Raw genomic sequence first — 113,351 nt, forward strand, 5'->3', positions numbered from 1 at the left:
GCTCGAAGTGCTCGGCGGCGAACTGCCGCCAGACTGGCCCAGTGCGCGCATCACCCTGGCCAACGCCCACGGCCTGCACGCGCGCCCGGCGAAGATCCTTGCGCAATTGGCGAAAAGCTTTGACGGCGATATTCGCCTGCGCATCGTCGATGGGGCGGTGGGCGCCGTGTCGGCAAAAAGCTTGAGCAAGCTGCTCAGCCTCGGCGCGCGTCGCGGCCAGGTGCTGGAATTTGTCGCCGAACCAGGCATTGCCGGCGACGCGTTGCCGGCCTTGCTGGCCGCCGTCGAGCAGGGCCTTGGCGAAGACGTCGAACCGCTGCCGACCGTGAGCGCCAAACCCGCAATGGTCGATATCGAGCCGGTGATCAGCGCACCTGTTGCCGGCAGTCAGAGCCAGGCCATCGCCGCCGCGCCGGGCATCGCCATCGGTCCTGCGCATATTCAAGTGCAACAGGTGTTTGATTACCCGTTGCGCGGCGAGTCCTGCGCCATCGAGCGCCAGCGCCTGCAGGACGCGCTGGCCGATGTGCGCAGCGATATTCAGGGCCTGATCGAGCGCAGCCAGGCCAAGGCGATTCGCGAGATTTTCATCACCCACCAGGAAATGCTCGACGACCCGGAACTCACCGACGACGTCGACACCCGCCTCAAGCAAGGCGAAAGCGCGCAGGCGGCGTGGATGAGCGTGATCGAAAGCGCCGCAAAACAACAGGAGTCGCTGCAGGACGCCTTGCTCGCCGAGCGCGCCGCCGACCTGCGTGACATCGGCCGCCGTGTGCTGGCGCAACTGTGCGGCGTCGAAAGCGCCCAGGAGCCGAGCGAGCCTTACATTCTGGTGATGGACGAGGTCGGCCCTTCGGACGTCGCACGTCTGGACCCGACTCGCGTGGCCGGCATCCTCACCGCCCGCGGTGGCGCCACGGCCCATAGCGCCATCGTCGCCCGTGCCCTCGGGATTCCCGCGTTGGTCGGCGCCGGGCCGGCCGTGTTGCTGCTGGCTGCCGGCACGCCGTTGCTGCTTGATGGCCAGCGCGGCCGCCTGCATGTCGACCCCGATGCCGCCACGCTGCAGCGTGCCACCGTGGAGCGCGACACCCGCGAGCAACGCCTGCAAGCCGCCTCGGCCCAGCGCCACGAGCCGGCCTGCACGCGCGACGGCCATTCGGTGGAAGTGTTCGCCAATATCGGCGAAAGCGCCGGCGTGGCCAGCGCGGTGGAGCAGGGCGCCGAAGGCATCGGCCTGCTGCGCACCGAGCTGATTTTCATGGCCCACTCCCAGGCCCCGGACGAAGCCACCCAGGAAGCTGAATACCGCCGCGTGCTGGATGGCCTCGACGGTCGCCCGCTGGTGGTGCGCACCCTGGATGTGGGCGGCGATAAACCCCTGCCGTATTGGCCCATTGCCCAGGAAGAAAACCCCTTCCTCGGCGTGCGCGGCATCCGTCTGACCCTGCAACGCCCGCAGATCATGGAAGCGCAACTGCGCGCCCTGTTGCGTTCGGCGGACAACCGCCCGCTGCGCATCATGTTCCCCATGGTTGGCAGCGTCGATGAGTGGCGCGCGGCCCGCGACATGACCGAGCGCCTGCGCCTGGAAATCCCGGTGGCCGACTTGCAGTTGGGCATCATGATCGAAGTGCCGTCGGCCGCGCTGCTGGCACCGGTACTCGCCAAAGAAGTCGACTTCTTCAGCGTCGGCACCAACGACCTCACCCAGTACACCCTGGCCATCGACCGTGGCCACCCGACGTTGTCCGCCCAGGCCGATGGTCTGCACCCGGCCGTTTTGCAACTGATCGACATCACCGTGCGCGCGGCCCATACCCATGGCAAATGGGTGGGTGTGTGCGGCGAGCTGGCCGCCGACCCGCTGGCCGTGCCGGTACTGGTGGGCCTGGGGGTGGACGAGTTGAGCGTGTCGGCCCGCAGCATTCCTGAAGTGAAAGCGCGGGTGCGTGAATTCAGCCTGAGCGAGGCCCAGAGCCTGGCGCAAAAAGCATTGGCGGTGGGTTCGCCCGCCGAAGTGCGAGCCCTTGTGGAGGCCGTGTAAATGGCGAAGATTTTGACCCTGACGCTGAACCCGGCGCTGGACCTCACGGTACGTCTGCCGCGCCTGGAACCGGGGGAGGTCAACCGCAGCGAAAACATGCTCACACACGCGGCGGGCAAGGGCCTGAACGTTGCCCAGGTGCTCGCCGACCTGGGGCACCAGTTGAGCGTGAGCGGCTTTCTCGGCGACGCCAACCCGCAGGCTTTCGATGCGCTGATCGCCCACCGTGGGTTTGGCGACGCATTCGTGCGCGTGCCGGGCGAAACCCGCAGCAATATCAAGATTGCCGAACACGACGGCCGCGTCACTGACATCAATGCCCCGGGGCCGCTGGTGAGTGAGCAGGCGCAAGCGCAACTGCTTGAGCTGCTGACAGAGATCGGCCCCCGGTTCGACGCGGTAGTGGTCGCCGGCAGCTTGCCGCGCGGCGTCAGCCCGCAGTGGTTTCAGGCCTTGCTGGAAACGCTCAAGGCGCAAGGCTTGAAAGTCGCTCTGGACACCAGCGGCGAAGCCCTGCGCGCAGGCCTCCAGGCCGGGCCATGGCTGGTCAAGCCCAATACCGAAGAGCTGGCCGAAGCCCTGGGCAATGCCCCGGATGCCATCAGCCGTTTGCAGCAGATGGGCGTGGAGCATGTGGTGGTTTCCGACGGTGCTGCGGGCGTGAGCTGGTACAGCCCCGCTGCAACCCTGCACGCCACGCCGCCCAAGGTGACGGTGGCGAGTACCGTGGGCGCCGGCGATTCGCTGCTGGCCGGCATGCTCCACGGCCTGCTCAATGGCGATACGCCGGAGCAGACCCTGGGCCGCGCCACGGCAATTGCCGCGATGGCGGTGACGCAGGTCGGTTTCGGCATCGGCGACCACGCACAGCTGGACATTTTGCAGAGCGGCGTCCAAGTGCGCGCGCTGACAGAACAATAAGAGGGTTTGTCATGAAATTAGCCATTGTTACCGCCTGCCCGAACGGCATGGTCACCAGTGTGCTGTGCGCCCGCTTGCTGGACGCCGCCGCGCAGCGCCAGGGGTGGAGCACCAGCGTCGAAGTGATCGATGTGCAGCACCCTGAACGTCAGTTGTCCGAAGCGATCCTCAACGATGCCGAGTGGGTGTTGCTGGTCAGCAGCACGCCGGTGGACATGCAACGGTTCATCGGCAAGCGGGTGTTCCAGAGCACGCCGGCCCAGGCGCTGGCCGATGTCGAGGCGGTATTGCGCCGTGGGGCCGAGGAGGCCCAGGTGTACGTCGCCACGCAGGAAGCGGCCAGTCAGGCGCCGCGTATCGTCGCGATCACCGCCTGCCCAACGGGCGTGGCGCACACCTTCATGGCCGCCGAAGCCTTGCAGCAGACGGCCAAGCGCCTGGGTTACGATTTGCAGGTGGAGACCCAGGGCTCGGTCGGCGCACGTACACCTTTGAGCCCGCAGGCCATCGCCGAGGCAGACGTGGTGTTGCTGGCGGCCGATATCGAAGTCGCCACCGAGCGCTTCGCCGGCAAGAAGATCTACCGCTGCGGCACCGGCATCGCCCTCAAGCAATCGGAAGCGACCCTCAACAAGGCGCTGGCCGAAGGTGCGGTGGAAAGCGCCGCCAGCGGCGCGGTGGCCAGGCAGGAAAAAACCGGGGTCTACAAGCACCTGCTTACCGGGGTGTCGTTCATGTTGCCGATGGTGGTGGCGGGCGGCTTGTTGATCGCCTTGTCCTTCGTATTCGGCATCCATGCCTTCGAAGAAAAGGGCACCCTGGCGGCGGCTCTCAAGAGCGTCGGCGACCAGGCTTTCATGCTGATGGTGCCGTTGCTCGCAGGCTATATCGCCTACTCGATTGCCGACCGTCCCGGCATCGCGCCCGGCATGATCGGCGGCCTGTTGGCCGGCACCCTGGGGGCGGGATTCATCGGCGGGATTTTCGCCGGTTTCCTCGCCGGTTACTGCGTCAAGCTGATCACCCGTGCGGTGAAGCTGCCCCAGAGCCTGGAGGCGCTCAAGCCGATCCTGATCATTCCGCTGCTGGCGAGTCTGTTCACCGGTCTGGCGATGATTTACCTGGTGGGCCCGCCCGTGGCGCGACTGCTGACCGGCCTCACGGACTTTCTTAGCACCATGGGCACCACCAACGCCGTGCTGCTCGGCATCCTGCTGGGCGGCATGATGTGCGTCGACCTGGGCGGCCCGATCAACAAGGCCGCGTATGCGTTCTCGGTCGGCCTGCTGGCGGCTTCCAGCGGTGCACCGATGGCCGCGACCATGGCCGCCGGTATGGTGCCACCGATTGGCATGGGCATCGCCACCTTCCTGGCGCGGCGCAAGTTTGCCCAGACCGAGCGCGAGGCCGGCAAGGCGGCGATGATTCTAGGCATGTGTTTCATCTCTGAAGGCGCGATTCCCTTCGCGGCCAAGGACCCGCTGCGGGTGATCCCGGCCAGCATCGCCGGCGGCGCGTTGACCGGTGCACTGTCGATGTACTTCGGCTGCAAACTGGCCGCGCCCCATGGCGGGTTGTTTGTGCTGATCATTCCGAATGCGATGAATCACGCGCTGCTGTATTTGCTGGCGATTGTGGCCGGCAGTGTGGTGACCGGTGTCGTGTATGCGCTGATCAAACGCCCGGAGGCGGTTGAGCTGGCAGTCGCGCCCGCCTAGAAGAGCGGCAGGTAAGCTTTATGTGGGAGGGGGCTTGCTCCCGATGGCGGTCTATCAGTCAATGAATATCTGACTGACCCACCGCCATCGGGAGCAAGCCCCTCCCACATTTAATGCTTTATTGGCTGTAAGGTCGGTGTCATATCGGCATGGTTTAGTGGCCTCTTTGATACCCAGAGGGCACCCGCATGAGCCACTTCGATCTCGGCCGTCGCCGCGTGATGCAAGTCGTCGGCGCCGGCCTGTTGTTGCCTGGCCTGGCCCCGGCGGTGATCGCGTCGGTCAAGGACCGGCCGCAGCTCACCGACGGTGTGCAGTCCGGCGACCTGCTGGGCGACCGCGCGATGATCTGGAGCCGCAGCGACCGCCCTGCGCGCATGGTGGTGGAGTGGGACACCCGCAGCGTGTTCAGCAACCCGCGCCGGTTTGTCTCGCCGCTGGCCGACAGCCGCAGCGACTTCACCGCCCGCGTCGAACTCACCGGCCTGCCGGTCGACCAGGCGATTTTCTACCGCGTGCATTTCGAGGACGCCCAGAGCGGCGTCGCCAGCGAACCGTGGTTTGGCCACCTGCGCAGCGTGCCGCAGCAACGCCGCGACATTCGCTTTGTGTGGAGCGGCGACACCGTCGGCCAAGGCTTCGGCATCAACCCGGACATCGGCGGCATGCGCATCTACGAGGCCATGCGCCTGCGCCTGCCGGACTTCTTTATCCACAGCGGCGACACCATCTACGCCGACGGCCCGGTACCGGCGCAGCTGCCCACCGAAGGCGGCCGCATCTGGCGCAACCTCACCACCGAGTCCAAGAGCAAGGTTGCCGAAACCCTCGACGACTATCGCGGCAATTATCGCTACAACCTGCTGGACGAAAACGTGCGGCGCTTTAACGCTGAGGTGCCGCAGATCTGGCAGTGGGACGACCACGAAGTGGTGAACAACTGGTCGCCCGGCAAGCAGCTCGACGAGCGTTACAAGGTCAAGGACATCAACACCCTGGTCGGCCGTGCACGCCAGGCCTGGCTGGAATATTCGCCGATGCGCAGGCAGGGCGCCGATGCCGGCGGGCGGATTTATCGCAAACTCGCCTACGGCCCGTTGCTGGACGTGTTCGTGCTCGACATGCGCAGCTATCGCGGCCCCAATGATGACAACCTGGGCGGTGAAAAGCCCTTTCTCGGGCGTGAACAACTGGACTGGCTCAAGCGCGAACTCAAGGCCTCGACGGCCCAGTGGAAAGTCATTGCCGCCGACATGCCCATCGGCCTTGGCGTGCCCGACGGCGAAGTCAGCCCCGGCGTGCCGCGTTGGGAGGCCATCGCCAACAACGACTCGGGCCCGGCGCAGGGCCGTGAACTGGAAATCGCCGAACTGCTCGGGTTTCTGCGGACGCAGCAGGTGCGCAACCATGTGTGGCTGACGGCGGATGTGCACTATTGCGCCGCGCATCATTACCACCCGGACCGCGCGGCGTTTCAGGATTTTGATCCGTTCTGGGAGTTTGTCGCCGGGCCCTTGAATGCGGGGAGTTTTGGGCCTAATCCACTGGACAAGACCTTTGGCCCCGAGGTGGTGTTCGAGAAGGCGCCGCCAGCGCAGAACACCTCGCCGTTTGCCGGGTTTCAGTTTTTTGGTGAGGTGCAGATTGATGGGCAGACAGGGGAGTTGACGGTGGTTTTGCGGGATCTGGATGGGGTTTCTGTGTTTGAGCAGAGGTTGCAGCCTGCGTTCGGTCAGCGTGGTTGACGGGGCGCTGAGATCAAGATCAAAAACCGAAGCAAGGCAGATCAAAAGCAGTGTGATATCCATCAGACCAATGCAGATCCAAATGTGGGAGGGGGCTTGCTCCCTCCCACATTTTGCACAGCGTTCGGCACATCAATACACGTCCCGCCGATAACGCCCTTGCTCAATCAACCGCTCCACGGCCTCACTGCCCAGTATGTCCGCCAGCGCCTGATCCACCCCCGTCGCCATCCCTTGCAAACTCCCGCACACATAGATCGCTGCACCCTCGGCCAGCCATTTGCGCAGCACGTCGGCCGATTCGCGCAAACGGTCCTGCACGTAGATTTTTTCCGCCTGGTCGCGGGAAAACGCCAGGTCCAGTAGCGCCAGGTCACCACTGGCCAGCCAGCCTTGAAGCTCGTTCTGGCAGAGGAAGTCATGCTGGCGCGTGCGTTCGCCAAACAACAGCCAGTTGCGCTGCTGGCCCTCGGCAATGCGCGCTTTGAGCAAGCTGCGCAGGCCGGCGAGGCCGGTGCCGTTGCCCAGCAGGATCAGCGGCACCGGTACGTCGGGCAGGTGGAAGCCGCTGTTGCGGCGCAGACGCAGGCGGATTGCCGAGCCGATGACGGCGTGTTCGGTGAGCCAGCCGGAACCCAGGCCCAGGCTGCCGTCGGCGTGGCGTTCCTGGCGCACGATCAGTTCGAGTACACCGTCGCTGGCAATCGAGGCGATGGAATACTCGCGCATGCCCAGCGGCACCAGTGCGTCCACCAGCGCCTGGGCGTGCAGGCCGACCATGTGCGCAAGGTTGGCCGGCAACTGGCGTGTGGCCAGCGCTTGGGCGAGTGGTTGCGGCAGGCCGTCGATCAGCACCTCTGCGCTGCCGTTCAGGCCCAGGCCCTGGAGAAACTGTTCGATGGCGTCCTGGCCATTGCACGGCAGAATTTCCACCAGGTCACCGGCCAGCCATTCGTGGGGCGACGCTGAGGTCAAACCCAGCAGGTACACCGGCGCGCTCGCGCTGTCGCGGCTCAGCAGCGTGCGCTGGCTCAGCGTCCACTGTTCATACTGCGCCACCGGCCAGGCCGCTGGTGGCGCCTGGCCGGTGAGTTGGCCCAGTTGTTGTTGCCAGTCGAGCAGGGCGGCAGTGTCGCCGCTGTCGACTTCCACCGGGGCGAACAGCGGGTTGCCGCCCTGTTGGGTCAGCCAGAACTGCAGGCGCCGCGCAAAGCCGCAGAAGTGTGGGTACTGGCGATCACCCAAGGCCAGCACGGCGTAGTTCAAGCCTGTGAGGGACACATCCTGGCCCAGCACGCTGCGCTCGAAACCACGGGCGTTGTCGGGGGCTTCGCCATCGCCGAAGGTGCTGATCACGAACAGTGCGTTTTGCGCCTGGCTCAACTCATCCTGGCTGAGACTGCCCAGGGGCTGCACATTCACCGGCAGGCCGGCGGACTGCAGTTGCCCGGCGGTCTGCCAGGCCAGTTGTTCGGCAAAGCCGCTCTGACTGGCGAAGCCTATCAGCCAGGCCGGTGCCTGGCTGTGATTGGTCGCAAGGCCGCTGCGGGCCTTGTGCACCTGGCGTTTTTTGCGGCGGCGGTCGAGGTACAGCAGCCAGCCGGTGATGAAGAATAACGGCATGCACAGCGCGCTGACGGTGAGGATGACCCGCCCCACGACGCCGAAGTAGCTGCCGGTGTGCAGCGCATAAATGCTGGTGAGCAGCTGCGACTTGAGGCTTTTGCCAGCGTAGCGGTCATGGGATTTGACCTCGCCGGTGGCCGGGTCGAGATTGATCTGGTTCAGTGCGCGGTCATGGGACGCGTTGCGCAGCAGGTAATACACGATGGCCGGCTGCCCGGCGACGGTCGGCATGCGAATGTTGTAGGCGCTCAAGCCGGGGCCGGCGTTGCTGTAGATGCTGCTCCAGATCGCGTTGTAATCGGCCACAGGCAGGGCGTCTGCAGGCGCCGGGTTACGCGTGCGTACCCGTTCGTTTTGCGGCGCGTCGGACAGCAGTTGGGTCAGGCCCTTGTTGTACCAGTCGTAGGACCAGTACAGGCCGGTGAGCGCCGAGAACAGATAGAACAGCAGGCACCAGGTGCCGAACACCGAGTGCAGGTCCCAGTTGAAGCTGCGGCCCTTTTTGCGCCAGTCCAGGGTCAGCCAGGCGCGCCAGTTCGTCACCTGGCGCGGCCAGCGCAGGTAGAGGCCGGACAGGCAAAAGAACAGCAGGATCAGCGTGCAGGCGCCGGTGATCTGCCGCCCGGTCTCACCCATGGCGAGGAAACGGTGCACTTGCAGGATAAAGCCGAACAGCTCCTGGCCCACCGCGTCGCCCATGTAGTCGCCGGTGTAAGGGTCGAAGTAGCGCATCTGGCCACGTCGCTCACCCGGTGGCGCGCTGAAGAACACACGTGCCGCGTTGCCGCTGTCGCTTTCCACCCACAGCATCGACACGGTCTTGCCTTCGGTGGCCTCCAGCTTGCGCACCAGCTCGGCGGGTGGCAGCACGCCGGCTTCGCGTTTTTCGACCGTCAATACGCTGGGGTTGAGCGCCCTGAGTATTTCATCCTGAAACGACACCGCTGCCCCGGTAATCCCCATCAGGGCCAGTACCAGCCCGGCCGTGATGCCGAAAAACCAGTGCAACTGGAACAGGGTTTTCTTCAACACGTCGTACGGCCTCGCAGAGCTGGATAGGGATTGACGGCGCGTAGTATGCCGTGGGTTGTCGAGAAACATTCCTTTTTACATGCAAAAAGCCCACGACAAGGCGTGGGCTTTTTGATCGGGCAGAGGTTACACGTAGAACGATTTCAACGGCGGAAAGCCGTTGAACTCAACCGCGCTGTAGCTGGTGGTGTAGGCGCCGGTTGACAGCCAGTACAGGCGATCACCGATGGCCAGGTTCAGCGGCAGGCCGTACTTGTAGTTTTCGTACATGATGTCGGCGCTGTCGCAGGTGGGGCCGGCGATGACCACTTCTTCCATCTCGCCTTTCTTCTCGGTCCAGATCGGGAACTTGATGGCTTCGTCCATGGTTTCGATCAGGCCGGAGAATTTGCCCACGTCGGTGTACACCCAACGCTCGACGGCGGTGCGCGATTTACGTGCCACCAGTACCACTTCGCTGACCAGGATGCCGGCGTTGGCGATCAGCGAACGGCCGGGTTCGAGGATGATCTCCGGCAGTTCGTCGCCGAAGTCTTCCTTGAGGAAGCGGATGATTTCTTCGGCGTAGGTTTCCAGGCTGTTGGTGCGGGTGATGTAGTTGGCCGGGAAGCCGCCGCCCATGTTGATCAGCTTGAGGTGGATGCCGTCTTCTTCCTTCAGGCGCTCGAAGATCACTTTGACCTTGGCGATGGCCGCGTCCCACACGCTGATGTCGCGCTGCTGCGAACCGACGTGGAAGGAGATGCCGTAAGGCACAAGGCCCAGGTCACGGGCGAGGATCAGCAGGTCCATGGCCATGTCGGTCTGGCAGCCGAATTTGCGCGACAAAGGCCAGTCGGCCGTGGTCGAGCCCTCGGTGAGGATGCGCACGTACACTTTCGAGCCCGGTGCGGCCTTGGCGATGTTGCGCAGGTCGGCTTCGGAGTCGGTGGAGAACAGGCGCACGCCTTTCTCGTAGAAGTAGCGAATGTCTTTGGATTTCTTGATGGTGTTGCCGTAGCTGATACGGTCGGCGCTGACGCCGCGGTCCATGACCTTGTCCAGCTCGTAGATCGAGGCGATATCGAAGCTCGAGCCCTTGTCTTTCAACAGGTCGATGATCTCGACGGCAGGGTTGGCCTTGACGGCGTAATAGACTTTGGCGAATTCGAAACCGGCGCGCAGGTCATCGTAGACCTGGCTGATCATCGCGGTGTCGATCACCACGAACGGGGTTTCCTGTTTGTCGGCGAACGCCTTCATTTTGTCAAAGGTGGCGCGCGCGAAATAATCTTCGACGTTGATCGACATGCTGGGAACTCCTAAGGGCAAACTGATTTGAGCAATGGGTGCAAATGAACGTCCTCCGTATCCCCACTTTGGTTCGCCTACTTCCCAAGGCATGTCGCCGAAAGCAAAAAGGCCATGGGATTTACGCTTCCCTTGGCCTTGCTGTCTCGTCGTCAGTACTTGAGCCGGATGGATCGTTTCCAGCATGGACGTTCGGCGCGAACTTTAGGGCTTGATGGGCGTGGGATCAACTAAAAATGTCGCGTTTTTGCACGCGTTCGTCGCGCGACCGCGTGCAGCTACTTATGTAACCGACCGGTGTGACGGATTGATGTTCCCCGGATGGGGCCAATCGACGGTATTTCCCTGACGCACTGCAGGGCAAATGTGGGAGGGGGCTTGCTCCCGATAGCGGTATGCCAGCCATGCATATGCTGACTGAACCACTGTCATCGGGAGCAAGCCCCCACCCACATTTTTAACCGCAGGGTGTCAGATCAGGCCAACGCAGTCTCGGCAGGCGAAACAATGCTGGTCTTGCCCCCACGGGACTTGCCGGAACTCAGGTACTCGGCAATCGACTCCTGGGTCACTTCCCCCAGGAACACCCGCTCTGCGTCCATCACCGGCAACCACGAGCGGTTGAACTCGTACATCCGCGACAGCAGGATGCGCAAGTGCTCGTCATACGCCGCCGTGGCGTTGAACTCGCGCAGGTATTGACCGCAAGTACCGGCCTGGCGGTGCAGGTCGCGGCGGCGTACATAACCCAGCGCCTTGTTCTCGGCGCAGGTGACCACCACATAACGGCGGTCATGCTCGTCCATCAGTTCCAGCGCATCGGCCACCGGGGTTTCCGGGCTCACCGACGGGGCGTTGTCTGCCGCGTCTTCGGCCTTCACCAGCAGCAGGCGCTTGAGGGTGCTGTCCTGGCCGACGAAGTTGCTCACGAACTCGTCAGCCGGGTGCGCCAGCAGCGTGTCCGGATGATCGATCTGCAGCAGCTTGCCGGCGCGGAAGATCGCGATCTTGTCGCCCAGCTTGATGGCTTCGTCGATGTCGTGGCTGACCATGATCACGGTCTTGTTCAGCGCGCGTTGCATCTCGAAGAACTCGTTCTGGATCATCTCGCGGTTGATCGGGTCGACCGCGCCGAACGGTTCGTCCATCAGCAGCAGCGGCGCATCGGCCGCCAGCGCGCGGATCACACCGATGCGCTGTTGCTGGCCGCCCGACAGTTCACGCGGGTAGCGGTGCAGGTACTGCTTGGGTTCGAGCTTGATCATGCTCATCAACTCGCGGGCGCGGTCGTGGCATTTCTGCTTGTCCCAGCCCAGCAGCTTGGGCACCACCACGATGTTTTCCTCGATGGTCATGTTCGGGAACAGACCGATCTGCTGGATCACATACCCGATGTTGCGACGCAGGGTCACTTCGTCCAGGTCGGTGGTGTCTTCGCCATTGATCAAAATCTTGCCCGAGGTGGGCTTGATCAGGCGGTTGATCATTTTCAGCGTGGTGCTTTTGCCGCAGCCCGAAGGGCCCAGGAATACGCAAATTTCGCCTTCATTGACGGTCAGGCTTACGTCGTTCACGGCGGAGACAGTCTTGCCGTTGCTTTGAAAAGTCTTGGTCAGGTTTTGAAGTTCGATCATTTGAGCAGTCCTTTTGGAGTCAGCGAGCGTTGCAGCCATTGCAGAAGCAGGTCGGCGAAGATGGCCAGGAGACTGACCAGCACGGCGCCGACGATCAGCATCGACATGTCGCTGCGGCTGATGGAAGCCAGAATAAGTACACCCAGACCACCGGCGCCGATGGTGGCGGCAATGGTCATCACACCGATATTCATCACCACGGCGGTGCGCACGCCGGCGAGGATCACCGGCACTGCAATCGGCAGCTCGACCATGCGCAGGCGCTGGCCGAAGGTCATGCCGATGCCTTTGGCGGCCTCGCGGATGCCCGGTTCCACGCCGGTGAGGGCCAGATACGTGTTGCGCATGATCGGCAGCAGCGAATAGAGGAACACGGCGGTGATCGCCGGCATCGGTCCCAGGCCCTGGCCGAATTTGGAGTAGAACGGCAGCAACAGGCCGAACAGCGCAATCGACGGCACGGTCAGCAGCACCGTGGCGCTGGCCTGCAAGGGGCCGGCGAGCGTCGGGAAGCGTGTCATCAGCACGCCCAGGGGCACGCCAATGAAGATTGCCAGCAGTACGGCAATGCCGACCAGGGTGATGTGCTGCCAGGTCAGTTGCAGCACCTGGGCCCAATCAAGATGGGAAAAGGCGTTTAAAAATTCCATGTCTTCTCCTCGTTAGTTGATGGGATGTTGGCGCAGGAAATCTGCGGCAACGGCGGACGGGCTCTCATGGTCCACGTCGACCCGCGCATTGAGCTGGCGCATGGTTGCATCGTCGAACAGATCGGCCAGTGGCTTGAGCTCGGCGGCCAGTTGCGGGTGCTGGTCGAGGTATTCCTGACGGATCACCGGCGCGGCGGTGTAGTCCGGGAAGTAGTGCAGGTCGTCTTCCAGCAGCTTCAATTTGAACGCGTTGAGGCGACCATCGGTGGTGTAGACCAGCCCTGCAAACACCTGGCCGTTACGCAGTGCGGTGTACACCAGGCCTGCGTCCATCTGCCGGGTGTTCTCGCGGGTCAGGTTCATGTCGTACAGCTTGACCATGCCGGCGAGGCCGTCTGAGCGGTTGGCGAACTCGGTGTCCAACGCCACCAGGCGGTGTTCCCGGGTATCTGCCGCCATGGCCTTGGTGAGGTCGCTGATAGTATTGATTTCGGGATGTTCCCTGGCCACCTTGTCCGGCAGCGCCAGGGCGTAGGTGTTGCTGAAGCGCGACGGCGATAGCCAGGTCAGGCCTTTTTTCGCGTCGAGTTCTTTCACCCGGGCGTAGGACTGTGCGCTGTCGAGTTTCTCGTCGATGTGGTTGTAGGCCACCAGCGACACGCCGGTGTATTCCCAGAGCAGGTCCAGTTGCCCGCTTTCCTGGGCACTGCGCGCCAGGTTGCTGCCCAGGCCGCCAGTGACGCGGGTGTCGTAGCCTTTGGTGCGCAGGTATTGGGAGGTGATTTCGGCGAGCAGGGTCTGTTCGGTGAACACCCGGGCGCCGATGCGAATGACTGGTTTTTCAGCGGCTTGCGCGATGCCTGCACACAGCAGGACGCAGCTCAGTATCAACGTCAGTTTTTTCATGTGAATTCCTTTACCCGGCCTTAAGACGGACGCAGCCCGCGTTCCAGCCAGAGGCGGCTGGCCATGGTCACAAGACCGTCAAGCAGCAACGCCAGCAGCGCGGTGCACGCGGCGCCGAGCAGCAGTTGCGGCTGGTTGTTCAGGGCAATGCCGGGGAAGATCAGGCTGCCCAGGCTGTTGGCGCCGATCAGGAACGCCAGCGGTGCGGTGCCGACGTTGATCGCCAGGGCCACGCGCACGCCGCCGATGATGATCGGCACCGCGTTGGGCAATTCCACGCGAAACAGCACCTGGCGCGGGGTCATGCCGATGCCGGTGGCGGCTTCCTTCAGCGAACCCTGCACATTCTTCAGGCCTTCGTAGGTGTTTCGCACGATGGGCAGCAGGGAGGCGAGAAACAGCGCGAAGATGGCCGGGCCGCTGCCAATGCCGAGGACGCCGAGGGCGATGGCCAGTACGGCCAGGGGAGGGACGGTGTTACCGATATTGAAGATCTGCATGAAGCGCTCGGCGCGCCCGACCATGTTCGGTCGGCTCAGCAGGATGCCGGCGGGGATGCCCACAATCAGGGCGGCCAGCATGGAGACTAAAACCAGAATCAGATGAGCTTGCAGGTAAAACAACAAATCGTCGCGGTACAGTTCGATCGTGTTGATGCCGATCCAGTGGACCAGCAGGGCCAGGAGCGCGACGACAACCGCACCTCCTATCAGCCCTTTGCCATAGCGAATAGCCACAGGCGGACTCCTTTTTTCTTTTGTCGGCGAACACATTCTCCGGCGGCAATGCCATTGCTGGCTGTCGGCGAAAACGTTCGCGAAAAGCAGCTCGTCGATACCGGCAACGCGGTATGTATCGAGCCATGAGCGCAGCCCCGTCAGGCTAACTTGCTGATTTTTCAGCCCTGTTACGAGTGCGATAGCAGGGGAGTGGACGTCTCCACCTTTTAAAAGGTTCCACATTTGGCAGCATTTAGCCACCCCTGATCGGGTGAACGGTGGTCCGACTCGTGGGGTTTGCGCTATACTCGCGCCCCTTTTTTGACTCACCTGCCAGGCGATTTCCCATGACCCACCAGGCCGCCGAAGTCGCGAAACGCCGCACTTTCGCTATTATTTCCCACCCCGATGCCGGTAAGACCACCATCACCGAGAAGCTGTTGCTGATGGGCAAGGCAATCGCGGTGGCCGGCACGGTGAAATCGCGCAAATCCGACCGCCATGCCACCTCCGACTGGATGGAAATGGAAAAACAACGGGGTATTTCCATTACCACGTCGGTCATGCAGTTCCCGTATCGCGACCACATGGTCAACCTGCTCGACACCCCGGGCCACGAAGACTTCTCCGAAGACACCTACCGCACCCTCACGGCGGTGGACTCAGCGTTGATGGTGCTCGACGGCGGTAAAGGCGTCGAGCCACGCACTATCGCGCTGATGGACGTGTGCCGCCTGCGTGACACGCCCATCGTCAGCTTCATCAACAAACTCGACCGCGATATCCGCGACCCCATCGAGCTGCTCGACGAAATCGAAGCCGTCCTGAAGATCAAGGCTGCGCCGATCACCTGGCCGATCGGTTGCTACCGCGACTTCAAGGGCGTGTACCACCTGGCCGACGACTACATCATTGTCTACACCGCCGGCCACGGTCACGAGCGCACCGAAACCAAGATCATCGAGAAGCTCGACTCGGACGAAGCCCGCGCTCACCTGGGCGACGAGTACGACCGTTTTGTCGACCAGCTGGAACTGGTGCAGGGCGCCTGCCATGAGTTCAATCAGCAGGAATTCCTCGATGGCCAGCTGACTCCGGTGTTCTTCGGGACCGCCTTGGGCAACTTCGGTGTCGACCACGTGCTTGATGCTGTCGTGAACTGGGCGCCAAAGCCTCTTGCCCGGGTTGCCAACGAGCGCACCGTCGAGCCGGTAGAAGAAAAATTCAGCGGCTTCGTGTTCAAGATCCAGGCGAACATGGACCCCAAACACCGCGACCGTATCGCCTTCATGCGCATCTGCTCCGGCAAGTACGAAAAAGGCATGAAGATGCGCCACGTGCGCACCGGCAAGGACGTGCGCATCGGCGATGCCCTGACGTTCTTCTCCTCCGAGCGTGAGCAACTGGAAGAGGCGTTCGCCGGCGACATCATCGGCCTGCACAACCACGGCACCATCCAGATCGGCGACACCTTCACCGAAGGCGAAGCGCTGGGTTTCACCGGCATCCCGCACTTCGCCCCGGAACTGTTCCGTCGCGTACGCCTGCGTGACCCGCTCAAGTCCAAGCAATTGCGCCAGGGTTTGCAGCAGTTGGCGGAAGAGGGGGCTACCCAGGTGTTCTTCCCCGAGCGCAGCAACGACATCATCCTCGGCGCCGTCGGTGTGCTGCAGTTCGACGTGGTCGCCAGCCGTTTGAAAGAGGAATACAAGGTTGAGTGCTCCTATGAGCCGATCACCGTGTATTCGGCGCGCTGGATTGAGTGTGGTGACAAGAAGAAGCTGGAAGAGTTTTCCAACAAGGCGGTGGAAAACCTGGCGGTGGACGGCGGCGGTCACCTGACCTACCTGGCGCCGACCCGAGTGAACCTGGCGTTGATGGAAGAGCGCTGGCCGGATGTGAAATTCCGCGCGACGCGTGAGCATCACTAAAAACGATACGGGCCATACGACACGTATGGCCCGTCTTGGCGTGTTTCGTATCAGCGACAAAGACTGAAACGACCCAGGCCAGCCTTCAACTGACTATTTTTTAGTTGGGAAGTAATTCCGGGTCTTCGCCTCATCGACAAAACGGTCGTATTCGGACCGTGAGATAAAACCGTTAGTGTCTTTGTCTGCAGTCTTGAAGGCAATCTCATCAAATTCTGATTTGTTCGAGTAACCCAATTCAGTTGCTGTTTTAACGTAGCGGCCATCCATATATAAGTTCCATTCCTGCCTTGAAAGTTGCCCATCTTTATTTCGATCGGAATAGTCCCAGTTGTCATTGTAGATCGTGTTGTAGAGGCCTCCGCAGGCGGTGGTATTCACAAAGACGGCGATGAGTGCACAGGCGACAAGGATAGGCTTCACTTTGCTTTTCTCGAGAGGAGTTTGTGGAGCCAGGACTTTAGTGATGGGTATTCGCTAGATGCAATAAACTCGTTGAATAGTTGAGACTTTCAGAATCATCCTACGAGCGGGATGGAAATAGTTGTGTGTGACGTTCACCGCAGGCCGGGTGACGCGTGGCCTCATTGCGAAAACCCTGATGCGCGACTAGGTTGATAAAGGGGCATGAAACAGTTCACCCATCTACTGAAAAGGAGGCCGTCGTGCCGAGTATTCAACGTGCTACCCAACTGGTGCTGCTGGCAGCCTTGGGCGTATCCAGCGCCTGGGCGCACACCCCAATGCCGGTTTCCGGCCTGCTACTGGCGGATGCAGGAACGCCCCAATGGAAGGACACCGGCCCAGTCACCAGGAAAAAGCAGAACGAGGTCAATTCCGGCAGTTGGCAACCACAAGCCCAACCCCAGCCTCAGGTGGATCCGGAGCAGCCGCTTAACGAAGGGGAAGACAGCGAAACCTACGACGACGGCGACACCTGAATCGCCAAAAGAAAGCCCCTCCCGCCAGGCTGATGCGCAACCTGACGGGAAGGGCTGTAGAACGCTGTCTATGGGAACTGAGCTATCTGGGAGTGGAGTCGCGGCGCGGTCGACTGACCCACCGCCTTCGCGGGCAAGCCCGCTCCCACAGGTTACCTAAGCAACGAATTGCTCCGCGTAATGGCAAGCCACCTGCCGATTATCCAGCGGCCGCAGCAGCGGCTCCTCGGTGCTGCACCGTGCGGTCGCGTAAGGGCAGCGCTTGTGGAACGCGCAGCCCGACGGCGGGTTCAGCGGGTTGGGCAGTTCGCCGACGATCTTGATCTTCGGCTTGTTCGGGTCCGGGTGAATCGTCGGGGTGGCCGACAGCAGCGCCTGGGTGTATGGGTGAAGCGGACGCGCGTAGATGTCTTCCTTGGGGCCCACCTCAACCGGGCGACCGAGGTACATCACCATCACGTCGTCGGCAACGTGCTGAACCACCGCCAGGTTGTGGGAGATGAACACGTAGGCGGTGTTGAATTCCTGCTGCAGATCCATGAACAGGTTGAGCACCTGGGCCTGGATCGACACGTCCAGTGCCGAGGTCGGTTCATCGGCCACCAGCACTTTGGGTTGCAGCATCATGGCGCGGGCCAGGGCGATACGCTGGCGCTGACCGCCGGAGAACATGTGCGGGTAGCGCTGATAATGCTCGGGGCGCAGGCCCACTTGCTTCATCATCGCCTGCACTTTCTCGCGGCGTTCGGCGGCGGACAGGTTGGTGTTGATCAACAGCGGCTCGCCGAGCTGATCACCGACTTTCTGGCGCGGGTTCAACGAGGCGTACGGGCTCTGGAATACCATCTGCACGTCTTTGCGCAGTTGCTTGCGCTGGGCCTTGTCGGCGCCGGCGACTTCCTGGCCGGCGATTTTCAGCGAGCCCGAAGACGGCTCTTCGATCAGCGTCAGGGCACGGGCCAGGGTGGACTTGCCGCAACCCGACTCGCCTACCACGGCGAGGGTCTTGCCGGCTTCCAGTTCGAACGACACACCATTGAGCGCGCGTACCAGTGCATGGCCCTTGAACAGGTCACGGGACACTTCGTAGTGACGGGTCAGGTCGCGGGCGGTAAGAACGACGGCCATTACGCCACCTCCTGGTTCAAGGGGTAGAAGCAGCGCGCCAGGCTGTTGGTTTTAGGGTCGAGCGTCGGGCGCTGGGTGCGGCAGTTTTCCTGCACGTACGGGCAGCGCGGCGACAGCAGGCAACCCTGCGGACGGTCGTAGCGGCCCGGCACGATGCCCGGCAGGGTAGCCAGGCGTGTGGCGCCCAGGCTGTGCTCGGGGATCGCCTTGAGCAGCGCTTCGCTGTAGGGGTGCGCCGGGATGTCGAACAGTTGCGGTACCTGGCCGACTTCCACGGCCTGGCCTGCGTACATCACGCAGACGCGCTGGGCGGTTTCGGCCACCACCGCGAGGTCGTGGGTGATCAGCACCAGGCCCATGTTCTGTTCTTTCTGCAGAGCCAGCAGCAGTTCCATGATCTGTGCCTGGATGGTCACGTCCAGCGCAGTGGTTGGCTCATCCGCGATCAGCAGCTTGGGCTCGCCTGCAATCGCCATGGCGATTGCCACACGCTGGCTCATACCGCCAGACAGTTGGTGCGGGTAGGCGTCCATACGGCTGGCGGCGCCCGGGATCTCGACTTTTTCCAACAGCTCGATGGCACGTTTGCGGGCTTGTTTGCCGGACATTTTCAGGTGCAGGCGCAGCACTTCTTCAATCTGAAAACCCACGGTGTAGCTGGGATTCAGCGCGGTCATCGGGTCTTGGAACACCATCGCCAGGTCTTTGCCGACGATCTGGCGGCGCTGGCGGTTGCTCAGCTTGAGCATGTCCTTGCCGTCGAAGGTCAGCGCATCGGCGGTGACGATGCCTGGGTGCTCGATCAGGCCCATCAGCGCCATCATGGTCACGGATTTACCCGAGCCCGACTCGCCAACGATGGCCAGTACTTCGCCTTTGTCGACGGAAATGTCGAGGCCGTCGACCACCGGCACGGCGGTCGAGTCGCCGAAGCGCACATTGAGATTCTTGATTTCTAACAGTGACATGGGAATCTCCTCAGGCGGCGTTCTTGAGTTTCGGGTCCAGCGCATCGCGCAGGCCGTCGCCCATCAAGTTGATTGCCAGCACGCTGAGCAAAATGGTCAGACCCGGCAGGCTCACGACCCACCAGGCGCGTTCGATGTAGTCGCGGGCCGAGGCCAGCATGGTGCCCCACTCAGGCGTTGGCGGTTGTACGCCAAGGCCGAGGAAGCCCAGGGCGGCTGCGTCGAGGATCGCCGAGGAGAAGCTCAACGTGGCCTGCACGATCAGCGGCGCCATGCAGTTGGGCAGCACGGTGATGAACATCAGGCGCGGCAGGCCGGCACCGGCCAGGCGCGCGGCGGTCACGTAGTCGCGGTTCAGTTCGCCCATCACCGCAGCACGGGTCAGACGCACGTAGGACGGCAGCGAGACGATAGCGATGGCGATCACGGTGTTGATCAGGCCAGGGCCGAGGATCGCGACGATGGCAACGGCCAGCAGCAGCGAAGGCAGGGCCAGCATGATGTCCATCAAACGCATGATGGTCGGCCCGAGCAGGCGCGGGAAGAACCCGGCGAACAGGCCCAGCAGGATGCCCGGGATCAGCGACATTACCACCGACGACAGGCCGATCAGCAGCGACAGGCGCGAGCCCTGGATCAGGCGCGAGAGCAGGTCACGGCCCAACTCGTCGGTGCCGAGCAGGAACTGGATCTGCCCACCTTCGAGCCACGACGGCGGGGTCAGCAGGAAGTCACGGTATTGCTCGCTGGGGTTATGCGGTGCAACCCACGGGGCGAAGATCGCGCAGAACACGATCAGCAGCATGAACGCAAGGCCGGCAACCGCGCCTTTGTTCTTGGAGAAGGCTTGCCAGAATTCTTTGTACGGGGACGGGTACAGCAGGCTTTGATCGACTGCTGACACGGGAGTTGGTGTGGTCATGGTCATGATCTCAGCGCTGGTGACGGATGCGTGGGTTAGCGAAGCCGTAGAGGATATCCACCACGAAGTTCACCAGGATCACCAGGCAGGCGATCAGCAGGATGCCGTTTTGCACCACCGGATAGTCCCGCGCGCCAATGGCTTCGATCAGCCATTTGCCGATGCCGGGCCAGGAGAAGATGGTTTCGGTCAGGACCGCACCGGCCAGCAGGGTGCCGACTTGCAGGCCGACCACGGTGAGCACCGGGATCAGCGCGTTGCGCAGACCGTGGACGAATACCACGCGCGCCGGCGACAGGCCCTTGGCCTTTGCGGTACGGATGTAGTCCTCACGCAGCACTTCGAGCATGGACGAACGGGTCATCCTCGCGATCACCGCCAGTGGGATGGTGCCGAGCACGATGGCCGGCAGGATCAGGTGGTGCAGCGCGTCCCAGAACGCGTCCGGCTCGTCAGCCAGCAGCGTGTCGATCAGCATGAAGCCGGTGCGCGGCTCGATGTCGTAGAGCAGGTCGATACGCCCGGATACCGGGGTCCAGCCCAGGCTCACCGAGAAGAACATGATCAGGATCAGGCCCCACCAGAAGATTGGCATCGAATATCCCGCCAGGGAGATGCCCATCACCCCGTGGTCGAACAGGGATCCTCGCTTGAGTGCCGCGATCACCCCGGCCAGAAGGCCCAGGATGCCGGCGAACAACAGGGCGGCCATGGACAGTTCCAGGGTCGCGGGAAAGAGGGCGGTGAACTCGGTCCACACGCTGGTGCGCGTGCGCAGCGATTCGCCAAGGTCGCCCTGGGCGAGCTTGCCGACATAGTCCAGGTATTGCGCATACAGGGGCTTGTTAAGGCCAAGGCGTTCCATTGCCTGTGCGTGCATCTCGGGGTCGACGCGGCGTTCGCCCATCATGACTTCTACGGGGTCGCCGGGGATCATGCGAATCAACGCAAACGTCAGCAACGTGATGCCGAAGAACGTGGGGATCAATAACCCCAGTCGGCGGGCAATAAAACTAAACATCTTGTCGTTTACCTCAATCAGCCGGTTAGGCAGGTTCGGCACCGTCAATGTCGACGGTGCCGAGCGTTTCTCTTATTTACTTCACCTGGGTGGTGGCGAAGTTATTTGTGGTCAGAGGGCTTTGGATATAACCCTCGACGTTTTTACGCATGGCGGTGAACATTTTCGGGTAGGCCATGGGAATCCAGGGTTGATCCTTGTCGAAAACGTCCATGGCTTGTTCATAGAGTGCGGCGCGCTGAGCGGGTTCAGCAATTGCGCGCGCCTTGTCGATCAAGTCCTGAAACTCTTTGTTACACCAGCGGGCGTAGTTTTCGCCGTTTTTCGCTGCATCGCAACTCAAGTTAGGCGTGAGGAAGTTATCCGGGTCACCGTTGTCACCGGCCCAGCCGGCGGAAACCATGTCGTGCTCGCCGTTTTTAGCACGCTTGAGCATTTCGCCCCATTCCATAACTTTGATATTCACCTTCAGGCCAATCTGCGCCAGATCCGCCTGCATGCGCTGTGCGCCGAGCATCGGGTTCGGGTTGGTCGGGCCGCCGCCGTTACGGGTGAACAGGGTGAACTCAGTGCCTTCCGGGACGCCGGCTTCCTTGAGCAGGGCGCGCGCCTTGTCGAGGTCACGCGGCGGGTTTTTCAGCTTGTCGCTGAAGCCCAGCAGGGTCGGCGGGTACGGGCCGGTGGCGTCAACGGCGTTGCCTTTGCCATACAGCGATTCGTTGTAGCCCTTTTTGTCGAACGCGATATTGATCGCGTGGCGCACCCGTGCGTCGCTCATGTACTTGTGGGTGGTGTTCAGGGCGGTGTAGGCGGTGGTCATTGCCGCGAGTTCAGCGACCTTCAGGTTCGGATCGTTCTTGATGCTGGGCAGGTCATCGGGCTTGGGATACAGCGCGATCTGGCATTCGTTGGCCTTGAGCTTTTGCAGGCGCACGTTATTGTCGACCGCAATGGCCAGGATCAGCGGGTCGGCTGGAGGCTTGCCACGGAAATACTCCGGGTTGGCCTTGAAGCGCACCTGGGCGTCTTTCTGGTAGCGGGTGAAGATGAACGGTCCGGTGCCGATCGGTTTGCTGTTGAGCTCGTCGGTCTTGCCGGCAGCGAGCAGCTTGTCGGCGTATTCGGCAGAGTGGATGGCGGTGAACGGCATCGCAACATCGGCCAGGAACGGTGCTTCAGGGCGCGTCAGCGTGAAGACCACGGTGTGGTCGTCGGTCTTCTCCACGCTCTTGAGCAGATCCTTGAAGCCCATGCTTTCAAAGTACGGGTAGCCCACGTTGGACTTGTTGTGCCACGGGTGTTTCGGGTCCAGCTGGCGCTGGAAGCTCCAAAGCACATCATCGGCATTCATGTTGCGCGTGGGTTTGAAGTAGTCGGTGGTGTGGAACTTGACGTCGTCGCGCAGATGGAACGTGTAGGTCAGGCCGTCCTCACTGATTTCCCAGGAGGTGGCGAGCGCGGGCACGATCTCGGTAGTGCCGGGCTTGAAGTCCACCAGACGGTTGAACATGGTTTCGGCCGCCGCGTCGGCGGTGACGGCGGTGGTGTACAGCACCGGGTCAAAACCTTCCGGGCTGGCTTCGGTGCAGACCACCAGCGGTTTGGCCGAAACGCCGATCGCAACGCTCAACAGCGCAGCAGCAATGGCGGCTTGTAGCGGGAGCATTTTCATTCAGAGCCCTCTGCAATCGATGGGACCAGACAAACGTACACGGCGGGCTCCTGGGAGCCCGCCGTATACCTGGTGCTAATTAAAGGATGTTGAACGGGATGGTGGTGACCAGGCGGAATTCACGCAGGTTGCCGTCAGACTGGTTTTCGCTGGCGCGGTGCGTCACGTAGGTGGCGCGAACGGTGGTGGCTTTCAGAGGGCCGCTCTGGATGGCGTACGAGCTGCCAACGCCGTATTCCTGATGCTTCTCGCCGTCCTGGGACTGGATGCCGTTGTAAGCGAAGCCTTTCACGCCACCGTCGCCGGTGTAGTGAGTGCCGTCAATGCCCCAGCCGCGCGCCGAGTAGATGTTGAACTTCAGGCCTGGCACGCCGTATTCGGCCATGTTGATGCCGTAGGCGATCTGGAACGATTTCTCGTTCGGACCGTTGAAGTCGGACGTCAGGGAGTTGGCCAGGTAGATGCCGTTGGTTTCGTGCAGGTAGTCGAAGTACTCGTTACCGTTCACTTGCTGGTACGAGAAGGTCAGGCTGTGAGCCTGGTGAGTCAGGCCGAGCGACAGCGAGTACGTGTCGTTGTCGATCTTGCCCATCAACTTTTTGCCTTCGTCGACGGTCTTGTAGTAGTTCAGGCCGGTGGTCAGGCTCAGTTGCTGGCTGTCGCCCAGTTCATGGGTAGCGCCGAAGTAGTACTGGTTCCAGAAATCCTTGACCTGAGCGCCGAATACGCTGGTTTTCAGGCTCTTGAACGGCTGGTAGTTCACGCCTGCGGTGTAGACGTGGTCAGCTTCCTGGCCATTGCCGTATTCGGAACGGAATTTCGACAGGCTCTGCTCGGTACGTGGCGATACGCGGTCGAAGTAAGCGCCCTGGAACGACAGGTTGCTGAACTCTTCGCTGTTGAGGGCGAAGCCTTCAAAGCTCGACGGCAGTGCACGGTTACCGATGGTGTCAACAATGCCGCTGCTGAAGTTCTGACGGCCGGCGGTCAAGGTGGTGTTCGAGACACGGAACTTGACGTTGGCCAGACCCAGTTTGCTCCACTGGTCGACTGCGTCGCCATCGGAGTCGGCCAGGGTACGGTTGGAGCCACCCTTGATGTCACGCTTGCTGCGGTCCAGCACGATTGCGTTGTAGGCCGCCACTTCGGTGGCCACGCCCACGGTGCCCTGAGTAAAGCCCGAGCTCAGGTTGAGGATGGTGCCTTGTACCCAGTTGGTACGGTAGGCGTCGGTGCGTGCCTGGCCGTGCTTCTGGTAGGTGAACTTGCCGCCACGAAACCGCTGTTCGTTGGAGAACCAGTTACGGGTGGTACCGCCCAGGCTTGCGCCGTCGACAAAACCTTTGGCCTCGCTTTGGGCGCTGGTGCCGGCCAGTGTGGTAGGAACGAAGTCCTGGCTTTGCGTGTCAGCGAAAGCGGTTGCCGTGATGCTGCTGATGGCCAGGGCCAGAAGCGCTTTGTTGCTCAGTTTCATGGGTGGAGCTCCTTTGGTTCTCTTTTTTTATGCCGGTCTTTTTAGGTGAACCGGCTATTGGGTGTGTAACTCGTTCAAGCTATTGCAAACGTTTGCTGTAGGAAATTTCCCTACAAAAAGCCGCACGTTTGCGCGAGAGCCCGATTCGCTCTCTGCAATCCGGTTAGTTTCTTATGGGTTGATGCTGACGCCCGAGAACACGTTGCGGCCGAAGGGGCTCACTTTGAAACCTTCGACTTTGGTGCTTAACGGCTGGTTGACCGTCGAGTGGGCGACTGGCGTGATCGGCACCTGGCTTTTAAGCAGTTGCTGCGCCTGTTTGTACAGAACAGTCCGTTGTTCGCGGTCGGTCACGACCTTGGCTTGCTTGATCAGCTTGTCGTACGCCGGGTCGCACCACATGGAGTAGTTGTTCCCGCCGATGGCGTCGCAGCTGTAGAGCGTGCCCAGCCAGTTGTCCGGGTCACCATTGTCACCGGTCCAGCCGATCAGGCTCACATCGTGCTCACCGTTCTTGGTGCGCTTGATGTATTCCCCCCACTCGTAGCTGACGATCTTCACTTTCAGGCCGATCTTGGCCCAATCGTTCTGCAGCATTTCGGCCATCAGCTTGGCGTTGGGGTTGTACGGACGTTGCACCGGCATCGCCCACAGGGTGATCTCGGTACCTTCCTTCACGCCGGCGGCCTTGAGCAGTTCCCTGGCTTTTTCCGGGTTGTAGGCGGCGTCCTTGATGCTGTCATCGTAGGACCACTGCGTCGGCGGCATGGCGTTGACCGCCAGTTGCCCTGCGCCCTGGTACACGGCATTGAGGATGCTCTGCTTGTTCACCGCCATGTCCAGCGCCTGACGCACTTCGAGCTGGTCGAACGGCTTGTGGCGCACGTTGTAGGCGATGTAGCCCAGGTTGAAGCCGGGCTTGGTCAGCAACTGCAGGTTCGGATCGGCCTTGAGCGCGTCGACGTCGGCCGGGCGCGGGTGCAGGGTGACCTGGCATTCGCCGGCCTTGAGCTTCTGCACACGCACCGACGCATCGGTGTTGATGGCGAAGATCAATTGGTCGAGCTTGACCCGGCTCGGGTCCCAATACTGTTTGTTGGCCACATAACGGATCTGCGAATCCTTCTGGTAGCGCTGGAACACGAACGGGCCGGTGCCGATCGGCTTCTGGTTGATGTCGCTGGGCTTGCCGTCCTTCTGCAACTGCTCAGCGTATTCGGCCGAGAGGATGGCGGCAAAGCTCATGGCAATGTTCTGCACGAACGCGGCGTCCACCGTGTTCAGGGTCATCACCACGGTGTACGGGCCGGTTTTCTCGACCTTGGCGATGTTCTTGTTCAGGCTCATCCCGTTGAAGTATGGAAACTCGGTGGGGTAGGCCTTGCGAAACGGATGCTCGGGGTCAAGCATGCGGTTGAAGGTGAACAGCACGTCGTCGGCATTGAAGTCCCGCGTCGGCTTGAATTCCTTGTTGCTGTGGAATTTCACCCCTTCACGCAGGTGAAAGGTGTAGGTCAGGCCGTCTTCGGAAATATCCCACTTGGTCGCCAGGCCCGGCACAACATTGGTCTCGCCTTTTTCAAACTCGACCAGACGGTTGTACAGCGGCTCGGCCGCATCGTTGTCGGTGGCGGTGGTGTATTGCGCAGTGTCGAAACCTGCCGGGCTGCCCTCGGAACAGAACACCAGGCTCTTCTTGTCGGCGGCCTGGCCCAGCGAGGCCACAGCCAGCAGGCTGGTGCCGAAAATCGCGGATAGAACGGTGGTATGGCGCATGACGATCCCAATCCTTGTTTGTAGTTATCGATCAGCAAGCAATCACCCTGGCGTCCTGCCAGGAAGACATTGCTGATCCCACACACAGCAAGTGCCTTTCCGAACGTGGCATCTCTGCTGTCGTACGACGTTAGGGGTCGCGGACTTCGCAGTAAATGCGCAAAAACGGATGGACCGCGTAGGCAGCGGAAGCACATATCGCAGTCCATTGCTGTAGGACGCAATGGATGTATATGTAGTCTTTTGCCTACGATCCAGGCAGAAACAATAACGGCGACGTTATGAAACGTCGCCGCCAGTGATGTTTACTTGCCGCTTACGCTGACGCCGTAGAAGGAGTTCAAGCCAAACGGGCTGATCTTGAAGTCCTGCACGGTGTTGCGCATGGGTTGATACACCGTCGAGTGCGCGATGGGTGTCATCGGTACTGCATCTTTGAGGATATGTTGCGCCTGCTTGTACAGCTCGGTGCGTTTGGCGACATCCGAAGTAGCCTTGGCTTCTTTTACGATGCCGTCGAATTTCTTGTCACACCATTTGGAGAAGTTGTTGCCGGCCAGGGAGTCGCAGCCGAACAGCACGTTCAGCCAGTTGTCCGGGTCACCATTGTCGCCGCTCCAGCCAATGATCATGGCCTGGTTCTCGCCGCCTTTGGAGCGCTTGATGTACTCACCCCACTCGTAGCTGACGATGTTGACCTTCAGGCCGATCTGTTTCCAGTCGTTCTGCAGCATCTCGGCCATCAGCTTGGCGTTCGGGTTGTACGGACGCTGTACCGGCATGGCCCACAGGGTGATCTCGGTGCCTTCCTTGACGCCGGCTTCCTTGAGCAATTCCTTGGCCTTGGCAGGATCGTACTTGGCATCCTTGATGGTGGTGTCGTAGGACCACTGGGTCGGCGGCATGGCGTTGACGGCCAGTTGGCCGGCGCCCTGGTACACGGAGTCGATGATCTGCTGCTTGTTCACCGACATGTCCAGTGCTTCACGTACGCGCAGGTCGGACAGCGGGTTGGCTGCGGTCTGGCCCTTGAGTACCGGCATGACGTTGTAGGCGATGTAGCCCAGGTTGAAACCGGCCTGGTGCGGCAGTTTCAGGTCCTTGTCTTCGCCCAGCGCCTTGAGGTCGGCCGGACGCGGGAACAGGGTGATCTGGCATTCGTTTTTCTTGAGCTTCTGGATACGCACGGACGGGTCGGTGGTGATGGCGAAGATCAGGTTGTCGATCTTCACGTCTTCAGGTTTCCAGTAGTCCTTGTTGCCGGTGTAGCGAATGTTCGAGTCTTTCTGGTAGCTCTTGAACACGAACGGGCCGGTGCCGATCGGCTTCTGGTTGATGTCGGCAGGTTTGCCTTCCTTCAACAGTTGGGCGGCGTATTCGGCTGACTGGATCGAGGCGAAGCTCATGGCCAGGTTCTGGATGAACGCCGCGTCCACGGTGCCAAGGGTGAACTTGACGGTGTGGTCATCGACTTTCTCGATGTTCTTGATGTTGGTGTCCATCCCCATGTCCGTGAAGTACGGGAACTCGGTGGGGTAGGCCTTACGGAATGGATCGTCTTTGTTGATCATCCGGTTGAAGGTGAACAGTACGTCGTCGGCCGAGAACTCACGAGTCGGCTTGAAGTACGGGGTGGTGTGGAACTTGACGCCTTCGCGCAGGTGGAAGGTGTACGTCAGGCCATCCGGGGAAACGTCCCAGCTGGTGGCCAGGCCAGGAACCACGGCGGTGCCGCCACGTTCGAACTGGCTCAGACGGTTGAACATGGTTTCGGCCGAAGCATCGAAGTCTGTTCCGGTGGTGTACTGGCCTGGATCGAAACCGGCCGGGCTCCCTTCGGAGCAGAACACCAGGTTAGTTGCCGCAAGGGCTGCAGGGGCGGCGGCCATTAGGCCCGCGCTCACTAATAACGGAAGGACTGCGTGTTTGAGCATGTTGGCCTCATGATTTGTTGTCATTTTTGGTGGTGAGGGCGACCTCGTGAGTCGGCCTGCGGATACTTATGCAGGCGCCATACCCATTGCAAGACGCTGAACCGCTGCAAGGCTCAAAGTGTGGTACGAACGTACAGGAATGTCGCATTTATGAAAGTTTTGACATAAATGCATATATTTAGAGCGTTTTTTCGGTGCATCAGGCGCACCAGAAATGCCCGGCCGAGGCGTCTGGCGCACTCGGTTGGGGCGGTTGTGTTACTTCTCCAGACTCACGCCGTAGAACGGTGTCAGCCCGAACGGACTGATCTTGAAGTCCTGCACTTCCTTGCGCAGTGGCTGGAAAACCGTCGAGTTTGCAATAGGCGTTATAGGCACTTGTTCCTTAAGGATTTTCTGTGCCTGTTGATACCACTTGATGCGCTGCTCGCGGTCATTACTGACCTTGGCCTGCTGCACCAGCTTGTCGTAGGCCGGGTTACACCACTTGGCGTAGTTGCTGCCCTTGACCGCGGCACAACTGTAGAGCACGCCCAGCCAGTTATCCGGGTCGCCGTTGTCGCCGGTCCAACCGTAGATCATGGCGTCGTGCTCGCCGTTTTTGGCGCGCTTGATGTATTCGCCCCACTCATAGCTGACGATATTGGCCTTGATGCCGACCTTGGCCCAGTCCTGCTGGATCATCTGCGCCGACATGCGCGCGTTCGGGTTGGACGCACGCTGAACGGTCATCGCCCACAGGTTGATCGTGGTGCCTGGGGCGATACCTGCTTCTTTCAGTAGCGCCTTGGCCCTGGTTGGGTCGTATGGGGCGTCCTTGATCGTCGGGTCATAGGACCACTGCGCCGGTGGCAGGGCGTTCTGCGCCAATTGTCCGGCGCCTTGATACACGGCTTTGATAATCGCCGGCTTGTCGATGGCCATGTCCAGCGCCTGGCGTACCTTGAGCTGATCCAGCGGCGGGTGGGTCACGTTGTAGGCGAGGAAACCCAGGTTGAACCCGGCCTGCTGCAACACGCGCAGGTTGGGGTCCTGCTTGATCACCTCAATGTCCTGCGGGCGAGGATAACCGCTCACCTGGCATTCACCGGCCTTGAGCTTTTGCAGGCGCGAGGCCGCATCCGGGGTGATCGCGAACACCAGGTTGTCGAGCTTCACATCCTCGGGCTTCCAATACTGTTTATTGGCAACGTAGCGAATCTGCGAATCCTTCTGGTAACGCTTGAACACAAACGGCCCGGTGCCGACGGGCTTCTGGTTGATGTCTTCGGCCTTGCCTTGCTTGAGCAACTGCGCGGCGTATTCGGCGGACTGGATCGAGGCGAAACTCATGGCCAGGTTCTGCACGAACGAGGCATCGACGTTGTTCAGGTTGAAACGCACGGTGTGTGCGTCGATTTTCTCGACGTTCTTGATCGTGGTGTTCAGACCCATGTCGGTGAAGTACGGCGATTCGGACGGGTAGGCCTTGCGAAACGGGCTTTCGGCGTCGAGCAGACGATTGAAGGTGAACAGCACGTCATCGGCATTGAAGTCGCGAGTCGGCGTGAAGAAATCGGTGGTGTGGAACTTCACGCCATCGCGCAGATGGAAGGTGTACGCCAGACCGTCTTTGGAGATATCCCAGCTGGTTGAAAGGCCAGGTTCGACTTCAGTGCCGCCGCGCTTGAACTGGGTCAGGCGGTTGAATACGGTTTCGGCCGAGGCGTCGAAGTCGGTGCCGCTGGTGTACTGGCTGGGGTCGAAACCGGCGGGGCTGGCTTCGGAGCAGTAGACCAGCGTAGTCGCCGCCTGGGCCATTGGCAGGAAGGCCAGCAGGCCTGCGGCGAGCAGCAGTGGTTTGATGGCGATTCTTTCCATGGAGACCCCTTAGATGGCAGGCATATAAAAGCTGCCCAAACGAAAACGGCGGTTACCGAGGTTACCGCCGTTTAGGTGTGTCAGGTAGGGGTTACTGCATCTGCACTTCGATCACGCCATCGGCGCTCATATTGACCTGACTGGTGCCAGCCTCCACCTCCGGCGTCGGCGCTGAATCGGCCATGGCCGATTTCATCAACATCGCGCCACGAGCGTAGGGCATCGGATAGCCATTGGTATTGAAGTTGAGGTTGACGATCTTGTAGCCCTTGCCACCCAAGGCATCGGTCGCTAATTGCGCACGGGCCTTGAACGCGGCCACTGCGTCCTTGAGCAACGCATCTTCGCTGGTTTTGCGCGTGGTGTCGGCGATAGCGAAGTCCATGTTCTGCATTTTCAGGGTATTGAGCAGCTCTCCGGTGAGCTTGGACAGCGCCGGGAAGTCCGCGCTTTCCAGGCGCAGTTCGGCGCGTTCACGCCAGCCGGTGATCTTCTGGTTCTTGTTGTCGTAGATCGGGTAGCTGTTGCGGCTGCCCTGGCGCAGGGTCACGGCCTTGACTTCACGGGCCTGGCCGAGCGCGGTGTTCATGGTGTTGGTGATTTCGGCGGCGAGCTTGGCCGGGTCGCTGTTCTGCGATTCGGTGTAGAGGGTGACGATCATCTTGTCGCGGGCGACTTCCTGGCTGACTTCGGCGCGCAGGGAAATCTGGTTGTAATGCAGCTCGTCGGCGGCCAGCGCCGGCAGGCTGGCCAGGGTGCTGGCGCCGAGGGTGAGCAGGGCTGCGCTGCGAGTGAAACGAGACATGGAAGCTCCTTGGGACAGTGGTGTTGGGTATGACTGTAGACGTTGGTGTCGGGTTCTTCGGGTTTACACATTACTTATAATGCCGCGCATGCCGACGAACGGCGGTCTGTGCGGCCTGCGTCAAAGAGCCACACGCGCCATGTCTGCGCTGCTGCTTCGTTTATACTCCTGGCGATCCGCCTGCAGCGCTCATCGGGAGAGCCCATGCTCGCCGCCGTAAAACTGACTTCCGCCACCCGCCAGAACCTTTGGCGCCTGACGTTTATCCGCACCCTGGTACTGGCCGCACAGGCCGGCTCCGTGGGGCTCGCCTACTGGTTCGATCTGCTGCCGCTGCCCTGGCTGCCGCTGGGTGTGACGCTGGGGTTCTCCACGGTGTTGTGCGTGTTTACCGTGATCCGGTTGCGTACCACCTGGCCGGTCACCGAGCTGGAGTATGCGCTGCAGTTGGCCTGCGACCTGTTTATCCACAGTGTGTTGCTTTATTTCTCCGGCGGTTCCACCAACCCGTTCGTTTCCTATTACCTGGTGCCGCTGACCATCGCCGCCGTGACCTTGCCATGGCGTTATTCGGTGGTACTGTCGGGGATTGCGCTGACCCTCTACACCTTGCTGCTGGCCCAGTTCTACCCGTTGCAAACCTTCCCCATCGCGCGGGAAAACCTGCAGATCTACGGGATGTGGTTGAGCTTTGCGCTGTCGGCGGCGGTCATCACCTTTTTTGCCGCACGCATGGCCGAAGAACTGCGCCGACAGGAAGAACTGCGCGCCATTCGCCGCGAAGAGGGCCTGCGCGACCAGCAACTGCTGGCCGTCGCCACCCAGGCCGCCGGCGCTGCCCATGAGCTGGGTACGCCGTTGGCGACCATGAGCGTATTGCTCAAGGAAATGACCCAGGACCATCATGACCCGGCTCTGCAGGATGACCTCGGCGTACTGCAGGAGCAGGTCAAGCAATGCAAGCTGACCTTGCAGCAACTGGTGCGCGCCGCCGAAGCCAACCGCCGCCTGGCGGTGCAGATGCAGGACGTCACCCAATGGCTCGACGAAGCGCTGAACCGCTGGCACCTGATGCGCCCCGAAGCCAGTTACCGCTTCACCCTGCTGGGCCAGGGCAGCGTGCCGCGCATGGCGCCGCCTCCTGACCTCACCCAGGCGTTGCTCAACCTGTTGAATAATGCCGCCGACGCCTGCCCCGAAGGCCTGGGCGTGCAGTTGGACTGGGACGCGGAGCACGTCACCATCAGCATCCGTGACCACGGCGCCGGCGTGCCGCTGGCCATTGCCGAGCAGATCGGCAAACCCTTCTTTACCACCAAGGGCAAAGGCTTCGGCCTGGGCCTGTTTTTGAGCAAGGCCAGCGTGACCCGCGCGGGCGGCTCAGTGAAACTCTACAGTCATGAGGAAGGTGGCACGCTCACCGAGCTGCGCCTGCCCCGTGTCGCACGAGGAGATAGCGATGAGTGACGAGATTCAAGTCGAAGGCGAAGAACTGCCGCACCTGTTGCTGGTAGACGACGACGCCACCTTTACCCGCGTGATGGCGCGCGCCATGAGCCGTCGCGGCTTTCGCGTGAGCACCGCAGGTTCCGCCGAAGAAGGCTTGAGCATCGCCCAGGCCGATCTGCCGGACTACGCCGCGCTCGACCTGAAAATGGACGGCGACTCGGGTCTGGTGCTGTTGCCCAAGCTGCTGGAACTCGATCCGGAAATGCGCGTGGTGATCCTCACCGGGTACTCCAGCATCGCCACCGCCGTCGAGGCCATCAAGCGCGGCGCCTGCAACTACCTGTGCAAGCCGGTCGACGCCGACGACGTGCTGGCCGCGCTGCTCTCCGAGCATGCCGACCTCGACACTCTGGTGCCGGAAAACCCGATGTCGGTGGACCGCCTGCAGTGGGAGCACATCCAGCGTGTGCTGACCGAACACGAAGGCAATATCTCGGCCACCGCCCGCGCCCTCGGGATGCACCGCCGCACCTTGCAACGCAAGCTGCAAAAGCGTCCGGTACGCCGCTGAACCTAAGCTGAACGACCCGTCTCAGGCCGCACGGAGCCCTGAACCGATCCCTTATGATCGGTTCAAACGCCTGCCATTTTTCCTACAGAGCCTGAACGATGAACCAGAACGCAGAGTATTCCGCGGTCAATGACGCCGTGCATGGGCAATTCTTCCGTCGAACCTGGGCGATGATCACGCCGTACTGGCGCAGTGAGGAGAAGGGCAGGGCCTGGTTGCTGCTGGCGGCAGTGATTGCGCTGTCACTGTTCAGCGTGGCGATCTCCGTGTGGATCAACCACTGGTACAAGGATTTCTACAACGCACTGGAGAAGAAGGACACCGCCGCGTTCTGGCAATTGATCGGCTATTTTTGCGGGATCGCGACGGTGGCTATTCTCGGTGCGGTCTACCGCCTGTACCTGACGCAGATGCTGACCATCCGCTGGCGCGCCTGGCTCACCGAAAAACACTTCGCGCGCTGGCTGGCCCACAAGAATTATTACCAACTGGAGCAGGGCGGTTACACCGACAACCCCGACCAGCGGATTTCCGAAGACCTCAACAGTTTCACCACCAATACTCTGGGCCTCGGCCTGGGGCTGCTGCGCAACGTTGTCAGCCTGGTGTCGTTTTCCGTGATCCTGTGGGGCGTGTCGGGCAGCATCGAAGTCTTCGGCATCACCATTCCGGGTTACATGTTCTGGTGTGCACTGGTGTATGCCGGGGTCGGCAGTTGGCTGACCCATCTGATCGGGCGTCGCTTGATCGGCTTGAGCAACCAGCAGCAACGCTTCGAGGCTGACCTGCGTTTCTCCATGGTGCGGGTGCGCGAGAATGCCGAGAGCATCGCCCTGTACAACGGCGAGCCCAACGAGAACCAGCGCCTGAAGACGCGCTTTGGCCGGGTATGGCACAACTACTGGGACATCATGAAAGTGTCCAAGCGCCTGACCTTTTTCACCGCCGGTTACGAGCAGATCGCTATCGTGTTCGCGTTTATCGTGGCGGCCCCGCGTTACTTCGCCGGCAAGATCGAGCTGGGCGAGCTGATGCAGATCAACTCGGCGTTCGGCAACGTGCAGGGCAACTTCAGCTGGTTTATCAGTGCCTACACCGACCTCGCCGCCTGGCGCGCCACCAGCGACCGTTTGTTGAGCTTTCAGCAAGCCATGACGGAAAACGAGCAGCGTCCGGCCGCTATCGAGGTAAATGCAGAAGGCGAACGTCTGATGGTGCAGGGCCTGGGCATGAACCTGGCCGATGGCCGTCACTTGCTCACCGATGCGAACATGATTGTCGAGCCGGGCCAGCGCCTGATGCTCAGCGGTCGCTCCGGCAGCGGCAAGAGCACCCTGCTGCGTGCCATGGGCCGCTTGTGGCCGGCGGGTCACGGCAGCATCCGCCTGCCGGCGGCACGTTATCTGTTCCTGCCGCAAAAGCCTTACCTGCCAATCGGCACGTTGAAGGCGGTGTTGAGTTATCCACAGGACGACAGCGCCTATACGGCCGAACGTTATGCACAGGTGCTGGAAACCTGCCGCCTGCCGCAACTGGTTGCGCGCCTGGACGAGGTCAACCACTGGCAGCGCATGCTCTCGCCTGGCGAGCAGCAACGTCTGGCCTTTGCCCGCGCCTTGTTGTTCGCGCCGCAGTGGCTGTACATGGACGAGGCGACATCGGCCATGGATGAGGAGGATGAGGCCAGCCTGTATCAAGCCTTGATCGATGAGCTGCCGGGGCTGAGCATCTTCAGCGTCGGCCATCGCAGCAGCCTCAAGCGCTTCCATGGGCGGCATGTGCGGATCGAGGGTGGCTGGTTGCAGGAGCAACCCGTTTCCTGAACCTTGACTGCGGTCAGTGTGGGAGGGGACTTGCTCCCGATAGCGGTGTGTCAGTTACAGGTGAGCTGACTGATGCATTGCTATCGAGAGCAAGCCCCCTCCCACATTTTGATGAGATGTGAGTCTCAAACAAAAAGCCCGGCTGATCATCGATCAGCCGGGCTTTTTGTCGTGCCTGAAAAGACTTATTTCTTCAAGCCGTAATGCTCATCCAGCATGCCGGGGGCGTTCGGCGTTTTTGGCGCGTAGTCCCGTGGTGGCTCCTGGTTTTCCCTAGGGGGGTCAGGCGTTCCCGTGGCGCTTGCGGTGCATCGGAATGCAGCGCGGCCAGCAGACGCTGGCGGGTGATGTCATCCAGGGCCAGGCGGTTGGCGCCATCGGCCAGATGATCCTGTACATCCTGGTAGCTCTGGGTGAGTTTCTTGACCAGGGTCGCGGTGCTGTTGAAGTGGGTAACAACCTCGTTCTGATAACTGTCAAAACGTTCCTGAATGTCATCCAGCTGACGCTGCGTGCGGTTAGGCGCGGCATTCGGCAGCAGGCGAGCAACCAGGAATCCAATGGCGACACCGGCAACCAGGGCAAGAGTCGGCAACAACCAAACTAAGAGCGAGTGTTCCACGAGTCCTTCCTCTATAAACGGCTTTGCTTTACGTTAACGGCTCGGACCTGCGCTGTATACCGCGATTAAGCTCGCAATGATGCCATGCACAGACTTTTAGCTAGACGAGTCGACCCTTTGAGAGGTCACGGAGTTCATCTCTTGCTCATGCGTGAAACCCCCGTTTTGATCGATGGCCCGGTGGGCCAATTGGAAGCCCTGTACCTGGATCACCCCGAGCCACGCGGCCTGGCGCTGATCTGCCATCCCAACCCGGTGCAGGGCGGGACCATGCTCAATAAAGTCGTTTCGACCCTGCAGCGCACCGCACGCGATGCCGGTTTGATTACGCTGCGTTTTAATTACCGTGGCGTCGGTGCCAGTGCGGGCACCCATGACATGGCCACCGGGGAAGTCGACGATGCCGAGGCCGCCGCCACCTGGCTGCGGGAAAAACACCCTGACCTGCCGATCACCCTGCTCGGCTTTTCGTTCGGCGGTTATGTGGCCGCCAGCCTCGGCGGGCGCCTGGAAGCCAGGGGCGAACAACTCGCGCATTTGTTCATGGTCGCCGCTGCGGTGATGCGCCTGCGCGATAACGATGTGCTGCCGCTGGGTTGCCCGCTGACCGTGATCCAGCCGGAAACCGACGAAGTGGTCGACCCGCAACTCGTCTACGACTGGTCCGCCGCCTTGAATCGCCCCCATGAGCTGCTGAAAGTGGCAGAATGCGGGCACTTTTTTCATGGCAAGCTCACCGATCTGAAGGATCTGGTGCTGCCGCGCCTCTCGAATTGACAGCAGTCTGATAAGCGATTACCCATGACGACTCGTACCCGTATCCTCACCGGCATTACCACCACCGGCACGCCGCACCTGGGCAACTACGCCGGTGCGATTCGCCCGGCGATCCTCGCCAGCCAGGACGCCAATGCCGACTCCTTCTACTTCCTGGCCGACTACCACGCCCTGATCAAGTGTGATGACCCGCAGCGCATCCAGCGCTCGCGCATGGAAATCGCCGCGACCTGGCTGGCCGGTGGTCTGGATGTGAACCGGGTGACGTTCTATCGCCAGTCCGACATCCCGGAAATCCCCGAGCTGACCTGGCTGCTGACCTGCGTGGCGGCTAAAGGCCTGCTCAACCGCGCCCACGCGTACAAGGCTTCGGTGGACAAGAACGTGGAGGCCGGCGAAGACCCGGATGCGGGCATCAGCATGGGCCTTTACAGCTACCCGGTGCTGATGGCAGCGGACATCCTGATGTTCAACGCGCACAAGGTGCCGGTCGGTCGCGACCAGATCCAGCACGTGGAAATGGCCCGGGATATCGGCCAGCGTTTCAACCACCTGTTTGGCAAGGGCAAGGAGTTTTTCACCATGCCCGAGGCGCTGATCGAAGAAAGCGTCGCCACCTTGCCGGGCCTGGATGGCCGCAAGATGTCCAAGAGCTACGACAACACCATCCCGTTGTTCAGCAGCGCCAAGGACATGAAGGACGCGATCTCGCGCATCGTCACCGATTCCCGCGCGCCGGGCGAAGCCAAGGATCCGGACAATTCACACCTGTTCACCCTGTACCAGGCGTTTGCCAGCAAGGCCGAGGAAGAACAGTTCCGCGCTGAGTTATTACAGGGCCTGGGCTGGGGCGAGGCGAAGAACCGTCTGTTCCAACTGCTCGACGGCCAGCTTGGTGAAGCCCGCGAGCGTTATCACACGCTGATGTCGCGCCCCTCGGACATGGAAGACCTGCTGCTGGTGGGCGCGAAGAAGGCCCGTGCCGTGGCCGCACCGTTTCTCGCTGAACTGCGCGAGGCCGTTGGCCTGCGTTCGTTTGTCGAGCAGGCTGCAGCACCGGTCGCCACGAAAAAGAAAGCCGCGAAAACCGCGCGGTTTGTGAGCTTTCGCGAAGACGACAGTTTCCGCTTTCGTCTCCTGGCCGCCGATGGCGAGCAGTTGCTGTTGTCGCGCAACTTCGCCGATGGCAAAGCGGCGGGCGCGGCAACCAAGCAATTGCAAAGCGGCGACGCGCTGGACGTGCGCAATGAAGGCTTGGCCTTCAGCGTGTGGCTGGACGGTAAACCGGTGGCCGACAGTGCCGAGTTCGCCGACGAAGCGTCACGCGATGCCGCCATCGCCGCCTTGCGCATTGCGTTGACCCCCTCGAGGATTAACCCGACCAAGGGTTGATTGCCATTATTCAGGGCCGTCGTTACAGTGACGGCCCGTTTTTGTTGCCTTGCTAACGAAATTATGACGCCCCTAGAACGATATCAAGCTGATCTGAAACGCCCTGAATTCTTCCATGATGCGGCGCAGGAAAATGCCGTGCGTCATTTGCAGCGCCTGTACGACGACCTCGTCGCGGCTTCGCAGAACAAGCCCGGGATGTTCAGCAAGCTGTTTGGCAAGAAAGACCAGACGCCGGTCAAGGGCCTGTACTTCTGGGGCGGCGTCGGCCGGGGCAAGACCTACCTGGTGGACACGTTCTTCGAAGCGCTGCCGTTCAAGGAAAAGGTGCGCACGCACTTTCACCGCTTCATGAAGCGCGTGCACGAAGAGATGAAAACCCTGCCGGGCGAGAAAAACCCGCTGACCATCATCGCCAAGCGCTTTTCCGACGAAGCCAAGGTGATCTGCTTCGATGAGTTCTTCGTCTCCGACATCACCGACGCGATGATCCTCGGCACCTTGATGGAAGAGCTGTTCAAGAACGGCGTGACCCTGGTCGCCACCTCGAACATCGTGCCCGACGGTTTGTACAAGGACGGCCTGCAGCGTGCACGCTTCCTGCCGGCCATCGCGCTGATCAAGCAGAACACCGAAATCGTCAACGTCGACAGCGGCGTCGACTACCGCCTGCGTCATCTCGAGCAAGCGGAGTTGTTCCACTTCCCGTTGAACGAAGCGGCCCACGAAAGCCTGAAGAAAAGCTTCCGCGCGCTGACGCCGGAATGCACCCAGGCGGTGGAAAACGACAAGCTGATGATCGAGAACCGCGAAATCATCGCCTTGCGTACCTGCGACGACGTGGCCTGGTTCGAATTCCGCCAACTGTGCGACGGCCCGCGCAGCCAGAACGATTACATCGAACTGGGCAAGATCTTCCACGCGGTGATCCTCAGCGGCGTGGAACAGATGAGCGTGACCACCGACGATATTGCGCGGCGGTTCATCAACATGGTCGATGAGTTCTACGACCGTAACGTCAAGTTGATCATCTCGGCAGAAGTCGAGCTCAAGGATCTCTATACCGGCGGTCGCCTGAACTTCGAGTTCCAGCGCACCCTGAGCCGGTTGCTGGAGATGCAGTCCCACGAGTTTCTGTCGCGCGGGCACAAGCCGTAAGCAGTTTCCAGAGCTGTGGAGTTTAATGTGGGAGGGGGTTGCCCCCGATAGCGGTGAATCAGTCAGTGCGTCATTGGCTGACAGACTGCTATCGGGAGCAAGCCCCCTCCCACATTGGTTTTGTGTATATCCCCAATTAAGCGGCTTGCTGGAACTGCTGGCGGTATTGGTTCGGTGAAAGTTCGGTGTGCTGCCTGAACAGCCGCGCAAAGAAACTCGCATCGTCATACCCCACCTCATAGCTGATGGTCTTGATGCTTTTGCGGCTGCCCGAGAGCAGGCCCTTGGCCGTCTCGATACGCAGGCGTTGCAGGTAGTGCAGCGGCTTGTCGCCGGTGGCGGTCTGGAAGCGGCGCATGAAGTTGCGAATGCTCATGCCGTGTTCGCGGGCCACGTCTTCAAAGCGAAACTTGTCGGCAAAGTGTTCTTCGAGCCAGTGCTGGATCTGCAGGATGATCACGTCCTGATGCAGCTTCTGCCCACCAAAGCCAATGCGTCCCGGCGAATAACTGCGCTGCACTTCATAGAGGATGTCGCGGGCCACGGCCTGGGCAATATTGGCGCCGCAGAAACGTTCGATCAGGTAGATGTAGAGGTCGCAGGCCGAGGTGGTGCCGCCGGCGCAATACAGGTTGTCGGCGTCGGTCAGGTGCTTGTCCTGATTGAGGTGCACCTGGGGGAAGCGCTCGCTGAAGGCCGTGAAGAAGCGCCAGTAGGTAGTCGCCTCCTTGCCATCGAGCAGACCGGCTTCGGCCAGCCAGAACACCCCGGTGGCCTCGCCGCAGAGTACGGCGCCGCGCGCGTGTTGCTCGCGCAGCCATGGCAGCACTTGCGGGTAGCGGGTGCACAGGGTCTCGAAGTCGTCCCAGAAGGCCGGCAACACGATGATGTCGGCGTCTTCCAGGCCGCCGTCCACCGGCATGATCACATCGCTGAAGCTGCGCACCGGTTGGCCGTCGGGGCTGACCAGGCGGGTTTCAAAGCCCGGGGTCAGGCCCAGGCCCTGCTGTTTGCCGTAGCGCAGGCTGGCGAGGTGAAAGAAATCCTTGGCTTGCATGAGCGTGGACGCGAACACCCGGTCAATGGCCAGGATGCTGACGCGCCGCAACGGCGTGGAGGCTTGGTTGGACATGATCTCATTTATTCTTATAGGGGAAAGTGGTCACCAGACGGCTGGATCGTCTTATTTTTCGTCGTGTGTGTCCAGTGCCCCGTGACGCCATCGAGAGCAGGTTCCCCGCGTGTTCACCCATCAAGTGTGGGAGGGGGCCTGCTCGCGATCGCGGTCTACAGGTCAATCAAGGTGCAGGGTTGGGATGCTCCTTCTGAATCGCCTCAATCCCTTCCAGCACTTCCTTCGACAGCTTCAGCCCGGCACTGGCAATGTTGCTGTCCAACTGCGCAAGGCTTGTGGCACCAATGATATTGCTGGTCACAAACGGTTGCTGCGTGACGAACGCCAGGGCCATCTGCGCCGGGTCCAGGCCGTGTTCTCGTGCCAGCGCCACATAGCGGCTGCAGGCCGCTTCCGACTGCGGGTTGAAATAGCGGCTGAAGCGGCTGTATTCCGTCAGCCGCGCCTTGGCCGGGCGCGCGCCGTTTTCATATTTGCCGCTGAGCATGCCGAACGCCAGCGGCGAGTAGGCCAGCAAGCCGCACTGTTCGCGAATCGCCACTTCCGCCAGGCCCACTTCAAAGCTGCGGTTGAGCAGGTTGTAGGGGTTCTGGATCGACACCGCGCGCGGCCAGCCGCGGGCTTCGGCCAGGGCCAGGAATTTCATGGTGCCCCACGGGGTTTCGTTGGACAGGCCGATGTGGCGGATCTTGCCGGCCTTGACCTGCTCGTCCAGCGCTTCGAGGGTTTCCTCCAGTGGGGTGATGTCCGGCTGATCCTCGTGCTGGTAGCTCAGCTTGCCGAAGAAGTTGGTGTTGCGCTCCGGCCAGTGCAGTTGATACAGGTCGATCCAGTCGGTTTGCAGGCGTTTGAGGCTGGCGTCCAGCGCCTGGACGATGTGGGTGCGATTGTGTTTGAGGTTACGGTCGCGGATATAGTCGATACCGTTGCCGGGGCCGGCGATCTTGCTGGCGAGGATCCAGTCGGCCCGGTCGCCGCGGCTTTTGAAGTAGTTGCCGATATACCGCTCGGTGGTGGCATAGGTATCGGCCTTGGGCGGCACCGGGTACATTTCGGCGGTATCGAGGAAGTTGATCCCGGCCGCCTTGGCCCGCTCGATCTGTGCGAAAGCCTCTGCCTCGCTGTTCTGCTCACCCCAGGTCATGGTGCCCAAGGCTATCGCGCTCACGTTCAGATCCGTACGGCCCAGCTGTCGATAATCCATCGGGTACTCCTTGCAGGGAAAACAATCATAAAAGCAGGTTGAATTTTTTTTCGCAATCTGCATAATTGCCCACCTCTTTCTGCAGTGGAAGTGATGCGCCGTCTGCCGAAGAATCTTGCCGTTGAACGGACGCGCCGACCCGAGCCCCCGATAGCGTCTGTATCCGGCTGCCTTTGACTTGTCAAAGTACGCACTATTCAGTAAGATCCGCCGTCTAATTTACAGGGCGGCCCCTGAGGCTATTAAAGAATGACAACTTTTACTGCAAAACCGGAAACAGTTCAGCGCGACTGGTTTGTCGTCGACGCCGCTGGTCAGACCCTGGGTCGTCTGGCCACTGAAGTCGCCAGCCGTCTGCGTGGCAAGCACAAGCCTGAGTACACCCCTCACGTTGATACCGGTGACTACATCGTGATCATCAACGCTGAGCAGGTACGTGTTACCGGCAACAAAGCGCAAGACAAAATGTACTACCGTCACTCCGGTTTCCCAGGCGGTATCAAGTCTTCCAACTTTGAAGGCCTGATCTCCAAGAAGCCTGAAGCCCCGATCGAAATCGCGGTCAAAGGCATGCTGCCTAAGGGCCCACTGGGTCGCGATATGTTTCGCAAGCTGAAAGTCTATGCGGGCGCTGTACACCCTCATGCTGCTCAGCAGCCCCAAGAACTGAAGTTTTAACGGAATAGTTCATTATGTCGGCGACTCAAAATTACGGCACTGGCCGTCGCAAAACCGCAACCGCACGCGTTTTCCTGCGTCCGGGCACTGGTAACATCTCGATCAACAACCGCACTCTGGAAAATTTCTTCGGTCGCGAAACTGCCCGCATGGTAGTTCGTCAGCCGCTGGAACTGACCGAGACCGTTGAAAAGTTCGACATCTACGTCACTGTTATCGGTGGCGGTGTGAGTGGTCAGGCTGGCGCAATCCGCCACGGTATCACTCGCGCTCTGATGCAGTACGACGAAACCCTGCGTGGCGCTCTGCGCAAAGCTGGCTTCGTGACTCGTGATGCCCGTGAAGTTGAACGTAAGAAAGTCGGTCTGCGTAAAGCGCGTAAGCGTCCGCAGTACTCGAAGCGTTAATTCGCTTTACGTTCCACAAAAACGCCCAGTCTCCTCACGGAGCTGGGCGTTTTTTATTGCTTGGATTTTCGTATTTTTTGCCGTGACAACATGCCGCGTCCTTATACTTCGAGGGTCGCTGGCTGGGCTCAGGGACATTCCCTATTTATTAGTCTGGCTTTTAACTACCATCCGGCGACATTTTTACAGACAGACATTCAATACTGAGCAGGCGCCTGATTTAGCAGGCTATAGAGCCGATGGTGAGAGGACTGAATGAGCAATGACGGCGTGAATGCAGGCCGGCGTCGCTTCCTGGTAGCAGCCACCTCCGTGGTGGGCGCTGCAGGAGCGGTGGGGGCTGCGGTCCCGTTCGTGGGAGCATGGTTCCCCAGCGCCAAGGCGAAAGCTGCGGGCGCGCCGGTGAAGGTGAATGTCAGCAAGATCGAGCCGGGGCAGCAGATGATTGCCGAGTGGCGCGGCCAGCCGGTATTCATTGTGCGCCGTACCGAGGAAATCCTGAGGAACCTGAAAAGCCTTGAAGGCCGACTGTCTGATCCCACCTCCGAGAAGTCCGACCAGCCCGCCTACGCCAGGAATGAAGCGCGGTCGATCAAGCCCGAGATTCTGCTGCTGGTCGGCTTGTGTACTCACCTGGGTTGCTCGCCGACCTTTCGCCCTGAAGTGGCGCCGGCGGATCTGGGCAAGGACTGGGTCGGCGGCTTCTTCTGCCCGTGTCACGGTTCCCAGTACGACCTCGCCGGGCGCGTCTACAAGTCCCAACCTGCGCCGCTTAACCTGCCCGTGCCGCCGCATTCCTACGAAACGGACGACCTGATTGTCATTGACCTCGACCAGGAGAATGGGTGATGAGCAAGTTCATGGATTGGATCGATGCGCGCTTTCCCGCCACCAAAATGTGGGAAGGCCACCTCAGCAAGTACTACGTGCCAAAGAACTTCAACTTCTTCTACTTCTTCGGCTCCCTGGCGCTGCTGGTGCTGTTCAACCAGATCATCACCGGCGTCTGGCTGACCATGAGTTACACGCCCACGGCTGAAGAGGCGTTCGCCTCGATTGAAGGCACCATGCGTGACGTCAACCACGGAGCAATCCTGCGAACGCTGCATGCCGTGGGCGCCTCGATGTTCTTCATCGTCATCTACCTGCACATGTTCCGTGGCCTGCTCTACGGTTCCTACCAGAAGCCCCGCGAGCTGGTGTGGGTGTTTGGCATGCTGATCTACCTGGCACTCATGGCCGAAGCCTTCATGGGGTATCTGCTGCCATGGGGGCAGATGTCGTACTGGGGCGCCCAGGTGATCATCTCGCTGTTCGGCGCAATCCCGGTGATCGGCAACGACCTGGCCCAGTGGATCCGGGGTGACTACCTGGTCTCTGGCATCACCCTGAACCGTTTCTTCGCCTTGCACGTGGTGGCCCTGCCGATCGTGATCCTGGGTCTGGTGGTGCTGCATATCCTGGCGCTGCATGAAGTGGGGTCCAACAACCCGGATGGCGTGGACATCAAGCAGTACAAGGACGAGAGCGGCATCCCGCTGGACGGCATTGCGTTTCACCCGTACTACACTGTGAAAGACCTCGTCGGTGTGGTGGTATTTCTATTCGTATTCTGCTCGGTCGTGTTCTTTTTCCCGGAAATGGGCGGTTATTTTCTCGAGAAACCCAACTTCGAGCCTGCCAACCCTCTCAAGACGCCTGAGCACATTGCCCCGGTGTGGTACTTCACGCCGTTCTACGCGATCCTGCGCGCCATCCCGGACAAACTCATGGGCGTGATCGCCATGGGCGCGGCCATCGCCGCGTTGTTCGTGCTGCCATGGCTTGACCGCAGTCCGGTCAAGTCCATGCGCTACAAGGGCTGGCTGAGCAGGATCTGGCTGTGGCTGTTCTGCATTTCGTTCGTGACCCTGGGCGTGCTCGGCCTACTGGCGCCGACGCCCGGGCGCACGGTGCTGTCGCAGGTCTGCACCTTTCTGTACTTCGCCTACTTCATTCTGATGCCGTTCTACACCCGGTTCGAGAAGACCAGACCGGTACCGGAAAGGGTGACGGACCGATGAAAAAGCTGTTCGTGGCATTGATTGTGGCGGCGCTGCCGCTGCTGGCCTGCGCCGCCGAGCAAGGCGCGCCGTTGGAGCACATTGACATCGACGTGTCCGACAAAGCCGCCATGCAGGACGGCGCGCGCACCTTCGTCAACTATTGCATGGGCTGCCACAGCGCCAAGTACCAGCGCTATGAGCGCGTGGCCGACGACCTGGGTATCCCTCACGCGCTGATGCTGGAGAAGCTGGTGTTTACCGGCGCCAAAATCGGCGACCACATGGACATCGGTATGCAGCCTGCGGACGCCAAGGCCTGGTTTGGCGCGGCACCGCCCGACCTGACCCTGGTGGCCCGGGTTCGCGGCACCGATTGGCTGTACGGCTATCTCACGTCGTTCTACGAAGACCCGGCCCGGCCATGGGGCGTGAACAACAAGGTTTTCCCGAATGTGGGCATGCCGAACGTTCTGGTCGGCCTGCAGGGTCGCCAGGTGGTAGGATGCACGCAGGTTCAGGTCGTTGAAGACGGCAAGAGGCAATATGATCCGTTGACCGGCACGCCGCTGCCCCATCAAGCGTGTGATCAGCTGACCATCGTGCCCAACACCGGTAAGCTGAGCGCAGAGCAGTTTGACGAGAAGGTCAGAAACCTGGTGACCTTCCTGGCCTACTCGGCCAACCCGGTCAAATTGCAGCACCAGCGCATCGGTACGTACGTCTTGCTCTACCTGGCTTTCTTCTTTGTATTCGCCTATCTGCTCAAACGCGAATACTGGAAGGATGTGCATTGATCCAACCGTAAGCAATTGCTGTTAATCTTGCGCGCCCAGCGGCTTCTCTGACTACACGGCGACCTGGTTGAACCGGGTGCTGCAGAGAGGCGCCCTGGGCGCGCTCGTTTTTGAGCTTTCGATAATTTCAACAAGCGAGGAGGACCGCCATGGGCGTGACCAACCGGTTGGCCTGTTACTCCGACCCCGCCGACCACTATTCCCACCGAGTACGCATCGTGCTCGCAGAGAAGGGTGTCAGCGCCGAGATCATCAGTGTGGAAGCGGGTCGTCATCCGCCGAAACTGATCGAAGTGAACCCTTACGGCAGCTTGCCCACCCTGGTCGATCGTGACCTGGCGTTGTGGGAGTCGACCGTGGTGATGGAATACCTGGATGAGCGTTACCCGCATCCGCCTTTGCTGCCGGTGTATCCGGTGGCGCGTGCCAACAGCCGCCTGCTGATTCATCGAATTCAGCGCGACTGGTGCGGTCTGGTGGATGTGATCCTCGATTCGCGCAGCAAAGAGGCAGCCCGTGTCGTGGCGCGCAAGGAATTGCGCGAGAGCCTGACAGGCGTTTCGCCGTTGTTCGCGGATAAACCTTTTTTCCTCAGCGAGGAACAAAGTTTGGTGGATTGCTGCCTATTACCCATACTCTGGCGCTTGCCGATTCTGGGCATTGAACTGCCTCGGCCGGCCAAGCCTTTGCTTGATTACATGGAGCGCCAATTTGCGCGTGAGGCTTTCCAGGCGAGTCTGTCTGGTGTCGAACGCGACATGCGCTAAGGCCTAAGGAGCCGTTGATGAACTCCAGTCGACCCTATTTGGTCCGCGCGCTCTACGAGTGGATTGTGGACAATGATTGCACCCCGCACATGCTGGTCAATTCCGAATTCCCCAAGGTGGATGTGCCGCAGGGTTTTTCCAGTGACGGACAAATTGTGCTGAACGTATCACCCAGTGCCGTGCGCCACCTGCACATGGACAACGAAGCCGTCAGCTTCGAAGGGCGTTTCGGCGGTGTGCCGCATACGCTGTTCGTGCCGATTGGCGCCATCCTCGGCATTTATGCCCGGGAAAATGGCCAGGGCATGGTCTTCGATCTGGAATCGCCTTTCGAGGACGAGCCGTCCATCGAAGGCGAGGGCGGTAATGATTTGCCGCCACCGGATTCGGAACCACCGCGCCCCAGCGGCCGGCCGAGCTTGAAAGTGGTGAAGTAAAAGGTTTGTTCTTGCGCACGCTCCGAATCAATGCCCCGGCTGTGCCGGGGCATTTTTTTGCGCGCAGGATAGAGGTGAAAGTCGCGCCTGGACGGTGATCGTACAACCACCATGGGCTATGATGCGTGCTCAAGCTCACCGAGAAAGATGATTCATCATGGAAAACGCCAGCACCGCCCCTCGTCTTCCCCGCAAGCGCCGCAGCCTTGCCCAGGAATTGGTCACGGTGTTGTCCGAGCAGATCCGTGACGGCCAGCTCAAGCGCGGTGACAAGTTGCCCACCGAGTCAGCGATCATGGAAGCCCACGGCGTCAGCCGCACGGTGGTGCGCGAAGCCATCTCGCGCCTGCAGGCGGCGGGGCAGGTGGAGACCCGCCACGGCATCGGCACTTTTGTGCTGGATACGCCAAGCCCCAGCGGCTTTCGCATTGACCCTGCCACCGTGGTGACCTTGCGTGACGTACTGGCGATCCTCGAGCTGCGTATCAGCCTGGAAGTGGAGTCGGCGGGCCTGGCGGCCTTGCGCCGTAGCGATGAGCAACTGGCGGCCATGCGCGCCGCCCTCGACGCGCTCAACGAAAGCGCCGCCCACGCCGGCGATGCGGTCGCCTCGGACTTTGCATTTCACCTGGAAATCGCCCTGTCCACCGGCAACCGTTACTTCACCGACATCATGACTCACCTGGGCACCAGCATCATTCCGCGAACCCGCCTGAATTCGGCGCGTCTGGCCCATGACGACCAGCAGCACTACATGGTCCGCCTGAGCCGCGAACACGAAGAAATCTACGACGCCATCGCCCGCCAGGATTCGGACGCAGCACGCGCCGCGATGCGCCTGCACTTGACCAACAGCCGCGAACGCCTGCGCCATGCCCATGAAGAGGCAGAGGCGCAGCGCAACTAAGCCACAAGGCTGCACTCGGTCAACATGTGGGAGGGGCTTGCTCCCGATAGCGGTGTGTCAGTTGATGTCCCTATTGACTGACCCACTGCTATCGGGAGCAAGCCCCTCCCGCATTGATTTCCATTGTCTGGAAAATCCCGCAGCACATCCGTTGCGATGAATTGCAGTTGACGAATCCTTTTATGGTTGTACGATGACGTACGACATCACCACAACCAACAATAACCTTTCGACAGAAAGTCTTCGCCCAGGGTGTTCGAATAATGAATCCACAAGAACTGAAGTCCATCCTCTCCCACGGTCTGCTGTCTTTCCCGGTGACCGATTTCAACGCCCAGGGTGATTTCCACCAGGCGGGTTACATCAAGCGTCTCGAGTGGCTGGCCCCCTACGGCGCCACGGCTCTGTTCGCCGCTGGCGGCACCGGTGAGTTTTTTTCCCTGGCCGCCAGCGAATACTCCCAGGTGGTGAAAACCGCAGTCGATACCTGCGCCTCCAGCGTGCCGATTCTCGCCGGGGTGGGCGGTGCGACGCGCCAGGCCATCGAATATGCCCAGGAGGCCGAGCGCCTCGGTGCCAAAGGCCTGCTGCTGCTGCCGCATTACCTCACCGAAGCCAGCCAGGACGGGGTTGCCGCCCACGTTGAGGCCGTGTGCAAATCGGTCAAGATCGGCGTCGTGGTGTACAACCGCAACGTCTGCCGCCTGACTGCGCCGCTGCTGGAACGCCTGGTCGAGCGCTGCCCGAACCTGATCGGCTATAAGGACGGCCTGGGTGACATCGAGTTGATGGTGTCGATCCGCCGTCGTCTGGGCGACCGTTTCAGCTACCTCGGCGGCCTGCCGACTGCAGAGGTTTACGCCGCTGCCTACAAGGCCCTGGGCGTGCCGGTGTACTCCTCGGCGGTGTTCAACTTCATCCCGAAAACCGCGATGGACTTCTACCACGCGATTGCCAAAGACGACCACGCCACCGTTGGCAAAATCATCGACGACTTCTTCCTGCCGTACCTTGATATCCGTAACCGCAAGGCCGGCTACGCCGTGAGCATCGTCAAGGCGGGTGCGAAGATCGCCGGCTACGACGCAGGCCCGGTGCGCACCCCGCTGACCGACCTGCTGCCGGAAGAATACGAAGCCCTGGCCGCGCTGATCGACAAGCAAGGCCCGCAATAACTTATCAACAAGGCCGCTGAGCAATCAGCGGCCTTTTGCGTCAGGAGAAGATTCGTGTCCCAAGCAAAGCGTTTTGAAAACTACATCAATGGCGAATGGGTAGCCGGTGCCGACTATTGCACCAACCTCAACCCGTCGGAGTTGTCCGATGTCATTGGTGAATACGCCAAGGCCGATGTCGCTCAGGTCAATGCGGCCATCGACGCCGCCCGCGCTGCGTTCCCGGCGTGGTCCACCTCCGGCATCCAGGCGCGCCATGATGCGCTGGATAAAGTCGGCAGCGAAATCCTCGCGCGCCGTGAAGAACTCGGTACCCTGCTGGCCCGGGAAGAGGGCAAGACCCTGCCCGAGGCCATCGGTGAAGTGACCCGCGCCGGCAATATCTTCAAGTTCTTTGCCGGTGAATGCCTGCGCCTGTCCGGCGACTACGTGCCGTCGGTACGCCCGGGCGTCAATGTTGAAGTGACCCGCGAAGCCCTGGGCGTGGTTGGCCTGATCACCCCGTGGAATTTCCCGATTGCCATCCCCGCCTGGAAAATCGCCCCGGCCCTGGCCTACGGCAACTGCGTGGTGATCAAACCGGCTGAACTGGTACCAGGCTGCGCCTGGGCCCTGGCCGAGATCATCTCGCGCGCCGGCTTCCCTGCCGGTGTGTTCAACCTGGTGATGGGCAGCGGTCGCGTGGTCGGTGACGTGCTGGTCAACAGCCCGAAAGTCGATGGCATCAGCTTCACAGGCTCCGTGGGTGTCGGGCGCCAGATCGCCGTCAGTTGCGTGTCGCGCCAGGCCAAGGTGCAATTGGAAATGGGCGGCAAGAACCCGCAGATCATTCTTGATGACGCCGACCTCAAGCAGGCCGTCGAGCTGTCCGTGCAGAGCGCGTTTTACTCCACCGGCCAGCGCTGCACCGCATCGAGCCGCCTGATCGTCACCGCCGGTATTCACGACCAGTTCGTCGCGGCGATGGCCGAGCGCATGAAGTCGATCAAGGTCGGCCACGCCCTCAAAAGCGGCACCGACATCGGCCCTGTTGTGTCCCAGGCCCAATTGGACCAGGACTTGAAATACATCGACATCGGCCAGAGCGAAGGCGCGCGGCTGGTGAGCGGTGGCGGTATGGTGACCTGCGACACTGAAGGCTACTACCTGGCGCCGACGCTGTTTGCCGACAGCGAAGCGGCCATGCGCATCAGCCGTGAGGAAATCTTCGGCCCGGTGGCCAACGTGGTGCGTGTGGCGGACTACGAAGCGGCGCTGGCGATGGCCAACGACACCGAGTTCGGTCTGTCGGCGGGCATTGCGACCACGTCCCTGAAGTACGCCAACCACTTCAAGCGCCATTCCCAGGCCGGGATGGTGATGGTCAACCTGCCAACTGCCGGCGTGGACTATCACGTGCCGTTCGGTGGCCGTAAAGGTTCGTCCTATGGTTCGCGCGAGCAGGGCCGCTATGCGCAAGAGTTCTACACCGTGGTGAAGACCAGCTACATCGGTTCGTAATACGCAACACCTGTGGCGCCGGCTTTGTGTGGAAGCTGGCTTGCCTGCGATAGCATCACCGGCGTGTGCCTGACACACCGCGGTGCCTGTATCGCAGGCAAGCCAGCTCCCACATAAAGCGGTGTGCGCAGCACAACTTGATTACCCGCAAAAAAAATAATTAGTGGGAGTACTTTTACATGCAAGCGACCAAGCCGACCCATGTCCGCTATTTGATCCTGCTCATGCTGTTCCTGGTGACCACGATCAACTACGCCGACCGGGCCACCATCGCCATCGCCGGCTCCAGCCTGCAAAAAGACCTCGGCATCGACGCGGTCACCCTCGGTTATATCTTCTCTGCATTCGGTTGGGCCTATGTGGCCGGGCAAATTCCCGGTGGCTGGTTGCTCGACCGGTTCGGCTCGAAGAAAGTCTATGCCCTGAGCATCTTCACCTGGTCGCTGTTCACCGTGCTGCAAGGCTATGTCGGTGAATTCGGTATCTCCACCGCCGTGGTCGCGCTGTTCATGCTGCGCTTCATGGTGGGCCTGGCCGAGGCGCCTTCGTTCCCCGGCAATGCCCGTATCGTGGCGGCGTGGTTTCCCACGGCCGAGCGCGGCACGGCGTCGGCGATCTTCAACTCGGCGCAGTACTTTGCCACGGTGTTGTTCGCGCCGCTGATGGGCTGGATCGTCTACAGCTTCGGCTGGCAGCACGTGTTTATCGTGATGGGCGTGATCGGCATCGTCTTCTCGCTGGTCTGGCTGAAAGTTATCCACAGCCCGCGCCAGCACCCGATGATCAACGCAGCCGAGCTCGATTACATTGCGGCCAATGGCGCGATGGTCGACATGGATCAGGACAAGGGCAAAGGCAAGAAAACCGATGGTCCGAAGTGGGACTACATCCGCCAGTTGCTGACCAACCGCATGATGCTCGGCGTGTACCTGGGCCAGTACTGCATCAACGGCATCACCTATTTCTTCCTGACATGGTTTCCGGTGTACCTGGTGCAGGACCGTGGCATGACCATCCTCAAGGCCGGTTTCATCGCCTCGTTGCCGGCCATCTGCGGCTTTATCGGCGGTGTGCTGGGCGGGGTGATTTCCGACTATCTGCTGCGCAAGGGCCATTCGCTGACTTTCGCGCGCAAGGCGCCGATCATTGGCGGCCTGTTGATTTCCAGCAGCATCGTGGCCTGCAACTACGTGGATATCGAATGGATGGTGGTGGGCTTCATGGCTTTGGCCTTCTTCGGCAAAGGCGTTGGCGCACTGGGTTGGGCGGTGGTGTCCGACACCTCGCCCAAACAGATCGCCGGCCTCAGTGGCGGCTTGTTCAACACCTTCGGTAACCTGGCGTCGATCACCACGCCCATCGTGATCGGCTACATCATCAGCACCACCGGCTCGTTCAAATGGGCGCTGGTGTTCGTCGGTGCCAATGCACTGGTGGCGGTGTTCAGCTACCTGGTCATCGTCGGCCCGATCAAGCGTGTAGTCCTCAAAGAGCCGCCAAGCAAGGGGCCAGCGTTGACCAACCTAACCGAAGCGCATTCCTGAGAGGCCCCGTGATGCAATTGATTGAACATGCCGACTCGCCGCGCTCGATCCGTTTGCACGAGCGCGACAACGTGGTGATCGTGGTCAATGACCAGGGCGTCCCGGCCGGGACCGAGTTCCCGGACGGCCTGGTCACCGTGGATTTCATCCCCCAGAGCCACAAGGTGACCCTGGAAGATATTCCCGAAGGCGGTCAGATCATTCGCTATGGCCAGACCATCGGTTACGCCCTGGCGCCGATCCCGCGCGGCAGTTGGGTGCAGGAAGACCAACTGCGCATGCCCACCGCGCCGCCATTGGACAGCTTGCCACTGTCCACCGAGGTGCCTGAGGCCCAGGCGCCTTTGGAAGGGTTCACGTTCGAGGGCTATCGCAACGCCGACGGCACCGTGGGCACGCGCAATATCCTTGGCATCACCACCACGGTGCAGTGCGTCACCGGTGTACTCGACCATGCGGTCAAGCGCATCAAGGACGAACTGCTGCCCAAGTATCCTCATGTCGATGATGTGGTGGCGCTGACCCATAGCTACGGCTGCGGTGTGGCGATCACGGCGACGGATGCCTATATCCCGATCCGCACCGTGCGCAACCTGGCGCGCAACCCGAACCTGGGCGGCGAAGCGCTGGTGATCAGCCTGGGCTGCGAGAAACTGCAGGCCGGGCAGGTGATGCATGAGAACGACAGCTCGGTCGACCTGAGCGAGCCGTGGCTGTATCGGCTACAGGATTCCAGTCACGGGTTCACCGAAATGATCGAGCAGATCATGGCGCTGGCCGAAACCCGCCTGAAAAAACTCGACCAGCGCCGCCGCGAAACCGTGCCGGCGTCCGAGCTGATCCTGGGCATGCAGTGCGGCGGCAGCGATGCGTTCTCCGGCATCACCGCCAACCCGGCGCTGGGCTATGCCTCGGATCTGCTGTTGCGGGCCGGCGCCACGGTGATGTTTTCCGAAGTGACCGAAGTCCGTGATGCCATCTACCTGCTGACGTCGCGTGCGCAAACGAAGGAAATTGCCCAGGAGCTTGTGCGGGAAATGGACTGGTACGACCATTACCTGGCCAAGGGCGAGGCGGACCGCAGTGCCAACACCACGCCGGGCAACAAGAAGGGCGGGTTGTCGAACATTGTCGAGAAGTCCCTGGGCTCCATCGTCAAGTCCGGCAGCAGCGCGATCAACGGCGTGCTGGGCCCCGGCGAGCGCTTCAAGAGCAAGGGCCTGATCTTTTGCGCGACGCCGGCCAGCGACTTTGTGTGTGGCACCTTGCAACTGGCGGCGGGCATGAACCTGCACGTGTTCACCACCGGGCGTGGCACGCCCTACGGGCTGGCGATGGCGCCGGTGGTGAAGGTGTCGACGCGCACGGAGCTGGCGCAGCGCTGGCCGGACCTGATCGACATCGACGCCGGACGCATCGCCACCGGGCGTGCGAGCATCGAGGAACTGGGCTGGGAGTTGTTCCACTTCTACCTGGACGTGGCCAGCGGCAAGAAACAGACCTGGGCCGAGCATCACAAGCTGCATAACGACATTACTCTGTTCAACCCGGCGCCTATAACCTGAGACCGCGTCGCCTGCATCGGGAGCAAGCTCCCTCCCACATTTGACTGCATTCACAGTTCAACATGTGGGAGCGGGCTTGCCCGCGAAGGCGTCCTACCAGACGCCATCGCGCCGCATGGCTTATCATTGACCCTCTGACGACGCTCAAAGGTTCTCCCCGGCATGCTGGCTATCTTCCTCACTACCCTCACCATCACTGCGCCGGTGTTTGCCATGCTGTTTCTCGGTGTGCTGCTCAAGCGCATCAACTGGATCAATGACAACTTTATCCACACCGCTTCCTCCCTGGTGTTTAACGTCACCATGCCGGCGCTGCTGTTTCTCGGCATCCTCCATGCCGACCTGCATGCGGCGCTCCAACCGGGCTTGCTGATCTATTTTGCGGTCGCCACCGTGCTGAGTTTTGCCGTGGCCTGGGGCTGGGCGATTTTTCGCTGCAAGCCGGCAGACCGGGGTATCTATGCCCAAGGCGCGTTTCGCGGCAACAACGGGGTGATCGGTCTGGCGCTGGCCGCCAGCATGTACGGCGACTACGGCATCTCCCTGGGCGCTGTCCTTGCGGCGCTGGTGATCCTGCTCTACAACACGCTGTCGACCATCGTGCTGGCGGTGTACAGCCCGGTGATCAAGTCCGACCCGTGGAGCATCTGCAAGAGTGTGCTGGCCAACCCGCTGATCATCAGCGTGATCGTCGCCGCGCCGTTCGCCTACTTTCAGCTCGGCGTGCCCGGCTGGCTGGAAAAGTCCATGCAGTACCTGGCCGACACAACGCTGCCGTTGGCGCTGATCTGCATCGGCGGCACCTTGTCCCTGGCGGCGCTGCGCAAGAGCGGCAACATGGCGCTCAGTGCGAGCCTGATGAAGATGGTCTGGCTGCCGATTGTCGCGACCCTGGGGGCGTGGCTACTGGGCTTTCGCGGGCCGGAGCTGGGGATTCTGTTTCTGTACTTCGGTGCGCCCACCGCGGCAGCCAGTTATGTGATGGCCCGGGCGGCCGAGGGCAATCATGAGCTGGCGGCGGCGATTATCGTGATCACCACGCTGATGGCGGCGGTGACCACCAATATCGGGATCTTTTTGTTGCAGGCGGGTGGGTGGATCTGAGGTTGCGATAGCTATCTGAAGATCACCGCTGCTCTGCCTGATACACCTCAATCACCTCCTGCGCCGCCCGGAATGCATCAATCGCTGCCGGCACGCCCGCATACACCGCGCAATGCAGCAGGGCTTCGCGAATCTCTTCCACCGTACAGCCATTGTTCAAGGCACCGCGCACGTGACCCTTCAGTTCCTGCGGGCACTTGAGCGCGGTGAGGGCGGCGAGGGTAATCAGGCTGCGGGTCTTGAGTGGTAACCCCTCGCGGTTCCACACGCTGCCCCAGGCATGGTCGTTGACGAAGTCCTGCAACGGCTGGGTGAATTCGGTGGCATTGCCCAGGGCGCGATCGACGAACACATCGCCCATCACCTGGCGACGCATGGCTACGCCGGGTTTCTTCTGATCGGTCATTGCGGTTCCCTCTTGTGTTGGCGGCGCCAGGCGCGCAGCGTGCTGAACAACAGAAAAGCCACCAGCGCCGGCAGGATGTAATACAACATCAGGTGTTCAAGCTTGCCGACCAGGGGCATGCCCGTAGTAAACGCCATTACATGCAGCCCATACGCCAGGTACAGGCCCAGCATCACCAGGCCTTCGGCGCGGGTCACGCGGTAGCCGCTGTAGAACACCGGCAGGCACAGCACCACCACGCCGAGCATCACTGGCAAGTCGAAGTCCACGGCATTGGGCGACACCGAGAGTGGCGTCGGCGCGAGCAGGGCGGTGAGCCCCAGCACGCCGAGCAGGTTGAACAGGTTGCTGCCGATCACGTTGCCTACGGCAATCTCGCGCTCGCCGCGCAGGGCGGCGATCAGCGACGTCGCCAGGCACGGCAGGGAAGTGCCGACGCCGATCAGCGTCAGCCCGACGATACGCTCCGACAGGCCCAGGTCGCTCGCCACGTCCACCGCTGCGCCAAGCAGTAAATGCCCGGCCAGCACCAGCACCAGCAGCCCGCCAACAATGCGTACCACACTGCTCAGCCATGGCGCCCGGGCCACGGTGTCTAGAGTGCGCGGGCGCCGTGAATGGCGCGTCTGGTAATGCAGCACGCCGAGGTAGGCCAGCAGCGCGATCAGCAATAGCAGGCCGTCGAGTGGTGTCAGTTCCTCATTGGCCGCCAGGGTAAACACCAGCAGCGCGGCGATGATCATCACCGGGATGTCCAGGCGTACCAGCTGGCGCGACACCCGCAGCGGAATGATCAGGGCCGCGAGGCCCAGGGTGACGAGGACGTTGAAGATGCTGCTGCCGATCACGCTGCCCACGGCGATATCGGTATTGCCAGCGAGTGTGGCCTGCAGGCTGACGGTCATCTGCGGCGCGCTGCTGCCGAAGGCGACGATGGTCAGGCCGATGATCAGCGGTCGCACCTTGAGGCTGGCGGCCAGGCGCACGGCGGCGCGCACCAGGACTTCGGCGCCGACGATCAGCAGCAGCAGGCCGCTGACCAGTTCGAGCAGGCTCCAGGGCGAGAGGGCTTTTAGTGCGAAAATAGCCTGTGCTCCTTCTTCAGTTGCTCATGGCCTGCACGCGAACCGGCGCAGTGCCGCGGCTCAGCATGCCCAATTGTGCGGCCGCCTGGCGTGAAAGGTCGATCAGGCGCCCACGGGAATGCGGGCCGCGATCATTGATGCGCACGATCACGGAGCGGTTATTGTCGAGATTGGTCACCTTGACCTGCGTGCCAAAGGGCAGACGCCGATGGGCGGCGGTCAGGGCGTGCTGGTTGAAGGGTTCACCGCTGGCGGTGCGGTTGCCATGGTGTTTGGCGCCGTAATAGGAGGCGGTGCCGGTTTCGTCGTAGCCATTGGGGTCGATGAGGCCGCTGGCGCAACCGCCCAGCAGGGAAGACAGGGCCAGTAGACCGAGTAGACGCTTCATGTTCGACGTTACCCCCGTATCAACTGTGAAAAAAGAGGGCTGATGTGGGAGAGGGCAAGCCCCCTCCCACATGGGGGGCGATTCCACAAAGGGCCCGGGCGGGTGTGAAATCGCCCGGACCCTCTACCGCTATCAGCCTTCGAGTTTGCTTTTGAGCAGCTCGTTCACCTGTTGCGGGTTGGCCTTGCCTTTGGACGCTTTCATCGCCTGGCCGACGAAGAAGCCGAACATCTTGCCGCGCTTGGCTTCATCGGCCGCGCGGTATTGTTCGACCTGTTCGGCATTGGCCGCGAGCATTTCATCGAGCACGGCGGAGATGGCGCCGCTGTCGGTGACTTGCTTGAGGCCGCGCTTCTCGATGATCTCGTCAGCGTTGCCTTCGCCTGCCGCCATCGCTTCGAACACCGTCTTGGCAATCTTGCCGGAGATGGTGTTGTCCTTGATGCGCAGCAGCATGCCGCCCAGTTGCTCGGCCGAGACCGGCGCTTCGTCGATTTCCAGGCCTTGCTTGTTCAGCAGGCTGCCCAGCTCGACCATGACCCAGTTGGCCGCAAGCTTGGCGTCACCGGCAATGCTCACGACCTTTTCGAAGTAGTCGGCCTGCTCGCGGCTGGAGGCCAGCACGCTGGCGTCGTATACCGAAAGACCGAACTGCGCCTGGAAACGCTCGCGTTTCTGCGGCGGCAGCTCCGGCAGGGTGGCGCGGATGTCATTGAGGAACGAGTCCTCGATGACCACCGGCAACAGGTCCGGGTCGGGGAAGTAACGGTAGTCGTTGGCTTCCTCCTTGCTGCGCATGGCGCGGGTTTCGTCTTTGTTCGGGTCGTACAGGCGGGTTTGCTGGATGACCTTGCCGCCGTCCTCGATCAGTTCGATCTGGCGACGCACTTCGGTGTTGATCGCCTTTTCGATGAAGCGGAACGAGTTGACGTTCTTGATCTCGCAGCGTGTGCCGTACTCGGTCTGGCCTTTTGGCCGCACCGACACGTTGCAGTCGCAACGTAGCGAGCCTTCGGCCATGTTGCCGTCGCAGATGCCGAGGTAACGCACCAGTGCGTGGATCGTCTTGACGTAGGCCACGGCTTCCTTGGCGCTGCGCATGTCCGGTTCGGAGACGATTTCCAGCAGCGGCGTGCCGGCGCGGTTCAGGTCGATGCCGGTGGCGCCGTTGAATTCTTCATGCAGGCTCTTGCCGGCATCTTCTTCCAGGTGTGCACGGGTCACGCCGACGCGCTTGATGGTGCCGTCTTCCAGCGGGATGTCCAGGTAGCCCTTGCCGACGATCGGCAATTCCATCTGGCTGATCTGGTAGCCCTTGGGCAGGTCCGGGTAGAAGTAGTTCTTGCGCGCGAACACGTTGTGCTGGCCGATTTCGGCGTCAATCGCCAGGCCGAACATCACTGCCATGCGCACCGCTTCCTGGTTCAGCACCGGCAGTACGCCAGGCATGCCCAGGTCGACGAGGCTGGCCTGGGTGTTGGGCCCTGCGCCGAACGTGGTGGCGCTGCCGGAGAAAATCTTCGATTGGGTGGCGAGCTGGGTATGAATCTCCAGCCCGATCACGACTTCCCATTGCATAGTGTTCTCCTCAGAAGCCGGTTGGGGTGCGGGTGTGCCAGTCAGTGTTCAACTGGTACTGGTGCGCCACATTGAGCAGGCGGCCTTCCTGGAAATACGGCGCGAGCAATTGCACGCCCACCGGCAGACCGTCAACGAAACCGGCCGGCATGGACAAGCCCGGCAGGCCCGCGAGGTTGGCGGTGATGGTGTAGAGGTCTTCGAGGTACTCGGCAATCGGATCGCCGGTCTTGGCACCGATCTTCCACGCCGGGTTCGGCGTGGTTGGGCCGAGGATCACGTCGACTTCTTCAAAGGCCGCCATGAAGTCGTTCTTGATCAGGCGACGGATTTTTTGCGCCTTGAGGTAGTACGCGTCGTAGTAGCCGGCCGACAGCGCGTAGGCGCCGACCATGATGCGCCGCTGTACTTCGACGCCGAAGCCTTCGCCACGGGAGCGTTTGTACAGGTCAGTAAGATCTTTGGGGTTTTCGCAGCGGTAGCCGAAACGCACGCCGTCGAAGCGCGACAGGTTGGAAGACGCTTCGGCCGGTGCGATCACGTAGTAGGCGGGAATCGCGTACTGGTTGTTCGGCAGGCTGATTTCCTTGATCACGGCGCCGAGGCCTTCCAGCGTCTTGACGCTGTTGTGCACAAGTTCGGCGATACGCGGGTCGAGCCCGGCGCTGAAGTATTCCTTCGGCAAGCCGATGCGCAGGCCCTTGAGCGAGGTGTTGAGGCTGGCGCTGTAGTCCGGCACCGGTTCATCGATGCTCGTGGAGTCCTGTGCATCGAAGCCGGCCATACCTTGCAACAATATTGCGCAGTCTTCTGCAGTGCGGGCCAACGGGCCGCCCTGATCGAGGCTCGACGCGTAGGCGATCATGCCCCAGCGCGACACGCGACCGTAGGTCGGCTTCAGGCCGGTGAGGTTGGTGAAGGCGGCGGGCTGGCGGATCGAACCGCCGGTATCGGTGGCCGTGGCGGCCGGCAGCAGGCGCGCGGCAACGGCAGCGGCCGAACCACCGGACGAACCGCCGGGCACGTGTTCCAGGTTCCACGGGTTTTTCACTGCGCCGTAGTAGCTCGACTCGTTGGCAGAACCCATGGCGAATTCGTCCATGTTGGTCTTGCCCAGGGTCACGGCCCCGGCGGCGGCGAGTTTGGACACCACAGTGGCGTCGTAGGGTGCTTTAAAGTTGTCGAGCATCTTCGAGCCGCAACTGGTGCGTATGCCCTGGGTGCAAAACAGGTCTTTATGGGCGATTGGCGCGCCCAGCAGTGCGCCGTTTTCACCGTTGGCGCGACGCACGTCGGCAGCCTTGGCCTGGCTCAGGGCCAGCTCTTCGGTGAGGCTGATGAAGCTGTTGACCTTGGGATCGTGCTCGGCGATGCGCGCAAGCAGATTTTTGGTCAATTCTTCAGAAGAAAACTTTTTTCGGCGAGACCGCGGGCGATCTCGGCCAGAGTCATGTGATGCATGAAAGGCTCTTTCCCTTTAGTCGATGACTTTCGGAACCAGATACAGGCCGTTTTCGACCGCTGGCGCGATGGACTGGTAGGCCTCGCGATTATCGCGTTCGGTCACGACGTCTGCGCGCAGGCGCTGGCTGGCTTCCAGCGGGTGAGCCAGGGGCTCGATGCCGTCGGTATTGACGGCCTGCATCTGGTCAACCAGCCCCAGAATGCTGTTCAGGGCTGCGGTGGTCTGTGGAAGATCGGCATCATTGAGGCCAAGCGAGGCCAGATGCGCGATTTTTTCCACGTCGGAGCGTTCAAGCGCCATGGGAATCTCCAGTGGAAAACGGAACGGAGGGCGTCCGTGTGTTAGATTGTCGGAACACTACCGCATTTCTACGGTCATAAGGCCGCGATTGTGGGGGTTGGTGCACAGAAAGTCGGCCAATTTAGCACATTGGCGCCTTGCCCAAAATCCCTGTCGTTGTTAGAGTTTGCCGCACTTTTTTACCCACGCGTTGCCTAGGGTCCTTTCCCCATGTTCAAGAAACTGCGTGGCATGTTTTCCAGCGATCTTTCCATTGACCTGGGCACTGCCAACACCCTTATTTACGTGCGCGAGCGCGGTATCGTTCTGAATGAGCCATCGGTTGTGGCCATTCGGACCCATGGTAATCAGAAAAGTGTCGTTGCCGTCGGCACCGAGGCCAAGCGCATGCTCGGCCGAACACCTGGCAATATTGCTGCCATTCGTCCGATGAAGGACGGCGTGATTGCCGACTTCAGCGTCTGCGAGAAGATGCTGCAGTACTTCATCAACAAGGTTCACGAAAACAGTTTCCTGCAGCCCAGCCCTCGTGTGCTGATCTGTGTTCCGTGCAAATCCACGCAGGTGGAGCGCCGTGCCATCCGTGAATCGGCCCTGGGTGCCGGTGCCCGCGAAGTGTTCCTGATCGAAGAACCGATGGCCGCTGCGATCGGTGCCGGCCTGCCGGTGGAAGAAGCACGCGGTTCGATGGTGGTGGATATCGGTGGCGGTACCACCGAAATCGCCCTCATCTCCCTGAACGGTGTGGTGTATGCCGAATCCGTGCGCGTGGGCGGCGACCGCTTCGACGAAGCGATCATCACGTATGTGCGTCGTAACTACGGCAGCCTGATCGGCGAATCCACCGCCGAGCGCATCAAGCAGGAAATCGGTACTGCCTACCCAGGCGGCGAAGTGCGCGAAGTCGATGTGCGCGGTCGCAACCTGGCCGAAGGCGTTCCACGTGCCTTCACCCTGAACTCCAATGAAGTGCTGGAAGCTCTGCAAGAGTCCCTGGTCACCATCGTTCAGGCAGTGAAAAGTGCGCTGGAGCAATCGCCACCGGAGCTGGCTTCCGATATCGCCGAGCGCGGCCTGGTACTGACCGGTGGTGGCGCCTTGCTGCGTGACCTCGACAAGCTGCTGGCCCAGGAAACCGGCCTGCCGGTGATCGTCGCCGAAGACCCGCTGACCTGCGTTGCCCGTGGCGGTGGTCGTGCACTGGAAATGATGGATAAACACACCATGGACCTGCTCTCCAGCGAATAAGATCGCTGGTTGCGCCATGCTTCGCCCGCAGGCAGCACTTTGCAGTGCTGCCTGTCGGCGTTTATCTTCTTCAATCTGCATCCAGGCCGGTTTGATGCCGTATGAATAAAGAGAACATTTGCCCGGGAGGAGCGGCCTATTAAACCGCTTTTCGCCAAAGGCCCCTCATTGGGCGTGCGCTTGCTGGTGCTGGTCGTGCTTTCGGTCGCGCTGATGGTGGTCGACGCCCGCTTTGCGCTGCTCAAGCCCGTGCGCAGCCAAATGTCGCTGGTGTTGATGCAGACCTACTGGATCACCGACCTGCCGCAACGGCTCTATCAGGGCGTGGCCAGCCAGTTCGGCAGCCGCACCGAGCTTGCCGCCGAAAACGAAAAACTCAAGACTGAAAACCTGCTGCTGCAGGGACGCATGCAAAAGCTGGCGGCCCTCACCGAGCAGAACGTTCGGCTGCGCGAGTTGCTCAATTCTTCCGCGCTGGTCAACGAGAAGGTCGAAGTGGCCGAGCTGATCGGCATGGACCCCAACCCCTTCACCCATCGCATCATCATCAACAAAGGTGAGCGCGACGGCGTGGTGCTCGGCCAGCCGGTGCTCGATGCCCGTGGCCTGATGGGGCAGGTGGTCGAGTTGATGCCCTACACCTCCCGCGTCCTGTTGCTCACCGACACCACTCACAGCATTCCGGTGCAGGTCAACCGCAACGGCCTGCGGGCGATTGCCAGCGGCACCGGCAATCCCGAGCGTCTGGAGTTGCGTCACGTGGCCGACACCGCCGATATCAAGGAGGGCGACCTGCTGGTCAGCTCCGGTCTTGGCCAGCGGTTCCCGGCGGGTTACCCGGTGGCGACGGTCAAGGAAGTGATCCATGATTCCGGCCAGCCGTTCGCCATTGTGCGTGCCGTGCCGACTGCCGCCCTGAACCGCAGCCGTTACCTGCTGCTGGTGTTCAGCGATAACCGCACCCCGGAAGAGCGCGCCAACGATGCCGCGCAGGCCCAGGAAGCGGAAGACAAGCGCAACGGCACGCTGCCGGTCACACCCGCCATCGTGCCCAAGCCTGCCTTTGTGGGGCCACCGGCACCGGCAAATCTTCCTGCAGTGGCGCCTGTGGCGACACCCGCCAAGCCCGCCACGCACAGCACTCGTCCGGCCAAACCGGCAGCTAGCACCACGCCTGCCGCGAAGCCGCCTGCCGGTGCTGCGACCACTACGCGGCAGAGGGGGGAATAATGGCCAGTACTCATTCTCGCAATGGTTGGGTGGTGTGGCTGACGTTCGCCGTCGGCTTGCTGCTCAGCGTATCGCCGCTGCCGCAGTTCATGGAGATCCTGCGCCCGTTGTGGCTGGCCTTGCTGCTGGCGTTCTGGGCGTTGCACCTGCCCCACAGGGTGGGCATGGTCACTGCGATGTTTCTGGGCTTGGCGGAAGATGTGCTCTATGGCACCTTGCTTGGCCAGAACGCGCTGATCCTGACCCTGATTACCTTTCTGGTGCTGTCGTTGCAGCAGCGTTTGCGCATGTTCCCGATGTGGCAGCAGTGCCTGGTGATCCTGGTGATCTTCGGCCTGGCGCAGTTGGTGCAACTCTGGCTCAGCGCCTTGACCGGCAACCGCCAGCCAACGCTGGCGCTGGTATTGCCGGCCCTGGTCAGTGCGCTGTTGTGGCCCTGGATCAGTTTCGGCCTGCGTGGGCTGCGTCGTCGCTACAAAATCAATTGAATGGATTGCGAGGCTCTGCCTGGTTATCGAACCCCACAGGGAGAGTCTGCAATGAATTCGCTTTATCTAGCCTCGGGTTCTCCCCGACGGCGTGAACTGCTGACCCAGATCGGTGTGCCCTTCACTGTGGTCAGCGCCGCCATTGACGAAACACCTCTTACCAATGAATCACCCGTTTCCTACGTCGAGCGTCTTGCGCGCGGCAAGGCAGCGGCGGGTTTCGCCGTGCTTGAAACGCCCTCCAATGCCTGTGTGCTAGGGGCTGACACGGCGGTGATTGTCGATGGCCGGATTCTCGGCAAACCCGTGGACCAGGCCGATGCCCTGGCGATGTTGATGGCCCTCGCGGGAAATGAACACGAGGTGCTCACCGCCGTTGCCCTGACTGATGGTCAGCGCTGCGAAACCCTATGCGTCAGCAGCCGTGTACGTTTTCGTGAGATTGGCGTCGAAGAAGCCACCGCCTACTGGCACAGTGGCGAACCCCGGGACAAGGCGGGTGGCTATGCTATCCAGGGGCTGGGGTCGGTGTTTGTTGCCGGGCTCAATGGCAGCTATTCCGCCGTGGTCGGGCTGCCGGTGTGCGAAACCGCGCAACTGCTCGGCCGATTCGGCATACCCTGTTGGCAAAACCTTACCGTGCGCTGAACGCCGTATTACAGCGCCAAGCCTTGAGCGATCGGTCACTATTGTGAAAACGCCAGAACGAGACCCAGCCATGAGTGAAGAGATTCTGATCAACATCACGCCGATGGAATCGCGCGTGGCGGTGGTAGAGAACGGTGTTCTGCAAGAAGTGCACGTCGAGCGCACCCAGAAGCGCGGGATCGTCGGCAATATTTATAAAGGCAAGGTGGTGCGCGTACTGCCGGGGATGCAGGCGGCGTTTATCGACATCGGCCTGGACCGTGCGGCATTTATTCACGCGTCGGAGATCTCTCTGCGCGAAGGGCCTGCGGTGGAGAGCATCAGCGCCCTGGTGCATGAAGGGCAGAGCCTGGTGGTGCAAGTCACCAAGGACCCCATCGGCTCCAAAGGCGCGCGGCTGACGACACAGCTGTCGATTCCTTCGCGTTATCTGGTGTACATGCCGCGTACGGCCCATGTCGGCATTTCCTTGAAGATCGAAGATGAAGGCGAGCGCGAACGCCTGAAAAAAGTGGTCAGCGACTGCGTGGCGGCCGAAGGCATCAAGGAAGCCGGCGGCTTCATCCTGCGCACCGCCGCCGAGGGCGCCGGTGCCGATGAAATCCTCATGGACATCCGCTACCTGCGGCGTCTGTGGGACCAGATCGGCGAGCAGATCAAGACCATCGGCGCGCCCAGTGTCATCTATGAAGATCTCGGCTTGGCGCTGCGTACCCTGCGCGACCTGGTCAGCCCGAAAATCGAAAAAATTCGCATCGACTCGCGGGAAACCTTCCAGCGCACCACACAATTTGTCGCCGAACTGATGCCGGAAATTGCAGACCGCCTGGAGCATTACCCTGGCGAGCGGCCGATCTTCGACCTGTATGGCGTCGAAGACGAGATCCAGAAAGCCCTCGAGCGCAAGGTGCCGCTCAAGTCCGGCGGCTATCTGGTGGTGGACCCTGCGGAAGCCATGACCACCATCGACGTCAACACGGGGGCGTTTGTCGGCCATCGCAACCTGGAAGAGACCATCTTCAAGACCAACCTCGAAGCGGCCACGGCGATTGCCCGCCAACTGCGCCTGCGCAACCTGGGCGGGATCATCATCATTGACTTCATCGACATGGAAGATGAAGAGCACCAACGCCAGGTGTTGCGCACCCTTGAGAAGCAATTGGAACGCGATCACGCCAAGACCAACATCATCGGTATCACCGTGCTGGGCCTGGTGCAGATGACCCGCAAACGCACCCGCGAAAGTCTCGAACAGGTGTTGTGCGAACCCTGCAGCAGTTGCCAGGGTCGCGGAAAATTGAAAACCCCTGAAACGGTTTGCTACGAGATTTTCCGGGAAATCCTGCGCGAGGCACGGGCTTACCAGGCTGAAGGTTATAGAGTGCTGGCTAACCAGAAAGTGGTCGATCGGCTGCTGGACGAAGAGTCCGGCAACGTCGCTGAGCTGGAGGTATTTATCGGGCGCACGATTCGCTTCCAGGTCGAAACCATGTATTCCCAGGAACAATACGACGTGGTGCTGCTCTGATCCCCAATCGCTTGTTTTCTTCGAGCCCGGCAGACGTTGATCTGCCGTCCGCCCACCGCTTTGAGGGTCGCCTGACATGGAGCGTTTGATACGCTTTTTTGCCGCATTGACCCGCTGGGGCCTGGGCCTGTGCGCTCTACTGTTGGTATTGGCGGCGGTGTACGTGAGCCTGGGGCGTGAATTGACCCCGTTGGTGGCCGAATACCGCGCCGAAATCGAAACCAGGGCCCAGGCTGCAGTGGGCATGCCCCTGCGTATCGGCAGCCTGGAAGGGCGCTGGAGCGGCTTTGCCCCCGTGTTGCTGGCCCATGATGTGATGGTCGGCGAGGGCAACAGCGCCTTGCGCCTGGATCAGGTCGAAGTGGTGCCGGATATATGGGCCAGCCTGATCGCCCGTGAAGTGCGTCTTGCGCACCTGCAAGTCAGCGGCCTGCAACTGAGCGTCAAGGAAGACAAGGACGGCCACTGGGCCCTGCAGGGCTTGCCGCTACCGGACGACCAGCCGCTGGACCCGCAGCAGTTGCTCGAGCGCATGCAGCGGATCAAGCGCGTGTCGGTGCTCGACAGCCAGGTCACCCTGCAACCCTTCGATCAGGCGCCGGCGACACTCACCTACGTTGGCCTGAGCCTGCACACCGGCACCGATCGCCAACGCCTGGATGCACGCCTGACCCTCCCCGATGGCCAGCCGCTGGCTCTGAACCTGCGCACGCGCATCCGCGCCAGCCAATGGCAGGACGGTGAAGTCCAGGCTTACCTGAGCCTGCCCCAGAGCGATTGGGCCAAGTGGATTCCCGCCCGCCTCACTCAGCAATGGACACTCACCGAGTTCAAGTCCAGCGGAGAATTTTGGCTGACCTGGGCCAAGGGAACCGTGCAAAGCGCTGCGGCGCGTCTCAACGCTCCCGAGATAAAAGGCAGTTATGCCGGGCGCAAGCCGGTGCATATCGAGAATTTTGCCCTGACGGCATACCTGCAACGCAGCGACACGGGCCTTAAGGTGCTGTTTGACTCGCTGGCGATGAACCTCGGCGACAACCGCTGGGAATCGCGCCTGCAATTGCAGCAGGCGCTGGCGACCGACAAGGCTCTGGAAACGTGGAAGTTGCAGGCCGATCGCCTGGACCTGACCCCGATTACTCCCCTGTTGAATGCCCTGGCGCCGCTGCCTGAAGGCTTCGCCAAAACCATCGAGCATCTCAAGGTCACCGGCCTGCTGCGCAATGTGCTGGTGGATTTCCGGCCCCAGGACATCACCGACCAGAAACTCGGTTTCGCCGCCAATCTTGATCGCGTGGGTTTCGATGCCTATTCCGGCGCGCCGGCGGCGCGCAACGTGTCGGGCAGCATCAGCGGCGACCTGGGCCAGGGCGAGCTGCGCATGGACAGCAAGGATTTTTCCCTGCACCTGGACCCGATCTTCGCCAAGCCCTGGCAATACATCCAGGCCAATGCGCGGCTGACCTGGAAGCTTGATAAACAAGGCTTCACCCTGATCGCCCCGTATATCAAGGTGCTGGGCGAAGAAGGCAAAGTGGCCGCCGACTTCCTGATTCGCCTGCATTTCGATCATAGCCAGGAAGACTACATGGACCTGCGGGTGGGCATGGTCGATGGCGATGGGCGTTTTACGCCCAAGTACTTGCCGGCGGTGCTGAGCCCGGCTCTGGATGAGTGGCTGCGTACTGCGATTCTCAAAGGCGCGGTCGACCAGGGTTTCTTCCAGTATCAGGGGTCGTTGAACCATAACGCGTTGCCGGCTTCGCGCAACATCAGTCTGTTCTTCAAGGTGCATGACGCCGAGCTGGCGTTCCAGCCGGGCTGGCCTCATGTCAGCAAGGTCAACGGCGAAGTGTTCGTCGAGGAAAGCGGCGTGCGCATTCTGGCCAGCAAGGGTCAGTTGCTCGACACAAAGGTCAAGGACGTCTACGTCAATATTCCTCATGCCCCTGTGGGCAAGGACAGCCACCTGCTGTTGACCGGTGGTTTTTCCGGCGGCCTGGGCGATGGCCTGAAAATTCTGCAGGAGGCGCCGATTGGTACGGCGTCGACCTTTGCCGGCTGGAAAGGCGAGGGCGACCTGCAAGGCAAGCTGGACCTGGATGTGCCGCTGGCCAAAGGCACCGAGCCCAAGATCGTGGTGGACTTCCAGACCGACAAGGCCCGCCTGCAGTTGGCCGATCCGACCCTGGACCTCAACCAACTGAAGGGGAATTTCCGCTTCGACACTGCCAAAGGCTTGAGCGGCGATCAAATCAGCGCCCAGGCGTTTGATCGGCCCATCAGCGCGCAGATCTTCGCCGAAGGCAGGCCGGGCGCTATCAACACCCGCGTGGTCGCGAAGGGTCAGGTCACGGTCAAGCGACTGACTGACTGGCTGAACGTTACCCAGCCGCTGCCGGTGTCCGGCGATATCCCCTACCAGTTGCAAGTCATCCTTAATGGCGCAGACAGTCAGTTGATGGTCAATTCCGACCTCAAGGGTGTGGCGGTGGACCTGCCGGCACCGTTTGGCATGCCGGCGAGCCAGGGCCGTGATAGCACGTTCCGCATGACCCTGCAGGGCGCCGAACGGCGTTACTGGTTTGATTACGGGGAACTGGCGAACTTCACCTTTGCCGCACCGCCGGACAACTTCAATGAGGGGCGCGGCGAGTTGTTCCTCGGGGATGGCGATGCAGTGCTGCCGGGTGCGAAAGGCCTGCGCATTCGCGGCGTGCTGTCGGAGCTGGATATCGATCCGTGGAAGAAACTGGTTGGCCGCTACGCCGGTAATGACCCGGGTGGCAGCGCCAAGCAACTGCTCAGTGGCGCGGATTTCAAGGTCGGCAAGCTGACGGGCTTTGGCAAGCAGTTCGATCAGGTCAGTCTGCTGCTGGACCGCAAACCGGCGGCCTGGGGCCTGCAACTCGACAGCCAGCAGGTCAAAGGCTCAGTGAACTTGCCCGATGCCAAGGGCGCGCCCATCGCGATCAACCTGCAGTACGTAAAACTGCCTGCGGTTGACCCGACAGTGCAGGCGGATGAAAACGCGCCAGACCCGCTGGCCGACATCGACCCCAAGGACATTCCCGCGCTGGATATCAACATCGACCAGTTGTTCCAGGGCCCGGACCTGATCGGTGCGTGGTCGCTGAAAATCCGGCCCACCGCCAAGGGCCTGGCCTTCAACAGCCTGGACCTGGGCCTCAAGGGCTTGCAGCTCAAGGGCGCGGGCGGTTGGGAAGGCACGGCCGGCGACAGCAGCAGTTGGTACAAAGGGCGCCTGGACGGCAAGAACATCGCGGATGTGCTCAAGGGCTGGGGCTTTGCGCCTACCGTGACCAGTCAGGAGTTCCACCTCGATGTGGATGGCCGCTGGCCGGGTTCGCCGGCGTGGGTCGGGCCAAAGCGGTTCTCCGGCATGCTCGATGCCGATTTTCGCCAGGGTCAGTTTGTCGAAGTCGAGGGCGGTGCCCAGGCGTTGCGCGTGTTTGGCCTGCTCAACTTCAACTCCATCGGCCGTCGCCTGCGCCTGGACTTCTCCGACCTGCTTGGCAAGGGCTTGAGCTATGACCGGGTCAAAGGCCTGCTGGCGGCCAGTGATGGTGTGTTTGTAACGCGAGAGCCGATCACCATGACCGGGCCTTCGACCAACCTTGAACTCAATGGCACCCTGGACCTGGTGGCCGACCGCGTGGATGCCAAGCTGCTGGTGACCCTGCCGGTGACCAACAACCTGCCGATTGCGGCACTGATTGTCGGCGCGCCGGCCATCGGTGGTGCGCTGTTTCTGATCGACAAGCTGATTGGTGACCGCGTTTCGCGCTTCGCCAGCGTGCAATACACCGTGCAAGGGCCGTGGAAGGATCCGAAGATTACCTTCGACAAGCCTTTCGAAAAGGCCAAGTGAGGCTTGATGGAGTAGCCTGTGGCTATTCTTTTATGGAGTATCGGCCATGACGTTTGCGGTAATTCAGATGGTCAGCCAGAGCGACGTGCTGGCCAACCTGGCCGAGGCCCGGCGCCTGCTGGAGCAGGCCGCCCAGGGAGGTGCCCGGCTGGCGGTGCTGCCGGAAAACTTCGCCGCCATGGGCCGCCGCGACGTGGCCGATATCGGCCGAGCCGAAGCCTTGGGCGAAGGCCCGATCCTGCCATGGTTGAAACAGGCCGCTCGCGACCTCACCTTATGGATAGTGGCCGGCACATTGCCGTTGCCGCCCAGGGATCAACCGAATGCCAAGTCTACTGCCTGCTCGCTGTTGATCGATGATCGCGGTGAGGTGGTTGCCCGTTACGACAAACTGCACCTGTTCGACGTCGACGTGGCGGATGCCCGGGGTCGCTATCGTGAATCCGACGACTATGCTTTTGGCAGCAATGTAATAGTGGCGGACACCCCCGTCGGGCGACTGGGCCTGACGGTGTGTTACGACCTGCGCTTCCCGGAGTTGTACAGCGAGTTGCGTGCGGCGGGCGCTGAGCTGATCAGCGCGCCCTCGGCCTTTACGGCGGTCACCGGCGCTGCGCACTGGGACGTGCTGATCCGCGCGCGGGCCATCGAAACCCAGTGCTACGTGCTGGCGGCGGCTCAGGGCGGCGTGCACCCGGGCCCAAGGGAAACTCACGGACATGCCGCCATCGTCGACCCTTGGGGTCGCGTGCTGGCGCAACAGGATCGAGGCGAAGCGGTGTTGCTGGCCGCACGCGACAGCACGGAACAGGCGTCGATACGGGCGCGCATGCCGGTGGTGAATCACCGGCGCTTTTTCTCGCAGGGCGCGCAGCGACCTGCTTCAGAACGATGAATTTAAGGCCAAACCTATGAGCGAGTTGTTGTCCTCAGTCAGTGAACACCTCCTGGCACCCGGTGGCGTGACCATCGAAAGCTTGCAAACCGTGCTCGGTGACCTGGCCGGGCCAGGCATCGATGCGGCCGACCTGTACTTTCAGGGGCAGATTTCCGAGTCCTGGTCGCTGGAAGACGGCATCGTCAAGGAAGGCAGTTTCAACCTCGACCAGGGCGTGGGCGTGCGTGCGCAATCGGGCGAAAAGACCGGGTTTGCCTACAGTAACGCGATCACCCTCGAAGCGCTGGGCCAGGCCGCGCGCGCCGCGCGTTCGATCTCCCGTGCTGGCCAGAATGGCACGGTGCAGGCGTTCAGCACCCAGGATGTCGCCCAGTTGTACGGCCCGGATAACCCGCTGGAAGTGATCAGCCGTGCGGAAAAGGTCGAGCTGCTCAAGCGCGTCGACGCCGCCACCCGCGCGCTGGATCCGCGAATCCAGCGAGTCACCGTAAGCATGGCCGGGGTGTGGGAGCGCATCCTGGTGGCGTCCACTGACGGCAGCCTGGCAGCGGATGTACGCCCACTGGTGCGTTTCAATGTCAGCGTGATCGTCGAACAGAACGGCCGCCGCGAACGCGGTGGGCATGGCGGCGGCGGGCGCACCGACTACCGGTATTTCCTCGCCGACGACCGCGCCATGGGGTACGCCCGTGAAGCGCTGCGCCAAGCGCTGGTCAATCTGGAAGCCATTCCAGCGCCTGCGGGCACGTTGCCGGTGGTGCTGGGGTCCGGTTGGTCCGGCGTGCTGCTTCACGAAGCGGTGGGCCATGGCCTGGAAGGTGACTTCAACCGCAAGGGCAGTTCGGCTTATAGCGGGCGCATGGGCGAGATGGTTGCGTCCAAACTGTGCACCATTGTCGATGACGGCACGCTGGTCGGCCGTCGTGGCTCGTTGACAGTGGACGATGAAGGCACGCCTACCGAGTGCACCACCCTGATCGAGAACGGCGTTCTCAAGGGCTACATGCAGGACAAGCTCAATGCCCGCCTGATGGGCGTGGCGCGAACCGGTAACGGTCGTCGCGAGTCCTACGCGCACCTGCCGATGCCGCGCATGACCAACACCTACATGCTCGGCGGCGAAAGCGACCCGGCGGAAATCATTGCGTCGGTCAAGCGCGGGATCTATTGCGCCAACCTCGGCGGCGGCCAGGTTGATATCACCAGCGGCAAGTTTGTGTTCTCCACCAGCGAGGCGTACCTGATCGAAGACGGCAAAATTACTGCGCCGGTCAAAGGGGCGACCTTGATTGGCAACGGTCCGGAAGCGATGAGCAAGGTGTCGATGGTCGGTAATGACCTGTCGCTGGACAGCGGCGTGGGCACATGCGGCAAGGATGGGCAGTCGGTGCCGGTGGGTGTCGGCCAGCCAACGCTGAAGATTGATGCGATCACCGTGGGTGGCACGGGGTCGTAAGAGATGGAGCTTCGGGTGGCGAAGACCGCCACCCGGGGAAGAGGATCAGCGCAGGCCGCGTTGAGTCTCGTCCAGCTCACGGATGTACTTGAAGATTTTACGGCTGGTGGCTGGCGCCTTGTTATGCGCCTGCTCGTGCTGAGCCTGACGGATCAGGGAGCGCAGTTGCTGGCGGTCCGCGTCCGGGTAGTCCAGCACGAATTTCTCCAGCACGGCGTCATCGCCCGCGATCAGGCGGTCACGCCAACGTTCCAGGTTGTGGAAACGTTCGTTGTACTGGCGAGTGGAGGCATCGGTTTGATCAAGCAGGGCCAGGATGGCGTCAATGTCCTGATCGCGCATCAATTTGCCGATAAACATGATGTGCCGTTTACGCGCGATATTCGCACTGTGCTTGGGCGCATCGGCCAGCGCCCGGCGCATTTCGTCGGTCAGTGGCAGTTTGGCAATCAAATCTTTCTTGAGCGTTGTAAGGCGCTCGCCGAGGTCAACCAGCGCATGCAGCTCGCGTTTGACCTGGGTTTTGCTTTTCTCCCCATCGAGGGAGTCGTCGTAAGAATCAACCATGGTGGCAGTCCGCAAAGAAACGCCGCCATGATAACCAGTCGGGGGCCGCTTGTCCGGCCCGGTCGCTCGATGGCCTTAACCGAAAGCAGATTTTGAGTGGAGAAAACCATGAGTGCAGCCCAAAGCGTCGGTCCGCAAGCGTTACCGGCACTGCAGGAACAAGTCGAGCAGATCCTTGCCGAGGCCAAGCGTCAGGGGGCCGGTGCCTGTGAAGTGGCGGTGTCGCTGGAGCAGGGGCTGTCGACTTCGGTGCGTCAGCGGGAAGTGGAAACTGTCGAGTTCAACCGTGACCAGGGGTTTGGCATCACCCTGTACGTCGGTCAGCGCAAAGGCTCGGCGAGCACCTCGGCCAGCGGCCCGGACGCGATACGCGAGACCGTCGCTGCCGCCCTGGCGATTGCCAGGCACACTTCCGAGGACGAAAGCTCGGGCCTGGCCGACAAGGCGCTGATGGCCAGTGACGTGCAGGACTTCGATCTGTTCCACGCCTGGGACATCACGCCTGAGCAGGCCATCGAACAGGCGCTGACGTGTGAAGCGGCGGCGTTCGACGCAGATGCCCGCATCAAGAACGCCGATGGCACCACTTTGAGTACTCACCAGGGTTGCCGTGTTTATGGCAACAGCCATGGGTTTATCGGTGGTTATGCGTCGACTCGTCACAGTTTGAGCTGCGTCATGATTGCTGAAGCCAATGGCCAGATGCAGCGCGACTACTGGTATGACGTAAACCGCCAGGGCGAGTTGCTGGCTGACCCGGTCAGCATCGGCCAGCGCGCAGCACAGCGCGCCGCGAGCCGCCTGGGTGCGCGCCCGGTGCCTACCTGTGAAGTGCCGGTGCTGTTTTCCGCAGAGCTGGCCGGGGGCTTGTTCGGCAGTTTCTTGGGGGCGATTTCCGGCGGCAACCTGTACCGCAAATCCTCGTTCCTTGAAGGGGCTATCGGTCAGAAGCTGTTTCCAGAGTGGATGACCATCGATGAGCGTCCGCACCTGATGCGCGCCATGGGCAGCTCATCGTTCGACGGTGACGGCCTGGCCACCTATGCCAAGCCGTTCGTCGAGCAGGGTGAGTTGGTGTCCTATGTGCTGGGTACCTACGCCGGTCGCAAGCTCGGCCTGCCCAGCACCGCCAACGCGGGTGGCGTACATAACCTGTTCGTGAGTCATGGCGATGAAGACCAGGCCGCGCTGTTGCGTCGCATGGGGCGAGGCCTGCTGGTGACCGAACTGATGGGACACGGCCTGAACATGGTCACCGGGGATTACTCGCGCGGCGCCGCGGGTTTCTGGGTGGAGAACGGCGAGATTCAGTTCGCGGTCCAGGAAGTCACCATCGCCGGCAACATGCGCGATATGTTCAAGCAGATCGTCGCGGTCGGTAATGATCTGGAACTGCGCAGCAACATTCGCACAGGTTCGGTACTGATCGAGCGGATGACAGTGGCGGGCAGCTGACGCGCTCGTCGCCTTGAATAAAAGAGCGCGCTATCCACACGGATAGCGCGTTTTTTTATACCTGGATTGCCGACGGATCACTCTGCCGCCATTGCGTTGATTCTGATTATCATTTAATAATAAATATCATTACCGAATGAGTGTGGATCATGAGTTCCGTCCTGCATGAAGATCCCTACCTCGAAAGTTGGCGCTGGATGAGCCGTCAGATTCGCTGCGGCCTCGATCCCAACGAGCCGCGCCTGATCGAGCATTACCTCAACGAGGGTCGTTACCTCGCGTGCTGTACGGCGACTCACCCGTGGACAATTGCTGAAACCTCATTTCGTTTGCTCATCGACACCGCCAGCGATATTGCCCTGCCGTGGCACTGGCGATCCCTGTGTCTGGACCAGGCCTGGCGCCCGCTGCGCGACCTGGAAAAACTCTCCCGCTGTGCCTGTCGCCTCAAGCGCTGGCAGGCATTTGCCTGGCAATTGGCAACGTGCCAATTGCAGCCCTCCCTTTCTGTTTCTGACCTGGTGCAAGGATCCTCCGATGAGTAACACCCGTATCGAACGCGACAGCATGGGCGAACTGCACGTACCGGCCGAGGCTCTGTACGGCGCCCAGACCCAGCGCGCCGTGGACAACTTCCCGATCAGCCATCAGCGCATGCCGGCGCCCTTCATTCGCGCGCTGATCCTGGCCAAGGCCGCCGCCGCCAAGGCCAATGTCGAGCTCAAACAGATCAGCGAAGGGCAGGGCAAGGCCATCGTCGACGCCGCCCAGGGTTTGCTCGAAGGCGACTTCATGCGCCACTTCCCGGTGGATATCTTCCAGACCGGTTCCGGCACCAGCTCCAACATGAACGCCAACGAAGTGATCGCCACCCTTGCCAGCCGCCTGCTGGGCGAGGTGGTCAACCCCAACGATCACGTCAACTGCGGGCAAAGCAGCAACGACATCATCCCCACCACCATCCACGTCAGCGCGGCAATGGCGTTGCATGAGCAAACGTTACCGGCGCTGCTGCATCTGGTGCAGGTTATCGAGCAGAAAGCCGAGCAGGTGCATCCGTTCATCAAGACCGGCCGCACCCATCTGATGGACGCCATGCCGGTACGCATGAGCCAGGTGCTCAACGGCTGGGCGCAGCAGCTCAAGGCCAACATCGGGCATCTGCAGGACCTGTTGCCCAGTCTGCAGGCCCTGGCCCAGGGCGGCACCGCCGTGGGCACGGGCATCAACGCACATCCCGAATTCGCCGCGCGCTTCAGTCAGCAACTGAGCAGCCTGACCGGCGTGAAGTTCACCCCGGGCAAGAACCTGTTCGCGCTGATCGGCTCTCAGGACACCGCCGTTGCGGTGTCTGGCCAACTGAAGGCGACCGCCGTGTCGCTGATGAAAATCGCCAATGACCTGCGCTGGATGAACTCGGGCCCATTGGCCGGCCTGGGCGAAATCGAACTGCAGGCTTTGCAGCCGGGCTCGTCGATCATGCCCGGCAAGGTCAACCCGGTAATTCCCGAGGCGACCGCCATGGTCGCCGCGCAGGTGATCGGCAATGACACGGTGATCACCATCGCCGGCCAATCGGGCAACTTCGAACTCAACGTGATGCTACCGATCATCGCCCAGAACCTGCTCAGCAGCCTCGAACTGCTGGGCAATTCCAGCCGTCTGCTGGCGGACAAGGCGATTGCCAGCTTCAAGGTCAACGAAGCCCGGCTCAAGGAAGCGTTGTCGCGCAACCCGATCCTGGTGACGGCACTCAATCCGATCATTGGTTACCAGAAGGCGGCTGAAATCGCCAAAAAGGCCTATCAGCAGGGTCGCCCGGTGATCGATGTCGCCCTTGAACACACTGACTTGCCGCGTAGCCAACTGGAGGTCCTGCTGGACCCGGAAAAGCTCACGGCCGGCGGCGTGTAATCACCGACCTGCTTTGGAGGCTCACCATGGAGCACTGGAAACGCACGATCGAACGGGCCAATCGCTGTTTTATGGCAGGTGAACTGGTTGACGCTCGCGAGGCCTATCTGCAAGCCCTGGCCCTGGCACAAGTGTTGTTCGAGCGCTGGGCCGATGCCGACGAAGCTGTGGCGGCCTGCGTCATTTCCCATCACAACCTGGCAGACCTGCACCTGCGCCTGAACCAGCCTGAGGAAAGCGCCGAATACCTCTGCGCGGTCCATCAGCGTCTGTTGCAGACCATGCAGGACCCGCGTCTGCCGCCGCAACTGCGTGAGGCGGCATTGCGCCAAAGCAGCAAAACCTACGTCGAACTGCTGAATTTCATCAGCGATCACGGTGAATACCCACGCACCCACCGCCTGCTGGGCGGTGCCGCGGTGCAACCGACCCCGTCTCAATACGGAGCACATTGATATGAGCTACACCTTGCCTGCATTGCCTTATGCCTACGATGCCCTGGAACCGCACATCGATGCGCAAACCATGGAAATCCACTACACCAGGCACCATCAGACCTACATCAACAATTTGAACGCTGCGGTTGATGGTACTGAGTTTGCCGACTGGCCGATTGAAAAACTGGTGTCCAGCGTCCAGCAGTTGCCCGAAAAATTGCGCGCTGCGGTGATCAATCAGGGTGGTGGTCATGCCAACCACTCGTTGTTCTGGGCCGTCATGTCGCCTAAAGGTGGCGGCAAGCCCGAGGGCGTACTGGGCAAGGCGATCGATGAACAGTTGGGCGGTTTCGACAGCTTCAAGGAGGCATTCACCAAAGCTGCGTTGACCCGCTTCGGCAGCGGTTGGGCCTGGCTGAGTGTTACTCCACAAAAGACCCTGGTGGTGGAAAGCAGCGGTAACCAGGACAGCCCGCTGATGAACGGCAATACCCCGATTCTGGGTCTGGACGTCTGGGAGCATGCGTATTACCTGCTGTACCAGAACCGCCGCCCGGAATACATCAACGCCTTCTACAGCGTTATCAACTGGCCCGAAGTGTCTGCACGCTACCAAGCCGCTGTGGTCTGACATTTATCTCCATAACAAGACCTAAGGCCGACTATGGGTACTGGAACACTGGCGATCAGCAGCGTGCGATTGTTTCGCTATGCGTTTGGCTCGCTGCTGCTGCTGGCAGGCATTGCATTGCTGGTGGCCCACGGGCTGGCCTGGCTGGACCTGGAACCGCGCATTCTGCGTGCCCTGCAGGGCGGTGCGCTCTGCGCGCTCGGCACAGCCTTGGGCGCGGTGCCCGTACTGGTAATCCGGCGCATGCCGGTGGCGTTGAGCGATACGCTGCTGGGCTTCGGGGCGGGGGTGATGCTGGCTGCGACCGCCTTTTCGCTGGTGGTGCCGGGTATTTCCGCCGCCGAAAGCCTGGGGCTTTCGCCTTGGGCCGCCAGTGGCCTGATCAATTTCGGCATCATGCTGGGCGCATTCGGGCTGTATCTGGTGGATCGCAAAGTTTCCGGCGCCAGTCCGGAAATGCTGGTGGGCGCACCGGATAAACCGGTCATTCCGCCTCGAATCTGGCTGTTTGTATTTGCCATCATCGCCCACAACATTCCGGAAGGTATGGCGGTGGGGGTGTCCGCCGGCGGCGGCATGCCGGATGCCGACAGCCTGGCGATGGGTATCGCGCTGCAGGATGTGCCGGAAGGACTGGTGATCGCGCTGGTACTGGCGGGGGCGGGCATGTCGCGGGTCAAGGCGTTCCTGATCGGCGCCGCTTCAGGTCTGGTGGAGCCGGTGTTCGCCGTACTCTGTGCCTGGCTGGTTACCCTGGCCGAAGTGCTGTTGCCATTGGGCCTGGCATTGGCTGCGGGCGCGATGCTGCTGGTGGTGACTCACGAGGTGATCCCCGAGTCGCGGCGCAATGGTCACGACAAGCTTGCCAGCCTTGGGTTGTGCCTGGGGTTTTGCTTGATGATGGTGATGGACACTGCCCTGGGTTAGGCCGCGCTGCTACACAGGTTGGCGGTTATTCACCTTCGTCAAACTTGTTGTTGATCAACTCCACCAAGGCTGCCATCGCTTCATCCTCCTGCTCACCTTCGGTTCTCAGATGAATCTTGGTGCCCTTGCCAGCAGCCAGCATCATCATTGCCATGATGCTTTTGCCATCGACCATCGACTCCGGTGTGCGCCCGGCGCGGATCTGGCAAGGAAACTGCCCGGCGACGCCGACGAATTTGGCCGAAGCCCGGGCGTGCAGGCCCAGCTTGTTGATAATTTCAATTTCCAGAGCGGGCATCGCGGGGGTGTTCCTTTCAGCTTAGGTCGCGGTGGCGGACCTGAACGTTCTTGAGGGTTTGCTGCAGCACCTGGCCAAGACGTTCGGTCAGGTAGACGGAGCGGTGGTGACCGCCGGTGCAGCCGATGGCGATGGTGACATAAGCGCGATTGCTCGCAGCAAAGCGCGGCAACCATTTGAGCAGGTAGGTGGAAATGTCCTGGAACATATCCTCCACATCCGGCTGCGCGGCCAGGTAATCAATCACCGGCTGATCCAGTCCGGATTGTTCGCGCAGCTCCGGCTTCCAGTAAGGATTGGGCAGGCAGCGCACGTCGAACACCAGGTCGGCATCCACCGGCATGCCGCGCTTGAAGCCAAACGACTCGACCAGAAAGGCAGTCCCGGGCTCGGGCTGATTCAGCAGCCGCAGCTTGATGGCGTCGCGCAACTGGTACAGGTTCAGGTTGGTGGTGTTGATCTTGAGGTCGGTCAGATCGATGATCGGCCCCAGCAGCGTGGTCTCGTCTTCGATAGCCTCGGCCAGCGAGCGGTTCGGGCTGCTCAGCGGGTGGCGCCGGCGGGTTTCGGAGAAACGCTTGAGCAGCGTCTCTTCGTCGGCGTCCAGATACAGCACATCACAATGAATATGCTTGCCGCGCACTTCTTCGAGCAGTTCAGGGAACCGCGAGAGGTGGCTGGGCAGGTTGCGTGCATCAATCGAAACAGCGACCAGCGGTTGCGCCAATTCGGTATGGATAAGCGCGCGTTCGGCCAGTTCCGGCAACAGGCCAGCGGGCAAATTATCGATGCAATAAAAGCCGCTGTCTTCAAGCACATTGAGTGCGGTGCTTTTACCCGAGCCGGACCGGCCACTGACAATAATCAGGCGCATGGTTATTGCTCGTCCAGCACAACCTGATACAACGCCTCATTGCTGCTGGCGTTGCGCAGTTTATGACGTACTTCCTTGCGGTCGAGCATGCTGGCGATCTGCCGAAGCAGTTCCAGGTGAGCATCGGTGGCCGCTTCCGGGACCAGCAAAACGAAGAGCAGGTCGACCGGAGCGCCGTCGATAGCGTCGAAATCGATGGGTCTTTCCAGGTGCAGCAAGGCGCTGACAGGTGTGTCGCAGCCTTTGAGTCGGCAATGAGGAATGGCGATGCCGTTGCCAAAACCGGTGGAGCCCAGTTTTTCACGGTCGATCAGGGCCTTGAACACGACCTGCTCATCCAGCTCGGGCACTTCCCGGCTGATCAGGTTTGCAATGTGTTCGAGGGCTTTTTTCTTGCTGCCACCCGGCGCGTTCACCAGGGAACGGCCGGGGGTCAGGATGGTTTCAAGTCGGATCATGGGGGGAGTTAACGACCTGTACCTTGCATCAGGTGCAGATTCTTTTCCTTATGCTTTATGAGTTGGCGGTCGAGCTTGTCGTAGAGCGAGTCAATCGCCGCGTACATGTCTTCGTGTTCCGCATTGGCGACGAGCTTGGCATTCGGTACGTGCAGGGTGGCTTCGATTTTCTGCTTGAGCTTGTCGACCTCCATGATGACCTGCACATTGGTGATCTTGTCGAAATGCCCCGCAAGCTTGTTCAGCTTGCTCTCGGTGTATTCACGCAGGGGCTTGGTGACTTCCAGCTGGTGTCCACTGATGTTGACTTGCATACAGCTTCTCCTTCGTTGCCAGTGCATAAAGCGACAGGCGAAAAGCGCCTGCCACTGGAACGCTGTGGCCCGCCCGTCACATCAACCGCTTACGCTCGCTGGAAGGCGCAATCCCAAGGGATTCGCGATACTTGGCGACGGTTCGACGGGCGACCTGAATGCCTTGTGCCTCCAGTAAACCAGCGATCTTACTGTCACTCAATGGCTTTTTCTGATTTTCCGCGGCAACCAGTTTTTTGATGATTGCGCGAATCGCCGTGGACGAGCATTCGCCGCCTTCGGAGGTGCTGACGTGGCTGGAGAAAAAGTATTTCAGCTCATATATACCCCGCGGGGTATGCATGAATTTCTGTGTGGTTACCCGCGAAATCGTCGATTCGTGCATGCCCACCGCTTCGGCGATATCGTGCAGCACCAGCGGTTTCATCGCTTCGTCGCCGTACTCCAGGAAGCCGCGCTGATGCTCGACGATCTGGGTGGCCACTTTCATCAGGGTTTCGTTGCGACTTTGCAGGCTCTTGATGAACCAGCGGGCCTCCTGCAACTGGTTGCGCATGAAGGTGTTGTCGGCGCTGGTATCGGCGCGGCGTACAAAGCCGGCGTATTGCGGGTTGACCCGCAGGCGCGGCACGGATTCCTGGTTCAGCTCCACCAGCCAGCGCTCGTTGTCCTTGCGGACGATCACGTCGGGGACCACGTATTCGGCTTCGCTGGATTCGATCTGCGAGCCCGGACGCGGGTTTAGGCTCTGCACCAGCTCGATGACCTGGCGCAGCTCATCTTCCTTGAGCTTCATGCGACGCATCAGCTGGCTGTAGTCACGGCTGCCCAGCAGGTCGATGTAGTCGGTGACCAGGCGCTGGGCTTCGTTGAGCCATGGCGTCTTGGCGGGCAATTGACGCAGTTGCAACAGCAGGCATTCACTGAGGTTGCGTGCACCAATACCGGCGGGCTCGAACTGCTGGATGCGGTGTAGGACGGCTTCGATCTCGTCCAGTTCGATATCCAGTTCCGGGTCGAAAGCTTCCAGAATTTCGTCGAGCGTTTCGTCCAGGTAGCCCTGGTTGTTGATGCAGTCGATCAGGGTGACGGCGATCAGGCGATCGGTGTCGGACATCGGCGCCAGGTTCAGTTGCCACAGCAGGTGACTTTGCAAGCTCTCGCCGACGGAGGTGCGGGTGGTGAAGTCCCACTCGTCATCATCATTGCTGGGCAGGCTGCTGGCACTGGTCTGGTAAACGTCTTCCCAGGCAGTGTCCACAGGCAGTTCGTTGGGGATGCGCTCGTTCCAGTCGCCTTCCTCGAGGTTGTCCACCGTGGGGGCGGTTTCCTGATAGGAGGGTTCCTGCACGTCCGGGTTGGGTTTTTGCTCGATGTTGTCGGCCAGTGGGTCTGCATTATCGAAGTCGTCGCCTTCTTCCTGGCGTTCGAGCATCGGATTGGACTCCAGGGCCTCCTGGATTTCCTGTTGCAGGTCCAGGGTCGACAATTGGAGCAGGCGGATGGCCTGTTGCAGCTGCGGTGTCATCGTCAGCTGCTGGCCCATTCTCAGGACTAGCGATGGTTTCATGGCAGGGGCTTAACACCTTATTCGCCGGCGCAATGCGCCATCCACGACAGGGCGCGCGAGCGCCAAACATAAGCAAATTATATGCCTGATATCGGGTGCTTTGCCTAGAGCGCGATGACAATAAAAATACTGAGGTTTTCATTGACTCGCGCGCTCGTCGGCGAACGCCCTGATACCACCGTGTCTACAGGCGGAACTCGTGACCCAGGTACACTTCCTTGACCAGTTCGTTGGCCAGGATAGTCGCCGAATCGCCTTCGGCGATCAGTTGGCCATCGTTGACGATATAGGCGGTCTCGCAGATATCGAGGGTCTCACGGACGTTGTGGTCGGTGATCAGCACACCGATACCCTTGGCCTTGAGATGATGGATGATCTGCTTGATGTCGCCGACCGAGATCGGGTCGACGCCGGCAAACGGTTCGTCCAGCAGGATGAACTTGGGTGCGGTGGCCAGGGCGCGGGCGATTTCCACGCGGCGACGCTCACCACCGGACAGGCTCATGCCGAGGTTGTCGCGAATGTGGTTGATGTGGAATTCCTGCAGCAGGCTTTCCAACTCCTGACGGCGGCCGTCGCGGTCGAGTTCCTTGCGGGTCTCGAGGATCGCCATGATGTTGTCGGCAACCGACAGCTTGCGGAAGATCGACGCTTCCTGTGGCAGATAGCCGATACCGGCGCGTGCACGACCATGCATGGGCTGGTGGCTGACGTCGAGGTCGTCGATCAGCACACGACCCTGGTCGGCCTGGACGAGGCCCACGATCATGTAGAAGCAGGTGGTCTTGCCGGCGCCGTTGGGGCCGAGCAAGCCGACGATCTGGCCGCTGTCGATCGACAGGCTGACGTCGCGCACGACCTGACGGCTTTTGTAGGCCTTGGCCAGATGCTGGGCTTTCAGGGTTGCCATTACTCGGCCTTCTTCTTCGGCTGGATAACCATGTCGATTCGCGGACGCGGTGCAGTGACCTTGGAGCCATTGGCGCGACCGGCGTTGGCGATCTGCTTCACGGTGTCATAGGTGATTTTTTCACCTTCCGTGGAGTTGCCATCGGGGCTCAGCACCTTGGCCTGGTCGATCAGCACGATGCGATTCTGCTGGGCGTGATACTGGATAGTCTTGCCGTAGCCCTTCATCGGGCCGGTATCGGCAGGGGCCTGCTTCTGCTCGAAGTAGGCCAGGTTGCCCACCGACGTAACCACGTCAATGTCGCCAGCCGGGGTGCGGGTGAGGGTCACCGTGTTGCCGGTGATCTTCATCGAGCCCTGGGTGATGATGACGCCGCCGGTATAGGTCGCGACGCCTTGCTTGTCATCGAGCTGAGCGTCGTCAGCCGAGATGTGGATCGGTTGCTGGCTATCGTTCGGCAGAGCCCAGGCGCTCACGCTTCCCAGTGCTGCGCCCAGACCGAGCAAAATAGGGAGAGTTTTAACGAGCCTCATACTGTCCTCTTACGTTCGATAGCAGGTGTATCCTGCTTTCTTTCAAATACGCTTTCATTCCCTTGCCAGTCGATACACCGCCAGCGCCGTCGATTCTAACGTCTTGCTCGGTCTGCGCATATTGCCTTTGTGGGAATACGGTCATGCGACTGCTGGTAATGATGGTGTCGCGGTTCTGCGCGTCAGTTCGTGCGACGCGCACCGAGTCGATCAGTTCCACCTCGGTGCCGTCCGGGTTGACCTCGCCACGCTTGCTGGTCACGTGCCACGGGAACTCGGTGCCACGGTACAGATTCAGGTCCGGGTTGGTCAGCAGGGTGACCTCGGAAGCCTTCAAGTGCTCGACCTTGTCCGATGTCATCTCGTACTGCACCTTGCCATCGGGCAGGAACTGTACGCTGTAGGCGTTGGTCGCGTAATAGTCGATAACCCCTTCGTCAACCTGCGCAACAGGCTGGTCGAGAAAGCGCTCCGGGCTGATATTCCAGTAGCCTACCGCGAGGAATAGCGCGGCAATGACCCCGAATAACAGGAAGTTGCGAATCTTTTTGCTCAGCATAAAACGCTCTATAGGTAGGCGGCGTGGGCCGCTTCAAGGCGGCCCTGGGCACGCAGGATCAGCTCGCAGAACTCGCGGGCGGCGCCTTCGCCGCCGCGGGCGGTCGTGACGCCATGGGCGTGTTCACGCACGAACGCGGCAGCATTGGCGACGGCCATGCCCAGGCCCACGCGGCGAATCACCGGCAGGTCCGGCAAGTCGTCACCCAGGTAGGCGACCTGCTCATAGCTTAGGTTGAGTTGGCCAAGAAGCTCGTCGAGCACCACCAGTTTATCCTCACGGCCCTGATACAGGTGAGGAATACCCAGGTTTTGTGCGCGGCGTTCCACAACGGGTGTTTTTCGACCACTGATAATGGCCGTTTGCACGCCCGCAGCCATCAACATCTTGATGCCCTGGCCGTCGAGGGTGTTGAACGTCTTGAATTCGCTGCCGTCTTCGAGAAAGTACAGGCGGCCATCGGTCAGCACGCCGTCCACGTCGAAAATCGCCAGTTTGATGTGCTTGCCGCGTTGCAGCAGGTCGTCGCTCATTTACATCACTCCCGCACGCAGCAAGTCGTGCATGTTCAGGGCGCCAATCGGGCGGTCGTCTGCATTGACCACCACCAGCGCGCCGATCTTGTGGTCTTCCATGATCTTCAGCGCTTCGGCTGCCAGCATTTCGGGGCGTGCTGTCTTGCCGTGGGGCGTCATCACTGCGTCAATGGTGGCCGTGTGGATATCAATGGTGCGGTCCAGGGTGCGGCGCAGGTCGCCGTCCGTGAACACGCCGGCCAGTCGCCCGTCCGCTTCCAGAATAACGGTCATGCCCAGGCCCTTGCGCGTCATTTCCATCAGTGCGTCCTTGAGCAGGGTACCGCGCTGGACGTGAGGCAGCTCATCCCCCGAATGCATCACATGTTCCACCTTGAGCAGCAGGCGGCGGCCCAGGGCACCACCGGGATGGGAAAACGCGAAGTCTTCAGCGGTGAACCCGCGCGCTTCGAGCAGCGCCACAGCAAGTGCATCGCCCATCACCAGGGTGGCGGTGGTGGAGGAGGTCGGCGCCAGGTTAAGCGGGCAGGCTTCGTGGGTCACGTGTACGTTCAGATTGACTTCGGCGGCCTTGGTCAGCGTCGACTCCGGGTTGCCGGTGATGCTGATCATCTGGATGCCAAGACGCTTGATCAGCGGCAGCAGGGTCACGATTTCGTTGGTGGTACCGGAGTTGGACAGGGCCAGAATCACGTCGTCGCGGGTGATCATGCCCATGTCGCCATGACTGGCTTCAGCCGGGTGCACGAAAAACGCGGTGGTGCCGGTGCTTGCCAGGGTGGCGGCAATCTTGTTGCCGACATGGCCGGATTTGCCCATGCCGACCACCACAACGCGGCCCTTGCTGGCCAGAATCAGCTCGCAGGCGCGTACGAAATCCGCGTCGATATGGGCCAGCAAGCCTTCTACGGCTTCAAGCTCCAGGCGGATCGTACGTTGTGCGGATTGAATGAGGTCGCTGGATTGGCTCATGTCTGAAGTCGTATAGCCTGACGAAAAGTCGGCGATTATAGCGGTAATGAACAATTCCCTCACGCTAGATCGTCAGGGTTTATTCGATGGGCTCAAATTTACACTCGGTTACATCCTCGCGGTTTTTTCGCTGTCCTGATTCTGAACGAGCGATGTTCCGGCCTTGGGGGCTCTGCACCAGCGGTGATATAGTTCGCCGCTTGTTCGGCCCGCCCAGTACACGCGGCTATTTATATTGCGCAAGCGTGCAAACGTTTGTCGTTCACGTGGTGTCTGAGTGTGAGTCCGCATCCCAAGGAGTTTAGATGAGTGCCGATAACGCCTACGCGGTCGAGCTGAAGGGCCTTTCCTTCAAGCGCGGGACGCGCAGCATCTTCAATAACGTCGATATTCGCATTCCCCGCGGCAAGGTCACGGGCATCATGGGGCCTTCCGGTTGCGGCAAGACCACCCTGTTGCGTCTGATGGGCATGCAGTTGCGGCCCAGCGCCGGCGAAGTGTGGGTCAATGGCCAGAACCTGCCGACGCTGTCGCGCAGCGATCTGTTCGACGCGCGCAAGCACATGGGCGTGCTGTTCCAGAGCGGCGCGCTGTTCACTGACCTGGACGTTTTCGAGAACGTGGCCTTCCCGTTGCGGGTGCACACCCAGCTGTCCGACGAGATGATTCGTGACATTGTGTTGTTGAAACTGCAGGCCGTCGGCCTTCGCGGTGCCATCGACCTGATGCCGGACGAACTGTCCGGCGGCATGAAGCGCCGTGTCGCGCTGGCGCGAGCCATTGCCCTGGATCCGCAGATCCTCATGTACGACGAGCCCTTCGTGGGTCAGGACCCGATCGCCATGGGTGTCCTGGTGCGCCTGATCCGCCTGCTCAACGATGCGCTGGGGATTACCAGTATCGTGGTCTCCCACGACCTGGCAGAAACGGCGAGCATCGCCGACTACCTGTATGTCGTCGGCGATGGCCAGGTGCTGGGGCAGGGCACACCCGAAGAACTGATGAACGCCGACAACCCGCGCATTCGCCAATTCATGACCGGTGATCCTGATGGTCCGGTGCCCTTTCATTTTCCGGCAGCGGATTACCGCTCAGACCTTCTGGGGAAGCGTTGATGCGCAAGACATCTCTTATCGAGAAGGTTCGCCTTTTCGGTCGGTCCGGCATCGATATCATCGAAGTGCTGGGTCGTTCGACCATTTTCCTGTTCCACGCCCTGCTTGGGCGCGGTGGCATCGGCGGTGGCTTTGGCCTGCTGCTCAAGCAATTGCACGCCGTGGGCGTGATGTCGCTGGTGATCATCGTGGTGTCCGGGGTTTTCATCGGCATGGTGCTGGCGCTGCAAGGCTTCAACATCCTTTCGAGCTATGGCTCGGAACAGGCGGTAGGCCAGATGGTTGCCCTGACGCTGCTGCGTGAGCTGGGGCCGGTGGTGACCGCGCTGCTGTTCGCCGGACGCGCAGGTTCTGCACTGACCGCCGAAATCGGCAACATGAAATCCACCGAGCAGTTGTCCAGTTTGGAAATGATCGGTGTGGACCCACTCAAGTACATCGTTGCCCCGCGCCTGTGGGCCGGCTTCATTTCCCTGCCGCTGCTGGCGATGATTTTCAGCGTGGTGGGCATCTGGGGCGGTTCTTGGGTTGCCGTGGACTGGCTGGGCGTCTATGACGGTTCCTACTGGGCCAACATGCAAAACAGCGTGACCTTCACGGGTGATGTGCTCAACGGCATCATAAAGAGCATCGTCTTCGCGTTTGTCGTGACCTGGATCGCCGTATTCCAAGGCTATGACTGTGAGCCCACTTCAGAGGGGATCAGCCGTGCCACCACCAAGACCGTTGTGTACGCCTCGCTGGCGGTACTGGGCCTTGACTTCATTTTGACCGCCTTGATGTTTGGAGACTTCTGATGCAAAACCGCACTGTGGAAATCGGTGTCGGCCTTTTCTTGCTGGCTGGCATCCTGGCTTTACTGTTGCTGGCCCTGCGGGTCAGCGGTCTTTCGGCCAGCCCCACCGCCGATACCTATAAACTTTACGCGTACTTCGACAATATTGCCGGTTTGACTGTCAGAGCTAAAGTGACCATGGCCGGTGTCACCATCGGCAAGGTCACGGCAATCGATCTGGATCGCGACAGCTTCACCGGGCGAGTGACGATGCAACTGGACAAGAAGGTGGATAACCTGCCGACTGACTCCACAGCATCTATCCTCACTGCGGGTTTGCTCGGTGAGAAGTACATCGGTGTCAGCGTGGGCGGGGAAACAGCCCTGCTCAAGGATGGTTCGACCATCCACGACACGCAGTCGTCGCTGGTGCTTGAGGATCTGATTGGTAAGTTCCTGCTCAACACGGTCAATAAAGACGCCAAATGAGGAATCTGTTCATGATCTCTACCTTGCGACGTGGCCTGCTGGTACTGCTTGCAGCGTTGCCGCTGATGGCAAACGCGGCAGGTTCTGCCCACGACCTGGTGCAGGACACGACCAACAAGATGTTGGCTGACCTGACGGCCAACAAAGAAAAGTACAAACAGGACCCGAGCCAGTTCTACAACGCGCTCAACACCATCGTGGGCCCGGTCGTGGATGCCGAAGGCATCTCCCGCAGCATCATGACGGTGAAATATTCGCGCAAGGCCACGCCAGCCCAGATGCAGACCTTCCAGGAAAACTTCAAGCGCGGGCTGTTCCAGTTCTACGGCAACGCCTTGCTGGAGTACAACAACCAGGGCATTACCGTGGCCCCGGCCGGCGACGAATCGGGTGACCGCACCAGCGTCAACATGAGCGTCAAAGGCAACAACGGCGCGGTGTACCCTGTGCAGTACACGCTGGAGAAGGTCAAGGGCGAGTGGAAGCTGCGCAACGTGATCATCAACGGCATCAACATTGGCAAACTGTTCCGAGACCAGTTCGCCGACGCGATGCAGCGCAATGGCAACGACCTGGACAAGACCATCAATGGTTGGGCCGGTGAAGTGGCCAAGGCCAAGGAAACCTCCGACAAAGAAGCCGGGAAGTCTGCGCAATGACCGAGTCGGCTGTTCGTATCGGCGCTGCCGGCGAGCTGTTCCTCAGTGGCGTGCTGGACTACCGCACCGGGCCTGACCTGCGCAAGCAGGGCCAGGCGCTGATCAAGGCCAGCAGCGCACCTGCGCTGGTGCTCGATTGCTCGGCGGTGACCAAGTCCAGCAGCGTAGGTTTGTCCTTGTTGCTGTGCTTCATGCGTGATGCCGAAGCGGCCAACAAGCCGCTCAGCATTCGTGCGTTGCCTGAGGACATGCGTGAGATCGCCGAGGTTTCCGGTCTGACCGAGCTGCTGGCGCATCCTTAATACACGTTATTACAGAGGCCCCCCGTCAGAGTCCTGCTATGCGGGGTTCGCAGGCGCGGGGCTTTTTTGTATGATGTGCGACCCGTGCGCACTGGGCGCCGATAGAGGTTGAACATGCAGGCCCTAGAAGTTAAGAGCTTTCTGGAAGGAAAGCTGCCGGAAACGACCGTAGAAGTTGAAGGCGAAGGCTGCAATTTCCAGCTGAACGTGATTAGCGATGAACTGGCGGCATTGAGCCCGGTCAAGCGTCAGCAGCAGATCTATGCCCATTTGAACCCATGGATCACCGATGGCAGCATCCATGCGGTCACTATGAAATTTTTCAGCCGCGCGGCCTGGGCCGAGCGCACCTGAGCCCCCAAGGCGTCGAGATTCTTATGGATAAATTGATTATTACCGGCGGTGCCCGCCTTGATGGCGAGATCCGCATCTCCGGTGCGAAAAACTCTGCCTTGCCGATTCTGGCAGCGACCCTGCTGTGCGATGGCCCGGTCACCGTGGCCAACCTGCCGCACCTGCACGACATCACCACCATGATCGAGCTGTTCGGTCGCATGGGCATCGAGCCGGTAATCGACGAGAAGCTCTCGGTCGAAATCGACCCGCGCACCATCAAGACCCTGATCGCCCCGTACGAGCTGGTCAAGACCATGCGTGCGTCGATCCTGGTGCTGGGCCCCATGGTTGCCCGTTTCGGCGAGGCTGAAGTGGCCCTGCCTGGCGGTTGCGCCATTGGCTCGCGTCCGGTCGACCTGCACATCCGTGGCCTTGAAGCCATGGGCGCGGTTATCGACGTCGAAGGCGGCTACATCAAGGCCAAGGCGCCAGAAGGCGGCCTGCGTGGCGCCAACTTCTTCTTCGATACCGTCAGCGTCACCGGCACCGAGAACATCATGATGGCCGCTGCCCTGGCCAACGGCCGCAGCGTCCTCCAAAACGCCGCGCGCGAGCCGGAAGTGGTCGACCTGGCCAACTTCCTGATCGCGATGGGTGCCAATATCAGCGGCGCCGGCACCGACACCATCACCATCGACGGCGTGAAGCGTCTGCACTCGGCCACCTACAAAGTGATGCCGGACCGTATCGAGACGGGCACCTACCTGGTTGCCGCCGCCGTAACCGGTGGCCGCGTCAAGGTCAAGGACACCGATCCGACCATCCTTGAAGCCGTTCTGGAAAAACTCAAGGAAGCCGGTGCTGAAATTACCACCGGTGAAGACTGGATCGAGCTGAACATGCACGGCAAGCGGCCAAAAGCCGTTAACGTGCGTACCGCTCCGTACCCGGCGTTCCCGACCGACATGCAGGCGCAGTTCATCTCCCTGAACGCAATCGCCGAAGGCACCGGTGCGGTGATCGAGACCATCTTCGAAAACCGTTTCATGCACGTGTACGAACTGCATCGCATGGGCGCCAAGATCCAGGTTGAAGGCAATACCGCCATCGTCACCGGTATCGACAAGCTCAAGGGCGCGCCAGTGATGGCTACCGACCTGCGTGCGTCGGCCAGCCTGGTGATCTCGGCGCTGTGCGCTGACGGCGACACCCTCATCGACCGCATCTACCACATCGACCGTGGTTACGAGTGCATCGAAGAAAAACTGCAGATGCTCGGCGCCAAGATCCGCCGCGTACCGGGCTAGTCCTGGCGCATTAAACACCGTCACTGCTCCGGCGAGCCGGTTTATGTGGCTAGCGAACTTGTGTGGCGAGCGGGCTTTTGTGGCGAGCGGGCTTGCCCCGCGTTGGACTGCGCAGCAGTCCCATTTTTGGGATCGCTGCGCGACCTAACGGGGCAAGCCCGCTCGCCACAGTTAGATGCTTGCCGCTAAGTGACCGCTGTGCTGAATTTGTTTCAAATCGAGGCTGTCATGGCCTCGATCTGTGTCTGGCGCCGTTTGCGACCAGACCGCAATTGCCTGATGAAGGACTGACGTTCCCATGTTGACCATCGCATTGTCCAAGGGCCGCATCCTTGACGACACGTTGCCCCTGCTGGCTGAAGCGGGCATCGTGCCGACCGAGAATCCGGACAAGAGCCGCAAGCTGATCATCCCCACGACCCAGGACGACGTGCGCCTGTTGATCGTGCGGGCTACCGATGTGCCGACCTACGTCGAGCATGGCGCGGCCGACCTCGGCGTCGCCGGCAAGGACGTGCTGATGGAATACGGCGGCCAGGGCCTGTACGAGCCGCTGGACCTGCGTATTGCCCTGTGCAAGCTAATGACCGCCGGCCGTGTCGGTGATGTCGAGCCTAAAGGCCGCCTGCGGGTGGCCACCAAGTTCGTCAACGTTGCCAAGCGCTACTACGCAGAACAAGGCCGCCAGGTCGATATCATCAAGCTCTATGGCTCGATGGAGCTGGCGCCGCTGATCGGCCTGGCTGACAAGATCATCGACGTGGTCGACACCGGCAACACGCTGCGTGCCAACGGGCTTGAACCCCAGGATTTCATTGCCGACATCAGCTCCCGGCTGATCGTCAACAAAGCATCGATGAAGATGCAGCATGCCCGTATCCAGGCGTTGATCGACACCCTGCGCAAGGCAGTGGAGTCGCGACACCGCGGTTGACTCACCCGCGCGGCCTTAGGCCGCGCCCGTCTATCCGCCTCATAGCCAGAATTCTCAGGTGCCCAAGCGGATCGACTGCTAACGTTCGGCGCCTGAGCATTTTTGCCAATCCTATGAGGCCCTCGCTATGACCACGTCCACTGCAATTGCCCGACTCAACGCTGCCGACCCGGATTTCGCCCATCATCTGGATCATCTGCTGAGCTGGGAAAGCGTGTCCGACGACTCGGTCAACGGGCGAGTGCTCGACATCATCAAGGCCGTGCGCGAGCGCGGTGATGCGGCGCTGGTGGACTTCACCCGCCAGTTCGACGGCCTGGACGTCAAATCCATGGCCGACCTGATCCTGCCGCGCGAGCGCCTGGAGCTGGCGCTCACGCGCATCACCGGCCCGCAGCGCGAAGCCCTGGAAGTGGCGGCAGCGCGGGTGCGCAGCTATCACGAAAAGCAGAAACAGGATTCCTGGAGCTACACCGAGGCCGACGGTACCGTGCTTGGTCAGAAGGTCACGCCACTGGACCGTGCGGGTCTGTACGTGCCGGGCGGTAAAGCCTCGTACCCCTCGTCGGTATTGATGAACGCGATTCCGGCCAAGGTGGCGGGCGTGACCGAGGTGGTCATGGTGGTGCCGACTCCGCGCGGCGAAATCAACGAGCTGGTGCTGGCGGCGGCCTGCATCGCCGGCGTTGACCGCGTATTCACCATCGGCGGCGCCCAGGCGGTTGCGGCCCTGGCCTACGGCACCGAGAGCGTGCCGAAGGTCGACAAGGTGGTCGGCCCCGGCAACATTTATGTGGCCACCGCCAAGCGCCATGTGTTCGGCCAGGTTGGTATCGACATGATTGCCGGCCCCTCGGAAATTCTGGTGGTGTGCGACGGCCAGACCGACCCGGACTGGATCGCCATGGACCTGTTCTCCCAGGCCGAGCACGACGAAGACGCCCAGGCGATCCTGGTCTGCCCGGACGCCGAGTTCCTCGACAAGGTCGCCGCCAGCATCGACAAGCTGTTGCCGACCATGGACCGCGCCGAGATCATCGAGAAGTCGATCAATGGTCGCGGCGCACTGATCCTGGTGCGCGACATGGAGCAAGCCATCGAAGTGGCCAACCGCATCGCGCCGGAACACCTGGAGCTGTCCGTGGCCGATCCGCAAGCCTGGCTGCCGTCGATTCGCCACGCCGGTGCGATCTTCATGGGCCGCCACACCAGCGAAGCGCTGGGCGACTACTGCGCAGGTCCCAACCACGTGCTGCCCACCTCCGGCACGGCGCGCTTCTCGTCGCCACTGGGGGTGTATGACTTCCAGAAGCGTTCGTCGATCATCTTCTGCTCGCCACAAGGCGCCTCCGAACTGGGCAAGACCGCCTCGGTGCTGGCCCGTGGTGAATCCCTGAGCGCCCACGCGCGCAGCGCCGAATACCGCATCCTTGAAGAGGGGAAATGACACATGAGCAAATTCTGGAGCCCCTTCGTCAAGGACCTGGTGCCTTACGTGCCCGGCGAGCAGCCCAAGCTGACCAAACTGGTCAAGCTCAACACCAATGAAAACCCCTACGGCCCATCGCCGAAAGCGCTGGCGGCGATGCAGGCCGAGTTGAACGACAACCTGCGCCTGTACCCGGACCCCAACAGCGACCTGCTCAAGCAGGCAGTGGCCACGTATTACGGGATCGATGCTGGCAAGGTATTCCTAGGAAACGGCTCCGACGAGGTACTGGCGCACATCTTTCACGGCCTGTTCCAGCACGATCTGCCGCTGCTGTTCCCGGATATCAGCTACAGCTTCTATCCGGTTTACTGCGGTCTCTACGGCATCACGTCTGAACCGGTGCCGCTGGACGAACAGTTCCAGATTCGCGCGGCGGACTACGCCAGGCCCAACGGCGGGATCATCTTCCCCAACCCGAACGCCCCGACCGGCTGCGTGCTGGCGCTGGACGCCGTGGAACAGATCCTCAAGGCCAACCCCGACTCGGTGGTAGTGGTCGATGAAGCCTATATCGATTTTGGCGGTGACACTGCCATCAGTCTGGTGGATCGTTACCCGAACCTGCTGGTGACCCAGACCCTGTCCAAATCGCGCTCACTGGCCGGTTTGCGCGTGGGCCTTGCCGTGGGCCACCCTGATTTGATCGAAGCGCTGGAGCGGGTCAAGAACAGCTTCAACTCCTACCCGCTGGATCGCCTGGCGATTGCCGGCGCGGCGGCGGCGTTCGAGGACCGCGAGTACTTCGCCAACACCTGTCGGCGGGTGATCGACAGCCGTGAGACGCTGGTGGCGCAACTGGAAGGGAAGGGCTTTGAAGTACTGCCGTCGGCGGCCAACTTCATCTTCGCCCGTCACCCAAAGCATGACGCTGCTGGTTTGGCTGCGAAGCTGCGTGAGCAAGGGGTGATCGTGCGGCACTTCAAGCAGGCGCGGATTGCCCAGTTCCTGCGGATCAGCATCGGTACGCCTGAGCAGAACCAGGCGCTGATCGATGGGCTGGGCGAGCTCTGACAGACGCTGCAATACAATGTGGGAGGGGCTTGCTCCCGATGGCGGTGGTCCAGTCAAGTATGCATCGACTGACACTCCGCTATCGGGAGCAAGCCCCTCCCACATTTGGTTTTGCGGTGTTAATTAGAGCAGCGGCTCATCCGGCTTCTTGTGCTTCCAGCCATCATTGCCCGGCAGCAGCAAGTTCAAACCAATCGCCACCACCGCACACAGGGCGATGCCCTTGAGGCCGAAGTCATCCGGGCCGGTGCCGGTGCCAACCAGCACGCCGCCAATGCCGAACACCAGGGTCACCGACACAATCACCAGATTACGCGCCTCGCCCAGGTCGATCCGATGGCGGATCAGCGTGTTCATGCCCACGGCGGCAATCGAGCCGAACAGCAGGCACAGGATCCCGCCCATCACCGGCACTGGAATGCTCTGCAGCAGTGCGCCGAACTTGCCGATAAACGCCAGGCTGATGGCGAACACCGCCGCCCAGGTCATGATCTTCGGGTTGTAATTTTTGGTCAGCATCACCGCGCCGGTCACTTCGGCGTAGGTGGTGTTCGGCGGGCCGCCAAACAGACCGGCGGCCGTGGTGGCGATGCCGTCACCCAGCAGGGTGCGATGCAGGCCCGGCTTCTTCAGGTAGTCGCGACCGGTCACGCTGCCCACCGCAATCACACCGCCAATATGCTCGATCGCCGGGGCCAGGGCCACCGGGACGATAAACAGGATCGCCTGCCAGTTGAACTCCGGCGCGGTGAAGTGGGGTAAGGCGAACCAGGGCGCGGCGGCGATTTTGGCCGTGTCGACCACGCCGAAATAGAACGCCATGGCAAAGCCCACGAGTACGCCGGAAATGATCGGCACCAGGCGGAAGATGCCCTTGCCGAACACTGCAACGATCAACGTAGTCAGCAGCGCCGGCATCGAGATCATCATCGCCGTCTGGTAATGAATCAGCTCGGCACCGTCGCCGGACTTGCCCATCGCCATGTTCGCTGCAATCGGCGCCATGGCCAGGCCGATGGAGATGATCACCGGGCCAATCACCACCGGCGGCAGCAGGCGGTCGATAAACCCGGTGCCTTTGATCTTCACCGCGAGGCCGAGGAAGGTATACACGAAACCGGCCGCCATCACCCCGCCCATGGTCGCCGCGAGGCCGAACTGGCCCTTGGCGAGAATGATCGGCGTGATAAACGCAAAACTCGATGCCAGGAACACCGGCACCTGTCGCCCCGTGACCACCTGGAACAACAGCGTGCCCAAGCCAGCGGTGAACAGCGCAACGTTTGGATCGAGGCCGGTGATCAGTGGCATCAACACCAGCGCGCCAAATGCCACGAAGAGCATCTGTGCGCCGGACAGGATCTGGCGCCAAAGCGGGTCGTTGAATTCATCCTGCATGGTCACGCGTCCTTCTGCTTGGTGCCGAAGATCTTGTCACCGGCATCGCCCAGGCCCGGGATGATGTAGCCGTGTTCATTCAGGCGCTCGTCGATGGAAGCGGTGTAGATCTGCACGTCCGGGTGCGCTTTCTCGACGGCGGCGATGCCTTCGGGCGCGGCAACCAGCACCATGGCGCGAATGTCCTTGCAGCCGGCCTTTTTCAACAGGTCGATGGTGGCAACCATGGAGCTGCCGGTAGCGAGCATCGGGTCGATGATCATCGCCAGGCGCTCGTTGATTTCCGGCACCAGTTTTTCCAGGTAGGTGTGGGCCTGCAGGGTTTCTTCATTGCGGGCCACGCCCACGGCGCTGACCTTGGCGCCCGGGATCAGGCTTAGCACGCCTTCGAGCATGCCGATACCGGCGCGCAGGATCGGCACCACAGTGATCTTTTTACCGGCGATTTTCTCCACTTGGACGGGACCGGCCCAACCGGGGATCTCGTAGGATTCCAGGGGCAAATCCTTGGTGGCTTCGTAAGTGAGCAACGCTCCGACTTCCTGAGCAAGCTCACGGAAGTTCTTCGTGCTGATGTCGGCGCGGCGCATAAGGCCGAGCTTGTGCTGGATCAGCGGATGGCGGATCTCGCGAGTGGGCATGGGAAAGGCTCCGGCGGCGGGCAAAAAAACCGGCCTAGATTAATCTATCCGAGGATGATGTCCTATAGACAATCAAGTACGTTAGTCCATAAAGGCTTGAACGTTGCCGCTCACATGCGTACCTTTGCCCGCTTTTCTTGCCACAGCACCCCCTTGGAGAGCGCCATGTCCGCTGATCTCGAGCATATCCGTCAAATCATGCGCGAGGCTGACTGCCTGTACAGCGAAGCGCAAGTCGAAGAGGCGATCGCCAGGGTTGGCGCGCATATCAGCCGCGAACTGGCCGACAGCAACCCGGTGGTGTTCTGCGTGATGAACGGTGGCCTGATCTTCGCTGGCAAACTGCTCACCCACCTGCAGTTCCCGCTGGAGGCGTCCTACCTGCACGCCACCCGCTATCGCAATGAAACCAGCGGCGGCGACCTGTTCTGGAAGGCCAAGCCGGAAGTTTCGTTCATCGACCGCGACGTGCTGATCATCGACGACATCCTTGATGAAGGTCACACCCTGGGCGCAATTATCGACTTCTGCAAACACGCCGGTGCGCGTAAAGTGCACACCGCCGTGCTGATCGACAAAGACCACGACCGCAAGGCACGCCCGGACCTGAAAGCCGATTACGTCGGCCTGCCCTGCATCGACCGCTACATCTTCGGTTACGGCATGGACTACAAGGGTTACTGGCGCAACGCTAATGGCATCTACGCCGTCAAAGGGATGTAAGTCATGACCCGCTTTCTTGATCAGACACTGTTTACCGAATTGGCCGAGAAAGCGGACGCCAGTGCCCGTGGCCGGCATCATTACAACTTTCATCAGATGGAAGAGCCGTGCCACCGATTGGCCGTGGGCCTGCAGCCCAGCACCTACGTGCCACCCCATCGGCACTTGAGCGCGGACAAGGCGGAAACTTTGCTGGTGCTCAAGGGGCGCCTGGGTTTGCTGGTTTTCAACGACACCGGTGAGGTGATCGACAAGCGCGTGATACAGGCTGGCGGTGATTGCCTGGGTGTTGATTTGCCACCGGGCGTGTTCCACAGTCTGGTGGTGATGGAACCTGACACGGTGCTGTTCGAATGCAAGGCAGGCCCTTATCGCGCCTTGGGTGAGGGTGAACTGCCCGGTTGGGCGCCGCGTGAAGGCGATGCTGAAGTAGCTGCTTATAAAGACTGGATGCTGGCCCAGTTCGACTAGGCGCGTCATGGCTTCCAAAGGTAGACTTCAAACTCCGTGAAAATGTCTGCAGGCTGGAGCCGGTAATGCGTAAAGATAAGAAACAGGTGATTGGTGACGAGATCGGCGACGACCAGATCAAGTTGTTCCTGGACTTCGAACCGGTTGATGCGACTTCACCGTCTCTGCACAAGCTGATCAAGGCCTACCGTGGCCTGCGTATCGATGACTTCGAACGCTTCCTCGGCTTTTTCAAGGAGGCTGACCTGGATCTGGATGGCAAGGACGAGCATGGGCAGACCTTCGTCGACTTGATCAAGGACCAGCGCCACGCGCCCGAGTACATCGAGCTGATTGAAAAAGCCCGCGGCTGATTATTCAGGCCACAAAAAAACGCCCCGAGGGGCGTTTTTTATTGCACTCAAACCTCAAGCGTAGCTTTCAGCCTCGTCGCCTTGTTCAACCAGCTCCAGGCTGATGTTGTTCTGCGTATTGATCCTGCGATACAGCTCGGCATCGGTTTCCAGCACTTTCTCACGTGCGGGGAAGATCTCGTGCAGCTTGGCCGCCCATTCGCCGGCAGCTTTTTCCGGGAAGCAACGCTCAATCAGTTCCAGCATGATCGAAACAGTCACTGAAGCCCCCGGAGACGCACCCAGCAGTGCCGCCAGCGAGCCGTCTTTGGCTGCGACCAGCTCGGTGCCAAATTGCAGCACGCCGCCTTTCTTCGGGTCTTTCTTGATGATCTGCACCCGTTGACCGGCCACTTCCAGGCGCCAGTCTTCAGCTTTGGCTTCTGGATAGAAGCGGCGCAGGGATTCCAGGCGCTGTTCCATGGACTGGCGCACTTCGCTGACCAGGTACCTGGTCAGGTCCATGTTGTCGCGCGCCACGGCCAGCATGGGGCCGATGTTGCCGGCGCGAATCGACATCGGCAGGTCGAGGAATGAACCGTACTTGAGGAACTTGGTGGTAAAGCCGGCGTATGGCCCGAACAGCAGGGATTTCTTGCCATCCACCACCCGGGTGTCCAGATGCGGCACGGACATCGGTGGCGAGCCCACCGCCGCCTGGCTGTAGACCTTGGCCTGGTGATGCTTGACCACGTCCGGGTTGTCGCAACGCAGCCACTGGCCGCTGACCGGGAAACCGCCGAAGCCTTTGCTTTCCTCAATGCCCGACGCTTGCAGCAGCGGCAGGGCCGCGCCACCGGCGCCAAGAAACACGAACCTGGCGTCGACTTCGCGGCTTTCGCCGTTGTTGACGTCCTTGATGCTCACGGTCCAGCCGGCACCGTTGCGCTTGAGGCCGGTGACACGCTTGCAGTACTTGACCTGGGCCTCTGGCGTGCTGGTGAGGTGACCGAGCAACTGGTTAGTCAGGGCGCCGAAATTGACGTCGGTGCCGTTCATCACGCGGGTGGCCGCGATTTTTTCATCAAGCGGGCGGCCGGGCATCATCAGCGGCATCCACTCGGCCATTTCGCCACGGTCTTCGGTGTAATGCATATCCGAAAACGCGTGGTGCTGCACGAGGGTGTCAAAGCGCTTCCTGAGAAACGACACGCCGCTTTCACCCTGCACGAAGCTCAGGTGCGGCACCGGGCTGATAAAGGATCTGGCCGAGCCAAAGGTGCCCTTTTTGGTCAGGTACGCCCAGAACTGCTTCGATACCTCGAACTGGGTGTTGATATGCACGGCTTTCTTGATGTCGATGGAGCCATCGGCAGCCTGCGGCGTGTAGTTCAGCTCACACAGGCCGGCGTGGCCGGTACCGGCGTTGTTCCACGGGTTGGAACTCTCCGCGGCACCCGAGTCCATCAGCTCAACGACTTCCAGCTTGAGGCCGGGGTCGAGCTCTTTGAGCAGCACGGCCAGGGTGGCACTCATGATGCCAGCCCCTACCAGTACTACGTCGACTGCTTCGTTATGCGCCATTTAACGCGTCTCCAAAATCTGCAGCACCAAATTGACGGCATGGCTGCCAGGAGTGACGGGGCGGTTCACGTGTTGCCCCAGGTTACCCATGGCCAGGATCGCCATGTCCGTTTCGCAATTCCTTGCAACTTCCAGCGCACGCTTGCTGCCGGGCTGATCTGCCTATGAACGCATTCATGGGCGCCTGTGGCAATTCGACTTATGGTCAAAGCGTGCGATTCGTGCAATCAATCCGTCGCGGACAGGCTTAAGCTCCGGTTGTTGAGGCGCACTCGGTCCTGTTGGGTTGGGCTGTTCCAGACGCTGATGGTGCTTGTACAAACGCCAAACTATTCATTTGCTCGCCACACTCTTGTGAAGTTGTGAAAACCCGTTTTTTCACGCTCTTTTGAAGACGTGAACCTCAAAAAAGGGCTGCCTCAGCCTGGCACCTGGCCCGAAACACCTTTGCCGACACGCGGCAAAACGGGCAAACAACTCAAGTGGCCGAGCGCAATGGCAGCTCTGGCAGATGCGGTAAAGGCGGGTGGTTTGCAAGGAAAACAGCAAGCGCGCCAGCTTCACTCGATCTGTGTGGGCGGCTCTCTGTGGGCGATTCTTGGGTTAATACCGAGGCATTAACGGTGCTGCGAGGCCCGATCAGGAGACGTCCTTATAATCGGGGGGAGATTGTAGCGAAGAACGCCGCAGAAATGGGCGTGTTTTATGACTTTTATTAGGCTTGTGGTCAGGAGGCCAACGCCTGGCGCGAATGTGCATGCGCGACCTGCGGCCGAACCCGAGCGCTGGCGGGCAGTGGACGGTGCATCCAGCACAGGCGTGTCTCGGTGACTTCCACCCAGCCCTCGCCGACAGGTGGCAGGCTGCATTGCTTGAAGGCCAGGCAATGGCCCCTGGCGTCGAGCAGCGCGAACTGGCGATGCCGGGTGTGTGACATGAACAACGATTTGAGCAGGCGCATGGCGTGTACCGGTTGTGTTACATGCTTGAAGGTTGCCAGTCTGCCATGACACTGGAATGACGAATTTATGCGAAATTGTAATTTCGCCGTGGCTTCAGCTGCCGTTCAGGATCGCTGGTGAGTGGCGCGCGTGCACCGTTATACTGGCGGCCTGTTTGCATCTAGTCCTGGAGAAATGAGTATGTTGCAACGCCTGTTGTTCGGTTTGATCACTGTGACCAGTTTGACCCTGGTTGGCTGCGCCAACAGCCCGCAACAACTCAGCCCGCAACCCAAGATCACCACGCAGCTGGCGCCGGTAGGGCATGGTCAGCCGGTGTCGGTGCGTGTGGTGGACGGTCGTCCATCGCCAACCCTGGGCTCGCGCGGCGGGCTGTACCCGGAGACTGCATTGATTTCGGTGAATGGCCAGGACGTGCTGCCCAAGCTGCAGGCCCAGGCTGAAGCCGCCGTGCGCCTGCTGGGGTTCACGCCGACCACTTCGCCTGGCGCCCCCCAACTGACCGTTACCCTGGCCGAACTGAAATACCAGTCGCCCAAAGAAGGCCTGTACGTGACTGAAGCCTCCATCGGTGCCACGTTCAAGTCCGATGTCAGCGCCGGTACCCGTCGCTACAGCGGCCGTTATGCGGCGTCGCTCAACCAGCGCTTCGGCATGTCGCCGAACCAGGAAACCAACACCAAGCTGGTCAGCGACGTGCTCAGCGACGCGCTGACCCGTCTGTTCAAGGACCCAAGCATCGGCCAGTTGCTCAGCTCGCAGCAGTAAGCCGTCAACAAAAAACCGGGCTCATCGCTGAGCCCGGTTTTTTTTCGCCCGGCGTTTCTTCACGCGGCGCTGTCGACGTGAAAGTCCAGCATGCTCACGCCCGTGAGCAGATCCATCTCCGGCCAGTCCGCATGTTGATGCCCGCCCAGGGCGCAATACACCAGCCAGTGGCGGTCCTGAACGTTGAACGCCAGGCTGCCGATCAGCGCTTCCTGTTCATCACTTTGGGCGACCAGATACAACCGGTCCTGGTTCTGCGCATGCAACATGACAAGCTCCCGGGCGTTCGAAGGGCAACAGAATGGCTTGTTAAGGTGACGTTCAGGTGACGCTGTAAATTACTCGATACATTAATCGCAAGTGGACGGGATCGTTACAGGCGCAGGGCGCCACTACCGTTCAGGTGGGTATCCGAATGGATATCAGAGTATGGGTTCACCGAGGTTTGCGATGGCGCTGCCCGCACTGTTGATCAATGTCATGGCTCTATTGCTGGCCGGCCTCGCGGCGGCGCTGCTGTTCATAGCGCGCTTTTGCGAGCAGCGCGCAATGGCCGATCTTACCGCCCAGAGCGAAGAGCGCGCGATCGACCAGCCCATGCTGTTTCTGGATGTGCGCATCGAGCGGGCGCATCGCCTGGCTTACCGCATGGGGTTTGCAGGTCTCGGGCTGGCGCTGATCCTGTCCTGGCTCAGCACTCATTTTTAAGATCACTGCAGAACCCCTGTATGAGGGGGCTTACAGAGGGATTCCGGCCTTGACGCGGTACTGGTTGCGCACAGGCGTTGCGTACTGCGTCACGAGGTAAGGCCGGTGTTCCGTTGGGCACTCATTCAAACGCCTTTCCCATTCCATCTTCGCCTTGGCCAGCTCATCAGCCGGGAAGACTTCAGCCGCGGTCGGCACCTGCAACTGCGGGTCTGCATCGGCCCACTGCGCATACGCCAGGTAATGCACCGGGAACAACCGATAACCGCCGAGAATCTGCCGGTCCATTTCCACGGCCAGCAGCTTGGTGTCCTCGAAGCGCTCGGTGATCGGCGGTGCGAAGTTGATGTGCACGCGGCCCTTGTAGCCGGTGATGCCCAGCGCGATGCTCACATCGTCCTCGCCCGGCGCCTTGCTGTAGGTGCCGGTGGTGGCGCGGATGTACAGCTCGCGCGCCTTCGCGGTATCGCAGGGGTCGTACTCGTAGCTGATGGACACCGGAGTCAGGTTCAACGACTGGATGACCTCGGCAAACGGCTCATCCTTGCGGCTCACGTGGAACATCTTGAGGATCGCCGATTCGGTGCGATCATCGCCGTCCTTGGCGCGGCCTTCGGCCTGGGCGATCCAGATCGACTGGCAGTCGTTGCGGATCGAATGATTGATGTAGGCCGACAGCAAATGATACGCCGCCATCTTTTCCTTTCGCCCGGTGATCGAGCGGTGCACGATGAAGCTCTTGTTCAGGCGCATCAGGTCGCTGACAAACGGCTTTTGCAGCAGGTTGTCACCGATGGCGATGCGTGGCGTCGGCAGGCCGGCGTGGTACACGGCATAGTTGACGAACGCCGGGTCCATCACGATATCGCGGTGGTTGGCCAGGAACAGGTACGCGGTGCCGGACTTGAGCTGTTCGACGCCGGTGTAGGTCACGCCGTCGGTCGCGCGGTCGATGGTGTGGTCGACGTAGTACTCGACCTTGTCCTGCAGCGTGGCCACGGTGGTGACGCCGGCGAATTCACGGCGCAGCTTGCGGGCAATCATCGGCTTGAGCAGCCAGCCCAGGGTGCCGGCGAAGCGGGGGAAGCGGAAGTGGGTCAGTATGTCCAGAAAGGCCTTGTCGCTGAACAGACGTGCCAGCACTGCCGGGACTTCGCTGTCGTTGTAAGGTCGGATGGTATCGAATTCGCCCATCATGCTCTCTTGTTGGAAACGGCTAGGGTAAGTAGAGGAAATACCAGGGTGCGGCGCGGGTAATTGGACCGGCCGATCAATAGCCCTGTAAATAGACCGGCGATTATACGCACAAGTCACCTGGGAGGCTGCGATGCTGGAAACTGAACCGTATGATTGTCCTTATTGTGGTGAGCCGGCGGAGGCGGTGCTGGATCTTTCCGGTGGCGATCAGAGCTATATCGAGGATTGCCCGGTCTGTTGCCGACCGATTAATTTCATCCTGCAAACGGATGGTCATGAATGGATGCTTGAAGTCCACGCCGAGAACGAATAGCAGGCACGCCCATGCAGCGAATCTACGAACCGGAAAACCTGATGGAAGGCGAGTTGCTGCAACAGATGCTCGCCAGCGAGGGCATCGATGCACATCTGGTGGGGCGCCATCTGCTCGGTGGCACTGGCGAGTTGCCGATTTTCGGCCTGCTGGGTCTGGAGGTCGATAACGACCAGGCTGCCTATGCCCGCCAGCTGATCACCGCCTATATCGGCGCGCAGCCCTTGCCCGGTGATGAACCCGACAGCTTCCCCGACGTGCTGGTCTGTTAGGCTGTCGGTCGGTTTACCCAAGAGTCGTGTTGCCCCCATGTGTGGACGTTATGCCCTGTTTCGCTGGAACCCTGCCTTTGTTGCCTTGCCCGGCTTCCCCGCCGACCAGCAGGCCCAGTGGAATATCTCCCCCAATGATTCGGTGCTGATCCAGCGCCTGAACGAAGGCCAGCTCACCCTGGCCCGTGCCCGCTGGGGCCTTACGCCACCCTGGCTGACCGACCTTTCCCGCACCCCGGCCCATGCCCGCGCCGAAACGGTCGCCGAGCAACCGATGTTCCGCGAAGCATTCCGCCAACGGCGCTGCCTGCTGCCGGCCAATGGTTTCTACGAATGGCGCGGTACCCAGCGCAAGCGCCCGTACTGGTTGACGCCGGGGGAGGGCTCGACGCTGTTTTTCGCGGCGATCTGGGAAGCGTACCCGGTACAGGAACAGGTATGGCTGAGCACTGCGGTGATCACCCAGGCAGCGCAAAGCCAGCGCCGGCCGCTGATCCTCGATGCTGCGGGCCAGGCAGCGTGGCTCGATCCAGAAACCCCGTTGCACGTATTGCAAGCGCTGCTGGCCAGTGAACCCGCTGCATTGCGCGAAAGGGTCTTGGCCAATATGGTCAACGATCCCAAGCTCAACGGCCCGGAGTGCCTGACCCCGGCCTGACAGGTGCTCCCGTCGGCACCCTCTGTGGGATGTATCGGAAATACAGCAGTTAAACGTCGTGTGTATCTGGCGCGGATACACACGAGGGCCTACGATACGCGCCATGTTTTCAGGGAGCGTCTCGCATGAAAAAGTCATTGGCAGTAAGTGTATTGGCGGCGGCCATGCTGCTGGCCGGGTGTCAGTCGGTCAATACCACCAGCGGCGGCGCCGTTGGGGTTGAGCGCAAGCAATACATGTTCAGCATGCTGTCGAGTCAGGAAGTCGACCAGATGTATGCCCAGTCCTACCAGCAGACGTTGGGCGAAGCCAGTGGCAAAGGCCTGGTGGACAAGACCAGTGCCAACGCCAAACGCGTGCAGGCGATTGCCAATCGGCTGATCGCCCAGGCGCCCACCTTCCGCCCGGATGCGGCGCAGTGGAAGTGGGAAGTGAACCTGATCAAGAGCGACGAGATGAACGCCAACTGCGGGCCTGGCGGCAAGATTTTCGTGTACAGCGCATTGATCGACAACCTCAAGCTCACCGATGACGAACTGGCCGCAGTGATGGGCCATGAAATTGCCCATGCCTTGCGCGAGCATGGCCGTGAAGCCATGTCCAAGGCCTATGGTATCCAGATGGCCAAGCAGGGCGCGGGTGCGATATTCGGCCTGGGCCAGGACAGCCTGGCGCTGGCCGATACCGTGGCCAACTACGGCATGACCTTGCCCAACAGCCGCAGCAATGAAAACGAAGCCGACCTGATCGGCCTGGAGCTGTCGGCCCGCGCCGGCTACAACCCGAACGCCGCGATCACGCTGTGGAACAAGATGGCCAAGGCTTCCGAAGGCGCACCGCCCGAGTTCATGAGCACTCACCCGGCCTCCGATAGCCGGATCGCCTCGCTGCAGGCGGCTATTCCGAAAGTGATGCCGCTGTACCAGCAGGCCAAAAAATCCTGATACTCCAAGGTTGATGAAAACCTAAGTGTGGGAGGGGCTTGCTCCCGATAGCAGTGGATCAGCCAAGGAATACCTGGCTGAAGCACCGCAATCGGGAGCAAGCCCCCTCCCACATTTGACGCTAGATCCACCCGCTGCTTTGCATGGCCTTGTACACCGCCACAATCGCCAGGATGAAAAACGCCGTTGCTGCCAGCCGGCGAATCAGGGTCAGCGGCAGTTTTTCCGCTGCAAAATTCCCCGCCAGCACTACCGGTACGTTAGCAATCAACATGCCCAGGGTCGTGCCAATAATCACCAGCCACAGCTCCGGGTACTGCGCCGCCAGCATCACCGTGGCGATCTGCGTCTTGTCACCGATCTCCGCGAGGAAGAACGCAATCAGCGTGGTCAGGAACGGTCCGAACTTGCGCGTCGTGCTGGCCTCGTCATCGTCAAGCTTGTCCGGCACCAGCGTCCACAAGGCCGTGGCACAGAAGCTCGCGGCGAGAATCCAGTGCAGCACCGCGTCCGAGAAGAAGCTGCCAAACCAGGCGCCCACGGCACCGGCGGCCGCATGGTTGGCCAGGGTCGCGGCGACGATGCCGGCGATGATCGGCCAGGGTTTGCGAAAGCGTGCGGCAAGGATGAGCGCGAGCAGTTGCGTCTTGTCGCCGATTTCGGCCAAGGCAACGATTGCGGTGGGGACGAGCAGAGAATCCAGCATCAGGTAGGTTCCAGGGGCGGGTCGACACGGCTATGACACGTACAGCCTCCCGCCCCGGGTAAGGTGTGCGTGTCATAGGTCTTGTCAAACCCCGGTCCGTCTGTGCGGACTCCTGGGTCGCATACGCCATGGTCTGTTGACCAAGTATGTTGACGTATGCCGGACGAGATTGAACTCGTGGGAGACTACTCCCCTAGGACGGAGCGGATTCTGCCTAGCCAGGACACATTCGGCAAGCCTTCTTTTTCAAACGCCCGTTAGGGGCGCTTGGCGCGGTAAATGCGAAAACCATTGCCCTCGGCCTTCACCGCACAGATGCCCAAATGCTCTTCGATCAGCGGCTGGTACTTCAGGAAGCTATTGGCAACCAGGCGAAGTTCGCCACCTTTTGCCAGGTGTTTTGCCGCTTTTCGCAGCAAGTTTTCGGTGGCGAAATAATCGGTGTGTACGCCGACGTGAAACGGCGGGTTGCTCAGGATCGCATTCAAACCCATCGGCGCGGCGTCGATACCGTTGCCGGTCAGCACCTCGGCTTCCAGGCCGTTGGCTGCCAGGGTGAGGCGGCTGCTGGCAGTGGCGAAGGCGTCTACATCCAGCATCGTCACGCTGTTGTGCGGGTAGCGACGCTTGACCGCAGCCCCCAGCACGCCTGCGCCGCAACCGAAGTCCAGCAGATGACCGCTCGGCAGCTTGTCCAGATGCGCCAGCAGCAACTCGGTGCCGCGATCAAGGCGCCCGTGGCTGAACACGCCCGGCAGGCTGACCACCTTCAGCGGGCCCTCGGCCAGCGGCACTTCGAACACCTGTGCCAGGCTTTCCAGTTCGACGCTCTGCGGCGCATTGACTACGGTGATTTGCCACAGCTGGCAATGCCGCGCGTTGTCCAGCTTGCGCGGTTTGCCGAATGGGGCCAGCTGCTTGGCGGCACTTTCGATACCGCCTTTTTTCTCCCCCACCAGAAACAGCTCGGCGCCGGGCAGGCGTGCGGCCACCGCATTGAGCAGGTAATCGGTGAGGTCCTTGGACTTGGGCAGGAAGATCACCGCCGCGTCGAACGCGCGCTCGGGCACATTCACACCAAACGCGCTGCGCTCCGGGAAGCGTGCGTCGAGCGCCGCCTGGTCACCGGCGTGCCAGCACCAGCCATGGGCATTGGGCAGACGACCGAGCAAGTCGTCAGGCGGCAAACCGACCAGCAGCAGGTTGCCTTGAAAAAGTTCGGGCTGGCGAAGCAGTACTTCACTGCGCGGATCCATGGTCTGCTCCTTGAAAAAGGGGCGCAGTCTATCAACTGACGACCCGCAGCGGGGCGCCACTGAAAAAGCCCCGGGCGTTTTCCGCCAGTTGGCCGACGATGCGCTGGCGCGCCTCGCGGCTGCCCCAGGCGTTATGCGGCGTGACGATCAACCGAGGAATATCGCCGGCCAGCAGCGGGTTGCCATTGACCGGCGGCTCCACGCTCAGCACATCCGTGGCGGCACCGCCCAAATGGCCGCTGCGCAACGCATCGGCCAGCGCCTGTTCATTGATCAAACCGCCGCGCGCCGTATTGACCACCAACGCGCCGCGCTTGAGCAGCGCCAGCTCGCGAGCGCCGATCATATCGCGGGTGTGCTCATTGAGCGGGCAGTGCAGCGTCAGCGCGTCGACCTGCGCCAGCAACTCATCCAGCGGCACCCGATCGGCTCGGGCAGGGCGGCCAGGAATCGCGCCCAGCAGCACGCGCATGCCAAAGGCCTCGGCCAGCCGCGCAACGGCGCCGCCCAGTTCGCCATGGCCGAGCAGGCCAAGGGTTTTGCCTTGCAGCTCGACAATCGGATGGTCCAGCAGGCAAAACTGCGTGGCCGCCTGCCATTTGCCAGCGGCCACGTCGCGCTGATAGTCCTGCAGGCGCGTGGCCAGGTTGAGCAGCAGCATCAGCGTATGTTGCGCCACCGACGGCGTGCCGTAGCCCTGGCAGTTGCTCACGGTGATGCCGTGGGCACGGGCGGCCGCAAGGTCAACGTTGTTGGTGCCGGTGGCCGATACGAGGATCAGCTTGAGCTCGGGGCAGGCGGCCAGCGTGTCGGCGTCGAGCGCGATCTTGTTGCTGATGGCGACCTGGGCACCCTGCAGGCGTTCGATCACATTCTGAGCGGTGGTCCGCTCGAACAGCTGCAGGTCGCTGAAGCAGGCCTGCAAATCGCTGAGGTCGAGGTCGCCCAGGTCGAGAGAGGGGTGATCGAGGAAGACGGCGCGGCGATTGTTCATGCTCAACTGTACCTTTTGCGACGGAGTTCGAAGGCGTAATCTGCCGAGACTATCAGATGAAATAATCCGTTACGTAATGGGAGCGAACATGTACCTCGCCGAGTTTTTGACCGTGGCCCTGATTCACCTGTTGGCGGTGGCCAGCCCTGGCCCCGACTTCGCCGTGGTGGTGCGCGAAAGCGTGACCCACGGCCGTCGCGCCGGAACCTGGACCGCGCTGGGTGTCGGCTCGGCGATTTTCGTGCACGTGGGTTACTCGTTGCTCGGCATCGGCTTGATCGTGTCCCAGTCCATCGTGCTGTTCAACGCGCTGAAATGGGCGGCGGCCGCCTATCTGTTGTACATCGGCTTCAAGGCCCTGCGCGCGCAGCCGGTCAAGCCCGTTGCCGAGGACGAGTTGCACCGTGAAGTGGGCGAGCGCACGCCGCGTGGGGCGTTTACTGCCGGGTTTGTCACCAACGGCCTGAATCCCAAGGCCACGTTGTTCTTCCTGTCGCTGTTCACCGTAGTGATCAACCCGCACACGCCGCTGGCGGTGCAGGCTGGCTATGGCGTGTACCTGGCGGTGGCGACGGGGTTATGGTTCTGCCTGGTGGCGATGCTTTTCAGCCAGCAACGCGTGCGGGCCGGGTTTGCGAAGATGGGCCACTGGTTTGATCGGACCATGGGCGCGGTGTTGATTGCCATCGGCGTGAAGCTGGCCTTTACCAGCATGAAATAAGCCGCTTGAGCGCCTCAAATACTGGCGCAAAGCTAGCATTTGCAGCGCTCTGCAAATCATTCCTTTGGCTGATTTGGTTGAAACACAAGGTCTCTACAGTGCAAGTCTTCAAGCCAAGACCTTGCAGTCATAAAAAGGGATTCGTATGTTGCAGACCCGTGTTATCCCGCCCGCCGAAGGCGCTTACCAATACCCGTTGTTGATCAAGCGCCTGTTGATGTCCGGCACTCGCTACGAAAAGACCCGGGAAATCGTCTACCGCGACAGGCTGCGCTACACCTATCCCACCTTGATCGAGCGGGTCGCGCGGCTGGCCAACGTGCTCACCGAAGCCGGGGTCAAGGCCGGTGACACCGTCGCGGTGATGGACTGGGACAGCCACCGCTACCTGGAATGCATGTTCGCCATCCCGATGATCGGCGCGGTGGTGCATACCATCAACGTGCGCCTGTCGCCGGAACAGATTCTCTACACCATGAACCATGCCGAGGACCGCTTCGTGCTGGTCAACAGCGAGTTCGTCGGGCTCTACCAGGCCATCGCCGGGCAGCTCACCACGGTGGACAAGACCCTGCTGCTCACCGACGATGACGCCCACACCGCCGAGTTGCCCAACCTGGTAGGCGAGTACGAAACCCTGCTGGCAGCCGCCAGCCCCACTTACGCCTTCGAGGATTTCGACGAGCACTCGGTCGCCACCACCTTCTACACCACCGGCACCACCGGTAACCCCAAGGGCGTGTACTTCACCCATCGCCAACTGGTGCTGCACACCATTGGCGTGGCGACCATCATGGGCAGCGTCGACAGCGTGCGCCTGCTGGGCACCAGCGACGTGTACATGCCGATCACACCGATGTTCCACGTGCATGCCTGGGGCCTGCCGTACGTGGCGACCATGCTCGGTTTGAAGCAGGTGTACCCCGGTCGCTACGACCCGGAATACCTGGTGGAGCTGTGGCGCAAGGAGCGCGTCACCTTCTCCCATTGCGTGCCGACCATTCTGCAAATGCTGCTCAACGCCAAGGCCGCCCAGAACGTGGACTTTGGCGGCTGGAAAATCGTCATTGGCGGCAGTGCGCTCAACCGCACCCTCTATGAGGCGGCCAAGGCGCGGGGTATTCAGCTGACGGCCGCCTATGGCATGTCCGAGACCGGGCCGCTGGTGTCCTGCGCCCACCTCAACGACGAGTTGATGGCCGGCAGTGAAGACGAGCGCACCACCTATCGGATCAAGGCCGGTGTACCGGGACCGCTGGTGGACGCGGCGATTGTCGACGCCGATGGCAACTTCCTGCCTGCCGATGGCGAGTCCCAGGGCGAACTGGTGCTGCGTGCGCCGTGGCTCAGCGAAGGCTATTTCAACGAGCCGCAAAAGGGCGCCGAGCTGTGGGCAGGCGGCTGGATGCACACCGGCGACGTGGCCACCCTGGATGCGTTTGGCGTGATCGATATTCGCGACCGCATCAAGGATGTGATCAAGACCGGCGGCGAGTGGGTCTCGTCCCTGGCGCTCGAGGACCTGGTCAGCCGTCACCCGGCGGTGCGCGAAGTCGCTGTGGTGGGCATTGCCGATCCGCAGTGGGGCGAGCGCCCGTTCGCGTTGCTGGTGGTGCGTGATGGCCATGAGATTGGCGCGCGCGAACTCAAGGAACACCTCAAGCCGTTCGTGGAGTTGGGTCACTTGAGCAAGTGGGCGATTCCGAGCCAGATCGCCGTTGTTACGGAAATTCCCAAGACCAGCGTCGGCAAACTCGACAAAAAACGTATCCGCGTCGACATCATCGAATGGCAGGCCAACAACAGCACGTTCCTGTCCACCCTCTGAGTGTGTTCGCCGTGCCCGTTCGGGCACGGCAATGCTCTATCTTGCGGCTTTACTTGTGATTTGCCGATTTTCAGCCATCCTTCCCGCGTCGGCCTTCGCCGACGTGGCGAAAGGACTGTGGCAGACGGGTTGGTGATGCAAATCACACTTTAGAGGGATCAAGCGGTATGCCCTGCTGGCTATAGTCACTCACAGAGTTTTTCAAGGATGTTGCACTTCAGGCCATGGGGGCCTGGTTGCCGGGCGGCATTGGAATCGTTGTATTCCGGCCGTTACATGCATCAACGAAAAAACTCACTGCCATAACAATAATGCACATGGAGTAGCGTCGATGACCTCAGTAAACCAGTTCTGGCGCCGGGCAAAACTGCCCCTGGCCGTCAGTCTCGCCTCTACGCTCGCCGGGCCTGCATTCGGCGTCAGTTTCAATATCGGTGAAATCGAAGGGAGCTTTGACTCGTCGCTGTCCGTGGGCGCCAGTTGGTCCACTGCCAAGGCCAATCGTGACCTGATCGGCGCCAACAACGGCGGCCGGGGTTTGTCCCAGACGTCCGATGATGGCCACCTGAACTTCAAGCGCGGCGAGACCTTCTCGAAGATCTTCAAGGGCATTCACGACCTGGAACTGAAATACGGCGATACCGGCGTGTTCGTGCGTGGCAAGTACTGGTATGACTTCGAGCTCAAAGACGAAAGCCGGCAATTCAAGGACATCAGCGACAACAACCGCAAAGAGGGTGCCAAGTCCTCGGGCGGGCAGATTCTCGATGCGTTCATCTACCACAACTACAGCATTGCCGATCAGCCGGGTAATGTGCGGTTCGGCAAGCAGGTGGTGAGCTGGGGTGAAAGCACCTTCATCGGCGGCGGCATCAACTCTATCAACCCGATTGACGTGTCTGCGTTCCGTCGTCCGGGCGCCGAGATCAAGGAAGGCCTGATTCCGGTCAACATGTTCTACGTGTCCCAGACGCTCACCGACAACCTGTCGGCCGAGGCGTTTTACCAGTTGGAGTGGGACCAAACCGTTACCGATAACTGCGGCACCTTCTTCTCCCAGCCTGACGTGATTTCCGACGGCTGCAGCAATAACCTGCGCGTGCTGAACAAGCGCTCGACCATTCCAGGCGCGGCATTGCCGACCCTGAATGCGCTGGGCGTGGACGTCAACGGCGAGGGCGTGCTGGTGCGCCGTGGGCCGGACCGTGATGCGCGCGACAGCGGCCAGTTCGGCATGGCCATGCACTACAACTTCGAACCGCTGGACACCGAGTTCGGCGCGTACTTCATGAACTACCACAGCCGTGCGCCGATCTTCAGTGCCCAGGGTGCGCCGGCGTCGGCGTTCACTCGACCACTGGGGCCGCTGGCGGCACTGCGTCCGCTGATCGTGGCGGGCAGTTCCAATTACTTCGTCGAATACCCGGAAGATATCCGTCTCTACGGTTTGAGCTTCTCCACCACGCTGCCTACCGGCACCGCCTGGAGCGGTGAACTGAGCTACCGTCCGAATGCCCCGGTGCAACTGAGCACCACCGACATCCTGTTTGCCGGTGTCACGCCGATTCCGGGCTTTGGCAATGCGTCCGTGCTCAAGGGCAGCCCGGGCCAGGACCTGCATGGTTACAACCGCAAGGAAGTGACGCAGTTCCAGACCACCTTCACGCACTTCTTCGACCAGGTGATGGGCGCCAGCCGCCTGACCACCGTCGGCGAAATCGGCGTGACCCATGTGGGCGGGCTGGAGAGCAAGTCCCAGGCCCGTTATGGCCGTGATCCGGTATTCGGCCCAGGCACCTTGCCGGGCGGCTTCTGCAATGCGCTCAACGCGTCCACCGCCAACGGCGCCGGTCTGCCCAATGCGGCCGGCCTGAACACCAACTGCAGCAACGACGGCTATACCACTGCCACCTCCTGGGGCTACCGCGCACGCGCCATCTGGGAATACCCGGACGTGTTCGCCGGGGTAAACCTCAAGCCGAACGTGGCCTGGTCCCATGACGTCAAGGGTTACTCCCCAGGCCCTGGCGGCAACTTTGAGGAAGGTCGCAAGGCGGTCAGCCTGGGCCTGGATGCCGAGTACCAGAACACCTACACCGCGAGTCTGGCCTACACCAACTTCTTTGGGGGCAAGTTCAGCACCGTGGATGACCGCGACTTCGTGGCCTTGAGCTTCGGCGCCAACTTCTAAGCACACTTTTCCAAGCGGCATGCATTTTCAGGAAGAACAACAACATGAAAATAAGCAAAAGTCTGTTGCACATCGGTGTGCTGGGGCTGTCGATCATGGCGAGCCACGTCATGGCGGCCGTTTCGCCGGATGAAGCCGCCAAGCTGGGCACAAGCCTGACGCCGATGGGCGCCGAAATGGCCGGCAACGCGGCCGGCACCATTCCGAAATGGTCGCCCATGCCCACCAACGCCGGTGCGGTCGATGCCCGTGGTTTCCTCGCCAACCCTTATGCCAGTGAACAACCGCAATTCACCATCACCGCGCAGAACGTCGAGCAGTACAAGGACAAGCTGGCGCCGGGGCAGTACGCGATGTTCAAGCGCTACCCTGAAACCTTCAAGATGCCGGTTTACCCGACCCATCGCGGTGCCACCGTGCCGGCTGATGTGTTCGCCGCGATCAAGAAGAATGCCACCACCACCAATCTGGTGTCCGGCGGCAACGGCCTGGAAAACTTCTCGACGGCCGTGCCGTTCCCGATCCCGAAGACCGGCGTTGAAGTGATCTGGAACCACATCACCCGCTATCGTGGCGGTAGCGTGACGCGTCTGGTCACTCAGGCGACGCCGCAAACCAACGGTTCCTACAGCCTGGTGTACTTCCGAGACCAGTTCGTGTTCCGCGACAAAATGAAGGACTTCGATCCGAAAAACCCGGGCAACGTGTTGTTCTACTTCAAGCAGCAAGTGACCGCGCCGGCGCGTCTGACCGGTGGCGTGCTGCTGGTGCACGAAACCCTGGACCAGGTGAAGGAGCCGCGTTCGGCGTGGGTGTATAACGCCGGTCAGCGCCGCGTGCGCCGGGCGCCGCAAGTGTCCTACGACGGGCCGGGCACTGCCGCCGACGGCCTGCGTACCTCCGACAACCTCGACATGTACAACGGCGCACCGGATCGCTACGACTGGAAGCTGGAAGGCAAGAAAGAAATCTACATCGCCTCCAACAGCTACAAGATCGACGACCCCAAGCTCAAGTACGCCGACATCATCAAGGCCGGCCACATCAACCAGGACCTGACGCGTTATGAACTGCGCCGTGTCTGGCACGTGGTCGCCACCTTGAAGGAAGGCCAGCGCCACATCTATGCCAAGCGTGACTTCTTCATCGACGAAGACACCTGGCAGGCGGCGGTGATCGACCATTACGATGGTCGTGGCCAACTGTGGCGTGTCGCCGAAGCTCATGCCGAGAACTACTACGACAAGCAAGTGCCGTGGTACGCCCTGGAAACCCTCTACGACCTGCAGTCCGGCCGCTACCTGGCGCTGGGCATGAAAAACGAAGAGAAGCAGGCCTATGACTTCGGCTTTACCGCCACCACCAGTGACTTCACTCCGGCAGCTCTGCGTCAGGATGGTGTTCGCTAAGCGGTAACGGTAACCCGCTGTGGGAGGGGCTTGCTCCCGATGGCGGCGGATCAGTCAACAGATGTACTGACTGATCCCCCACCATCGGAAGCAAGCCCCCTCCCACATTTTTTGTCGCAGTTCTTTTTAAGGCAAATGTTGCAAAGATCTACAAGGCAGGCGCTTTTACCGCTAGTCTGCGGACATCTGCAATGCCGACAACAGCCTTATACAAGAGCCCGGCGATGACTGATCTGTCCCGAATCCAGGGGCCTGCCAGCGCGGTCATGCCGCCTCTGGAAGGTCGCTTCTACAGGCCTCCGCTGCCTGACGGCTACGTGCCGCGACCCCGCTTGTGCGAACGGCTGGGCGCTGGGCTCGAAGGGCGGTTGCTGCTGGTCAGCGCACCGGCAGGGTTCGGCAAGAGTTCGTTGGCGGTGGAGTTCTGCCAGGCGTTGCCGGCCCATTGGCAGAGCCTGTGGCTGGGATTGAGCGCGAGGGACAGCGACCCGGGCCGCTTCCTCGAACGGCTGCTCGAAGGCTTGCAGCACTATTTTCCGCAAATAGGCGCCCAGTCCCTGGGCTTGCTGAAAATGCGCCAGCGCCATCAGCCCTTTGCCTTTGAAGAATGGCTCGACGGCCTGCTCGATGAGCTGACGCTGCACCTGTCCACCGGTGCGCCGCTGTTGCTGGTGCTGGATGACTACCATCTGGCCCAGGGCCCGGTGCTGGACCGCTGTCTGCAATTTTTCCTCAACCACTTGCCCGATGGCCTGTTGGTGATGGTCACCAGTCGTCAGCGTCCCGATTGGCACCTGGCGCGGTTGCGTTTGTCCCGCCATCTGCTGGAACTCAACGAACAGGACCTGCGCCTGACCCATGCCGAATCCCTGGCGGTGCTGGACCACCACAGCAGCTCACTGCGCGGCGAGGCGCTGGAGAACCTGATTCGCCGCAGCGAAGGCTGGGTGGCCGGCCTGCGTTTCTGGCTGCTGGCCGCGTCCGAAGCCGGCAGCGAAGAGGCTTTGCCGCAGAGTCTGCACGGCGGCGAGGGACTGATCCGCGACTACCTGCTCGAAGAGGTGATCGACTGCCTGCCGCCTGAAGTGCAAGCCTTTTTGTTCGATACCGCCCCCCAGGAACGCTTCTGCAGCGAATTGTGCGACGCCGTGCGTGAAGCCCACGACAGCGCGGAAATCCTGCGCTACCTGCAATCGCACCAGGTGTTTCTCGTCCCGCTTGACGATCAGGGCCACTGGTACCGCTATCATCATTTGTTCTCCGACCTGTTGCGCACCCGGCGTGCCAGTGCCGCCGTGCTGCCGGCGGCGAGCCTGCATCTGCGTGCCTGTCGCTGGTTCAATGCCCAGGGCTTGATCGATGAGGCCGTGGAGCAGGCGCTGCGCGCGGGCCATCTGGATGTAGCGGCCAATCTGGTGCAGAACCTGTCCGAAGAACAGCTATTGGCCGAGCAGAATATCGGCATGTTGCTGCGCTGGAAAATGGACCTGCCCGACAGCCTGCTGATCAGTAC

Annotated in this window: 107 protein-coding genes, 2 pseudogenes and 1 riboswitch (2 of these 110 cut by a window edge); of the genes and pseudogenes, 63 read left to right on the top strand and 46 right to left on the bottom strand. The window is 61.1% G+C overall.

The genetic code is table 11. The features are described from left to right. From ptsP to VRB54_RS03700, 4 genes are all read left to right on the top strand, one after another. Positions 1-2,050: the 3' portion of a phosphoenolpyruvate--protein phosphotransferase gene (ptsP, locus tag VRB54_RS03685; protein ID WP_338479577.1), read on the top strand. It extends 809 nt beyond the left edge of the window; the window shows 2,050 of its 2,859 coding nt (coding positions 810-2,859); its start codon lies off the left edge, out of view; the stop codon is at positions 2,048-2,050. Then, the gene (pfkB, locus tag VRB54_RS03690) at positions 2,051-2,971 is read left to right on the top strand and encodes a 1-phosphofructokinase (protein WP_338479578.1); all 921 of its coding nucleotides are present in this window, start codon (positions 2,051-2,053) and stop codon (positions 2,969-2,971) included. It begins immediately after the preceding gene. An 11-nt stretch (positions 2,972-2,982) separates the two neighbouring features. Then, on the top strand, positions 2,983-4,689 hold the full coding sequence (locus tag VRB54_RS03695; RefSeq protein ID WP_338479579.1) for a PTS fructose-like transporter subunit IIB: 1,707 nt from the start codon (positions 2,983-2,985) through the stop codon (positions 4,687-4,689). A 188-nt stretch (positions 4,690-4,877) separates the two neighbouring features. Continuing rightward, positions 4,878-6,434 carry an alkaline phosphatase D family protein gene (locus tag VRB54_RS03700; RefSeq protein ID WP_338479580.1) on the top strand — a complete coding sequence of 519 codons (1,557 nt, stop codon included), beginning with the start codon at positions 4,878-4,880 and terminating at the stop codon, positions 6,432-6,434. A 132-nt stretch (positions 6,435-6,566) separates the two neighbouring features. Here the strand turns inward: VRB54_RS03700 and VRB54_RS03705 are convergent, their stop codons facing one another. The 6 genes from VRB54_RS03705 to VRB54_RS03730 form a co-directional block, all read right to left on the bottom strand. Further along, a complete protein-coding gene (locus tag VRB54_RS03705) occupies positions 6,567-9,092 on the bottom strand; it encodes a sulfite reductase flavoprotein subunit alpha (RefSeq protein WP_338479581.1) in 2,526 nt (841 codons plus the stop codon). Positions 9,093-9,218: 126 nt separating this feature from the next. After that, a complete protein-coding gene (locus VRB54_RS03710) occupies positions 9,219-10,382 on the bottom strand; it encodes a type III PLP-dependent enzyme (protein WP_338479582.1) in 1,164 nt (387 codons plus the stop codon). Positions 10,383-10,858: 476 nt separating this feature from the next. Continuing rightward, positions 10,859-12,016: a betaine/proline/choline family ABC transporter ATP-binding protein gene (locus VRB54_RS03715; RefSeq protein WP_004372312.1), complete on the bottom strand. Its 1,158-nt coding sequence runs from the start codon at positions 12,014-12,016 to the stop codon at positions 10,859-10,861. After that, on the bottom strand, positions 12,013-12,666 hold the full coding sequence (locus VRB54_RS03720) for an ABC transporter permease (RefSeq protein ID WP_004372310.1): 654 nt from the start codon (positions 12,664-12,666) through the stop codon (positions 12,013-12,015). The genes VRB54_RS03715 and VRB54_RS03720 overlap by 4 nt, the downstream gene beginning before the upstream one ends. Positions 12,667-12,678: 12 nt before the next feature. Beyond that, a complete protein-coding gene (locus VRB54_RS03725) occupies positions 12,679-13,572 on the bottom strand; it encodes a glycine betaine ABC transporter substrate-binding protein (RefSeq protein ID WP_338479583.1) in 894 nt (297 codons plus the stop codon). Positions 13,573-13,592: 20 nt separating this feature from the next. After that, a complete protein-coding gene (locus VRB54_RS03730; protein ID WP_004372306.1) occupies positions 13,593-14,309 on the bottom strand; it encodes an ABC transporter permease in 717 nt (238 codons plus the stop codon). Between the two features lie 329 nt (positions 14,310-14,638). Here VRB54_RS03730 and VRB54_RS03735 point away from each other — a divergent pair, with 329 nt between their 5' ends. Next, complete coding sequence (locus VRB54_RS03735; RefSeq protein ID WP_338479584.1) at positions 14,639-16,222, top strand: peptide chain release factor 3; 1,584 nt, start codon at positions 14,639-14,641, stop codon at positions 16,220-16,222. A gap of 93 nt (positions 16,223-16,315) precedes the next feature. Here VRB54_RS03735 and VRB54_RS03740 read toward each other — a convergent pair whose 3' ends face one another. Continuing rightward, a complete protein-coding gene (locus VRB54_RS03740; RefSeq protein ID WP_338479585.1) occupies positions 16,316-16,645 on the bottom strand; it encodes a hypothetical protein in 330 nt (109 codons plus the stop codon). Positions 16,646-16,887: 242 nt separating this feature from the next. Between VRB54_RS03740 and VRB54_RS03745 the strand changes: the two genes are divergently transcribed. After that, complete coding sequence (locus tag VRB54_RS03745; RefSeq protein ID WP_338479586.1) at positions 16,888-17,163, top strand: hypothetical protein; 276 nt, start codon at positions 16,888-16,890, stop codon at positions 17,161-17,163. Between the two features lie 156 nt (positions 17,164-17,319). On the opposite strand, the gene VRB54_RS03750 is transcribed toward VRB54_RS03745, so the two are convergent. The 10 genes from VRB54_RS03750 to VRB54_RS03795 all read right to left on the bottom strand — a co-directional run bounded on the left by VRB54_RS03750 (position 17,320) and on the right by VRB54_RS03795 (position 30,723). Continuing rightward, the gene (locus tag VRB54_RS03750) at positions 17,320-18,291 is read right to left on the bottom strand and encodes a peptide ABC transporter ATP-binding protein (protein ID WP_338479587.1); all 972 of its coding nucleotides are present in this window, start codon (positions 18,289-18,291) and stop codon (positions 17,320-17,322) included. After that, positions 18,291-19,259, bottom strand: coding sequence for an ABC transporter ATP-binding protein (locus tag VRB54_RS03755; RefSeq protein ID WP_209988536.1), 969 nt, complete (start codon positions 19,257-19,259; stop codon positions 18,291-18,293). The genes VRB54_RS03750 and VRB54_RS03755 overlap by 1 nt, the downstream gene beginning before the upstream one ends. A gap of 10 nt (positions 19,260-19,269) precedes the next feature. Beyond that, the gene (locus tag VRB54_RS03760) at positions 19,270-20,181 is read right to left on the bottom strand and encodes an ABC transporter permease subunit (RefSeq protein ID WP_209988538.1); all 912 of its coding nucleotides are present in this window, start codon (positions 20,179-20,181) and stop codon (positions 19,270-19,272) included. Positions 20,182-20,191: 10 nt separating this feature from the next. Continuing rightward, positions 20,192-21,202, bottom strand: coding sequence for an ABC transporter permease subunit (locus VRB54_RS03765; protein WP_003171721.1), 1,011 nt, complete (start codon positions 21,200-21,202; stop codon positions 20,192-20,194). A 76-nt stretch (positions 21,203-21,278) separates the two neighbouring features. Beyond that, positions 21,279-22,874 (bottom strand): ABC transporter substrate-binding protein, encoded by a 1,596-nt coding sequence (locus VRB54_RS03770; protein WP_338479588.1) that lies wholly within the window; start codon positions 22,872-22,874, stop codon positions 21,279-21,281. A 79-nt stretch (positions 22,875-22,953) separates the two neighbouring features. After that, positions 22,954-24,348 (bottom strand): OprD family porin, encoded by a 1,395-nt coding sequence (locus VRB54_RS03775; RefSeq protein WP_322212644.1) that lies wholly within the window; start codon positions 24,346-24,348, stop codon positions 22,954-22,956. Between the two features lie 171 nt (positions 24,349-24,519). Further along, positions 24,520-26,124, bottom strand: coding sequence for an ABC transporter substrate-binding protein (locus VRB54_RS03780; RefSeq protein ID WP_338479589.1), 1,605 nt, complete (start codon positions 26,122-26,124; stop codon positions 24,520-24,522). Between the two features lie 305 nt (positions 26,125-26,429). Beyond that, the gene (locus tag VRB54_RS03785; protein WP_209988550.1) at positions 26,430-28,058 is read right to left on the bottom strand and encodes an ABC transporter substrate-binding protein; all 1,629 of its coding nucleotides are present in this window, start codon (positions 28,056-28,058) and stop codon (positions 26,430-26,432) included. Positions 28,059-28,316: 258 nt separating this feature from the next. Next, a complete protein-coding gene (locus VRB54_RS03790) occupies positions 28,317-29,918 on the bottom strand; it encodes an ABC transporter substrate-binding protein (RefSeq protein ID WP_338479590.1) in 1,602 nt (533 codons plus the stop codon). A 91-nt stretch (positions 29,919-30,009) separates the two neighbouring features. Beyond that, positions 30,010-30,723: an SIMPL domain-containing protein gene (locus tag VRB54_RS03795; protein ID WP_338479591.1), complete on the bottom strand. Its 714-nt coding sequence runs from the start codon at positions 30,721-30,723 to the stop codon at positions 30,010-30,012. 204 nt (positions 30,724-30,927) lie between these two features. Here VRB54_RS03795 and VRB54_RS03800 point away from each other — a divergent pair, with 204 nt between their 5' ends. The 3 genes from VRB54_RS03800 to VRB54_RS03810 all read left to right on the top strand — a co-directional run bounded on the left by VRB54_RS03800 (position 30,928) and on the right by VRB54_RS03810 (position 34,566). Continuing rightward, the gene (locus VRB54_RS03800; RefSeq protein WP_209988561.1) at positions 30,928-32,190 is read left to right on the top strand and encodes an ATP-binding protein; all 1,263 of its coding nucleotides are present in this window, start codon (positions 30,928-30,930) and stop codon (positions 32,188-32,190) included. Then, positions 32,183-32,743 carry a response regulator transcription factor gene (locus VRB54_RS03805; RefSeq protein ID WP_338479592.1) on the top strand — a complete coding sequence of 187 codons (561 nt, stop codon included), beginning with the start codon at positions 32,183-32,185 and terminating at the stop codon, positions 32,741-32,743. The genes VRB54_RS03800 and VRB54_RS03805 overlap by 8 nt, the downstream gene beginning before the upstream one ends. 98 nt (positions 32,744-32,841) lie before the next feature. Beyond that, on the top strand, positions 32,842-34,566 hold the full coding sequence (locus VRB54_RS03810; RefSeq protein WP_338479593.1) for an ABC transporter ATP-binding protein/permease: 1,725 nt from the start codon (positions 32,842-32,844) through the stop codon (positions 34,564-34,566). Positions 34,567-34,751: 185 nt separating this feature from the next. Here VRB54_RS03810 and VRB54_RS03815 read toward each other — a convergent pair. Next, positions 34,752-35,188, bottom strand: a pseudogene (locus VRB54_RS03815) (YhcB family protein). Positions 35,189-35,335: 147 nt separating this feature from the next. Between VRB54_RS03815 and VRB54_RS03820 the strand changes: the two are divergent. The 3 genes from VRB54_RS03820 to zapE all read left to right on the top strand — a co-directional run bounded on the left by VRB54_RS03820 (position 35,336) and on the right by zapE (position 38,515). Further along, on the top strand, positions 35,336-35,965 hold the full coding sequence (locus tag VRB54_RS03820; RefSeq protein WP_209988566.1) for an alpha/beta hydrolase: 630 nt from the start codon (positions 35,336-35,338) through the stop codon (positions 35,963-35,965). A gap of 24 nt (positions 35,966-35,989) precedes the next feature. Beyond that, entirely contained in the window at positions 35,990-37,357 is a 1,368-nt protein-coding gene (locus tag VRB54_RS03825; protein ID WP_338479594.1) for a tryptophan--tRNA ligase, read from the top strand. 63 nt (positions 37,358-37,420) lie between these two features. After that, on the top strand, positions 37,421-38,515 hold the full coding sequence (gene zapE / locus VRB54_RS03830; protein WP_231422514.1) for a cell division protein ZapE: 1,095 nt from the start codon (positions 37,421-37,423) through the stop codon (positions 38,513-38,515). Positions 38,516-38,651: 136 nt separating this feature from the next. Here zapE and VRB54_RS03835 read toward each other — a convergent pair whose 3' ends face one another. After that, a complete protein-coding gene (locus VRB54_RS03835) occupies positions 38,652-39,572 on the bottom strand; it encodes a GlxA family transcriptional regulator (RefSeq protein ID WP_338481044.1) in 921 nt (306 codons plus the stop codon). A 241-nt stretch (positions 39,573-39,813) separates the two neighbouring features. Next, positions 39,814-40,854, bottom strand: a complete 1,041-nt coding sequence (locus VRB54_RS03840) for an NADP(H)-dependent aldo-keto reductase (RefSeq protein ID WP_338479595.1) — start codon at positions 40,852-40,854, stop codon at positions 39,814-39,816. A 249-nt stretch (positions 40,855-41,103) separates the two neighbouring features. Between VRB54_RS03840 and rplM the strand changes: the two genes are divergently transcribed. The 13 genes from rplM to VRB54_RS03905 all read left to right on the top strand — a co-directional run bounded on the left by rplM (position 41,104) and on the right by VRB54_RS03905 (position 53,777). Next, a complete protein-coding gene (gene rplM / locus VRB54_RS03845; RefSeq protein WP_003171742.1) occupies positions 41,104-41,532 on the top strand; it encodes a 50S ribosomal protein L13 in 429 nt (142 codons plus the stop codon). A gap of 14 nt (positions 41,533-41,546) precedes the next feature. Then, complete coding sequence (rpsI, locus tag VRB54_RS03850) at positions 41,547-41,939, top strand: 30S ribosomal protein S9 (protein ID WP_003216038.1); 393 nt, start codon at positions 41,547-41,549, stop codon at positions 41,937-41,939. Between the two features lie 255 nt (positions 41,940-42,194). After that, complete coding sequence (petA, locus tag VRB54_RS03855) at positions 42,195-42,788, top strand: ubiquinol-cytochrome c reductase iron-sulfur subunit (RefSeq protein ID WP_338479596.1); 594 nt, start codon at positions 42,195-42,197, stop codon at positions 42,786-42,788. Next, complete coding sequence (locus VRB54_RS03860; RefSeq protein WP_338479597.1) at positions 42,788-44,002, top strand: cytochrome bc complex cytochrome b subunit; 1,215 nt, start codon at positions 42,788-42,790, stop codon at positions 44,000-44,002. The genes petA and VRB54_RS03860 overlap by 1 nt, the downstream gene beginning before the upstream one ends. After that, positions 43,999-44,778, top strand: coding sequence for a cytochrome c1 (locus VRB54_RS03865; protein ID WP_338479598.1), 780 nt, complete (start codon positions 43,999-44,001; stop codon positions 44,776-44,778). The genes VRB54_RS03860 and VRB54_RS03865 overlap by 4 nt, the downstream gene beginning before the upstream one ends. A gap of 149 nt (positions 44,779-44,927) precedes the next feature. Continuing rightward, complete coding sequence (locus tag VRB54_RS03870) at positions 44,928-45,545, top strand: glutathione S-transferase N-terminal domain-containing protein (RefSeq protein ID WP_032886246.1); 618 nt, start codon at positions 44,928-44,930, stop codon at positions 45,543-45,545. Positions 45,546-45,562: 17 nt separating this feature from the next. Next, positions 45,563-45,982, top strand: coding sequence for a ClpXP protease specificity-enhancing factor (locus VRB54_RS03875; protein WP_338479599.1), 420 nt, complete (start codon positions 45,563-45,565; stop codon positions 45,980-45,982). A 157-nt stretch (positions 45,983-46,139) separates the two neighbouring features. Further along, a complete protein-coding gene (locus VRB54_RS03880) occupies positions 46,140-46,889 on the top strand; it encodes a FadR/GntR family transcriptional regulator (protein ID WP_338479600.1) in 750 nt (249 codons plus the stop codon). A gap of 263 nt (positions 46,890-47,152) precedes the next feature. Beyond that, positions 47,153-48,064, top strand: a complete 912-nt coding sequence (kdgD, locus tag VRB54_RS03885; protein ID WP_338479601.1) for a 5-dehydro-4-deoxyglucarate dehydratase — start codon at positions 47,153-47,155, stop codon at positions 48,062-48,064. A gap of 54 nt (positions 48,065-48,118) precedes the next feature. Continuing rightward, entirely contained in the window at positions 48,119-49,564 is a 1,446-nt protein-coding gene (locus VRB54_RS03890; protein WP_338479602.1) for an aldehyde dehydrogenase family protein, read from the top strand. Positions 49,565-49,743: 179 nt separating this feature from the next. Continuing rightward, the gene (locus VRB54_RS03895) at positions 49,744-51,108 is read left to right on the top strand and encodes an MFS transporter (RefSeq protein ID WP_209988598.1); all 1,365 of its coding nucleotides are present in this window, start codon (positions 49,744-49,746) and stop codon (positions 51,106-51,108) included. Between the two features lie 11 nt (positions 51,109-51,119). Next, entirely contained in the window at positions 51,120-52,673 is a 1,554-nt protein-coding gene (gene garD, locus VRB54_RS03900; protein ID WP_338479603.1) for a galactarate dehydratase, read from the top strand. A gap of 162 nt (positions 52,674-52,835) precedes the next feature. After that, a complete protein-coding gene (locus VRB54_RS03905) occupies positions 52,836-53,777 on the top strand; it encodes an AEC family transporter (protein ID WP_338479604.1) in 942 nt (313 codons plus the stop codon). Positions 53,778-53,799: 22 nt separating this feature from the next. Here VRB54_RS03905 and VRB54_RS03910 read toward each other — a convergent pair whose 3' ends face one another. The 6 genes and pseudogenes from VRB54_RS03910 to gatC all read right to left on the bottom strand — a co-directional run bounded on the left by VRB54_RS03910 (position 53,800) and on the right by gatC (position 58,999). Beyond that, positions 53,800-54,183, bottom strand: coding sequence for a carboxymuconolactone decarboxylase family protein (locus VRB54_RS03910; RefSeq protein WP_209988606.1), 384 nt, complete (start codon positions 54,181-54,183; stop codon positions 53,800-53,802). Next, entirely contained in the window at positions 54,180-55,226 is a 1,047-nt protein-coding gene (locus VRB54_RS03915; protein WP_338481045.1) for a calcium/sodium antiporter, read from the bottom strand. Before VRB54_RS03915 ends, VRB54_RS03910 begins: the two co-directional genes overlap by 4 nt. Positions 55,227-55,284: 58 nt before the next feature. Next, positions 55,285-55,656 (bottom strand): septal ring lytic transglycosylase RlpA family protein, encoded by a 372-nt coding sequence (locus VRB54_RS03920; RefSeq protein ID WP_338479605.1) that lies wholly within the window; start codon positions 55,654-55,656, stop codon positions 55,285-55,287. A 132-nt stretch (positions 55,657-55,788) separates the two neighbouring features. Further along, entirely contained in the window at positions 55,789-57,234 is a 1,446-nt protein-coding gene (gene gatB / locus VRB54_RS03925) for an Asp-tRNA(Asn)/Glu-tRNA(Gln) amidotransferase subunit GatB (protein ID WP_338479606.1), read from the bottom strand. Between the two features lie 10 nt (positions 57,235-57,244). Continuing rightward, a pseudogene (gatA, locus tag VRB54_RS03930) lies at positions 57,245-58,695 on the bottom strand (Asp-tRNA(Asn)/Glu-tRNA(Gln) amidotransferase subunit GatA). 16 nt (positions 58,696-58,711) lie between these two features. Then, positions 58,712-58,999 (bottom strand): Asp-tRNA(Asn)/Glu-tRNA(Gln) amidotransferase subunit GatC, encoded by a 288-nt coding sequence (gene gatC / locus VRB54_RS03935; RefSeq protein WP_057006884.1) that lies wholly within the window; start codon positions 58,997-58,999, stop codon positions 58,712-58,714. Positions 59,000-59,209: 210 nt separating this feature from the next. On the opposite strand from gatC, the gene mreB reads away from it, so the two are divergent. From mreB to tldD, 8 genes are all read left to right on the top strand, one after another. Then, positions 59,210-60,247: a rod shape-determining protein MreB gene (gene mreB, locus VRB54_RS03940; RefSeq protein WP_338479607.1), complete on the top strand. Its 1,038-nt coding sequence runs from the start codon at positions 59,210-59,212 to the stop codon at positions 60,245-60,247. Between the two features lie 138 nt (positions 60,248-60,385). Next, positions 60,386-61,477 (top strand): rod shape-determining protein MreC, encoded by a 1,092-nt coding sequence (mreC, locus tag VRB54_RS03945; RefSeq protein ID WP_338481046.1) that lies wholly within the window; start codon positions 60,386-60,388, stop codon positions 61,475-61,477. Further along, the gene (gene mreD, locus VRB54_RS03950) at positions 61,477-61,965 is read left to right on the top strand and encodes a rod shape-determining protein MreD (protein ID WP_338479608.1); all 489 of its coding nucleotides are present in this window, start codon (positions 61,477-61,479) and stop codon (positions 61,963-61,965) included. The genes mreC and mreD overlap by 1 nt, the downstream gene beginning before the upstream one ends. 51 nt (positions 61,966-62,016) lie before the next feature. Next, positions 62,017-62,613, top strand: a complete 597-nt coding sequence (locus VRB54_RS03955) for a nucleoside triphosphate pyrophosphatase (protein ID WP_338479609.1) — start codon at positions 62,017-62,019, stop codon at positions 62,611-62,613. 70 nt (positions 62,614-62,683) lie between these two features. Then, positions 62,684-64,141: a ribonuclease G gene (gene rng / locus VRB54_RS03960; RefSeq protein WP_209988625.1), complete on the top strand. Its 1,458-nt coding sequence runs from the start codon at positions 62,684-62,686 to the stop codon at positions 64,139-64,141. A 76-nt stretch (positions 64,142-64,217) separates the two neighbouring features. Then, positions 64,218-68,033 carry a YhdP family protein gene (locus tag VRB54_RS03965; protein WP_338479610.1) on the top strand — a complete coding sequence of 1,272 codons (3,816 nt, stop codon included), beginning with the start codon at positions 64,218-64,220 and terminating at the stop codon, positions 68,031-68,033. Between the two features lie 46 nt (positions 68,034-68,079). Continuing rightward, positions 68,080-68,928: a carbon-nitrogen hydrolase family protein gene (locus VRB54_RS03970; protein ID WP_338479611.1), complete on the top strand. Its 849-nt coding sequence runs from the start codon at positions 68,080-68,082 to the stop codon at positions 68,926-68,928. A 16-nt stretch (positions 68,929-68,944) separates the two neighbouring features. Then, positions 68,945-70,387, top strand: coding sequence for a metalloprotease TldD (gene tldD, locus VRB54_RS03975; RefSeq protein WP_338479612.1), 1,443 nt, complete (start codon positions 68,945-68,947; stop codon positions 70,385-70,387). A 45-nt stretch (positions 70,388-70,432) separates the two neighbouring features. Here the strand turns inward: tldD and yjgA are convergent, their stop codons facing one another. Next, positions 70,433-70,954: a ribosome biogenesis factor YjgA gene (gene yjgA, locus VRB54_RS03980; RefSeq protein ID WP_004372117.1), complete on the bottom strand. Its 522-nt coding sequence runs from the start codon at positions 70,952-70,954 to the stop codon at positions 70,433-70,435. 108 nt (positions 70,955-71,062) lie between these two features. On the opposite strand from yjgA, the gene pmbA reads away from it, so the two are divergent. The 6 genes from pmbA (at position 71,063) to VRB54_RS04010 (ending at position 76,318) form a co-directional block, all read left to right on the top strand. After that, positions 71,063-72,409, top strand: coding sequence for a metalloprotease PmbA (pmbA, locus tag VRB54_RS03985; protein ID WP_338479613.1), 1,347 nt, complete (start codon positions 71,063-71,065; stop codon positions 72,407-72,409). Positions 72,410-72,558: 149 nt separating this feature from the next. Beyond that, the gene (locus tag VRB54_RS03990; protein WP_338479614.1) at positions 72,559-72,954 is read left to right on the top strand and encodes a FagA protein; all 396 of its coding nucleotides are present in this window, start codon (positions 72,559-72,561) and stop codon (positions 72,952-72,954) included. Then, positions 72,947-74,323, top strand: coding sequence for a class II fumarate hydratase (locus VRB54_RS03995; protein WP_338479615.1), 1,377 nt, complete (start codon positions 72,947-72,949; stop codon positions 74,321-74,323). The genes VRB54_RS03990 and VRB54_RS03995 overlap by 8 nt, the downstream gene beginning before the upstream one ends. Before the next feature lie 26 nt (positions 74,324-74,349). Next, positions 74,350-74,778, top strand: a complete 429-nt coding sequence (locus VRB54_RS04000) for a hypothetical protein (protein ID WP_209988645.1) — start codon at positions 74,350-74,352, stop codon at positions 74,776-74,778. A gap of 1 nt (position 74,779) precedes the next feature. Next, positions 74,780-75,391, top strand: a complete 612-nt coding sequence (locus VRB54_RS04005) for a superoxide dismutase (RefSeq protein WP_338479616.1) — start codon at positions 74,780-74,782, stop codon at positions 75,389-75,391. Between the two features lie 33 nt (positions 75,392-75,424). Then, complete coding sequence (locus VRB54_RS04010) at positions 75,425-76,318, top strand: ZIP family metal transporter (RefSeq protein WP_338479618.1); 894 nt, start codon at positions 75,425-75,427, stop codon at positions 76,316-76,318. A gap of 25 nt (positions 76,319-76,343) precedes the next feature. On the opposite strand, the gene VRB54_RS04015 is transcribed toward VRB54_RS04010, so the two are convergent. The 10 genes from VRB54_RS04015 to VRB54_RS04060 all read right to left on the bottom strand — a co-directional run bounded on the left by VRB54_RS04015 (position 76,344) and on the right by VRB54_RS04060 (position 83,342). Continuing rightward, a complete protein-coding gene (locus VRB54_RS04015) occupies positions 76,344-76,616 on the bottom strand; it encodes an HPr family phosphocarrier protein (RefSeq protein WP_338479620.1) in 273 nt (90 codons plus the stop codon). A 16-nt stretch (positions 76,617-76,632) separates the two neighbouring features. Further along, positions 76,633-77,490, bottom strand: coding sequence for an RNase adapter RapZ (rapZ, locus tag VRB54_RS04020; RefSeq protein WP_338479621.1), 858 nt, complete (start codon positions 77,488-77,490; stop codon positions 76,633-76,635). Between the two features lie 2 nt (positions 77,491-77,492). After that, entirely contained in the window at positions 77,493-77,948 is a 456-nt protein-coding gene (ptsN, locus tag VRB54_RS04025; protein ID WP_004372099.1) for a PTS IIA-like nitrogen regulatory protein PtsN, read from the bottom strand. 8 nt (positions 77,949-77,956) lie between these two features. Next, entirely contained in the window at positions 77,957-78,262 is a 306-nt protein-coding gene (gene hpf, locus VRB54_RS04030) for a ribosome hibernation-promoting factor, HPF/YfiA family (protein ID WP_003171804.1), read from the bottom strand. A gap of 76 nt (positions 78,263-78,338) precedes the next feature. Then, positions 78,339-79,832 carry an RNA polymerase factor sigma-54 gene (locus VRB54_RS04035; protein WP_338479622.1) on the bottom strand — a complete coding sequence of 498 codons (1,494 nt, stop codon included), beginning with the start codon at positions 79,830-79,832 and terminating at the stop codon, positions 78,339-78,341. 184 nt (positions 79,833-80,016) lie between these two features. Further along, positions 80,017-80,742, bottom strand: a complete 726-nt coding sequence (gene lptB / locus VRB54_RS04040) for an LPS export ABC transporter ATP-binding protein (protein ID WP_004372092.1) — start codon at positions 80,740-80,742, stop codon at positions 80,017-80,019. Continuing rightward, positions 80,742-81,275, bottom strand: a complete 534-nt coding sequence (gene lptA / locus VRB54_RS04045) for a lipopolysaccharide transport periplasmic protein LptA (protein WP_032870591.1) — start codon at positions 81,273-81,275, stop codon at positions 80,742-80,744. The genes lptB and lptA overlap by 1 nt, the downstream gene beginning before the upstream one ends. Next, on the bottom strand, positions 81,262-81,834 hold the full coding sequence (gene lptC / locus VRB54_RS04050; RefSeq protein WP_004372088.1) for an LPS export ABC transporter periplasmic protein LptC: 573 nt from the start codon (positions 81,832-81,834) through the stop codon (positions 81,262-81,264). The genes lptA and lptC overlap by 14 nt, the downstream gene beginning before the upstream one ends. Positions 81,835-81,842: 8 nt before the next feature. Next, positions 81,843-82,367 carry a KdsC family phosphatase gene (locus VRB54_RS04055; RefSeq protein ID WP_057006865.1) on the bottom strand — a complete coding sequence of 175 codons (525 nt, stop codon included), beginning with the start codon at positions 82,365-82,367 and terminating at the stop codon, positions 81,843-81,845. Beyond that, positions 82,368-83,342, bottom strand: a complete 975-nt coding sequence (locus tag VRB54_RS04060; RefSeq protein WP_338479623.1) for a KpsF/GutQ family sugar-phosphate isomerase — start codon at positions 83,340-83,342, stop codon at positions 82,368-82,370. Positions 83,343-83,647: 305 nt separating this feature from the next. Between VRB54_RS04060 and VRB54_RS04065 the strand changes: the two genes are divergently transcribed. The 10 genes from VRB54_RS04065 (at position 83,648) to hisC (ending at position 91,762) form a co-directional block, all read left to right on the top strand. Then, complete coding sequence (locus VRB54_RS04065) at positions 83,648-84,457, top strand: ATP-binding cassette domain-containing protein (protein WP_003216128.1); 810 nt, start codon at positions 83,648-83,650, stop codon at positions 84,455-84,457. Further along, the gene (gene mlaE / locus VRB54_RS04070; protein WP_005784853.1) at positions 84,457-85,254 is read left to right on the top strand and encodes a lipid asymmetry maintenance ABC transporter permease subunit MlaE; all 798 of its coding nucleotides are present in this window, start codon (positions 84,457-84,459) and stop codon (positions 85,252-85,254) included. The genes VRB54_RS04065 and mlaE overlap by 1 nt, the downstream gene beginning before the upstream one ends. Beyond that, positions 85,254-85,721 carry an outer membrane lipid asymmetry maintenance protein MlaD gene (mlaD, locus tag VRB54_RS04075; RefSeq protein ID WP_003171814.1) on the top strand — a complete coding sequence of 156 codons (468 nt, stop codon included), beginning with the start codon at positions 85,254-85,256 and terminating at the stop codon, positions 85,719-85,721. The genes mlaE and mlaD overlap by 1 nt, the downstream gene beginning before the upstream one ends. Before the next feature lie 11 nt (positions 85,722-85,732). Next, positions 85,733-86,380: an MlaC/ttg2D family ABC transporter substrate-binding protein gene (locus VRB54_RS04080; RefSeq protein ID WP_004372074.1), complete on the top strand. Its 648-nt coding sequence runs from the start codon at positions 85,733-85,735 to the stop codon at positions 86,378-86,380. After that, positions 86,377-86,682, top strand: a complete 306-nt coding sequence (locus VRB54_RS04085) for an STAS domain-containing protein (protein WP_338479624.1) — start codon at positions 86,377-86,379, stop codon at positions 86,680-86,682. Before VRB54_RS04080 ends, VRB54_RS04085 begins: the two co-directional genes overlap by 4 nt. A gap of 114 nt (positions 86,683-86,796) precedes the next feature. Next, complete coding sequence (locus tag VRB54_RS04090) at positions 86,797-87,036, top strand: BolA family protein (RefSeq protein ID WP_003188597.1); 240 nt, start codon at positions 86,797-86,799, stop codon at positions 87,034-87,036. Positions 87,037-87,059: 23 nt separating this feature from the next. Then, positions 87,060-88,325, top strand: coding sequence for a UDP-N-acetylglucosamine 1-carboxyvinyltransferase (gene murA / locus VRB54_RS04095; protein ID WP_004372068.1), 1,266 nt, complete (start codon positions 87,060-87,062; stop codon positions 88,323-88,325). A gap of 298 nt (positions 88,326-88,623) precedes the next feature. Further along, positions 88,624-89,259, top strand: coding sequence for an ATP phosphoribosyltransferase (hisG, locus tag VRB54_RS04100; RefSeq protein ID WP_003188599.1), 636 nt, complete (start codon positions 88,624-88,626; stop codon positions 89,257-89,259). A gap of 127 nt (positions 89,260-89,386) precedes the next feature. Continuing rightward, the gene (hisD, locus tag VRB54_RS04105; RefSeq protein ID WP_057006862.1) at positions 89,387-90,706 is read left to right on the top strand and encodes a histidinol dehydrogenase; all 1,320 of its coding nucleotides are present in this window, start codon (positions 89,387-89,389) and stop codon (positions 90,704-90,706) included. A 3-nt stretch (positions 90,707-90,709) separates the two neighbouring features. After that, positions 90,710-91,762: a histidinol-phosphate transaminase gene (gene hisC / locus VRB54_RS04110; RefSeq protein WP_338479625.1), complete on the top strand. Its 1,053-nt coding sequence runs from the start codon at positions 90,710-90,712 to the stop codon at positions 91,760-91,762. 123 nt (positions 91,763-91,885) lie between these two features. Here hisC and VRB54_RS04115 read toward each other — a convergent pair whose 3' ends face one another. Further along, on the bottom strand, positions 91,886-93,160 hold the full coding sequence (locus tag VRB54_RS04115) for a uracil-xanthine permease family protein (protein WP_004372057.1): 1,275 nt from the start codon (positions 93,158-93,160) through the stop codon (positions 91,886-91,888). A 2-nt stretch (positions 93,161-93,162) separates the two neighbouring features. Next, complete coding sequence (gene upp, locus VRB54_RS04120; protein ID WP_338479626.1) at positions 93,163-93,801, bottom strand: uracil phosphoribosyltransferase; 639 nt, start codon at positions 93,799-93,801, stop codon at positions 93,163-93,165. A gap of 165 nt (positions 93,802-93,966) precedes the next feature. Here upp and VRB54_RS04125 point away from each other — a divergent pair, with 165 nt between their 5' ends. The 3 genes from VRB54_RS04125 to VRB54_RS04135 all read left to right on the top strand — a co-directional run bounded on the left by VRB54_RS04125 (position 93,967) and on the right by VRB54_RS04135 (position 95,348). Next, positions 93,967-94,524 (top strand): hypoxanthine-guanine phosphoribosyltransferase, encoded by a 558-nt coding sequence (locus tag VRB54_RS04125; RefSeq protein WP_057006860.1) that lies wholly within the window; start codon positions 93,967-93,969, stop codon positions 94,522-94,524. Positions 94,525-94,527: 3 nt separating this feature from the next. Continuing rightward, complete coding sequence (locus VRB54_RS04130) at positions 94,528-94,995, top strand: WbuC family cupin fold metalloprotein (RefSeq protein WP_338479627.1); 468 nt, start codon at positions 94,528-94,530, stop codon at positions 94,993-94,995. Positions 94,996-95,060: 65 nt separating this feature from the next. Continuing rightward, positions 95,061-95,348, top strand: a complete 288-nt coding sequence (locus VRB54_RS04135; RefSeq protein ID WP_338479628.1) for a PA4642 family protein — start codon at positions 95,061-95,063, stop codon at positions 95,346-95,348. 54 nt (positions 95,349-95,402) lie between these two features. Here VRB54_RS04135 and mqo read toward each other — a convergent pair whose 3' ends face one another. Beyond that, entirely contained in the window at positions 95,403-96,911 is a 1,509-nt protein-coding gene (gene mqo, locus VRB54_RS04140) for a malate dehydrogenase (quinone) (RefSeq protein WP_338479629.1), read from the bottom strand. Between the two features lie 727 nt (positions 96,912-97,638). After that, complete coding sequence (locus VRB54_RS04145; RefSeq protein ID WP_338479630.1) at positions 97,639-97,872, bottom strand: hypothetical protein; 234 nt, start codon at positions 97,870-97,872, stop codon at positions 97,639-97,641. A gap of 181 nt (positions 97,873-98,053) precedes the next feature. Between VRB54_RS04145 and VRB54_RS04150 the strand changes: the two genes are divergently transcribed. Beyond that, positions 98,054-98,641 (top strand): YajG family lipoprotein, encoded by a 588-nt coding sequence (locus VRB54_RS04150; protein ID WP_004372041.1) that lies wholly within the window; start codon positions 98,054-98,056, stop codon positions 98,639-98,641. A 59-nt stretch (positions 98,642-98,700) separates the two neighbouring features. Here the strand turns inward: VRB54_RS04150 and VRB54_RS04155 are convergent, their stop codons facing one another. Then, positions 98,701-98,910: a hypothetical protein gene (locus VRB54_RS04155; protein ID WP_209988705.1), complete on the bottom strand. Its 210-nt coding sequence runs from the start codon at positions 98,908-98,910 to the stop codon at positions 98,701-98,703. 181 nt (positions 98,911-99,091) lie between these two features. Between VRB54_RS04155 and VRB54_RS04160 the strand changes: the two genes are divergently transcribed. Further along, positions 99,092-99,349 (top strand): hypothetical protein, encoded by a 258-nt coding sequence (locus tag VRB54_RS04160; RefSeq protein WP_338479631.1) that lies wholly within the window; start codon positions 99,092-99,094, stop codon positions 99,347-99,349. A gap of 30 nt (positions 99,350-99,379) precedes the next feature. On the opposite strand, the gene VRB54_RS04165 is transcribed toward VRB54_RS04160, so the two are convergent. After that, entirely contained in the window at positions 99,380-100,543 is a 1,164-nt protein-coding gene (locus VRB54_RS04165; RefSeq protein WP_338479632.1) for a 1-acyl-sn-glycerol-3-phosphate acyltransferase, read from the bottom strand. A 133-nt stretch (positions 100,544-100,676) separates the two neighbouring features. Between VRB54_RS04165 and VRB54_RS04170 the strand changes: the two genes are divergently transcribed. The 4 genes from VRB54_RS04170 to VRB54_RS04185 all read left to right on the top strand — a co-directional run bounded on the left by VRB54_RS04170 (position 100,677) and on the right by VRB54_RS04185 (position 102,733). Beyond that, positions 100,677-100,859, top strand: a complete 183-nt coding sequence (locus VRB54_RS04170) for a CPXCG motif-containing cysteine-rich protein (RefSeq protein WP_082638344.1) — start codon at positions 100,677-100,679, stop codon at positions 100,857-100,859. 11 nt (positions 100,860-100,870) lie between these two features. After that, positions 100,871-101,131, top strand: a complete 261-nt coding sequence (locus VRB54_RS04175) for a putative signal transducing protein (RefSeq protein WP_338479633.1) — start codon at positions 100,871-100,873, stop codon at positions 101,129-101,131. 37 nt (positions 101,132-101,168) lie between these two features. Continuing rightward, the gene (locus tag VRB54_RS04180; RefSeq protein ID WP_338479634.1) at positions 101,169-101,789 is read left to right on the top strand and encodes an SOS response-associated peptidase; all 621 of its coding nucleotides are present in this window, start codon (positions 101,169-101,171) and stop codon (positions 101,787-101,789) included. A 125-nt stretch (positions 101,790-101,914) separates the two neighbouring features. Continuing rightward, positions 101,915-102,733 carry a M48 family metallopeptidase gene (locus tag VRB54_RS04185; RefSeq protein WP_004372028.1) on the top strand — a complete coding sequence of 273 codons (819 nt, stop codon included), beginning with the start codon at positions 101,915-101,917 and terminating at the stop codon, positions 102,731-102,733. Positions 102,734-102,854: 121 nt separating this feature from the next. Here VRB54_RS04185 and VRB54_RS04190 read toward each other — a convergent pair whose 3' ends face one another. From VRB54_RS04190 to VRB54_RS04200, 3 genes are all read right to left on the bottom strand, one after another. After that, a complete protein-coding gene (locus VRB54_RS04190) occupies positions 102,855-103,439 on the bottom strand; it encodes a TMEM165/GDT1 family protein (protein ID WP_004372026.1) in 585 nt (194 codons plus the stop codon). A 19-nt stretch (positions 103,440-103,458) separates the two neighbouring features. Further along, positions 103,459-103,646, bottom strand: a riboswitch (yybP-ykoY riboswitch). A gap of 50 nt (positions 103,647-103,696) precedes the next feature. Continuing rightward, a complete protein-coding gene (locus VRB54_RS04195; RefSeq protein WP_338479635.1) occupies positions 103,697-104,695 on the bottom strand; it encodes a class I SAM-dependent methyltransferase in 999 nt (332 codons plus the stop codon). A 31-nt stretch (positions 104,696-104,726) separates the two neighbouring features. After that, a complete protein-coding gene (locus VRB54_RS04200) occupies positions 104,727-105,689 on the bottom strand; it encodes a 2-hydroxyacid dehydrogenase (protein WP_338479636.1) in 963 nt (320 codons plus the stop codon). A gap of 88 nt (positions 105,690-105,777) precedes the next feature. Here VRB54_RS04200 and VRB54_RS04205 point away from each other — a divergent pair, with 88 nt between their 5' ends. The 5 genes from VRB54_RS04205 to VRB54_RS04225 form a co-directional block, all read left to right on the top strand. Beyond that, a complete protein-coding gene (locus VRB54_RS04205) occupies positions 105,778-106,410 on the top strand; it encodes a LysE family translocator (RefSeq protein ID WP_338479637.1) in 633 nt (210 codons plus the stop codon). A 145-nt stretch (positions 106,411-106,555) separates the two neighbouring features. Next, the gene (locus VRB54_RS04210) at positions 106,556-108,238 is read left to right on the top strand and encodes a fatty acid--CoA ligase (protein ID WP_338479638.1); all 1,683 of its coding nucleotides are present in this window, start codon (positions 106,556-106,558) and stop codon (positions 108,236-108,238) included. A gap of 331 nt (positions 108,239-108,569) precedes the next feature. Beyond that, positions 108,570-110,429 (top strand): DUF1302 domain-containing protein, encoded by a 1,860-nt coding sequence (locus VRB54_RS04215; RefSeq protein ID WP_338479639.1) that lies wholly within the window; start codon positions 108,570-108,572, stop codon positions 110,427-110,429. A gap of 44 nt (positions 110,430-110,473) precedes the next feature. Beyond that, positions 110,474-111,838 (top strand): DUF1329 domain-containing protein, encoded by a 1,365-nt coding sequence (locus tag VRB54_RS04220; RefSeq protein WP_338479640.1) that lies wholly within the window; start codon positions 110,474-110,476, stop codon positions 111,836-111,838. A gap of 224 nt (positions 111,839-112,062) precedes the next feature. Beyond that, positions 112,063-113,351, top strand: the start of a protein-coding gene (locus tag VRB54_RS04225) for a LuxR C-terminal-related transcriptional regulator (protein WP_338479641.1). Its footprint extends 1,441 nt past the window's final position; the window shows 1,289 of its 2,730 coding nt (coding positions 1-1,289); the start codon lies at positions 112,063-112,065; its stop codon lies beyond the right edge, outside the window.

The sequence above is a fragment of the Pseudomonas trivialis genome (assembly GCF_036864995.1).
Lineage (GTDB): Bacteria > Pseudomonadota > Gammaproteobacteria > Pseudomonadales > Pseudomonadaceae > Aquipseudomonas > Aquipseudomonas trivialis.

Excerpts from the sequence above, each read along its gene's own strand:
- VRB54_RS03700 (WP_338479580.1), top strand. The coding sequence starts at position 4,878 with ATGAGCCACTTCGATCTCGGCCGTCGCCGCGTGATGCAAGTCGTCGGC.
- VRB54_RS03750 (WP_338479587.1), bottom strand. The coding sequence starts at position 18,291 with ATGGCCGTCGTTCTTACCGCCCGCGACCTGACCCGTCACTACGAAGTG.
- garD (WP_338479603.1), top strand. The coding sequence starts at position 51,120 with ATGCAATTGATTGAACATGCCGACTCGCCGCGCTCGATCCGTTTGCAC.
- VRB54_RS04065 (WP_003216128.1), top strand. The coding sequence starts at position 83,648 with ATGAGTGCCGATAACGCCTACGCGGTCGAGCTGAAGGGCCTTTCCTTC.
- VRB54_RS03865 (WP_338479598.1), top strand. The coding sequence starts at position 43,999 with ATGAAAAAGCTGTTCGTGGCATTGATTGTGGCGGCGCTGCCGCTGCTG.
- mlaE (WP_005784853.1), top strand. The coding sequence starts at position 84,457 with ATGCGCAAGACATCTCTTATCGAGAAGGTTCGCCTTTTCGGTCGGTCC.
- VRB54_RS04125 (WP_057006860.1), top strand. The coding sequence starts at position 93,967 with ATGTCCGCTGATCTCGAGCATATCCGTCAAATCATGCGCGAGGCTGAC.
- pfkB (WP_338479578.1), top strand. The coding sequence starts at position 2,051 with ATGGCGAAGATTTTGACCCTGACGCTGAACCCGGCGCTGGACCTCACG.
- VRB54_RS04055 (WP_057006865.1), bottom strand. The coding sequence starts at position 82,367 with ATGAGCGACGACCTGCTGCAACGCGGCAAGCACATCAAACTGGCGATT.
- VRB54_RS04035 (WP_338479622.1), bottom strand. The coding sequence starts at position 79,832 with ATGAAACCATCGCTAGTCCTGAGAATGGGCCAGCAGCTGACGATGACA.
- VRB54_RS04015 (WP_338479620.1), bottom strand. The coding sequence starts at position 76,616 with ATGCCCGCTCTGGAAATTGAAATTATCAACAAGCTGGGCCTGCACGCC.
- tldD (WP_338479612.1), top strand. The coding sequence starts at position 68,945 with ATGAGCGAGTTGTTGTCCTCAGTCAGTGAACACCTCCTGGCACCCGGT.
- VRB54_RS04150 (WP_004372041.1), top strand. The coding sequence starts at position 98,054 with ATGTTGCAACGCCTGTTGTTCGGTTTGATCACTGTGACCAGTTTGACC.
- lptB (WP_004372092.1), bottom strand. The coding sequence starts at position 80,742 with ATGGCAACCCTGAAAGCCCAGCATCTGGCCAAGGCCTACAAAAGCCGT.
- VRB54_RS04155 (WP_209988705.1), bottom strand. The coding sequence starts at position 98,910 with ATGTTGCATGCGCAGAACCAGGACCGGTTGTATCTGGTCGCCCAAAGT.
- VRB54_RS03905 (WP_338479604.1), top strand. The coding sequence starts at position 52,836 with ATGCTGGCTATCTTCCTCACTACCCTCACCATCACTGCGCCGGTGTTT.
- VRB54_RS04085 (WP_338479624.1), top strand. The coding sequence starts at position 86,377 with ATGACCGAGTCGGCTGTTCGTATCGGCGCTGCCGGCGAGCTGTTCCTC.
- VRB54_RS03770 (WP_338479588.1), bottom strand. The coding sequence starts at position 22,874 with ATGAAAATGCTCCCGCTACAAGCCGCCATTGCTGCTGCGCTGTTGAGC.
- VRB54_RS03755 (WP_209988536.1), bottom strand. The coding sequence starts at position 19,259 with ATGTCACTGTTAGAAATCAAGAATCTCAATGTGCGCTTCGGCGACTCG.
- VRB54_RS03715 (WP_004372312.1), bottom strand. The coding sequence starts at position 12,016 with ATGATCGAACTTCAAAACCTGACCAAGACTTTTCAAAGCAACGGCAAG.
- VRB54_RS03955 (WP_338479609.1), top strand. The coding sequence starts at position 62,017 with ATGAATTCGCTTTATCTAGCCTCGGGTTCTCCCCGACGGCGTGAACTG.
- VRB54_RS04170 (WP_082638344.1), top strand. The coding sequence starts at position 100,677 with ATGCTGGAAACTGAACCGTATGATTGTCCTTATTGTGGTGAGCCGGCG.
- rplM (WP_003171742.1), top strand. The coding sequence starts at position 41,104 with ATGACAACTTTTACTGCAAAACCGGAAACAGTTCAGCGCGACTGGTTT.
- VRB54_RS03970 (WP_338479611.1), top strand. The coding sequence starts at position 68,080 with ATGACGTTTGCGGTAATTCAGATGGTCAGCCAGAGCGACGTGCTGGCC.
- VRB54_RS04005 (WP_338479616.1), top strand. The coding sequence starts at position 74,780 with ATGAGCTACACCTTGCCTGCATTGCCTTATGCCTACGATGCCCTGGAA.
- VRB54_RS03820 (WP_209988566.1), top strand. The coding sequence starts at position 35,336 with ATGCGTGAAACCCCCGTTTTGATCGATGGCCCGGTGGGCCAATTGGAA.
- VRB54_RS03870 (WP_032886246.1), top strand. The coding sequence starts at position 44,928 with ATGGGCGTGACCAACCGGTTGGCCTGTTACTCCGACCCCGCCGACCAC.
- rpsI (WP_003216038.1), top strand. The coding sequence starts at position 41,547 with ATGTCGGCGACTCAAAATTACGGCACTGGCCGTCGCAAAACCGCAACC.
- rapZ (WP_338479621.1), bottom strand. The coding sequence starts at position 77,490 with ATGCGCCTGATTATTGTCAGTGGCCGGTCCGGCTCGGGTAAAAGCACC.
- VRB54_RS03720 (WP_004372310.1), bottom strand. The coding sequence starts at position 12,666 with ATGGAATTTTTAAACGCCTTTTCCCATCTTGATTGGGCCCAGGTGCTG.
- VRB54_RS03840 (WP_338479595.1), bottom strand. The coding sequence starts at position 40,854 with ATGGATTATCGACAGCTGGGCCGTACGGATCTGAACGTGAGCGCGATA.
- hisG (WP_003188599.1), top strand. The coding sequence starts at position 88,624 with ATGTTGACCATCGCATTGTCCAAGGGCCGCATCCTTGACGACACGTTG.
- yjgA (WP_004372117.1), bottom strand. The coding sequence starts at position 70,954 with ATGGTTGATTCTTACGACGACTCCCTCGATGGGGAGAAAAGCAAAACC.
- mqo (WP_338479629.1), bottom strand. The coding sequence starts at position 96,911 with ATGGCGCATAACGAAGCAGTCGACGTAGTACTGGTAGGGGCTGGCATC.
- VRB54_RS04200 (WP_338479636.1), bottom strand. The coding sequence starts at position 105,689 with ATGAACAATCGCCGCGCCGTCTTCCTCGATCACCCCTCTCTCGACCTG.
- VRB54_RS04080 (WP_004372074.1), top strand. The coding sequence starts at position 85,733 with ATGATCTCTACCTTGCGACGTGGCCTGCTGGTACTGCTTGCAGCGTTG.
- VRB54_RS03805 (WP_338479592.1), top strand. The coding sequence starts at position 32,183 with ATGAGTGACGAGATTCAAGTCGAAGGCGAAGAACTGCCGCACCTGTTG.
- VRB54_RS03990 (WP_338479614.1), top strand. The coding sequence starts at position 72,559 with ATGAGTTCCGTCCTGCATGAAGATCCCTACCTCGAAAGTTGGCGCTGG.
- lptA (WP_032870591.1), bottom strand. The coding sequence starts at position 81,275 with ATGAGGCTCGTTAAAACTCTCCCTATTTTGCTCGGTCTGGGCGCAGCA.
- VRB54_RS03810 (WP_338479593.1), top strand. The coding sequence starts at position 32,842 with ATGAACCAGAACGCAGAGTATTCCGCGGTCAATGACGCCGTGCATGGG.
- VRB54_RS04135 (WP_338479628.1), top strand. The coding sequence starts at position 95,061 with ATGCGTAAAGATAAGAAACAGGTGATTGGTGACGAGATCGGCGACGAC.
- mlaD (WP_003171814.1), top strand. The coding sequence starts at position 85,254 with ATGCAAAACCGCACTGTGGAAATCGGTGTCGGCCTTTTCTTGCTGGCT.
- hisC (WP_338479625.1), top strand. The coding sequence starts at position 90,710 with ATGAGCAAATTCTGGAGCCCCTTCGTCAAGGACCTGGTGCCTTACGTG.
- VRB54_RS03880 (WP_338479600.1), top strand. The coding sequence starts at position 46,140 with ATGGAAAACGCCAGCACCGCCCCTCGTCTTCCCCGCAAGCGCCGCAGC.
- VRB54_RS03790 (WP_338479590.1), bottom strand. The coding sequence starts at position 29,918 with ATGGAAAGAATCGCCATCAAACCACTGCTGCTCGCCGCAGGCCTGCTG.
- pmbA (WP_338479613.1), top strand. The coding sequence starts at position 71,063 with ATGAGTGCAGCCCAAAGCGTCGGTCCGCAAGCGTTACCGGCACTGCAG.
- murA (WP_004372068.1), top strand. The coding sequence starts at position 87,060 with ATGGATAAATTGATTATTACCGGCGGTGCCCGCCTTGATGGCGAGATC.
- petA (WP_338479596.1), top strand. The coding sequence starts at position 42,195 with ATGAGCAATGACGGCGTGAATGCAGGCCGGCGTCGCTTCCTGGTAGCA.
- VRB54_RS04165 (WP_338479632.1), bottom strand. The coding sequence starts at position 100,543 with ATGGGCGAATTCGATACCATCCGACCTTACAACGACAGCGAAGTCCCG.
- VRB54_RS03895 (WP_209988598.1), top strand. The coding sequence starts at position 49,744 with ATGCAAGCGACCAAGCCGACCCATGTCCGCTATTTGATCCTGCTCATG.
- VRB54_RS04115 (WP_004372057.1), bottom strand. The coding sequence starts at position 93,160 with ATGCAGGATGAATTCAACGACCCGCTTTGGCGCCAGATCCTGTCCGGC.
- VRB54_RS03725 (WP_338479583.1), bottom strand. The coding sequence starts at position 13,572 with ATGAAAAAACTGACGTTGATACTGAGCTGCGTCCTGCTGTGTGCAGGC.
- VRB54_RS03760 (WP_209988538.1), bottom strand. The coding sequence starts at position 20,181 with ATGACCACACCAACTCCCGTGTCAGCAGTCGATCAAAGCCTGCTGTAC.
- rng (WP_209988625.1), top strand. The coding sequence starts at position 62,684 with ATGAGTGAAGAGATTCTGATCAACATCACGCCGATGGAATCGCGCGTG.
- VRB54_RS03785 (WP_209988550.1), bottom strand. The coding sequence starts at position 28,058 with ATGCTCAAACACGCAGTCCTTCCGTTATTAGTGAGCGCGGGCCTAATG.
- VRB54_RS03800 (WP_209988561.1), top strand. The coding sequence starts at position 30,928 with ATGCTCGCCGCCGTAAAACTGACTTCCGCCACCCGCCAGAACCTTTGG.
- VRB54_RS04130 (WP_338479627.1), top strand. The coding sequence starts at position 94,528 with ATGACCCGCTTTCTTGATCAGACACTGTTTACCGAATTGGCCGAGAAA.
- mreD (WP_338479608.1), top strand. The coding sequence starts at position 61,477 with ATGGCCAGTACTCATTCTCGCAATGGTTGGGTGGTGTGGCTGACGTTC.
- hpf (WP_003171804.1), bottom strand. The coding sequence starts at position 78,262 with ATGCAAGTCAACATCAGTGGACACCAGCTGGAAGTCACCAAGCCCCTG.
- VRB54_RS03995 (WP_338479615.1), top strand. The coding sequence starts at position 72,947 with ATGAGTAACACCCGTATCGAACGCGACAGCATGGGCGAACTGCACGTA.
- VRB54_RS03835 (WP_338481044.1), bottom strand. The coding sequence starts at position 39,572 with ATGCAAGCCAAGGATTTCTTTCACCTCGCCAGCCTGCGCTACGGCAAA.
- hisD (WP_057006862.1), top strand. The coding sequence starts at position 89,387 with ATGACCACGTCCACTGCAATTGCCCGACTCAACGCTGCCGACCCGGAT.
- VRB54_RS04000 (WP_209988645.1), top strand. The coding sequence starts at position 74,350 with ATGGAGCACTGGAAACGCACGATCGAACGGGCCAATCGCTGTTTTATG.
- VRB54_RS04215 (WP_338479639.1), top strand. The coding sequence starts at position 108,570 with ATGACCTCAGTAAACCAGTTCTGGCGCCGGGCAAAACTGCCCCTGGCC.
- VRB54_RS03875 (WP_338479599.1), top strand. The coding sequence starts at position 45,563 with ATGAACTCCAGTCGACCCTATTTGGTCCGCGCGCTCTACGAGTGGATT.
- VRB54_RS03825 (WP_338479594.1), top strand. The coding sequence starts at position 35,990 with ATGACGACTCGTACCCGTATCCTCACCGGCATTACCACCACCGGCACG.
- upp (WP_338479626.1), bottom strand. The coding sequence starts at position 93,801 with ATGCCCACTCGCGAGATCCGCCATCCGCTGATCCAGCACAAGCTCGGC.
- VRB54_RS03695 (WP_338479579.1), top strand. The coding sequence starts at position 2,983 with ATGAAATTAGCCATTGTTACCGCCTGCCCGAACGGCATGGTCACCAGT.
- ptsN (WP_004372099.1), bottom strand. The coding sequence starts at position 77,948 with ATGATCCGACTTGAAACCATCCTGACCCCCGGCCGTTCCCTGGTGAAC.
- VRB54_RS03860 (WP_338479597.1), top strand. The coding sequence starts at position 42,788 with ATGAGCAAGTTCATGGATTGGATCGATGCGCGCTTTCCCGCCACCAAA.
- VRB54_RS03795 (WP_338479591.1), bottom strand. The coding sequence starts at position 30,723 with ATGTCTCGTTTCACTCGCAGCGCAGCCCTGCTCACCCTCGGCGCCAGC.
- VRB54_RS03965 (WP_338479610.1), top strand. The coding sequence starts at position 64,218 with ATGGAGCGTTTGATACGCTTTTTTGCCGCATTGACCCGCTGGGGCCTG.
- VRB54_RS04190 (WP_004372026.1), bottom strand. The coding sequence starts at position 103,439 with ATGCTGGATTCTCTGCTCGTCCCCACCGCAATCGTTGCCTTGGCCGAA.
- VRB54_RS03710 (WP_338479582.1), bottom strand. The coding sequence starts at position 10,382 with ATGTCGATCAACGTCGAAGATTATTTCGCGCGCGCCACCTTTGACAAA.
- VRB54_RS03910 (WP_209988606.1), bottom strand. The coding sequence starts at position 54,183 with ATGACCGATCAGAAGAAACCCGGCGTAGCCATGCGTCGCCAGGTGATG.
- VRB54_RS04195 (WP_338479635.1), bottom strand. The coding sequence starts at position 104,695 with ATGGATCCGCGCAGTGAAGTACTGCTTCGCCAGCCCGAACTTTTTCAA.
- VRB54_RS04185 (WP_004372028.1), top strand. The coding sequence starts at position 101,915 with ATGAAAAAGTCATTGGCAGTAAGTGTATTGGCGGCGGCCATGCTGCTG.
- zapE (WP_231422514.1), top strand. The coding sequence starts at position 37,421 with ATGACGCCCCTAGAACGATATCAAGCTGATCTGAAACGCCCTGAATTC.
- VRB54_RS04210 (WP_338479638.1), top strand. The coding sequence starts at position 106,556 with ATGTTGCAGACCCGTGTTATCCCGCCCGCCGAAGGCGCTTACCAATAC.
- VRB54_RS03780 (WP_338479589.1), bottom strand. The coding sequence starts at position 26,124 with ATGCGCCATACCACCGTTCTATCCGCGATTTTCGGCACCAGCCTGCTG.
- VRB54_RS04180 (WP_338479634.1), top strand. The coding sequence starts at position 101,169 with ATGTGTGGACGTTATGCCCTGTTTCGCTGGAACCCTGCCTTTGTTGCC.
- VRB54_RS04010 (WP_338479618.1), top strand. The coding sequence starts at position 75,425 with ATGGGTACTGGAACACTGGCGATCAGCAGCGTGCGATTGTTTCGCTAT.
- kdgD (WP_338479601.1), top strand. The coding sequence starts at position 47,153 with ATGAATCCACAAGAACTGAAGTCCATCCTCTCCCACGGTCTGCTGTCT.
- VRB54_RS04160 (WP_338479631.1), top strand. The coding sequence starts at position 99,092 with ATGGCGCTGCCCGCACTGTTGATCAATGTCATGGCTCTATTGCTGGCC.
- VRB54_RS04175 (WP_338479633.1), top strand. The coding sequence starts at position 100,871 with ATGCAGCGAATCTACGAACCGGAAAACCTGATGGAAGGCGAGTTGCTG.
- VRB54_RS04090 (WP_003188597.1), top strand. The coding sequence starts at position 86,797 with ATGCAGGCCCTAGAAGTTAAGAGCTTTCTGGAAGGAAAGCTGCCGGAA.
- VRB54_RS04220 (WP_338479640.1), top strand. The coding sequence starts at position 110,474 with ATGAAAATAAGCAAAAGTCTGTTGCACATCGGTGTGCTGGGGCTGTCG.
- gatC (WP_057006884.1), bottom strand. The coding sequence starts at position 58,999 with ATGGCGCTTGAACGCTCCGACGTGGAAAAAATCGCGCATCTGGCCTCG.
- VRB54_RS04060 (WP_338479623.1), bottom strand. The coding sequence starts at position 83,342 with ATGAGCCAATCCAGCGACCTCATTCAATCCGCACAACGTACGATCCGC.
- mreB (WP_338479607.1), top strand. The coding sequence starts at position 59,210 with ATGTTCAAGAAACTGCGTGGCATGTTTTCCAGCGATCTTTCCATTGAC.
- gatB (WP_338479606.1), bottom strand. The coding sequence starts at position 57,234 with ATGCAATGGGAAGTCGTGATCGGGCTGGAGATTCATACCCAGCTCGCC.
- VRB54_RS03920 (WP_338479605.1), bottom strand. The coding sequence starts at position 55,656 with ATGAAGCGTCTACTCGGTCTACTGGCCCTGTCTTCCCTGCTGGGCGGT.
- VRB54_RS04205 (WP_338479637.1), top strand. The coding sequence starts at position 105,778 with ATGTACCTCGCCGAGTTTTTGACCGTGGCCCTGATTCACCTGTTGGCG.
- lptC (WP_004372088.1), bottom strand. The coding sequence starts at position 81,834 with ATGCTGAGCAAAAAGATTCGCAACTTCCTGTTATTCGGGGTCATTGCC.
- VRB54_RS03765 (WP_003171721.1), bottom strand. The coding sequence starts at position 21,202 with ATGTTTAGTTTTATTGCCCGCCGACTGGGGTTATTGATCCCCACGTTC.
- VRB54_RS04145 (WP_338479630.1), bottom strand. The coding sequence starts at position 97,872 with ATGCGCCTGCTCAAATCGTTGTTCATGTCACACACCCGGCATCGCCAG.
- VRB54_RS03775 (WP_322212644.1), bottom strand. The coding sequence starts at position 24,348 with ATGAAACTGAGCAACAAAGCGCTTCTGGCCCTGGCCATCAGCAGCATC.
- VRB54_RS03735 (WP_338479584.1), top strand. The coding sequence starts at position 14,639 with ATGACCCACCAGGCCGCCGAAGTCGCGAAACGCCGCACTTTCGCTATT.